The organism is Cyclobacterium sp. 10D3-21, from assembly GCF_055809755.1.
This window is the reverse complement of record NZ_CM147924.1, coordinates 6,496,371-6,611,713: the sequence shown is the minus strand read 5'-3', so window position 1 is coordinate 6,611,713 and position 115,343 is coordinate 6,496,371. Positions and strand designations below refer to the sequence as shown.

The following is a 115,343-nucleotide window of genomic DNA, read 5'->3' as shown; positions in this document are numbered from 1 at the left end:
GGTGATTTCCTTACTAATCAAACCTTCCATTTGATTGATTTCACCAAATACTCTGATCAAATTCACAAGGAGTAATGCTAGCCATGAGAGGACGGCTAGCATAACATAAATTTTGCCTCGTTGTATTTGTGGAAACTTCACCATAGAAAATCTTACAATAATAAAAATAGAATACCAGAAACCATCGGTAACCGTAAAAAACTATGAGCGATTACTCTAAATTATTTAGCACTGGATTTGGAATTGTTCGGACACAAACTCGAAATAGTCTTGAGAGTTCATCAAGACCTGGGAGTTATTTTTACCCAATATATGCAATGGTTTTGTTATTTCGTACTATTAGCCCTTTAAAAACCACCCACCGGGGCCCCATGTCCAGATGCAAAATACACAGCTCTTCTTTATAACTGTGCTCTTACAGACAATCGAGAATGCCAATTCGGAATATATGTGAAAAAAAATCCGGCTCGATTAGTCTAAATAACTACCCGGCCGGATTTCTTGTAAAATAGGTTTATAAAAGGGTGCAACCCTTTTTGACTTCCTTTAAGCCGTTCTTTTTGCTAAAGACTCTTTTAGTTTTTTAGCTACAATTTTGTCCTGGCCCTTTTCAAGCATAAATACGGTCAAACGTAAACTTTTTGGTTCTTCCCAGTCGATGGTTTCTATGGATGGATTACCTTCTCTAAGATCTCCTCCAACATCTTTGGCAGAGAATCCATGCTGACTTCCTTCCCAACTGATTTTAAGAGAAGGGTTGTGATTGGCGACTTCTGGTATTACCACCTCGGTAGTAATTCCCGGGATGTCTGCAATAGCATCATCGATCAGTGCCACTCTGTCTTCCCAGGTTTGCCATATCTTATCGTGGTCCCTGTTGATAAAGGTTTCTAAAGCCATGTACATGCCTAGAATTTCTTCTTTATTTACTTTCTGTCCACGACCTATATTGCCACCTCTTGGGGGCGCACTTAGCCTGGCAGCTTCTATTAAATGTTTTTTCCCCATCAAGATACCAGCACTTTGTGGACCAGCCATGGCTTTGCCACCAGATATCGCTACAAGGTCAAAACCCATGTCATTGAATCTCCATAAGTTTTCTACAGGAGGAACGTCAGCGGCAATATCGTTCATGGTAGGAATACCATGTTTTTTGGCGATAGCTACCCATTCCTCATGTTTGATTTGACCTACTGGAGCTTCCCGATTTAAAAACCACATCATGGCAGTTTTTTCGCTGATAGCAGCCTCTAGTTCCTGCTTTGTTTCAATCATTATCAATTTAACGCCCGTATTGGTAAGGGCATGATGGTATCCGTTTGCATGACTTTTCTGGAGAATTACTTCCGTTTTCATACCTGTGCCTTCCAAAAAGGGCAATTGGGCGGCTTTTTTGGAATCTTTTCCTGTAAGTACTCCAGCCATTCCTAAGACCAATGCAGACCAGCAACCAGCCGTAACCATTGCTCCTTCTGCATGGCAAAGGCCAGCAATTTTTTCGCCTACTCTGTCCTGAACATCGTTAAGCATTACATATTTTTTGGAGGCCAAATTAATGGTTTCCATTACCTCAGGTGGCATTAAAGAGGCAGTCATGGAAGTGTAATTTCCAGCGGCATTGATAAATGTCCTTAAACCCAACTCCTTTATTAAATCCCTTTTTGCTACAGCAGCGGTAGTTGATGGTAAAGTATCTGCCAACAAGGTGCTACTACCTGCCAATCCGCCCAGAATGGGAAGAGATGCCAAGCGCTTAATTAATTTCCTTCTAGATATCATGATATTGTTAGTGTGATTATAGGCCTATAATTTAATAATTATCAATGGGCTTTTTAAATTTAGCTTTAAAAATATATTAATTTTGAAAGTAATAGGTAATTTGGTGGGTTTAGCGGTAATGCCATTGGATTGATTTATTATCCTTTACGAGTGAATCTTAGAAAAAATGTTAAAAAAGAAACAACCTGCAATTACAAGTGAAATTAAGCTGTTGGCAAAAGTCGTATGGGATTATCATAAAGTAAATCATGCCTTAGAAAAGGCAGATGCCATATTGGTACTTGGTAGCCATGACACCAGGGTGGCTGAAAGAGGGGCCAATCTCTGGCTGGATGGCATGGCAGAATATTTGATTCTTTCTGGAGGACTAGGGAATTTTACGCTTGGCCTTTGGGAGGAGCCTGAAGCAGACAAATTTGCAAAAATTGCCATGGAAATGGGTGTTCCTGAAAGTGCTATTATCGTTGAAAATCAGTCAACAAACACTGGGGAAAACATTCAGTTTACACAAAACATTTTAAAAGAGAGAAATCTCGATTTCCAAAGGTTCATTATTGTTCAAAAGCCTTATATGGAAAGACGCTCTTATGCCACATTTAAGCAAAATTGGCCAGAGAAAATGGTGTGGGTGACCAGCCCGGAAATTCCAATTGATAGCTATCCCAATGAGGAGATTTCTATGGCCATAGTTATTCAATCCATGGTGGGAGATTTGCAACGAATAAAGGAATATCCGAAACTAGGTTTTCAAATCGAGCAAGAAATTCCTCAGCAGGTATGGCAAGCTTTTGAACAATTGGTGATTTTGGGATTTGACCAGCACCTTATCAAATAATGGTGTTTCTATGCTTTAATTATTTATCCAAGGCTTCTTTATAAGTCTCCAATGCCCTTTCACGAGCTTTTTTATGCTCAATTATTGGCTCTGGGTAGTCTGCAGTACCGTATTCAGGAATCCATTTTTGGATGTATTTTTTTTCTTTATCAAACTTGGTCATTTGAGATTCTGGGTTGAATATTCGAAAATAGGGCTGTGCGTCCGTACCAGTGCCGGCGGCCCATTGCCATCCCCCATTATTGGATGACAATTCAAAATCGAGCAATTTTTCTGCAAAATAGGCCTCCCCCCAGCGCCAGTCAATCAGCAGGTGCTTGGTTAGAAAGCTTGCGGTGATCATCCTTACCCTGTTGTGCATGTAGCCAGTGCTATTAAGCTCTCTCATGCCTGCGTCTACCATTGGGTACCCGGTTTTCCCCTTGCACCACTTGTCAAATGCAGCTTCATCATTCTTCCACAATATCCGGTCGTATTTTTCCTTAAAGGAAGTATCAATAACTGTAGGCTTATGATAAAGAATCATCATATAAAACTCCCGCCAAATTAATTCATTGAGATAAGTCCCATTTAGTTCGGTGGCTTCCTGTACAAGCCGACGAATGCTAAGGGTTCCAAAACGCAAGTGAATACCCAAACGGCTTGTCCCTGCTTTAGCGGGGAAGTTTCGGGTTTTGTCATAATTCTGAATTAGTTTTTCATCTATTTCCAAAGGCGGGATTTTAATTGGACTTTCTTCAAATCCAATTGCTTTAAGTGAAGGCAGAGGCAGTGGTTCAGTTTCGTAAAATAACTTTTTGCTTCCATCTAATTTGACTAGCTCTAAGGTAAGTCCCTTTAGTTTTTGCAACCAGATTTTGCTGTAAGGGGTAAATACTTTATAAAAGCTGCCTTCATTATTGGTGATTTCATCCTTTTCAAAAATCACCTGGTCTTTAAAATCATAAAAAGGAATGTCATTGTCTGCCAGGAATTTTTCTACCTTTTCATCCCTTTGTCTTGCGTAGGGCTCATAATCACGGTTGGTGTATACATTTTGGATATTGAATTCTTTTTTCAAATCACGAAAGATAGATAGCGGTTTCCCTTTCCTAACCAGAATGGAACTATCATAATCCTTTAATTCTTCATGTAGTTTATTGATTTGTTGGTGGATAAATTGAACCCTGGCATCTTTTTTATTTTCCAGTTTATCAAGAATGTCGGTATCAAAAATAAAAAGTGGCAGAACGTTTTTCTCATTTTCGTAGGCCATAAACAAGCCTATATTGTCTGAAAGCCGTAGGTCTCTTCTAAACCAAAATATCGTTACTTTATCCATACTACAATAATCACAAAAGAGGTATATTGTTTAGAGTGCTTAAGGATTTTCCTTGTCGATGATGTTAATTATGGATGGGGTTTCTACAGGATCGGGTTTGAACAGTTCGGGAGCTACCTCATCCAGATTGATATTGAAATCACCTCTCAGGTAATCATCAGAATCATTTATGTACAGTGGTTTATTTCGCTTAAAGTTTTGAAATAGCTCTTTAAGAGAGCTGAAAAGTAGGTTTTGGGAAATGGATACGCCATAGGTATTGGGAGCGCGGTTATTTATGGTTAATGCCGTTAAGGTGTTGAAGTTGTTTCGATTGTAAACCCTTACACGGTATTGGCCGTTCTCAGTCAAAAGATACTCGGCCTGCCAATCTCCGGCAATGGTATTCAGGTCAGCATTGCCCTGCAGATCTGTAAACCCGCCATCTCTGGTCACGCGTAATCTACCATCAAAGAAGGTATAAGCCACTCTTATTTGAAAGGTCTCCAGCGCTGATTCATCCAGTCCTACCAGATCAAAATCTATTTCCAGGTTCTCATCCACTTGAGCGACCAGGTTATTGAGTTGAGAAGAGATCAATTGGCTGAGGTTAGAGAAACCGATTCCGGTACTGTTAAACTGACCTTCTGGAGAAAACCTTCGAAGCATTATCAGGGAGAAAACCTGGCGATTTTTTTCTTGTTCATCGTTTGCGATTCTATTTTTGAAAGCAGATATAGTGGTTTGCAACTCGCTATCCTCAGGGAATTCCGAAAAGTCAAAATCAAAGGAAATGTCAGGAGACAATAATTCCCCATCAAGGTCCATGATCACCTTCACTGGAAATCGCCTTTTAATCTGGCTGGTTTCAAGGGTGCTGGTACTCGCATTTGTTTGGAGGGAAGTAAGGGATACATTTTCCTGATAAATGGCAGAAATATCCATCACCCCTTGATAGGGATCTCCATACCAATTGATAATCCCTCCTGGTTCAATTACAAACTTCTTGTTGATAACATTGTATAAGGAAAAATTATAGAGGGCATCTACTATTTCATAGTTGCCTGTCATAGTGAAATTACCCTGAGTGTCAATATTCATATTGAAAACACCTTTTCCATGACCCTGAATATTCTCTCCTGTTTTGGGATCAATTTGGATTTCGAGATAAGCATCCGGTGTAATGTCAAGATTCAGGTTCATCCGGAGATTATTGATTGTCAGCTTGTCGATGGTTTCTTCAAATTCAAGTATTTGTGTGGTATCCCTCAGGTTGATAATATTAATAAAATCTTCTTGTGCCTGGCCATTGGTCTCACCTATGGGGATGAATACTTTTGTATTGGGTTGAGAGGTAGCATTTGCAGTTAGGTCCAGGTTATTGGCTGCTCCGAAAACACTGATGTCTCCGGTTGCATAAGCTGTCCCAAAGAAAAGGTCATTGTCAGCCGCACTGGTATTCATCACCTGAAAATTGTTTATCTCAGCAGTAAGGTCTAAAATGAAATTATCGAAATTGTCATGGGTGATTCCTCCTCTTAATCCCGCTATATTGTTGTTGACATCCCTTAATTCCAAACCCCTAAAACTAATATCATTTGGTTCGAAAATAATATTGCCGTCTACCATATAGGTCGTATTGAGGTAATTGAACCTAAAAGTGGCACCATCCAACTTGCCTAAGCCCTCTACGATAGGATGGGTAATGGTTCCACCTACCTTTAAATCCCCATTGAGCCTTCCATCTATATTCGTTAAATAATCTGCAATAAATGGCTCAATAATAGAAAGGCGAGCATCAGAGAAGCGAGCGTTTAATGCCATTTCTCGTTCGGCATTGCCCAAATCGCCTGAAAGATCAATTACTTTGGCACCATCCCGAATGTTTTGAATGGATAGATTGACTGCGTCATCAGAATAATAGGCATTGGCTTCAATTTCTCCAACCAGAAACTTGTTGATATAGATGTCTCTAATGGATATAGCGCCTTTCATGCCTTTTTTATTCCATCCCTCTTTTAGGTGTATAAGCCCGTTGGCTATGCCTTCATATTCCTTGAGGCCAAAGGAGTTTAGAAAATCCAGGTTCAGTTCATTGATGTTGATTTCCATTCTATCTTCTGGATTATGGTTGATCTTACCATCAGCAGCGATGAACTCATTGTCATGATATATTTTTAATTTTTCAAAATTTGTTTCATCTGCTTTGATGCTAATACTGTTGCCTTCTTCGAACTTCCAATAATCATCCAGTAGTTTGATTTCTGACGGAGAGAATTTTATCAGGGTATTGTCGGGGGATAAATTGATCTCTGCCCCAATGTCAAAATGGCTTTCTGTAAGCAACTGATCCAAATAGAAAGAAATGTCCAATTTGGATTGGTTCCATATGGTTTCGACGGATAAATTATGAAAATTAAACCCCGAATTGAGCTGAATCTCTTTTGACAATACATAAAAAGAGGCGAGTACCTCATTGCTGTCTTTGTATTTGGCAGTATTCAAGTCAATATTATTGTCGATAAAATAATTATTGCCGTAGTATATGGTGTCAATTCCGCTGTAAAAGTTGAATACCGTATTTTGCTCCGTCTGATAAAATGCGCCTTCCACCTGCGTATTGTTTGAAATAAACAGCATAGGATCGATCAGGTTTAATATTGGGTTAGCATCCCTAAGATCAACGGTTATGTCAATTTGGTAGGGGTTGATGGGAGAGGTTTTAGTTACTTTCGGTCCAGAGTAATTATTCGTTAGAATGGCATAATAATTTTTCCATAATTGCTTCAGGTCATCTCCCAATTGTTGCACTTTAAAATTTCCACTTATGCCCGCCACGAGGAGGTCAGAATTAAGAGAGATTACCCGGGAATTGTCAGTAAAAAGAGATTGAAAGAGGAAATAATCCAGAAAAAGATCACGACCGTCATAACTGACCAACACGTCTCTAAATCTGGCGACACCTTCAATGTCATCCAGGGTAACTCCCTTTGTATCCAATTCGAAATTACCGCTGAGGAAAATGGCCTTGTTGGAGAGATTTATTTCATTCAAAAATGCGGTATCCAGGTCTAAAACCAGATTTGCAGAATCCTTATTGTTTCGTAAATCCAGCATGCCATCTACATCCATTACCAGGTTTGGGTCTTTGACAGTCATTTTCCCCTCAAACAAGTCCTTGGCAAAAGTGGCGTTGGTTTGAATGTTCTTAAAGTCATAATGATTGATGCCTAATTTGCTGAAATTGGCATCCAATTCAATAATTGCGGACGAAACACTAAAGCCAGATCCCTTAATCTGTCCTTTGAAACTTGTTTTTTGAAAACTTTCCCGGTCCTCCATCAATACACCCAAGTCCAAATTCGACACTTCTAACTGCCCTTTATAGGTTGGGTTACCATCTTGTTTTAAATAGTTGAGTGTTCCATTAAGCCTTCCTATTGCTGTTCGGAAGTTACCTTTGGCAGTAAAATCAGTAAGTTGTCCTACGAAGTCAGAATTAAAGCGAATGATGCCAAATTTGTTGAGCTCTTTCCTAGCCTGAGGTGTGACATACCTATAGAGGTCGTCAGGGCTCATCGTGGAATTGATCAATGAAAGTTCAAAATAAGTTTCTGAAACTTTTGGCAATCCCTCAATATTGAATTTCCCAAACAAAGCACTTTTATCACCAAACCTTAAGAGAAGCTCATCGGAATAAATGGAATCAACTCGGCCGTTGACCTGCCCACTTAGGTATAGTCTGTCATCTATGGCTGGGATGTTGTCAGAAAAGTACCCCAAATCTCTGATGTCCAGGACTGCCTCATCCAATTGTGCCAATAAATCGACCTTTCGATTGAAATCCCGTAAATCTGTGGGGGAATTATACCTGAATTGGAGGTAGTTTTTTATTTCTGTCTGGTTGGATTTTAAATAGAGGTCTTTGAATTCCATGCCAGTGCTGGAATAGGTAAAGTTGGTCTGCAATTGTTGGAAAACCATGCCAGAATTGGCCTCAACCCCTTTCATGTGTTTTAGGTCAAAGGCTACCGTGTCTCTTCTGACATAGAAATCCGTAGCACTTGCCACCAAATCTCTAAATTGAAGATTGCTGTAATCAAATTTAATATCGAAAGGTGGTAGGGTATAATCCACTATGTCCAGAGAGGTTTTTATCAAAGAGATATTACCAATTGTAAAAGTGGATGACTTTAGACTATTTTTTTCTTTCTTTGGAAGAAAAATTTCCCGAACCCGAGAAAGAAATACAGAAATATTTAATCCTTCCCCATCAGGATGGGTTAGTATCCTTACATTCCCATTGTTGAGGTTGATTTCATCAAAACCTGGCTGCTCATTGTCCATTAGTCCCTTAATGGAGAAGTCGATATAAACCTCGTCGAGATCCATCATCAAACTGTCCTGCAAATCCCTAATTGTAACCTCCTGCAAACTGATGGCATCCCACCACCTGATATTGACGCGGCCTATTTCTGTTTTGTACCCAGTTTCTTTGCTAATATGATTGGTAAAGAAACCGGCCAGGTAGGTTTGTAATACAGGGATCTGTAACAATAAGGTAATTGTAACCAAGAAAATGAGCAGATAGCTCATGATCCTAAACGTCCTTCTAAGGGCGTTCAGCAAAATTTCCTTAACTTTCGATTTATTTTCCAACAGGCACGAAATGAGTTGTAATATATTAGCAATAGAATCCTCTTGTGATGAAACGTCAGCATCAGTGATTTCTGATGGCAAAATACTTAATAATATTGTCGCCACGCAATCTGTTCATGAGAAATATGGTGGGGTAGTTCCAGAATTGGCTTCTAGAGCACATCAGCAACACCTTATTCCAGTTGTGGCAGAAGCCTTAAAATCTTCAGGAATCAATAAAAATGAATTGAGTGCTGTAGCTTTTACCCGTGGACCAGGATTAATGGGTGCACTTTTGGTAGGGGTCTCATTTGCCAAGTCATTTGCTTATGCACTTGATAAACCTATCATTGAGGTGAATCACATGGAAGCGCATGTCTTGGCACATTTTATCGATTCTCCTCAACCTACTTTTCCTTTTATTTGCCTTACCGTAAGCGGGGGACATACCCAACTCGTGTTGGTCAACAATCCATTGGAAATGGAAGTTTTAGGGGAAACCGAGGATGATGCCGTAGGCGAAGCATTCGATAAAATCGCAAAAATCATTGGTTTGCCGTACCCCGGTGGTCCCCATTTGGACAAGCTGGCAGCAAAAGGGAATCCACTTGCCTTCCCTTTTCCACTATCGGATATGAAAAGGCTATCTTTTTCCTTTAGTGGCATAAAAACTGCAGTACTTTATTTCTTGAGAGACAACATAAAAAAAGACCCTGATTTTATTGCGAATAATTTGGAGGACATTTGCGCCTCAGTGCAGCATACGCTTATTAAGATGTTGATGCAAAAGCTGGTAAAAGCCACTAAAGAAAGGGGCATTAAAGAAGTGGCCATTGCTGGAGGGGTATCCGCTAATTCAGGACTCCGGCAAACCATTTTAGAGGAAGCAAAAAAATACCAGTGGAATGTTTATCTTCCCAAACTGGAATACTGTACAGACAATGCGGCAATGGTGGCAATGGCAGCGCATTTTAAATATCAAGCCGGAATGTTTACAGATTTAAACGTCAGTCCATTGGCAAAATTGAAAATTGGAAATCATGGCTAAAAAGAATAAATTCGAGAAAATAATTAATATCAAAAACAAAAAGGCAGGTTTTGAATTTGAGTTTATTGATAAATATAAAGCTGGGCTGGTACTAAAAGGGACAGAAATTAAATCGATAAGGGAGGGTAAGGTTTCTCTTACCGAAGCATTTTGCTATTTTCGTAACAATGAACTTTTCATTAAGCAAATGCATATTGCTCCTTATACCTTGGCGGCTCATTTCAATCATGATCCGGTTAGAGAACGCAAATTGTTGTTGCAGAAAAAAGAATTAAAAAAGCTGGAAAATAAATTTGCAGAAAAGGGACTTACGATTGTTCCTATAAGGGTTTTTATCAATGACAATGGATTGGCTAAAATAGAAGTCGCCTTAGGAAAAGGTAAAAAGGTGCATGATAAACGACATTCACTAAAAGACAAAGATGCAAAAAGAGATCTCCAAAGAATGGAATTCTAATGCTGGGTGCGGTATCTGCAGGTTGTCGCTCCTCAGTGTTTTTAGGGAGCCTGTACTCGGCTCTGGGTTAAGTACCCAATTGCTTTTTGGTGAGTTGTACAATATCGTGCTCATTGGTTCAGATGACCAATGGTTGAAAATAGAAGGAGTAGAGTCGACTGGTTCCGGTTGGATCATGGCTTCTCAACACCATCCGCTCTCAAAGGATGAATTTGATTTTTTTGTGCAGTCCCCTCGACAAATTGTTTCCGAGGGAATTGGCGAAATTCGTTTAAAAGACAATACATTACTTTTACTTCCCGGTAGTCAAATCCATGCTGGACAAAATGAAATATTTGAGTGGGAAGAATCTATAAAATTTAACGGAATAAGTCATCCATTCGAAAAAAAGGCCTCTAGAGCAGAAATCATAGCTACTGCATTGACTTTCTTGAATGCACCATTTCTTCCTGGGGGAAGGAGCCTTTTTGGTCTGAATGCATCTTCCTGGCTAAATCTTATTTTTAAAATTAGTGGAGTGGTCCTGCCCAATGAGCTTTCTTCTTTCAAAAAAATTGGTAAGGATTGTAAGTTGTCAGAGATTCAATATGGAGACATTATAGTATTCGGCGCTAATCAAGGTATACCTTTTCAAGCTGGCTTATATATAGGTGAATGCGAAATTCTATGGGTAAGAGAAAAAGTAAAGACCGGAGCGTTTGATCCAGAAAAATGGGACAGGAATACCGAGCTTTACCAAACCATTCAATTGATGCATGTAAAAAACCTTGTGGATTGATGAAGGAATATTTGGAAAAAAAAGTACTTGTCCTCAACCTGGATCATTCACCCATAGGGGTAGTCAATGTTTATAAAGCATTTGTTCTGACTTATTTGGACAAAGCGACAGCCTTGGTTCAATATGATAACCTTCAAATAAGGACTGTTGATAGGGTATATGATTACCCTGCAGTTATTCGCCTCGATGATTATAAGAACATTCCGCATAAAGGGGTCTTGTTGAACAGAAATAATCTTTTTAAGCGGGACAATAATACCTGCCAGTACTGTGGATCGACTAAAGACCTGACTTTAGATCATGTAATTCCAAAATCCAAGGGTGGGAAAACTTCATGGAACAACCTGATTACTGCTTGTCATCGGTGCAATACGATTAAAGGGAATAAAACACCAGAAGAGGCAGGTATGAGCTTAAGGATCTTTCCTTTCAAACCTAATTTATCCTATTTTCTTGCAGATTATGCTGAGTTACATGCTGAAGAATGGATTCCCTTCCTTGCTATTAAGCAGGTATGATCGAAAGTGTCCAAATAGATTAAAGATCTTGATCTTTTGTTGACTTACAGTTTCTAATCCTAAATTAATTCGTAAATTTGCAATCCATTCGAGTGAATGGGCCTTTTCACAAGAGGATATCATTTATAAAAACCTCAGCCAGACGATCCTAAGGCTGTTGAAAATCAGGGTTATCTATTTATTATGTCAAATCAAGAAGATTTTAATTGGGAAAAATTTGAGACCAAGGGTTTCGGAGAAGGATACACCAAAGCTGAGAGAGCTGAGATGGAGAACCTTTACGACAATACCCTTACTGAGATTACAGAGAAAGAAGTTATCACAGGTACTGTTGTAGGTATCAATGATAAGGACGTAATCATAAACATTGGTTTTAAATCAGACGGACTTGTTCCACTGAATGAATTCCGTGATATAGAGGATTTGAAAATCGGTGATGAAGTAGAATTATTCATCGAAGAGCAGGAGAATTCATTGGGACAGTTGGTACTATCCCGTAAGAAAGCCAAGATGGTTAAAGCTTGGCAAACCATTGAAGAAGCATTGGAGCAAGACAATGTGATCGAAGGTTTAGTTAAGAGAAGAACCAAAGGTGGATTGATCGTTGATATTTACGGTGTAGAAGCTTTCTTACCTGGATCTCAAATCGATGTAAAACCTATCAGAGATTTTGATATCTATGTAGGTAAAAAGATGGAAGTGAAAGTGGTTAAAATTAACCATGCCAATGATAACGTAGTTGTTTCACACAAAGTCTTGATCGAGAAAGACCTTGAGAAACAAAAAGCTGAAATCCTTAACAACCTTGAAAAAGGTCAAGTACTGGAAGGAATAATCAAAAACATGACCAACTTCGGTGTATTCATCGATTTGGGTGGTGTAGATGGTTTACTTCACATTACAGACATTTCTTGGGGTCGTATCAATCATCCAGAAGAAGTACTTAACCTTGACGACAAAGTTCAGATAGTAGTACTTGATTTTGATGATGATAAGAAAAGAATTTCTTTGGGTATGAAGCAATTGACTGCTCATCCTTGGGATTCTTTATCAGCTACTTTGGAAGTTGGATCAAAAGTTACAGGTAAAATTGTAAACGTAGCTGACTACGGTGCATTCCTTGAATTAGCACCAGGTGTAGAAGGTTTGATTCACGTTTCTGAAATGTCATGGTCACAGCACTTAAGAAATCCAGCTGACTTTGTAAAAGTTAGTGATGAGATCGAAGCTGTAATCCTTACACTTGACAAAGACGAGCGCAAGATGTCTCTTGGTATCAAGCAACTTACTGAAGATCCTTGGACTAAGGCTGAAATGTCTACCAAATATGCTATCGGTACCAAACATAAGGGTATTGTTAGAAACCTTACTAACTTCGGTCTATTCTTAGAGCTTGAAGAAGGTATTGATGGTTTGGTTCACGTATCTGATTTGTCTTGGACTAAAAAGATCAAACATCCTTCAGAATTTGTGAAGGTTAGTGATGAGCTTGATGTTATCGTATTGGAATTGGATCTTGATAGCAGAAGATTGGCACTTGGACACAAACAATTGGAAGAAAATCCTTGGGATACTTTCGAAAATGTGTTCCCAATCGGATCTAAGCACAAATGTGCTATCATCTCTAAAAACGATAAAGGAGCTGTCCTTGAATTGCCTTACGGTCTTGAAGGATTCGCAACTACCAAAAATCTTGAGAAAGAGGACGGAAGTCAAGCAGAAGCAGGTGAAAGCCTTGATTTCACTGTGATTGAATTCTCTAAAGATGACAAGCGTATTGTACTTTCTCATACGGCTACTTTCAAAGAAGAAGCAATGCCTAAGCCAGGTGCTGCTAAGAAAGCAAGTCCTAAGAAGAAAGCTGCAACTAGCACTGATAGTGGAGCTGGAGCTGAAAAATCTACACTAGGAGATTTGGATGCACTGTCTGCATTGAAAGAAAAGATGGATCAGGGTAAAAAATAATTCACCCTTATTTATATAGTATTGAAAACACTAACTTTATCTAAGGTTAGTGTTTTTTTTGTGCCTTATGGATAGGTTTTTAGGTATCCAAATTGATATTGACAAGCCCTCCGTAAAAAAAATGACTATTTCCGGTTATAAGCAGAGTCATAGAAGTTGATAAGTAATGTTGTGTGGTGAATCCAGGGCAGCAATTTGTCAACCTTGCTTCTAAAGTTGGGCAAAATTACCTCTATAATTTTAGTGTTTTTTTATTTCTCTAATTCTTTGGATTCAGGCAACCATCATCTTTTTTTCTAGCTGCTTTATGTTTTTTGAAGTAAGGAATTGGAAGGATTTCTAGTGGCGTCAGCGCATTATAGATTGTTTATAGTCGCTTTTGGGATTAGGTTTTTCGGTCAATTGGCCTTCTCTATTGTTGTTTCCCTTCTTTAAACCAGGTGGATGGAGGACTGATTTTATTAGGTTTCCCTGCAACAAACTTCCTACTTATAGCTTTTTATGAATTTATCAGGGCCTGTTCCTATATAAGCTATTGTTGACAGTGTGTTTTAGATATGTAAAATAATTTTTAAATAAACATCAAAAATATTTGTTAGACTAATCTAACTTATTAATTTTGTGAGTATATAAAATTGAATAATATGAATCTAATAAAATATACCACATTTCTGTTTTCACTGATAGGTATGCTCACTTATCTTCAGGCGGAGGCACAGCAGAAAGGGGTTATAACCGGAAAAGTTGTGGATGAAAGCGGTGCTCCATTGGAATTTGCCAATGTGGGAATCCGTAAAATTTCTTTGGGTGGTATTACAGATGAAAATGGTTCTTTCCTTATTCAAAATGTTCCATTAGGCACACATTTACTTACAGCTTCCTTGATTGGTTTTGAACCGCAGCAAACCAAGGTTGAGATCATGGGGAATAAATTGTCACCAACTTTTAATTTTATTTTAAGTGAATCTACTGCTTCCCTTGGAGAAGTAGTAGTATCAGGTACAATGAAGGAGGTATCAAAATTGGATAGCCCGGTACCTGTAGAAGTGTACACAGCAAATTTCTTTAGGGCAAATCCTACCCCCTCTATTTTCGAATCCCTTCAGAATGTAAATGGCGTACGTCCGCAAATAAATTGTAACGTTTGCAATACGGGAGACATTCATATTAATGGTCTTGAGGGTCCATATACCATGGTTTTGATCGATGGAATGCCTATTGTGAGTGGTTTGTCTTCCGTATATGGTTTGACTGGAATTCCTCAGGCACTTATTGAAAGGATTGAGATTGTTAAAGGTCCGGCTTCTACTTTGTATGGTTCCGAGGCAGTCGGTGGGCTTATCAATATAATTACCAAAAAGCCTTCTTCTGCCCCCTTGGTGTCTGCCGATGTGTTCAGTACCGACTGGGGCGATGTCAATACTGATTTGGGACTGCGGTATAACCTGACGGAAAACACCCAAGGCCTTTTGGGGATAAATTATTTTAACTATCAAAACCCATTGGATAAGAACGGGGATGGCTTTACTGATGTGACACTTCAAAATAGGATATCTATTTTCAACAAATTGAATTTTAATAGAAAATCTGGAAAAAACTTCTCAATAGCAGGGCGTTATGTCTATGAAGACAGATGGGGTGGCGAGATGGACTGGACTTCTGAGTACCGGGGTGGGGATGAAATTTATGCCGAAAGCATTTATACCAACCGCTGGGAAATGTTTGGTGTATATCAATTGCCTGTAGATGAGCGAATCAATTTCCAGTTTAGTACCAATGGGCATAACCAAAATTCCGTCTATGGGGATTCACCATTTATTGCGGATCAATACATTGGTTTTGGTCAGTTGACTTGGAACAAACCCTTGGAACATCATGATTTATTGTTTGGGATGGCATATCGGTACACTTTTTATGATGACAATACGCCAGCCACAACTGCAGCAAATAGCTTGAACGAACCGTCAGTCACTCATCTTCCAGGCGCATTTCTGCAGGATGAAATTACTTTAAATGATACCCATAAGTTATTATTAGGTATGCGGTATGATTATAATAGTTTACATGGGGGTATCGTTTCCCCAAGAATAAATTATAAGTGGACTTCTGATAACAAGAACAATGTAGTTCGTATGAGTGTTGGAAATGGTTACCGGGTAGCCAATGTCTTCACTGAGGACCATGCAGCCCTAACGGGGGCTAGAGAAGTAGTGTTTGAGGGGGAACTTGATCCAGAAACTTCGTGGAATGCCAACTTAAATGTGGTTAAGAAAATTTACACCGCCAGTCAGGTATTCATAAGCCTGGATGGATCTGCCTTTTATACTTATTTTAACAATGCCATTTTACCTGATTACGAAACTGATCCTAATAAAATAATTTATGGAAATCTGGATGGGTATGCGGTATCAAAGGGGGCCTCACTAAATGTAGAAATGTCCTGGTTAAATGGCTTTAATATTATTGCTGGTGGTACCCTAATGGACGTATCAGTAACCGAAAATAACGAGACCTACAGGCAGTTACTTACTGAGCGATTTAGTGGAGTATGGAGTATCGGTTATACCATTCCCTCGTTAGAATTGACAGTAGATTATACTGGAAACCTTTATGGACCTATGCGATTGCCTTTATTGGGTGAACTTGACGATCGGGCTGAATATTCTCCTTGGTACAGCTTACAGAATTTACAACTTAGCAAACGTTTAACTTCAAAATGGGAAGTGTACGGTGGAGTAAAGAATATTTTGAACTTCACGCCGGCAGCCAATAGTATTGCCAGAGCTTTTGACCCTTTTGATAGGAATGTTGTTTTTGTAGGGGATGGGCAGGTAGTTCCGACACCTGAGAATCCTACAGCACTTACATTTGATCCATCTTATGTGTATGCACCAAATCAAGGAAGAAGAGCCTTTTTAGGAGTTAGGTTTACGATTGATTGATGAAGTGGATAATAATCATATGGGCCGTTCTATTGATGGCATCTTGTGCTGAGATTTCCCATGGCCAAACTTTGCCATGGACTTCAATAGAACATCTTGGGGATAGCTTAAGGGCTAAGCCCAAGCCATTAATGGTTTTTATCCACACGGATTGGTGTAAATACTGTAAGATGCAAGAAAACATAACCTTTAAAGAGCAGGAGGTTATTGATTTACTTACAGAAAAATTCTACTCCCTTAAAATTGATGCTGAAGACGAAAGAACACTGACTTTTATGGGGCGGGACTATGAATCCGGTTCCGCAGGGGATTTTCATTCTTTGGCCGGGATGCTGGGGAAGGAACATGGGAAGCTGCTGTTGCCTACTACGGTGTTTTATTTTCCAGTTACTCAAACCTTCAATAGATTTCAGGGATTGCAGCGTACAGAGGATTTGATATCATTTATCCAAGAATTGGAAAAAGGTCTACCTTGATATAAATGGGTGAAAATTAATAAATTGAGGCGTATTTTAATGTGGGAAATCCGCTAAAATAGCTTGCAAGCTAAAGAATAAATCCTGCTCTAAAGTCCTCAATCTATTTCTAAGTAAAGTCCTTTAGATTTAATGGATAAAACCCCTGAAAACCTTAGGGTTGCCTGCAATTTTTTGTAGTATGTTTGGTGGAATGTGTGATTTTTTATTGGCCACCATTGTGATGCCTGAGTTATTTTTACCATCATTAACAGTATTGCCTTTTTAGAGGATAGTAAAAGCGATTTTATATTAAATCAGTTTGAATTTAACCTGAATTATGCAATTGCAATCAGAAAAATCTGCAAAGACCTTCTTTAGGAAACGATTTCATCCAATAATAGGTATTCTATAACCTAATTTAGGTTGTATCGTGGTGTGGCCCATTTTCTCTAGAATAAGAGCATAAAAAAAGGCATCCTTGAACAGGATGCCTATTGAGGTCGAGAGCGGATTCGAACCGCTGTACAAGGTTTTGCAGACCTCTGCCTAGCCACTCGGCCACTCGACCTTTTCAATTACCGAAGCGCAAATCTAGGCATTTATAGTTGGCTTTTCAAACGTTACCGGTAAAAAATATCAGGAGTTTTATGCCAAATGCTCAGGTAAAATTCCCTTTGAAACGAAATGTTAATAGTTGTGGACGAGATTATTTTTTAAATTAATAAAAAATGAACTTATTTATAACTGTTCTAAATTAAATATTACTTCATAGATGCCTATTTAAACCACTGTAAAACAAGTATTTAAATCCTATATTTAGTTTTTGATCTCCAAAATTGTTCTAGGTCTTTCAAGTTTGAAAAATAGAAGTTGGGTGGTACATTTGTGGGGAATTTGTATTGCACTGAGAAAATCTGAAAAAAGTACACATAACTATGTCGATCAAACGCTCATTATTAGGGGTTTCAATTCGCGTATGCCATCTGATGGTCTTGATATTCCTATTTTCAGGGATTCAGGCATATGCGGTGGACCCTGAAATTCCGGATAGCGAAGAAGCTATATCCGCGGGTCAGTCCATTTTTAATGCCAACTGTAAAACCTGCCATAGACTGGATCAGAAATTGATCGGTCCTGCTCTTAGGGGAGTTACTGATAGGAGGGAGTTGGACTGGGTAAAACAATTTATTACCAACTCACAGGTATTGGTTCAAGGGGGAGATGCAACTGCGGTAGCTCTTTTTAAAGAATTCAATAACACGGCCATGCCGTCTCATGATTTTTTGAGTGATGCTGACCTAACGAATTTACTTTCCTACATTGAGTTCGGTGACAAAGCCGATCCAGCTGCGGCGGCCACTGCTACTGAAGGTGGTACTGCTACGGGATCGGGTGGAGGAATTCCTAACGAATACCTTACCATAATTCTGGTAGTTCTTGTAATCGTACTTGTTCTTGTTTTGGTTGTATTGGGACTTATTGTTTCAGTATTGACAAAATACATGAACAAAAATGAGAATTTGGATGAGGATGATAAGGAATTTATCAACCAAAAAACAGATTATAAGGGTATTTTCAAAAGTGATGGTATGATCATCATTGTCACTACCATAGTGCTTGCATTTGTGGTGAAGACAGCCATCAATGGTTTATACACAGTAGGTGTCCAACAAGGATATGCGCCAAGCCAGCCAATTGCCTATTCCCATGAATTACATGCTGGACAGTATGAAATTCCTTGTCAATACTGTCATACAGGAGTTGAAATCGGAAAGTCTGCAAATATTCCTTCCGCAAACATCTGTATGAACTGTCACATGCACATTCAAAATGTCGGTGGCAAAGAAGGCGTTTCTCCTGAGATAGCGAAAATATACGATGCAGTAGATAACAATCAACCTATAGAATGGGTAAGGGTGCATAACCTTCCTGATTTGGCTTATTTTAATCATTCTCAGCACGTTGTTGTAGGTGGCATTGAATGCCAAACATGTCATGGACCTGTAGAAGAAATGGAAGTTGTTTCTCAATACAGTGCATTGACCATGGGTTGGTGTATAGATTGTCACAGAAATACTGATGTCTCCACACAGGGCAATGAGTATTACGACAAACTTGTGCAATTGCATTCTGAATCCTCCAACGATGCTTTGAAAGTCAAAGACATTGGAGGTCTGGAATGTGCTAAGTGTCACTATTAAATCTTTACGAACATTCTTTTCTTTAATATAAAATGAAAGAAAATAAAAAGACATATTGGAAAGGGTTAGAGCAGCTGACAAACGATCCCGAGTTTGTTAAAAATGCTGATCAGGAATTTCCTGGCTTTACCTCAAAAAGTAATCAAAAGGAAGATGGAAGTTCCACTAGAAGGGACTTTCTAAAAATGATGGGTTTCAGTGTGGCTGCGGCCTCACTGGCAGCTTGTGAGGCTCCGGTTAGGAAAGCCATTCCTTATGTTAACAAACCTGTTGATATCAATCCTTCTATTCCCAATTATTACGCATCTACCTTTTCAAAAGGTGGAGACTATGCTTCTATTGTGGTTAAAACCAGAGAAGGTAGGCCGATAAAGATTGATGGGAATAAATTGTCACCGATTACTAAAGGCGGTACAAATGCTATCGTTGAAGGATCCGTATTGTCACTTTATGATGATGCAAGATTAAAAGGTCCTCAAATCGGTGGTAATTCGGTTGAATGGGCAGCACTAGATGGAGAACTTCCTGCAAAGCTTAAAAGCGCTGGAGCAATTAAAATAATCAGTAACACTATATTATCTCCTGGTACCAACAGGGCGATAAGAGCATTTGCTGATCAAATGGGTAATGTAGAACTCATTACTTATGATCCTATTTCCAACTATGGTATCACCAAAGCGAGTGAAACCTATTATGGAAGCAGTATACTTCCTTCTTATCATTTCGATGAGGCTAAAATAATTGTCAGCTTTGGAGCTGATTTTTTAGGTTCATGGATTTCTCCGATTGAATTCGCGAGACAATATGCTCAAGGAAGAAAGATTTCTAAGGAAAATCGCAATATGTCAAGGCATTTCCAGTTTGAGTCCACGCTATCACTTACTGGATCAAATGCCGACTATCGTACACCAATCACTGCATCCCAAAGTGGTCTTGCGGTATTGTCTCTGTACAATCTAATAGCAAAAAAAGCTGGAGCAAGCACTGCCTCAGGTGCTAATTTAGAAATAAATCATTTAGCAAAAGCTGCCAACGAACTGTGGGCCAATAAAGGCAAGTCTCTTGTAGTATCTGGATCAAATGATCCAAATGTTCAAGTGATTATCCACGCAATCAATGAGCTTTTAGGAAACAATGGAAGTACAGTAGACTTTCAAACGCCAGTATATTTCCGTAAAGGAGATGACAACAGGATGAAGCAATTCGTAACCGAATTGAATGCTGGAAAAGTTGGTGCTGTAATTTTTTACAATTGCAACCCTGTTTATGACTTCGGTGGAGGGCAAGAAATTGCTGCTGCTATAAGTAAAGCTAAGGTCTCTGTTTCCACTTCTGAAGTGAAAGATGAGACTGCTTCACTGGTACAATACCTTGCGCCTGATCATCACTTCCTTGAATCCTGGAATGATTTTAATCCTAGAAAAGGAGTTTACAGTTTGGCTCAGCCAGTAATCTCTCCATTGTTTAATACCCGTCAGGCAACTGAAAGCTTTTTAAAGTGGGCAGGAAACAATACCTCTTATTATGATTTTCTTCGCGAAGACTGGGAAGCTACTTTTACTTTCCAAGGATTAGAAGGTGATTTTCAATCTTTCTGGGATAAATGTCTTCATGATGGGGTCTATGAAATGGCCAATACTTCAGAAGACAGTGAAACCAATGCCCCTCTTTCAGTAACTGGGGATATAAATGCTTCTGCTTCAGCAATAGGTAAATCCTATCAGGCTCAGGGTTCAGGTGCTGAACTTATTATCTACACCAAAGTAGGTATAGGCTCTGGTGCATTTGCAAATAACCCCTGGCTACAGGAAATGCCAGATCCAATTTCAAAAGCTACCTGGGACAATTACCTTACGGTATCTCAAAAGTGGGCCAATGCAAATGAGCTGAAAATGTTTGAAGGAGGAACCAAATTGGCAAATGTTTCTGTCAATGGTCAAACTTTTACTTTGCCAGTTTTGGTTCAGCCAGGACAAGCAGACGGTACATTTGGTCTTGCTTTGGGTTATGGAAGAACAGCAGCTGGTAGGGTCGCTAATGGTGTAGGTTTTAATGCCTATGCTTTAATGAATGCCAATAAAGGATTTGTTGATTACGATATTACAGAAGGTGTAAGTATTAGCCTAACGGATGAATCTTACAAAATAGCGCAAACACAAACGCACCAGACCTACATGGGAAGGAATTTTGTTGTTCAGGAAGCTACTTTAGGTGAATACCAAGAGGATGCTAGTGCTGGTAGGTATCATCCTGAGATTTATAAAGACGGTGAATTCGTTAAGCCAAGTAAAATCTCACTTTGGTCAGGCCACAAATACAGCCAACATCATTGGGGATTGGCAATAGACATGAACTCCTGTATAGGATGTTCTGCTTGTACTGTTGCTTGTCAGGTAGAGAATAACGTAGCCGTTGTAGGTAAGCAGGAAGTTCTCAATAGGAGAGAAATGGCCTGGATAAGAATAGACAGGTACTACAGTTCTCCTGTAGAAGCTTCTAGTACTTCTGAACTTGAGGAAGCAGCGGACAATCCTGAGGTTGTTTTTCAACCAATGATGTGTCAGCATTGTAACAATGCACCTTGCGAAACGGTGTGTCCTGTAGTGGCAACCACGCATAGTTCTGAAGGACTCAATCAAATGACTTATAACCGTTGTATTGGTACTAGATATTGTGCCAACAACTGTCCTTATAAGGTAAGAAGATTTAACTGGTTTAAATACCACGACAATAAAGATTTCGCAGGAGTAAATACCGCTCAAAACGATGATTTGGGTAAAATGGTACTTAATCCTGATGTGACAGTAAGAGCTAGGGGTGTAATGGAAAAATGCTCCATGTGTGTTCAACGTATTCAGGCTGGGAAACTGACCGCGAAACGTGAAAACAGGAAGGTGAAGGATGGTGATATAAATGTTGCTTGTGCAGTATCTTGTCCTACTGAAGCGCTTGTTTTTGGTGACATGAATGATGCTCAATCCAAAGTGTCACAAATGTTGAAAATCGAAGAAAACAATACAGACGCTATTAAGGAGGTAAATGAAGAAAGGGCCTACCACGTGTTAGAGGAGATCAATGTCAGCCCTAATGTTTGGTATTTTACCAAAATCAGAAATAAGGACAAAAACGAAGCTTAAAAAATAAAATAATAAGATATGCAGGTTACTTCACCCGTACGCGATCCGCTTATTACCGGCGGTAAGACTTACAAGGACGTCACCAATGATATTGCCAGGCATGTAGAAGGTAAGCCAACGAAAAGTTGGCTGATTGGATTGGCAGTTTCTTTGACTGTTCTTTTAATAGGCAGCTTGGCTCTGGTTGCTACCCTTTGGGAAGGAATAGGAATGTGGGGACTTAATAAAACTGTAGGCTGGGCCTGGGACATTACCAACTTTGTATGGTGGGTAGGTATAGGTCACGCTGGTACCCTTATTTCAGCAGTATTGTTGCTCTTTAGACAAAAGTGGAGAACATCCATTAATAGAGCAGCAGAAGCCATGACGATCTTTGCTGTAATTTGTGCGGCAATCTTTCCGTTGTTCCATATGGGAAGGCCATGGATAGGAGCCATTTGGGCGCTTCCATTGCCTAACACTTATGGTTCATTGTGGGTGAACTTTAATTCTCCCCTACTATGGGATGTATTCGCCATTTCTACTTACTTCTCCGTATCGCTTGTCTTTTGGTATATTGGGTTGATTCCTGATTTTGCTACCATTAGAGATAGAGCTACAGGGTTAAGAAATACCATATATGGTGCCTTGAGTTTCGGATGGGATGGTGGTGCAAAAACCTGGATGAGGTATGAAAGTGTTTCGCTTATCCTTGCAGGGCTTGCAACTCCTCTGGTACTTTCCGTACACACGATTGTATCCTTTGACTTTGCTACTTCCGTAATACCAGGATGGCACACTACTATATTTCCTCCTTATTTTGTGGCAGGAGCCATTTTTTCAGGATTTGCCATGGTGCTGTCCTTGATGATCGTCACCAGAAAGGTATTTAAGTTGGAAGACTATATCACGATGGGCCATATTGAATTGATGAATATTGTAATCATCATTACTGGTTCTATAGTAGGTATTGCCTATATCACGGAGTTCTTTATCGCGTGGTATTCGGGTGTAGAAGCTGAACAATATGCATTTATAAACAGGATGTTTGGTCCTTACTGGTGGGCTTACTGGTCTATGATGACCTGTAATGTGGTTTCCCCGCAATTGTTCTGGTTCAAAAAAATCAGAACGTCTATTGTGGCTACTTTTATTCTATCCATAGTGGTGAATATTGGGATGTGGTTTGAGAGGTTTGTGATTATTGTTACCTCTTTGCACAGAGATTATCTTCCTTCTTCATGGGTAATGTTTTATCCTACCATTACAGATGTTGGAATATACCTATTCACTTTCGGATTTTTCTTTACCTGTTTCTTGTTGTTTGCCAAATTCTTCCCAGTTATCAACATGGCAGAGATCAAATCAGTATTAAAATCTTCATCTGAAAAAATAATTAAATAATCATGGAAAGAGATAAGAACTTTATCCTGGGGATCTTTGATGATGAGGACATTCTTAAGAATGCTGTCAGAGAGATTAGAGCTGCAGGAATTAAAATACATGAGGTGTTTTCCCCATATCCAGTTCACGGATTGGAAGATGAATTGGGATACAAAAAAAGCCGATTGCCAATAGCAGCATTTCTTTTTGGAATGCTTGGAACTACCTTGGCATTGACCATGCAGTTTTATATGATGAAATTTGATTGGCCAATGATTATTGGTGGTAAAGACCACGCTGCTTTTCCTGATTTCATTCCGGTAACTTTTGAATTGACAGTTTTGATAGCAGCTTTTGGAATGGTGGGCGTTTTTATGATCAGTAGTAACCTTAAGCCATGGGGACAGCCTAGGATTTTTGATCTCAGAAGTACAGATGACAAGCACGTTATGGCCATTGATATCGCCAATAATGCCGCTGTAGATTTGGAAATAATTAAAGGTGCTCTGAAAAATTCAGGGGCAACGGAGGTGAACAGTAAAAGTTTTGATTAAGTAATCTGTAGCAAATGAAAATTATATCATCAATATATTCAATAGCTGTAATCGGGGTATCACTAGGGCTTGCTTCATGCAGCGCTGAGGGTGATTATCCAGGTACGGAATATGCTCCTCAGATGTATCATTCAGTTCCTTATGAAGGCTTAAGCCAGATCACGAACGAAGAAGAAGGGCAATGGTTATCCACTCGAGAGGATGGAAAAGGTGAGTTCTTTAACAGCAATACAAATAACCCGAATAGAATGAATATGCGGGAGCCTGTAGCCAACACTGTTCCAAGAAACAAAGAAGGCATTTTGCCTTATAGGTTAAAAGTAGCTGACCTGGAAGGAGCCAATTCTATTCAAAATCCAATCCCTCTTACCGATGAAGTATTGGCTGATGGGAAAAGGTTGTTTGTCCAATATTGTTCTCCATGCCATGGAACTGGCGGAGAAGGTGACGGAAAAGCGGGAATGGTAATAGGTGGTGTTGCAAATCTAAAAGGTGGTGCTTATCTAAATTTATCTGAAGGCCATATTTTCCATGTGATTACTCATGGTAAAGGTAGAATGCGCTCCCACGGTTCGCAGATTACTGCTGACAGAAGGTGGGAAATTGTACACTATGTTAAACAAGAAATTCAGAAGCAATAATGGCACAGGCAAGCAACTACAATTTGGATCAAAAATTTGATTTTACCGCTTCGGTAAAGAAAGTGATTTTCATACTTGGTGGTATCGGTGCGCTTTTATTGGTATTCGGTATTATAATGGCGGCTACTGGTGGACATGGACACGGAGAAGAAGGTGGACATGCTTTTCATTGGACGCAAAGGTTATATGCTAACCTTTGGATTAATAATGTGTATTTCACAGGAATTGCCATTATAGGGGTATTCTTCTTTGCTATTCAATATGCTGCTCAGGCAGGTTGGTCTACGGCCTTACTTAGGATTATGTTGTCCTTTGGCTATTGGCTGCCAATTGCTGCAGTTTTAATGCTGGTTACATTCTTTATAGCCAACCATGACCTGTTTCATTGGACACATAGTTATGTTTTTGACAAGGCAGGTGATCATTACGACAAAATCATTGATGGAAAAGGAAGTTTCTTTTATTGGCCAATGGCAAAAGGTACCTTCCCGATATTTTTTATCGTTCGTATGGTGTTGTTTTTTGGCTTTTGGGTTTTCTTTTTCAATAAACTTAGAACGCTTTCTAACGAAGAGGACATTCATGGAGGCACATCATATTGGTACACCATTAGAAAATGGTCTGCAATATTTTTAATCTTCTTTGCCGTTTCTTCCTCTATTAGTGCTTGGGACTGGGTAATGTCTATTGATACACACTGGTTTTCAACATTGTTTGGTTGGTATGTATTTGCCTCTTGGTTTGTGGCAGGTTTGTCTGCCATTACATTAGTAACCATTTTCCTAAAAGAAAGGGGATATTTAGAAATGGTCAATCAAAACCATATCCATGATCTTGGAAAGTTTGTTTTTGCTTTTTCTATTTTCTGGACTTACATATGGTTCTCTCAGTTTTTGCTGATCTATTATGCCAATATACCTGAAGAGTCTGTCTATTTTATAGAAAGACTTTCGAGTGATGTGTATGGATCTTACATATTTATAAATCTTATATTAAACTTTGCCTTACCATTTTTGGTTCTAATGACAAGGGATGCTAAAAGGCATAATATTTTCCTGAAGGTTGTGTGTACCTTCATTATCCTTGGACACTGGGTAGACTTCTTCTTGATGGTTCAGCCAGGTACTCTAGGACATAATGGTGGCGTAGGTTTGATGGAAATTGGAATGTTGTTGGTTTATGCGTCAGCTTTTGCTTTTGTAGCATTGTCTAACCTTGCCAAACATAATCTTATTCCGAAGAACCATCCGATGTTAGAGGAAAGTTATCATCATCACATTTAATTTAATTCCGAAACAGTTATAATTATGTACGGATTTCTTATTTCAATAGGTGTAGTACTCCTGATCATGGTGATCTGGATGGTATACAGAATTCAAACCCTGATTTCGGTCGCTAAAGGGTCTGATAAAAAAATTGCTACTACCAGTAATAAAGTAAACGCCATTTTGTTCATGGTTTTCCTTATCGGAATTGGTGGCTGGATGGTTTGGTATTCGATTAAAGAATTTGACAACTACCAGTTGCCTATAGGTTCAGAACATGGTGTTGTTACAGATAGGTTGTTTTGGATAACAATGGCTGTAACTGGTTTTATCTTTATTCTTACTCATATCTTATTGTTCTGGTTTAGTTACCACTATAGATACGATGAAAAGCGAAGAGCAGCATTTTACCCCGACAACAATAAGTTGGAGATTCTTTGGACGCTTGTACCTGCTGTAGTGTTAACCATTTTGGTTATATCTGGATGGAAAGCCTGGTCTGATATCACTAGCCCAGCGCCTGACAATGCGCATGTAGTGGAGATTATGGGATACCAATTTGCCTGGGACGTTCGTTATCCAGGAGCTGATCAACAAATGGGAAGCTATGATTATCGGCTTACTTCAGCTACCAATTCCAGAGGTATAGACTTTACCGACAAAAATTCTTTCGATGATTTTCCTTCGCAAAACATTGTAATCCCTAAAGGAGAACCCGTATTGTTCAATATAAGGGCAAGAGATGTATTGCATTCAGTTTTTGCACCACATATGCGATTGAAAATGGATGCTGTACCTGGTATGCCTACTAGATTCTGGTTTGTCCCTAACAAAACCACCGAAGAAATGAGGGCAGAGTTGGGTGATGAAACGTTCGAATATGAATTGGCTTGTGCTGAAATATGTGGCAATGGTCATTTCACAATGAGAAAAGTGATCAGGGTTGTTGAACCTGAGGAATATAGAAAGTGGTTTGCTGAACAAACTCCTTTTATTAAGAGTAATCCTGATCTTGTAGCTGACCTTCCTGTAGAACTAAAGGAACTGGCTGAGATTTATATTAATGAAGAATAAATTAGCGAATAAATTATAAATACCATGGCAGTAGCAAACGTTTCAGCTCATGATGCAGCATCTACACATGATGATCATGACCATGAGCACCACGATAACTTCATAACGAAGTATATATTTTCCACTGACCATAAGATGATTGCGAAGCAATATCTTGTGTCTGGTATATTCTGGGCATTTATCGGTGGTTTTCTTTCTGTATTATTTAGGTTACAGTTAGGTTTTCCTGATATGGACCTGTCTTTCCTTAGACCTATATTGGGTGGATGGATTGATGCTACCGGAAAATTAGATCCTACCTTTTATCTGGCTTTGGTCACAATGCATGGAACCATAATGGTGTTCTTTGTATTGACAGCAGGTCTTAGTGGTACTTTCTCCAACTTTCTAATTCCTTTGCAAATTGGAGCCCGAGACATGGCTTCAGGATTTATGAACATGCTGTCCTACTGGTTTTTCTTTCTTTCCGGTGTAATAATGTTCATTTCCTTATTTCTTGAAAAAGGACCTGCAGGGGGTGGCTGGGTAGTTTATCCGCCATTGTCAGCCCTTGAGCAAGCGATTCCTGGATCAGGTATGGGAATGACCCTATGGTTAGTTGCTATGGTTTTCTTTATTGCTTCCTCATTGATGGGGGGTATAAACTATATCACTACCGTAATCAACCTTCGAACAAAAGGGATGTCTTTTTCCAGGTTGCCACTGACTATCTGGGCTTTCTTCCTTACGGCAGTTATTGGATTACTTTCTTTCCCTGTATTGTTTTCTGCGGCCTTATTGTTAGTCTTTGACAGAAGTTTTGGGACTAGTTTCTACCTTGCTGATATCTATATTGGTGGTGAAGCCTTGCCGAATACAGGAGGTAGTGCTGTATTGTACCAGCATTTGTTCTGGTTCCTGGGGCACCCTGAAGTATACATTGTGCTATTGCCTGCTTTAGGGATTACTTCTGAAGTCATTGCGACGAATTCAAGGAAACCTATTTTTGGCTACAAAGCCATGATCATATCTATGTTAGGTATTACCATCTTGTCTTTTGTGGTATGGGCGCATCACATGTTTGTGTCAGGTTTGAATCCATTCCTGGGCTCAATATTCATGTTCCTTACTTTGATTATCGCCGTTCCATCTGCTGTAAAAGTGTTTAACTACTTAACCACTTTGTGGAGAGGTAACTTGAGATTTACGCCTGCCATGCTATTTTCCATTGGTCTGGTTTCTTTCTTTATATCAGGAGGTTTAACAGGTATATTCCTTGGTAATTCCGCTATTGATATTCAATTACACGATACTTATTTTGTAGTGGCTCATTTTCACTTAGTGATGGGTGCCGCTTCATTCTTCGGGATGTTGGCAGGAGTGTATCATTGGTTTCCAAAAATGTTCGGCAGAATGCTGGATGAAAAATTGGGATACGTCCATTTCTGGCTCACATTTGTTGGGGTATATCTAGTATTCTTCCCCATGCACTATATTGGGATTGCAGGATTCCCAAGAAGGTATTACAGCTGGACCAGCTTTTCCTTTGCAGACATGTATACTGATTTGAATATGTTTGTATCTGTGGCAGCAATAATTACTTTCTTTGCGCAGTTCATCTTCGTATTTAACTTCTTCTATAGCATGTATAAGGGTAGAAAAGCCAGTGCTAATCCATGGCATTCAAATACCCTAGAGTGGACTACACCGATAATTCCTGGGCATGGTAACTGGGTGGGAGAAATTCCTTCAGTTTACAGATGGCCTTATGATTATAGTAAACCTGGATCAAAAGAAGATTTTATTCCTCAAACTGTTCCACTTTCTGCTACTCCTGAATCTAATCTTCCTCATGAGGCAAAACTTGTCCAATTGGAAAAAGAAATAATGGCTGAAGAAGGAGAGGTATTTGTAGCTAATGAATCAAAAGAATCTTAATAATATTAACAGCTTCCGTAGTGTTTGTTTCATCACTACGGTGGCTGTTTTCCTACTTATTTTGATTGGGGGTGTAGTTAGAAGTACGGGCGCTGGTATGGGTTGTCCTGACTGGCCAAAATGCTTTGGTAGTTGGGTTCCTCCGACATCAGAAGATCAACTTCCAACAAACTATCCTGAGATATATGTTACCAAAAGAGTTGAAAAAAATGAGCGTTTCGCTTCTCTTTTAACCACTCTTGGATTTGACCATTTGGCTGAGGAAATAAGGAACGATGAAAGTATTCTTGTTCAAGAACCTTTCAATGCTACTAAAACCTGGATTGAGTATTTAAATAGACTTGCAGGGGCTATTATTGGATTGCTTATAATATTGACGTTGATTTATTCCTTTAAGTTGAAGTCTGTTGATCCAAAAATAATGTGGCTTTCATTCCTTTCATTGATTCTAGTGTTGTTTCAAGGCTGGTTGGGCTCAATAGTAGTTTCTACTAACCTTCTTCAATGGATGATAAGTGTCCATATGATTGTAGCTCTTTTTATGGTTTGCCTTCTTCTGTACATTTATCATTTGTCAGGTAGATATGCCAGCAAAATAGAACGATCGGATTTGCCAATTGAAATTTCTACCAAGTATCGTTGGATTCTTGGTTTGGGTATATTGTTAATGGTTATACAAATAATCCTTGGTACCCAGGTAAGGGAACAGATTGATATTATAGCTGGTAATTCGGCTTATTTGAATAGGTCATCATGGATAGGGGAATTAGGACTGACTTATTATGTTCATAGGACCTATTCATTGGTTATTTTAGGCTTGCATTTATTTATTGGTTATAAGTTATTCCCTTACAGGGATCAAAATAAGAAAATGACCAACCATTATGTATTGCTGATGTCATTGTTTGTGGCGGTTATTCTTTCCGGTGCAATTATGGCTTATTTTGGAATACCCGCATTCATACAACCTTTGCACTTATTCTTGGGTTCGTTGATTATTGGGTTTCAATATTTTATTTGGCTTGAATTAGGGCAAAGCGAAAAAGCCCCTATAAATATTGCTTTATCATGAGTACTCTAGGTTTATCAGAAAAATTATTGTGGGAAAGTGTTACCGTGAGGTTTAAAGCCTATTTGGAGTTAATTAAATTCAGATTGTCTGCCTTGGTTACCTTCTCGGCTGTCTTTGGTTTCATTTTGGGACACCATGGTCAGACTTTCTCTTGGAGTGGTTTTATTGGATTTGTTATAGGTGGTTTCCTAATTAGTGGAGCATCTGGAGCAGCCAACGAAATAAAAGAGAGAGATTTTGATAAGTTAATGACAAGGACTAAAACACGTCCTCTTCCAATGGACGTTATATCCGTAAGAGAGGCTTATTGGTTCGCTGTTATTACTGCTGTTTTGGGCATTTTTCTCCTGGCTTATTTCACTAATATGTTAACCACTGGTTTAGGTATCCTAAGTATGGTGTTGTATGTATTTGTGTACACACCACTTAAAAGGGTAGGACCAATAGCTGTACTGGTTGGAGCCATCCCCGGAGCAATGCCTCCTTTGTTGGGTTGGACAGCTGTAACAGGAAGTATTTCCTATGAAGCCTTGATTATTTTTGGGATTCAATTCATCTGGCAATTTCCCCATTTTTGGGCAATAGCCTGGGTAAGTGATGAAGATTATAAAAAGGCAGGTTTTAAATTGCTTCCTTCTGGAGGTCAAAAAGACCTTAACACCGCAATTCAGATAATGATTTATACTTTATTTTTGCTGCCTCTTGGACTTCTGCCTACCTATTTCGGGCTGACAGGTATAAACTCCGGAATTGTGGCTACCATTTGTGGCGTATTGTTTTTGGCACAGACCTTTTCTTTAATGAAAGATTGTTCAAGGAAATCTGCCCTGAAAATCATGTTTGGTTCATTTCTGTACCTTCCTATCACACAAATTGCCTACTTATTAGATAAAGTGTAACATGGAAGAAAATTTAACATTTATCGAAGGGGCAGAACAGCCGCTAGCCATGCATCCAAAGAAATTTGCTCTTTGGTTGTTTATTGTAAGTGTGGTGATGGTTTTTGCTGGGATGACAAGTGCTTACATCGTAAGACAAGGCGAAGGCAATTGGCTTGAATTTGACCTTCCCAATGTCTTTTGGTATACTTCAGGTATAATCATTTTATCAAGCCTGAGCTTACAATGGGCCTATTCGGCTGCTAAAAAGGATAATTTTAATAATATTAAAATAGGTCTGCTTATTACCGTTATTTTAGGAATCGCATTTCTGGTTGGACAATGGTTCAGTTGGGAAGCCCTTGTGGCAGAAGATGTGTATTTTGTGGGGAATCCATCCGGTTCTTTCATGTATGTTTTTACGGGCTTACATGCAATACATCTTATTAGTGGTGTGATATTTCTAATAATTGTATTAATTTCGGCTTTAAGGAATAAAATTCACTCCCAAAAATTAGCACAACTTGAAATGTGTGTGACCTATTGGCATTTTTTGGGAGGTCTATGGCTTTACCTGTTTATGTTTTTGCTTCTAAATCATTAAAATATAAGTTAATTTACTAATTATGTCTTCGACTGCTATTGAAATTCAATCAAAAAGAGGCGTTTGGGGTGGAGGTAACGAACCACTAAAAGCGAGCTATGGTAAGCTCATGATGTGGTTTTTTCTCCTCTCAGATATTTTTACCTTTACAGCCTTCCTTATTACTTATGGTGCCATTCGGGTGAGTTATCCTGCTTACGCTGGAGAAGTTGCTGATTTCGTGAGTTCGAATGAACATTGGCCCATTCCGGAAATGATATTTGATGCTGTACCTTTTGTTCATGGTGGGCATTTCCCACTTGTCTTTGTTGGGTTGATGACTTTTATCTTGATTATGAGTTCCGTGACAATGGTTCTTGCAGTTGAGGCTGGACATCGAAATGACAAAAATGATGTGGTTAAATGGATGCTTTGGACACTTCTAGGAGGGATGACCTTCCTTGGTTGTCAAGCCTGGGAATGGACCCACTTTATTCACGGTACAGACGAAGGAGTTATTATGACTTATGTCAACTCATTCAATAATGTAGTGACGGAAACTGTCTACGGCGCCAATTTGATTGTCAATGAATATGGCCCTGCACCTTTTGCGCAATTGTTTTTCTTTATTACTGGTTTCCATGGTTTTCATGTTACCATAGGTGTTTTCTTGCTGTTTTTAGCTTTTTATCAAGCGGCTGTTGGTGTATACGAAAACCGAGGTCATTACGAAATGGTGGAGAAAATAGGCTTGTACTGGCACTTTGTAGATTTAGTATGGGTATTTGTATTTACCTTTTTCTATTTGATCTAAAAATATAAACTTATATTATAATGGAACACGTTAATAAAAATGGGATGGAAGTAATTCCAAGAGATCCTGCCAAAATTAAAAAAATCTGGCTTACTGCCTTGATTTTGTTAGTAATTACTTCCGTGGAATTTGTATTGGCATTTACCATGGAGCGAGGTTTGTTATTGTACTTCATCTTCATCGTTCTGACGATTGTTAAAGCGAAGTATATCATGTTGGAGTTTATGCACTTGGGTGAAGAAGTTAAACCTTTGTTTTATGCGATTATCGTCCCCCTTATTTTCTTGGTTTGGCTGATTATAGCCTTGATGAAAGAAGGAGTAGAGATTTTTGGTGTGCGATGGTAATACCATTTGAGAAATATTAAAAATTGAATGGTTGAAGGGGAATCTTCAACCATTTTTTTTGTTGTAGTACTGTATGAAAATGTTGCGAGTTATTCAGGTGCTGGTGTTGATCTGTGTATTGATGATACCGGTTTTAATAATCCTATTTTTAAGGGGGTTCTCTACCAATCAATATGATATTCCAATCTTATATCAAAATGGTGTTGATGATCCCTTTGGCCAATGTGATTTTAAGGATAGCACCCAACATTACATCCCCGATTTCACTTTTACCGATCAATTGGGAAGAAGTGCAGGCAAGAAGGAAATGATAGGGAAGATCACTATTGTAGATTTTTTCTTTACCAGTTGTCCTAGTATCTGTCCTGTTATGTCAACTGAAATGGAAAGAGTTCAGGACGTATTCCGAAATGAAGACAAAGTACAGATATACTCAATTAGCATTGACCCTGAATACGATAGCAAGGAAGTTTTATTAGACTATGCCAATGAACATTCAGCAAGAAAAGACAAATGGTTTTTTCTAAATGGGCCAATGGAAGAAACCTATGATTTGGCAAGGTGTGGGTTTATCCTTCCTACTATAAGTGGTGGAGCTGTACCTGAAGATTTTGTGCATAGCGATAAATTTGTCCTCGTAGATGGACTTGGACGGATTAGAGGTTACTACAGTGGAACCAAAAGGGAAGGGGTGGATCAATTGATTTTAGAAACAAAAATACTGCTTCATGGAAAAGAATAGTTTAAATAAGAAAAGTAACGAAAAAGCTATTTATAAATGGATAACGGTTATTTCAATATTGGTACCGGTAGCTGTTGCTGTACTTTTATTTATGCCTTCAAAGGTTAATATTGAAAAAGAATGGGTTTATTTTTTACCGCATTTGAATGCAGTAATAAATTCATTTGCATCCCTAATGCTTCTTTTAGGTCTTTTTTTTATAAAAAATGGCAAAATTGGATGGCATAAAATGTCCATGTCCGTTGCTTTTGGGCTAGGGGCAATATTCCTTATTAGCTATATTATTTATCATTCTACAGCCGAAAGCACTTCTTTTGGTGGTGAAGGTTGGATAAGATGGGTCTATTATTCCCTTCTTATAACGCATATAATTTTGGCCGCTGTGGCTTTGTTTCCTATTCTGCTTGCTTATTATTATGGAATGACCGGAAAGTATGAGAAGCATCGTTCAGTAGTCCGATACGCCTTTCCAATATGGCTATATGTTACTGTATCAGGGGTAATTGTGTATTTGATGATAAGTCCGTATTACACGCATTAGGGAGCATATGTCCTAAAATTTGTCTATATTTAAACAAAGGTTGAACCAAACCGTTTACATTTAAAATGAAAAAATCTTTCAAATTTCTTTTGGGTGTTTTCCTTATGTTAGGGTTTTCTGTACAAACTACTTTGGCGCAATGTGCCATGTGTAGGGCGACGATTGAAAACAATGTCAGTAATGGGGATACTACGGTAGGGGCCACATTAAACCTCGGAATTCTTTATCTTTTTGTTGCTCCCTATGTATTGTTAAGCGTTTTAGGCTATGTATGGTATAAAAACGCCAAAAGAAAAAAAAGACTTTCATTGTAGCCATTTCTTTTAAATCGTTCACTTGTTTTTGAGAATTGCCATGCTAAACCTATTCAATTTTTGCAAAGCCATTTTTTGAAATTATCTTATACTTGTGTTATGCAATAAGATTTTAGAAAACCTGTTACTGTTCTTTATTTAGAGGGATTATAACAATTAATGGTTGGTCTACAGCATAAAATGGCTATAACTTTCAAAGTGCTACTATTCACGCAAGATCAATTGCAATGTTAAGAAGAAGAAGGCTACTACTGGTTTTGTCCATTATTCTCTTGGGAATAGTACTGTCCGTGAATTTTTTCATGGAAGGAAAACATCAAGCTGATTATGGCCAATATAAAGTACGTCTTGAAAAGCGTTTGGCAGCAGTGATCCAAGGCTTTGATGAGGACTATGATGAAATTTTGGGTAGCCTCCAAAATGACAAATTGGTTACTTTCAAAAGCCTTAATATTGACCACCAATTTCACTTTTATTTGTTCTCTCAGGAAGGTGAGTTGACGTATTGGTCAAACATAGACATGGTGCCTGAATTCAATAACTTTTCTACCTCAAAAAAGTACCAACTCCTCGATAATAGTAGAGGGATTTATTTTACTAAACTTAGGAAACTTACCCGCAACAATAAAAATTATTGGGTGTTGCAAGTCCAGCCTTTATTTGATAAGGTGGAGATAGACAATGAATACCTTGAAAGTGGATTCAATCCAGAAATTTTTGGCAACGATAGGTTTTTGTTGTCAGATAGGCCAAAAGAGAACTACCAAAAATTGTATTTTGATGGGGAATACCTTTTTTCAGTGTTCTTCAGAGTCGGCTATGATGCTCCCGGGAAGTCGATTAATCACACCTTGTTAATATTTTTCTTTTCATTACTAAGCCTTGTGTTGCTTATTGGTGGTGGTTTTGTGTATACTTTATGGTCAAAAGGACAAAAAGTTCTGGCAACCATTTATACCTTTCTTATTCTTTTTTGCGTGAGGGTCATTATGTTAGCGTTTCGTTTTCCCAATGATTTTTTTCATACTGGAATCTTTGACTCAAGTCTTTATGCCTCCTCCCGGCTAAATCCTAGTTTAGGGGACCTACTATTGAATGTGATTTGCTATTTGGTTGTATTGATCATGGTTATTGCGATTTTAAGTAGAAGGCGGGTAGCTATTTCTTTCATTAATTTCAGAAAAAAATATCCTTACTGGCTAAATCTTACCGGAGCCTATACTTTGTCCACAATCTTAATGTTTCTGGTTTTTTACCTGTATTTGAATATTGTTGAAAATGCGCAATGGAATTTAAATATAGGGGCCATTCCTAGTTTTGACTATCTGAAAATTGTAAGCCTGTTTGTTGTTTTTTTAGGGGGAGCAGCCTACTTACTTTTTACTATTATTGGGTTAAATATGGTACTATTTAGGAGCACCAAAAATCAAACTTACCCTTTAAAGGTTTTGTTAATTTTCGTATTGCCGTTTTTAGTTTTTCTACTCTTTTACAACTTTGTTTTATTCATAGCTTTCATCGCGCATATCATTCTCCTGGTGGCCATAATAAGCTTTAAGCTTTATGAAAGCTTGTTTAGGCTTGATTTCAATACCTTTCTTATGTTTTTCTTTGCCTGTCTAATAGGGGCTGTGATTACTGGTGCTGCCGCTTATCAGGACCTTAGATATGATGAAGTTAGGTCAAAAGTAAAGTTTGCCAATAATGTCATGCTTGATAGGGATGTGATGGGGGAATTTTTACTTGAGGACATCTTGACAAGAATTGGAGACGATGCCTTCATAAAAAGTAGACTGTCCGATCGATTGCTTTCCAAAGATCCTATTGAAAGAAAAATAAAGAAAATTTACCTGGCAGGTTATTTTGACCAGTACCGGCAAGAAGTAAGTGTCTTTGGTCAGTTAGGGCAGCCCGTTTTGGAACAGGGTAATACTGTTGAACTTGCTGAATATAAAAAGCGGTACATGAACAGTGATTATGCTACTCAAGTGCACAATCTTTATTTTATCAAATCCACTGAGACCAATACGGGAAATAGGTTTGTCGCTTTTATTAAAATCCAGCGGGACAGTGATTTTCTGGGCACAATAGTCATAGAGCTTAACCAGCAAAGAATTGAGTCAGGAAAGGCTTTTCCAAAATTGCTTATGGACAATAAATACGTGTCCAACTATATAGAACGTGACTTTGATTTTGCCATTTTTGAAGAAAATGTGTTGAGCTATAGCTCAGGTATCTTTAGCTACCAAGGAGTAGACATGGAAGAGACGCTAGAACATGAAGAGATCTACACCACCGGTGTTTTGTTCAATGGATACCATCACTTGGCAGTGAAGTACAATGATAAGGTGATTGTTGTTTCTTCCCAGCAATATCCCAACAATTACATTTTAGCAGATATAGCTTTTCTTTTTGTGGCTTACCTGATTTTCACCCTTCTATCCGTATGCGTATTCCTTTTGTTGATTGGTATTAACCAGCTAAGATTCAATTATGCTACCAAATTACAATTGTACCTGAATTTTGCTTTTTTCTTCCCGATGTTGGTCATTAGCGTAATTGCATTGGGATTTTTGAGCCATTCCTATACTGAAGATTTGCATCGTCAGTATTTTCAAAAAGCAGGGATAATAAGAGATAATTTGGGACGTGACCTTGGGGGGGAGCAATTCAATACTTTGAACAGGGATGACATTAATAGTGAACTTTACGCACTGGCAAGTGCTACAGATGCAGACATTAACCTCTATCTTCCTGATGGGATCCTTATGGCTACCAATCAACCCACCATATTTGACAAGAAAATTTTAACGCATTATTTGCACCCCAAAGCTTATGCTGCAATTATTGAATCATTGGAGAACCGATTGCTGCAAACCGAGCAAGTGGGTGGACTGCAGTACAAAACGGTTTATTTGGCACTTAAGAACGGAGAAAACCAAAGACTTCAAGCCATTATAGCGATTCCTTTCTTTGAATCTGAGGAGGAATTGAACCTGATGATCACGGAGGTATTCAGCAATATTCTGATCATTTTCGTGATCATTTTCCTACTGTTTTTAATTATTTCCTATTTCGTATCTAAAAACCTTACCCATCCTTTTAAGCTTCTGACTCAAAAACTTAAGGATACTGATCTGGAAAACAATGAATACATGGTGTGGCCGGCAAAGGATGAAATAGGCTTGTTGGTCAATGAGTACAACAACATGCTATATAAGCTGGAATCTAGTAAGAAGGTCTTGGCCTCAAATGAAAAAGAATCTGCATGGAGAGAAATGGCCAAACAGGTGGCGCATGAAATAAAAAATCCTTTAACGCCAATGAAGCTTACCCTTCAGCACTTATTGCGACTGCAGGCAGCAAACAAACTTGACAATGGTCAGGCATTGGTAAACCCAATTAATTCAATTATTCATCAGGTAGATACATTAAGTGATATAGCCAGTTCTTTTTCTACATTCGCTAAAATGCCTCTTCCTAAAAACCAGGAACTAGAATTAAGAAATGTGGTGTTTGAAACCATATCCATATATTATAACAGGGAAGATGCCGAAATCGAGTTGGAAGACCTTACCAATGAAGGCACGTCGACTAAAATAATGGGAGACCCAAAATTGTACAGTAGGGTAATATCCAATCTCGTTATCAATGGAATACAAGCTGCTGTAGAAGGCAATAAATCCAAGATCCTTGTTCAGTTGGTATTTGAAGGAGAGGCGCATATAAAATTGGTCATCAGGGACAATGGTAAAGGGATTTCTGAAGATTTAAAAGACAAGGTTTTCATGCCGAATTTTAGCACCAAAACGGATGGGTCAGGGTTAGGTTTGGCCATTGCCAAAAGAGGTGTTGAAACTGCTGGGGGTAAGATATGGTTTGAGACCTCCCCTGGCTCAGGTACGACCTTTTTCCTGCTATTTCCTCTAATCCCATGATTCCCTGATTAATTGATAGGAATTGTTTACTTTAGCTCCTTGTAAGAGATTGAGATATGCAGTTGGTGAAGTATTTTTTTGCTTTTTCATCAGTGCTTTTAGCATTGACCAATCCCACGATGGCACAGGAGCAAAAGTGTCTATGGAGAGCTGTCAGTACGGAAAAAGCCATTTATTTTTTGGATTCAATGTCATTGTTGGAATCAAGTATTCAGGTACAAGATGCCCTTGGAAATAAATTCTCCTATGAATATGACATTAGCACAGGTGGACTAACGATACTTGATGAGGAGAACAGTCCCCAGGATTCCCTTTTGATTTGCTTTCGAACCTTGCCTTTTTCTTTGAGTCATGTATTCCAAAACAGAACACTTAAAGAAGATTATGATTCTATGGCCTTTTTCAAAGACAGTCCTCCAGAAAAAAAGGCCATTTATGATTTTAGAGAAGAAGTGTTTACTTCCAGTAAACTCAATCAATCAGGAAACCTGACCAGGGGAATATCGTTTGGAAATACCCAAAATGTTTTTGTAAACTCGGCTCTTAACCTACAGATGGAAGGGGAATTGACAGAAAACCTTAACATTAGAGCAAGTATCACTGACCAGAATGTGCCCTTCCAGCCAGAGGGGAATACGCAGCAAGTTCAGGATTTTGACAATATATTAATTGAGCTATACAATGATAAAATTAATTTGGCAGGTGGGGATGTCGTGCTTCAGCAGCGTAAATCTGAATTTTTAAGGTACTATAAAAATGTGCAGGGGCTTCAATTTACTTCAGACTATGCAATCAATGAAAAATGGGAAGCCTCAACCAGAGTAGGTGCAGCCATCGCCAAAGGTAAGTTTGCCTCTATGAATTTAGAGGTAAATGAGGGTGTTTTGGGGCCTTATCGAATAAGAGGGCCAGGAAATGAACGATTTGTAATCGTTTTGGCCAATTCAGAAAAAGTTTTTCTGGATGGCAAACAATTAAAGCGAGGCTTTAACAATGATTACACCATAGATTATAACCAGGGGGAGATCACTTTTACCCCTACAGTGTTGATCACCCAGTATTCCAGGGTGAGGGTGGATTTTGAATATGCAGAACGAAATTTCTCCAGATCTATAGTCACCGCCAATCATATTCAAAAAAGCAAAAATGTCACCTTCTACCTTAATTATTACAGGGAGAAAGACGACCGGAACCGTCCTTTATTTACTGAGCTTAGTGATGGAGATAAAACCCTTCTCAGCAGTGTGGGAGATGATATTTTTTCAGCAGCCATTCCTAGAATAGACAGTATAGCCTATGATTCAAATAGGATATTGTATAGGAAGGTCACTGAATTCACGGAAAATGGAGAAACCCAAACCTACTATGAATACAGTACGGATCCCTCAGTGGCTTATTATGCAATTAGTTTTACAGAAACTACCCAGGGTTTGGGCAATTATAAAAGAAAACAACAGTTGGCAAATGGGGTGGTTTATGAATATACACCTCCCCTAAATGGAGTCGCGCAGGGGAATTACACGATAAGGTCACCACTGCCTTCCCCCAACAAAAAACAGATGATTACTACTGGAACAGAAATCAGATTGGGGAAGTATGAAACCACCTTCGCTGAACTGGCTATTTCGGATCAGGACCAAAATCTATTTTCAGACTTAGACGATGCCGATAACAAGGGTTTCGCATTTAAGGCTGGCTTAAGGTCGGAAGGAAGAACTTTTAAAAAATTTAAAGATTACCTCTTTAATGGACAAACGACCGTTGAATACAATGCTGCAAGTTTCTCTTTTGTGGACCGCTTAAGGTTTGTGGAATTTGACAGAGACTGGGGCTTGACTGACAGAAAGGAGGAAGACAAGGCAGCTGAAAAATTGTATAATATTAACCTTGAATTGGTGAAAGACAATGAGAATCAGCTTTCTTATAACCTGGACCTGAGAAATAGGACAGGCGTGCTGTCTGGAATTCAACAAAGAATAAAATTAAACCAGAAACTTTGGGATAGGCTTTTGCTCACCAATGATTTTTTCCAGCTAAACAGTGAAGTGTTGCCCTTACAATCACATTGGCTGAGATACCAAGGGGAGATCAAATACCCAACAGCAGTGGTAGTGCCTGGATATAGGTTTACGGTGGATAAAAACAAGGTTGTTGACCCTCAGAGTAATCAGGTAGTCTCGACAGCGATGAATTTCGAAGAGCATCAATTCTCATTAACTACCAATGATACTTTAAAGTATTCATTTTTTGCGACCGTCAGTTTGCGAGAGGACAAAGCAGTACTAGACGACCAACTGAAACCAGACACCAAAGCTTTTATGAACACTTATGGAGTCAAAGGAACTTTTGGTGCACATACTTTAAATGGTTCGTTCACTTACAGAAAGCTTACATTTTTGAGCAAAGACCTTCCGGAAGAGACAACTGTCATGGGGAAATTGGACTATCGGAGTGCTCTATTTGAGAACAATTTAACCAATGAATTTACCTATGCGTTGGGGAATGGGAGAGAACTAAGAAGAGAATTCGTCTTTTTACCTGTTCCAACTGGTGAAGGAACCCATACCTGGAGAGATGACAATGAAGATGGCATACAACAATTGAATGAATTTTACCTGGCGATAAACCCAGAAGAGAAGAATTTCATAAAAGTATTTGTTCCAACGGACGAGTACCTTCAGGCTTACACTACCCTGTTTAATTATCGCCTAAGTGCAAAGTTCCCTTCCAAATGGAAAACTACTACAGGCCTGAAAAAGTTGTTGGTAAGATTTTCTAACAACACGAACTTAAATGTAGAAAAGAAAATTACCTCCCGTGATTTCTTGCAACGGATAAGTCCCTTTCAGGCAGGTATACCAGATACCTCCTTGCTTTCTTTGCGGCAGTCATTCCGTTCTTCTTTCTTTTTTAATAGGGCCTCACCTAAGTTCGGCATGGATTTGTCTTTTTTTAATAGCCATCAAAAGCAATTGCTAACAGGAGGTTTTGAGGAGTTGTCTCAGGACGATTGGCGGTACAATGCCCGTTACAATATTGAGACCAAATGGAATTTGCTGTTCTATGCAAATAGGGGCAAAAGAAAAGCCTCATCAGACTTCTTGGACAACAGGAATTTTAATATTGAACAGTATACATTGGGACCGGAAATAAGTCTTCAGCCTAGCCCCGTATTCAGAACGATCCTTCAATACAGGTTGACAAAAAAAGAAAATTTGACCAATATTGAAATTGATGAGAAGGCCCAGTTACACGAAGGTGCAATAAGTTTTAGGTTAGCAAAAGCCATAAAAACGACGGTGAATGCCCAGGTGAAGTATACTTTTATAGATTACAATGGAACAGTGAATTCACCCACCGGATATGAGATGCTTCAGGCCCTAACTCCCGGAAACAATACCAGCTGGAGCTTGAGTTGGTTGCAAAAAATAGGAGAAGGATTACAGTTAAACCTGGTTTATGAGGGTAGAAACTCAGAAGGTCTGGACCAATTGGTCCATACTGGACGTATGCAGGTTTCAGCCCTGTTTTGATTAGGCATAGCCATTGAAAAATTGTAGATTTGTAACAGTTATTTTTGTTGTTGTACTAATTATTAAAGCACAAACTAATGTCGAAAAGTATTTTGGTTACCGGAGGTACTAAGGGTATTGGTAAAGCCATTATTCTTGAATTTGCCGCCAAAGGTTTTGATATATTTACCTGTAGCAGGAATCAAGGAGAGTTAGAGGCGTTGAAAAATGAGATAGAGAAGAAATTCTCTGCGGTAAAAGTATACATCAAGAAAGCAGATTTATCTATAAAGGAAGAGACAAAATCTTTTGCATCTTTTGTAAAAAAAATTGCTGTGCCTGATGTTTTAGTAAATAATACTGGTATTTTTATTCCAGGCAGTCTGCATTCAGAGTTAGAAGAGAATTTTGAAAAAACCATGCATACAAATCTTTTCAGTGCTTATTATTTGACAAAAGCCTTTACTGAGGATTTCATGAATAGAAAAAACGGACATATTTTTACTATTGGAAGTATAGCAGGGCTTACTGCGTATGCCAATGGTGGAAGTTACGCTGTCTCAAAATGGGCCATGCTGGGTTTCACCAAATGTCTTAGACAAGAGATGATACCCCATGGGGTGAAGGTGACGTCTGTGTTGCCTGGTGCTACCTATACGGCGAGCTGGGAGGGTATTGATTTACCGGAGAATAGGTTCATTGATGTCGCAGATGTGGCGGCATCTGTTTGGTCTGCTTATAACCTTTCACCTCGTTCTGTTGTTGAAGAGATAGTAATCCGACCTCAATTAGGTGATATATAATTATGGAATTGAAAACAGTCACAGAGAATCAGCAGTACTGCAATAGTCTTACGAATTACTCCAGAAGGAAAACTATACCTGTAAGGATTGGAGACTTAATTATTGGTGGCGACAACCCAATTGTCGTTCAATCCATGACTACCGTGGATACCATGGACACCCTGGGTTCTATAGAACAATGCATTCGTATGATTGATAGCGGATGTGAATTGGTGAGGATTACAGCCCCCAGTATCAAAGAAGCAGAAAATCTAAGACACATTAAGGAAGGGCTGAAAATGCGGGGATACACTACTCCGTTGGTAGCCGACATTCATTTTACTCCTAATGCAGCTGAAGTGGCTGCTAAAATTGTAGAAAAAGTCCGGGTAAATCCGGGGAATTATGCTGATAAAAAGAAATTTGAAGTTTTAGAATATACAGACTCATCCTATCAGGCTGAACTAGAAAGAATTAGAGAACGTTTTCTTCCTCTGGTAAACATCTGTAAAGCACATGGAACAGCCATGAGGATTGGAACCAACCATGGTTCATTGTCTGACAGGATTATGAGTAGGTACGGTGATACTCCCTTGGGAATGGTCGAATCCGCACTAGAGTTTTTGAGGATTTGTGAAGACGAAAACTACCATGATATTGTGATTTCTATGAAATCATCCAATACTCAGGTAATGGTCCAGGCCTATCGACTTTTGGTAAATAAACTAGAAGAGGGAGGTTTTAAACCTTATCCCCTCCATTTGGGAGTGACAGAGGCAGGGGATGGTGAGGACGGAAGGGTCAAGTCTGCTGTTGGAATTGGTGCTTTACTGGAAGATGGTCTGGGAGATACTGTTAGAGTTTCTCTTACAGAGGATCCTGAGTTTGAATCTCCTGTGGTAAAAACACTTATCAACAGGTACGCAACAAGGCCTTTAGAATCCGGTATTAAGCCCATCATTAATTACCCAATTGATCCCTTCGGTTACAATAAAAGGGTAGCGGTGGAAGTAGCAAACTTTGGAGGAAGCAATGTGCCTAGGGTCATTACAGATGTGTCCACCATTGATCTTTCTCAACCAAAAGACCTGAAATGTACCGGACATTTTTACCTTCCTGAATTGGACAAGTGGAAAATGAATGACCAGGGATGTGATTATGTATACTCGGGAAGTAATCCTGTTCCATTTATGCTTCCAAATGGTCTAAAGGAAATTTTAACCTATGAAACCTGGGACCAACAAGAAGACAAAAAAAACAAGCTTCCGGCTTTAAGTTTGGCACATTTGAGAAAAAATGTGCCCTTACATGAGGAACTGAATTTTATACTTGTTTCATCAGAGACCATAGCCGAGACAATTCCTTATTTGAACAATGAACTACCGATGGTCATTCTTTTGTTTTCAAATAGTGGACATCAAATGCAAGCAATAAGAAGGGCTATAGTTGCACTTATCGATGCAAAAATCAATTTGCCTGTAGTTCCTAAGGTAAGTTATAAGGATGGAGATGCTGAAAAAACAATGTTGTTCTCAGGTACTGATGTAGGAGGTTTGTTGATTGATGGCCTCGGTGATGGTATTCTTATAGGATTAGATCAACTTAAACTAGGAGATAAGGAATCAATGTTGGAGCAGGTTAAATTGCATAATTCTGTAAGCTTTGGTGTGCTACAAGCAGCAAGGACCAGGATGTCAAAAACCGAATACATTTCTTGCCCCTCTTGTGGTAGAACGCTGTTTGACCTTCAGGAAACTACTGCCTTAATTAGGAAAAGAACAGATCATCTGAAAGGAGTGAAAATAGGAATTATGGGCTGTATAGTAAATGGTCCAGGTGAAATGGCAGATGCAGATTATGGGTATGTAGGATCAGGAAAAGGAAAAATCACCCTTTACAAAGGAAAAGAAGTGATGAAAAGAGCTGTTCCTTCAGAAAATGCTGTTGACGAACTAATAGACATTATCAAAGAAGATGGACAGTGGATCGAACAAGAATCCGCAGAGCATTAAAAGTCTCATCAAGAAAACCTGAATTAAATTAATATGGCTAGTAAATTAAAAGAGTTTTTTCAATTGGGAGAAGTTGGGGAATACTTCATAAGGGTATTTAAAAAACCTGACCCTAATCAAAAAACCAATTTTAATCTTAGGATGATGCATGGCATCAATAAGATCTCGATATTGGTTTTCCTTGCCGCCTTGATCTATTGGATCATCAAAAGGTTGGCCTAATGAATATTGAAACTTTTAGGGAGTATTGTTTGGACAAGCCAGGAGTAACCGAGGATACTCCATTTGGCCCCGATACACTTTGCTTTAGAGTAGGAAACAAACTTTTCGCTTTATTGGATATTGACAATTTTGAAAGTGTCAATTTGAAGTGTGACCCTGAAAGAGCTGTTTTATTAAGAGAAAGACATGATGGCATCAAACCAGGCTATCATATGAATAAAAAACACTGGAACACCGTTTCGTGTAATGGAAGCATAAGGCCCGATCTTCTTTTGGAACTGGTAGACCATTCCTATGCTTTGGTTTTTTCAAGCCTTCCTAAAATATTGAAAGAAGAAATCAACGGATGAGTTACCTTAAAATTGAAGGGTTAACCAAAACTTATAATGGTGAACTGAAAGCCCTTGACGCACTGACGCTGAATATTTCTAAAGGTGAACGCTGGTCTATCATAGGTGCCAGTGGAAGTGGTAAAAGCACTTTATTAAAACTTATCGCTGGCATGGAAGTTCAGGATGAAGGTGTCGTCTATTTAGAAGGAGAGAAAATCCTTAACCCAGAGCAAAAGCTGGTAGCAGGCTATGATGAACTTCAGCTTGTGAAACAGGACAATGGATTGTTTCCACTGTCTACTGTAGCTGAAAATATCAGCAGGCCCTTGCTTCAATATGACAAGAACTATGCCGCTGAGAGGCTTGAAACCTTATTGTGGGTATTTGGTTTGGAGGAAAAAAGAGACAATTTTCCTCGGCAGTTATCAGGCGGTCAGCAGCAAAAAGTAGCCATCGCAAGGGCGCTCAGCCTTGAGCCGGAGGTTTTACTTTTAGACGAGCCTTTTAGCTCTTTGGATAGTTTGCAAAAAAGAGGTCTTCTGGATGAATTGAACCTCATTTTTAAATCTTTGGAGATTACGGTGATCATGGTTACCCATGACATACAAGATGCACTTTTGCTTACTGAAAATATTTGTGTGCTTTCTGATGGAAAGCTATTGCGTCAGGGAAAGGTAAAGGACATCTACAATAATCCTGAAACTGCTTATGTAGCAGGATTTTTTGGGCCCCTTAATAGTGTACCAGGGAAAGCTAACCAGTACTTACGGCCTTCATCCATAGAAAATTCAACAGAAAAAGGGAAATTAAAAGGAAAGGTTTTGTTGAAACGGTATTTCCCTGACTATGATCTGCTTACAGTAAAAGTTCCTGGCAAGTCCCTTCCCTGGCAAATTACCCGGACCCAAAGAGATATCTCCGAAGGAGATACCATTTATATGAGTTGGGAAGAGGATAAAATTTTGATCCTAAAAGACATCTAACGTTGTAAAGATTAAGTTACTTTGAAACCTTCTTCTTTTTCTTGTTCAGTAGCTTCTCTTATAGCAAATACCTCACCATCAAAATGTAGGTTCATGCCCGTAAGGGGGTGGTTGAAATCCAATAGCACTTCCTCTCCAAGATCCTTTACCACTTTTGCTTGCATTGGATAGCCATCCTCATCGATCAATGGAAGGAAATTCCCTTCTTGAAGCATCCCTTCCTCAAAACCTTGTTCCTTGTTAAACTGTGCCTTTGGAACAGATACGATGAGATCATCGTCCGGCTTGCCATAGGCCTCTTCTACGGTTAGTGTAAAATTAAAATTATCACCTTTCACTTTATTTTCTAGTTTTTCTTCAAAAGTTTTAGGCAGTCCACTATCACCATATAGGAAATAGAAAGGGTCATCTTGGTCTCTGACTTCAACACTAAAAGGCAATGAGTCGGCCTCTTCATTGGTAACCTTTAATTCGTAGGTCAACCCTACAATGGCATTTTCTTCGATTTTCATACTTTTCATTTAAGCGTACAAAGTTAATCTTTATTGATTGGAATTAAAAAATATCCAGCCACCACCCTGATAGTACAGGGAAGTTAATTCAAATGTTTTGCTTACTTTGAGATTCAAATCTGCTTTTTACGATGTAATGTCCTAAAAAGCAGTGTAGTTCTAGAGAATTAAGGGCTTGGTGCTATTTTAAAGCGCCGCAATATTGAGACGAAAATAGCCATGCTTTTTTGTATTTTTAGTAATCAAATCACTAAAAATAAAATACATTGCCTGATAGTTGAAATAAATATTTTATAAAAAATCACCCATGATCTCCGTAGCATTTACAATGAAATTATTGCCTGGGAATGAAGAAGTGTACGAAAAAAGGCATACCGAAATCTGGCCAGAACTGGCTGAATTACTAAAAAAAGCAGGGGTTAAAGAATACCATATTTTTCTGGATAGGTCAAGTGGAGTACTTTTCGCTTTTCAAAACCTCGAAGAATCCAACCAAACCAAAGGACTTGCCGAACTTTCGATCATGAAAAAATGGTGGGCCCATATGGAAGATATAATGGAAACAAATCCGGATCAATCTCCAAAGGTTACTCGTCTGGAGAAGGTTTTTAGTTTATAAAATCCGCCTTAAAAAAACAGTATGAAGCTAGTCGGGAATGGAAGAATCTTAAGCAGCCTATTGGTACCCATGGCATTTTTGCTATTGGCTATTCTGGCTGGCTGCAATAATAAATCCTCAGCAGATATCAAGCAGAAAATTGGCCAATGGCCAGAGCCAACTTCTGAATCCAAACCCTGGGCAAGATGGTGGTGGATGGGAAGTGCTGTTGATAAAGGAAACCTTAGCTATTTAATGCATGAATACAATGCCGCTGGAATCGGTGGACTGGAAATAGCACCTATTTATGGGGCAAAAGGGTTTGAAAATACCTTTTTGGATTACCTTTCTCCACAATGGATTTCTATGCTTCAACACAGTGTAAGCATTGCGGATAGTTTAGACATGCAAATAGATTTGACGCAAGGTACAGGCTGGCCTTTTGGAGGGGAAATGGTCACTCCTGAGATGGCAGCAAAAAAAATGAGCCTACAGCATTATCGTTATTCCCAGGAAAAAGGACTTGACCGCCCTATAGTGATTGAAGAGAAGAATGCCTCAGGGAAAGCCCATTACCTACATACATTAATGGCCTATCAGGACGATAAACAACCTCAAAATCTTACGGATATGGTAGATAATGAGGGTGGCTTGAGTTGGGTTGGTGAAGGGGATTGGGAGTTAATTGCTGTTTTCGAAATACAAACTGGACAAAAAGTAAAAAGAGCGGCACCCGGTGGACAAGGCTTTACCCTGGATCACTTTTCAGAAATGGCGGTTAAACAATATCTCGACCATTTTGATAGTGCTTTTAAAGATGATTTCCCTGGGATCAGGGCGTTTTATAACGATAGCTTTGAAGTGTATGGCGCCGATTTTACAGGAGATTTTTTTAATTATTTTCAATCCAAAAGAGGTTATGATATTAGGAATCATCTGGATCAACTTACCGCTGAAAATACAAGTGAAGAGGGACGCCGATTGAAATCTGATTACAGAGAGACCATAAGCGACATGCTGCTTGAAAATTTTACTCAACAATGGTCTGTATGGGCAGAAGGACATCAAAAACGCACTAAGAATCAGGCGCATGGTTCTCCTGGCAACCTATTGGATCTTTATGCTGAAGTAACTATACCTGAAGGGGAAACTTTTGGCTCTAGTTACTTCCCTATTCCGGGAATCCGCAGGGATAGTTCTGATATACGAAATGTAGATCCTGACCCGATCATGCTTAAATTCGCTTCTTCGGCAGCACATTTGACAGGAAAAAAACTGGTTTCTACAAAGACTTTCACTTGGCTAGGCGAGCATTTTAAATCCTCTTTTTCACAAGCCAAACCTGAGTTAGAGCAAGCCTTTCTTGCAGGGATTAACCACATGTTTTATCATGGGATTACTTACTCCCCGCAGGAGGTAGATTTTCCTGGATGGCTATTTTATGCCTCCCTCAATTTAAATACGCACAATAGCTTATGGCCTCATCTTAAAGGATTCAACGGTTACGTTCAAAGGGTACAGTCTATATTGCAATCAGGAATGCCAGACAATGAGCTGCTGGTATATTGGCCAGTCTATGATGTGTGGGCCGATCCCGAAGGTTTAGGGAAGACCCTTACCGTACATGGAATTGATGAATGGCTACAGCCAACTCCTTTTTACAAGGCTTCAAAAACGCTAATGGAGCTAGGCTATGGTGTGGATTTTGTCTCTGATGCCTTGTTGAATACTTTGCAGGTAAACGAACATACACTTACTGGAGCAGACGGTAAATTCAGATCTGCCGCCATAATAATTCCCAAGACAGAGTATATGCCTGTGGCCACCCTTAAGCAATTGATAGCATTAGCTAAGGATGGCGCTCAGGTTGTTTTTCAGGATAAACCTGCCGATGTGCCTGGATTTAATGACTATGAAGGCAGGAAGGTTACTTTGGATAGTTTGTGGCAGAGTTTACAATTAAAACCAAACGCTCAAGGAAGCGGTGCTGATATTGGGAAAGGAAGAATATTGCTGTCCAATGAATTGCCATTGGCCTTAGGGGCTTTAGGAGTAGAAAGGGAGAAATTAACTGATTTGGGATTAAAGTTTATCAGAAGAAGGGTGGACGAGGAGAAGTATTACTACCTGGTCAATCATACAGCTAAGAAAATTAGTGAAATGGTTTCTTTCGAAACAGTAGGTAAAGCCGCAGTATTGATGGACCCTGAGCAAGGAACCATTGGCCTGGCAAAAGCAAACCCTAATTCGGGGAGTACAGATGTAGCCATTACGCTATTACCGGGACAATCAGTCATTGTCCATATTTTAAATGATTTGCCCAACGGTTTAAAACCCTGGAAGTATGAAATACCAGATCCCAAGATTATTGACGTAAACAGCACTTGGGAATTAACCTTTACAAAAGGAGGACCAGCACTTCCTCCAGCTCAAGTATTGGAAAACCTATTGCCTTGGACTTCCCTGAAAGGAGAAGACGTTGAAGATTTCTCTGGACAAGCCATGTATGAAAGTTCATTTGAACTCGATAGTTTTAATGAAAAGGCGAAGTATGTATTGAATCTTGGTAAGGTGCTGGAAAGTGCCAGAGTATGGATAAATGACAAGGAGGTAGGTTATGCTTTTAGTATTCCCTTCCGATTGGATATAAGTGATTTTGTGAAAAAAGGCGAGAATTCCATAAGGGTGGAAGTGGCAAATCTTATGGCCAATCGTATCAGGTACATGGATAAAAATGAAATCCTATGGAGAAATTATCATGAAATCAATTTTGTAAATATTGATTATAAGCCCTTTGACGCGTCAAATTGGGAAGTTATGCCCTCTGGTTTAAAAGGGCCAGTCAAAATTGAAATACATGATTAATAGCATGTTTTAATTAAATTATTACCTGAAAATGAGAGTATTTAACTTTATTTATTAAATTTATTGACCACCTCCTTTGCGGATTTTTAAGAAAAGCCAAAATAACCTGACCCATGATTGAAGTGAAGCCTCTGATTCGTCTGGATGAAAATTCCAGGATTCCTAAATACCAGCAAATAGTAAATTCTATCATTGAAGATATCGAAAGTAGCTCTCTTTTGGTAGGTGATAAAATACCCTCAATAAATGAAATTAGCGAAGAACACTATTTGTCAAGAGATACTGTAGAGAAAGCCTATAACCAATTGAAGGCCAAAAAAATTATTCTCTCTGTAAAAGGAAAAGGATATTATGTAGCCAAAAACATTTCGACATCAAAGGTGCGGGTGCTGTATCTTCTGAACAAGCTGAGCAACTATAAGCTAAAAACCTACAATTCTTTTATAGATAGTATGGGCACTGATGCCCATGTAGATCTTAATATTTACCATTGCGATCCAAAATTGCTTAAGAACATTCTCACCGAGAATGTAGGCGCATACGACTACTATGTCCTGATGCCGCATTTTAAAGATGACAATAACGGTCATTACAATTTCGATGCGGAAGTAATGGATTGTGTGAAAGAAATACCCTCTGATAAATTAATAATAATGGACAATCAGATCCCGGAATTAGGGGAAAGGGTAGCTTCAATTTATCAAGACTTTAAAAATGACATTTATAACGCATTGATTGAGGGTATCTTTCAGCTTCAGCAATACGATAAGTTAATGCTCGTTTATCCTACCGATATCCTGTATCCCTATCCAAAAGAAATTTTGAGAGGTTTTGAGCAATTCTGCAATGATTTTGATTTTGATCATGAAATTTTGGACAAAGTTTATCCTGAAATGGAGTTACGTCCTAAGGATGCATTTATCGTGATTGAAGAAAATGACTTGGTTAATTTGGTGAAACAGGTTAGGGAACAGCATTTCGAACCTGGGAAGGAGATTGGAATTATATCCTACAATGACACCCCTTTAAAAGAACTTTTGGGCATTACTGTAATCTCTACTGACTTCGAATTAATGGGAGAAACAGCAGCCTATATGATCAAAAAGAACAAAAAAGAGTCGGTTAAAAATATTTTCAAATTCATCAATAGGGGATCCATTTAATGAGTTTTAATGGACACTGATTGTGAAATCCTAATTCCTTCCGAATCCTTTATACCTCAATATAAACTATCATCTAGTATTATTTCAACCTCAGAGAACTGAAATTCAGGGGTGGTTATTTTGATTACTTATTTCTATGGAAAAAAGCAAAAGTTTGGTAGACCGTCTCAATGCGGTCAATGAATATGAACAACAACCCATACCCAATAACAAACTGAAAGGTTGGGCAAGTTTTTTAGGAACCTACGCCGGTGAACATACTGCAGGTACTGAATTTGTAATAGGGCCATTGTTTGTTGCACATGGAGCCAGCGCAATTGATTTAGTTACCGGACTATTGATAGGTAATATTTTGGCAGTATTGAGTTGGGCTTTTCTGACGGCAAAAATCGCTGTCAAAACAAGAGTGACCCTTTATTATTTATTGGAAAAAATTGCTGGTAAAAATTTTACTCTGATTTATAACCTCGTTAATGCAGGTCTGTTTTGTTTCCTTGCAGGTTCAATGATCGCTGTAGCGGCTACTGCCGTAGGAATACCGTTTGATATGGCCATGCCACAGTTGACAGATGTTTACCCCAATAGTATGGGCTGGGTGATAACAGTCTTTGCGGTAGGAGCCATTACCACATTGATCGCCATGCTTGGGTTTGATCAGGTTTCCAAGTTTGCTATGGTAGCTTCTCCCTGGATGATCATGATATTTATAGCTGCCGCATTGGCCGTCCTTCCAAGATTGGGAGTCACAGAAGTCGGATCGTTTTGGTCAGTCGCGGAAAGTACTATCTGGACAGGAGTTCCTTTGGATGGGCAGAGTAAATTTGGTTTTTGGCACATTATGTTCTTTGCATGGTTTTGTAATATGGCCATGCATATAGGAATGGCTGATTTGTCTTTGTTGAGGTATGCCAAAAGGTGGGAGCAAGGGTTCTCGTCCGCAACAGGTGTGTTTTTGGGACATTTTATTGCCTGGATTGCCTCTGGTATTTTGTATTCCTTATTTCTAATAGAGTCCAAAGGAAGTCTCACTTTTGCTCCGGGGCCAATTGCCTATAGTGCGGTAGGTGCTGCAGGGGCAATCTGTGTGGTGATCGCTGGCTGGACCACCGCCAATCCAACACTATATAGAGCAGGACTAGCGATACAATCGATCAATCCGAAATGGAAAACATGGAAAGTAACCCTCTTTGTAGGTTTGTTCACTACAATTGCGGCTTGTTTTCCAGCTTTGGTCATGCGTTTACTGGAGTTTGTAGCCTTGTATGGTTTGATTTTAATGCCTGTTGGAGCGGTGATTTTTATTGATGTTTACTTGCTGGATAAGTTAGGCCTTAAATCCAATTATGCCGAAGTAAAAGGCATTCAGCTAAATTGGGCCGTAGCCATTACTTGGGTAATTACCTTGAGTTTGTGTGTGTTAATTAACAAACTTTTTGGCGTTGAAATCTTCTTCCTTGGGCTTCCAGGCTGGTTTATAGCTGTTGTAGTATATGTTTTGGCAAGTAAATTGATTCAAAAGAAATGAAACTATTATTGAAAATTATATCATTTATAGGCCTGGGTTTATGTATTGTACCGGCCATTTTAGTGTTTGGTGAACATATGGAGGCATCTACCTGTAAACAACTAATGTTTCTAGGTACAATTTTGTGGTTTGCCGCAGCCCCTTCCTGGATGATAAAAAAAGAAGCAGCATCAGAAGATTAAAAAATTATCCTTGGTAATTTTTTAATCAAAATATTGCATTGGGTAAAATGAGTTTCTGTAAAATTTGGTGGTGTTAATTTTGTTTTTTGCAAAATTAAAGTTTTGTTTTTGGGAAGTATTAATTAAATTAGTTATTATTTTAATTTTATTTAATAACTACTTTTCCAATGAAATTTAGGGACCTACGCATTTGGATATTCATTTTCGGTATCATGCTGTTAATAGGTGCCTATCTGTACCAACATTCAAAAACCAACCAAAGTCAGCTTGAATCGCAGGGTATCAAAGCAATATTCCTTGCCAAGCATAATTTTCTGGATTCCTTTTATAATTATCATGTCCAACTGGAGGGTTATTTTAAGAGGAATTTCTATACCTGGGGCATGGAAGAGGGGAAAGAGGCTGCTTCCCGAATGGTTGGGATGATTGATACACATCCCAAATTTGGCATAGAAAAAATTCAAAATTTTAAGGATGACCTTAAACCGGAGCCACAAATGTTTGCTGATGATGGTATTTCACTTATACAAAGGGATACCTCTTACCTGATCTATGTCAAAGGTTTCCGGTTTTTCCTAAATGATAAAACAAAAAATGGGGAACTACCTGAATTAAACTATGACTCGCTAAGGATAAAAATCAATAATAAGCTAGGCAATTCACTTACACAAGATACGCTGTCCGGAAGAGCATTTGAAATAGACCATTCAGTTTCGGTAAACGATTTAATGGTAGGGAATGTCCAAAGTTTGTTTTTTGACAGGCTTTTTATTTTGGACCAAACAGGGACTGCAATATACCCAAGAGACCTGGCAGGATTACCCGTTGTAAATGTGGATTCTTTAAGCCATGAACAGTCTGTAGGTGAGCGGGAGTTAGATTTACTGGTGTCAGGTAAAGAATACAAAGGTTTTCTCTCCCCGGCAGTGATTGGAAATCAAGTTTTTTATTTACTTGGGGCAAAGGATAAGTCGGGGTTTGAAAGTGTGGCACTAAAAATAAATTTCAAAGTCCTGAGTGCTTTTCTAACGCTTTTGATCTTGATTTTTGTCTCCATTCCAATCATCAGTATCTTTAATCTAGGGGACGGAGATGTTTTGACCAAAAAAAGAGTGATGGGTCTGGGCTTATCATTGATCCTGGTGATGGTGATTTTAGGTTTCTTTTTCTTTTCCTTGTTTCAGAACTACGATAATGAGCACACTTCTGAAAACAACCTCCAAAATGTAAAATATGCTTTCAATTCAGAAATTCAACAATTAATAGAAGGGCTAGAAATTTTTAAGGATGAAATTGAAACCGGGCAGATCCATACCAATCAACCAGAGGATGCACACCATGAAGAGCAAGATGTCAATGAATTTTTAGAGTTTGATTTAGAGGGGAACATCCTTAAAATGTTGATCCCGCAAATGTCTTCTTTCGAAGGCCCTATTGATTTTGGTAATTTCCCCTTTGTTTCCATCGCAAATAGAGACTATGTTAAAGAACTCCGAAATTTAGAACCAGAGCAGGGCTATTTTATTAGTGCACATTCCTCTAAGTCGACAGGAGAACTAGAAGGGGTGATTAGTAAAAAGATTGGTGAACAAGGCTATGCCCTGACTTTTCATCTGGATTCGCTGGTGCCTAAAATTAGCAGGCACCATAGGTTTTTTATATTTAAACCGGATGGCAAGGTTTTATTGATAAGTGAAAAGGTGAATATTCCCATTGATAATCTCAATCAGGGGATAGGAGAGGAAAAATGGCAAGAAATCCGAACCTTAGTTGCCAATAATAAAAATGCGGGTGATGAAAAGATTTGGAAAACACCCATTTATGTCAATGGGCATGAGTACCAGGCATTGTTAAGCCCTATCTCTTCTGCCTCATTTGTTTCGGGAAATTGGGTGCTATACCTGGAAGATACGAATCTGCAACATGCTTTGCATTCCCTGGCTTCCCTCGAAGGGATAGCTGTTTTTGGCCCCTATCTATTGATTTTGGCCTTATTGGGACTATTGACCTTGGTGACCCGTAAATCAAGTATTTACCTTGCCTTTGAAGATTTTTCATTTGCATGGTATAGCCCCTCTCCAAGAAAGAGGCTTAGGTTTCTATGGCTCAATAGTATTCTTTTGCTAGATATAATACTCTTCCTTGTCATCTATCTTTTCTTACCATTAAGTATATTTAAAATATTCCTTTGGTCCTCACTTTTTGCCATTCAGTCGGGAACATGTAATTTCCTTCTTCTCGCTACCATAGGGAAAGATGGCGCCAAGAAAAACATTAATGCATTTTTAATAATGGTAATCCTATTATGGGCCTTTATGGCGGTTTTATTGGGATACCTCTCTTTCTTAAGCCATAGTGGATCAATTTATTTTATATTCACGCTTGTCTTTTTATTGGTGATGGCAGGCATGCAGGTTTTGTGTTTTTACCTCTACCAGACACAAAAATTCCCAACCATTCGCTTCAGTCAGTGGAACAAAACCAGGGTGCTTTTTAAAATGCATCGAAGATTTACTGATTTTTGGACAAGATTAACAGGTTCTGCAGTAGATAAGCGCGTTTTCGCCATTAACCTTCTTTTATGGTTGGTGATTGTTGGATTTTTGCCAGGTTATTTTATTCACCGCCAAATATTTAACCAGGAGAAAATTATATGGGAATATGTAAGTAAAGGCGAAATTGGGTCAGAAGTGCAAGATGTTTCTTTACCAGAGAGCTACGTAAGTTTAATAAAAGCCCATGAAGAATTCAGAAGAAATAATTTCGGGAGATTTTCCAATCAGGATGATGAACTGATCACCAATTTTATAGCAGCTCCTCAGCAGGCGTTAATTGAAGCCTTTAACACCACCCCGAGTATAACCTTCGGGAAACTCAGTCAAGGTATTGGGCTTTGGGAAACGATTCGATCAAATATATTTTTTTTATTGATTTTGCTGGTGGTACTCATTTGGTTGTTTAAAATGATTATGGTTTTGGGTAATAAAATTTACCTTATTGATTATCATTTCACAAATGCTTTTGATCTTTTGCCTAAGGATGCGGAAAAACAAAAAAACAGCTTTATTATAGGTGTAGATGCTTCCAAGTCCAAAGAGTGGATATTAAAACAGTTTGGATGGAAATCCAAGGAAATACTGATGGTAAGACTATTCGATGGGAAGGAATTGGAAATGCCGGAAGTGATGCCAGCGCACAAGGGAGTGATCCTGGAAAACTTTCACTGCCTTGGAGATGTGGAGATGCTTTTGAATACCATGTTGGCTTTTCAAAAAAAATATTGTGAGGGTAAATTAAGATTATTTGTTACCTCTGGAAGGCCACTTCAGGAAATTTTACCTGGTAATATCCCCAAGCAATCGCGGTTGTTGATTACAGAAATTTTTTCAGAATACCTTTTTCAATATGTACCAATAGATTTTGAAAATAAAAAAATTACGCTTCCTTATTTAGGTGATGGCTTAAAATTCTTAGATGAAAAAGCCAAAATAAATTTTGATTTAAGAATGAGGAGTCAACTGTTTAATGATGAAAAAACAAATGGATTAGCAAGAGAAATTGAATATGGCCCCAATGCCAATGCCATCGCATCTCTTATAACAGAAGAGATCTCAAGGGATAAACTGGACATGCCCTTGTCCCAGGAGAGATATGAAAAATGCGTATTGTCTATCCAACGCTACAATAAAGCTTACTATATGAACATCTGGGCAGAGTTAAGCCTGAAGGAAAAGAAAATGGTTTATAACTATGCCAAAGAAGGGTTTATTAACTTTTTCAATAAAGAAACAATGACGGCCTTAATCCAAAAAGGATTGGTAAAGATGAGCCCTGGAATGGACAGTTTGGTTTTGTTTTCTGATAGCTTCAGGAATTTTGTTTGCGTTTTTATAAGTGATGAAGAAGTAGCCCGATTCAAGCAAGATGAAAGTAAATCTGGAAATGCGAGAATGATTCAAGCAGCAGTATTTAGTTTTGTTTTGATATGCATTGCATTGATAAGTTTTTATGACCCCAATATTCTAAATGAAACATCGGCCTATATAACAGGTTTCCTGGGTGTTTCAGGGACTATTTATAGCATTTTGGCAAAAGGGTTTGGAAAAAACACGCCAACTGAAAATCAGTAAATTTCAATTTCAGTAATTTTGGTACTTTAATTGTTACATTCTGAGAAATCGCATAATATTGCAATAGAGTGTTTGGTGCTTTTTTTAACAAAAGGTATATTCTTCTGTCTTCTGTTTTTTATGGTGCTATTTATTATAAAAAAGTACAAAAATATTGCGAATTCTGGACCGATTCTATACATTTGAGAAGGAAGTTATTAATCATTGACTGCAAAATCTACAATATGGGATAAAACTCTACGTTATTTAAATATCTGTTTTATGAGTATAAGGGTAGGACCTAAAGACAGTGAATTAATTTCACAATATAGGAATGGTAGTGAGATAGCCTTTGAAAGGTTGGTTGATAAATACAAGACCAAAGTCTATACTACAATTTTGATGATAGTAAAAGAGCAAGGTGTAGCTGAGGATCTGTTACAAGACGTATTTGTAAAAGTCGTCCAAACACTCAACTCTGATCGCTATAATGAAGAAGGTAAATTCCAGCCATGGTTAATGCGGATAGCGCACAATTTAGCTATTGATCATTTTAGAAAAATGAAACGCTATCCTATGGTGGTGATGGAAGATGGGTCAAATGTTTTTAATACCCTACATTTTGCCGAACAGAATGTAGAGGATATGAAGGTAAAGGAGGAGACGTATGCCTTGGTCAGGCAGTTGATTGAGGAATTGCCGGAGAGCCAGAAACAAGTATTGATCATGAGGCATTATATGGATTTAAGCTTCCAGGAAATTGCAGAACAGACTGGAGTTAGCATAAATACAGCCTTGGGAAGAATGCGATATGCCCTTATCAATTTACGAAAGAAACTCAAACAAATAAATATTGCCTATGACCAAATCTTTTACGACAAATGACCTGATAAGGTATATTTATCAGGAAATGGAGGAAGAGGAGAATGATCAATTGGTGCAACTCTTGCAAGATGACCAAAAGCTAATGCAGGAATACATCGATTTGCTTAGCACAATTGAAAAATTGGACATTGTCCTGATCGAACCTTCCGATAGCATTATTAACGCCATTAAGAAAAAGGCACGGTCCAAAGGACTGGAAAAAGTATAACACCAACAACAGTATTTTCCTGTCGTTTCACCAGAACGACAGGATTTTTTTTTTACTATAATCCTGTTCCATCCGGATAGGTATATTGTATCAAATTTAGTATTGTCAATACTAAAAAAAATAAAGACCTTAGCAAGTGAATAAGAAGCGGTGCTATTTTCAGTCATAAATGATCAATATCGATTGGTCCTGAAGTGTTCCGTGATTAATTATGATCGTCTTCGAATTATTCAGATTCAGAAGGTGATAGATTTTCTAATGCATGTTTCGGGTTCATTTAATTTATAAACAGATCAATTCAAAGGTCTGAAATTCACCCTTCCTTTTTAGAAACGGATTCCCGATTAGGCAATTTGGGTATTAAAGCAAATAACTGTCATGTTAAAAAAAGAACGTTATAAGGCATTTGTTGAATATTTTTCAGAAAACATGCCTGTGGCTGAAACTGAATTAAAGTTTGAATCCACTTTTCAATTGTTGGTGGCGGTTGTATTAAGTGCTCAATGCACTGATAAACGGATAAACCTGGTAACTCCAGCACTTTTTAGAGATTTTCCCGGTCCTGAGTATTTAGCAGCAAGTGATTTTGATCAATTATACCCCTATATTAAAACGGTTTCTTATCCGAATAACAAAACCAAACACCTTTTGGGTTTGGGTAAAATGCTAGTAGATGATTTTAACGGTGAAGTCCCAAGCACAGTCGATGAGCTTATTAAACTTCCTGGAGTAGGAAGAAAAACCGCCAATGTCATAACAAGTGTAGTTTGGAATCAACCAAATATGGCCGTAGACACCCATGTGTTTAGGGTTTCAAAGAGGCTTGGTCTAGTTGCCCAAAAAGCCAAAACTCCTTTGGAAGTTGAAAAAGATCTGATTCGTCATCTACCCAAAGAGGTAATTCATAAAGCGCATCACTGGTTAATTTTACATGGCAGGTATGTGTGTCTGGCCCGAAAACCTAAATGCAATGAATGTGGTATTAAAAATATTTGCCGGTATTATGAAAAAAACCGAGTCCAAATAGAATTTGAGCAGGTGTCCAATAAAAAACTGCCTACCAAATAATGTGTGGGGTACATTTATTGGTGGACACATCTGCTACAGATGAGGTTGCTATCACCAATATGGTCGAAAGTTGTACGCATCGGGGGCCTGATCACAGCGAAATTATCAAAATCACCAACGGGATATTTCTTGCATCCAATCGCTTAAAAATCATGGATTCAAGGGATGCGGCCAATTTGCCCATTACCAATAAGGATAAAAGTGCTTTTTTGTCATGGAATGGCTTTCTTTACAATTTTCAAGAGTTGAAAAATCAACTCCTCAGCGAGGGAGTGATTTTTAAAACACATTCTGATGGAGAAGTTTTGTTTCAATGGTTGCTCCATAAAGGAAAAGCAGGCATCCACCAACTTGAGGGAATGTTTGCTTTCGTCTTTGTCGACCTCAAAAAAAATGAGATTCTGTTGGTAAGGGATCCCGTGGGGATGAAGTCCCTGTATTATTACCATCATAATAATAAGTTAATTTGTTCTTCTGAAGCACTTTGTCTTATCCGTTCCGGTAAGATTGAAGCAAACCTTGATTCCGATCAGGTGCTGCCTTATTGGTATCTGAGAACTGCCATGCCTTCGGCTTCATTTTTTAAGCGTGTCAAAGAATTATTGCCTGGACAAATAGCAGTATTTGGACTAGATGGGAATAAAAAAGAGGTGTCAAAAATCTCCATAAATGTACCCAATGGCCCAAAAAAACAAGCGCCAAATCAAACAATCTTTAAACAATGCCTGACGGAAGCAGTTTTGAAACATTTTACTGCGGAAGTGCCTTTGGGAATGGTGCTAAGTGGAGGTGCCGATAGTTCGCTTTTGTATCATATTTGGTACAAAGAAACGGGGATTCCATTGCCAACCTATACCATTGGTTTTGAATCGCCTTATCGGAGCACAAACAGTGATGCTGACTTTGCTGCCAGCTTGGCCCGGAAATGTGGTGGAGGTAATCAGGAAATTAAAATAGGACCTGAGATTTTTTTGCAAACATGGGAAGAATACATTTCTCAACTGGATCAGCCTGTAGGAGACAGTGCGAGTTATTTGACATGGCTAATTGCCAGGGAAGCCAAGAAGAGTGTGAAAGTACTGGTTAGTGGCGTCGGTGCAGATGAGTTGTTTGGCGGATACAATAGGCATGTCGCTTTTAAAACGTACCTTAAAAGGCCACATTTATGGCGTGGTATGTCCCAATTCATGCAAAATGCTCCTTTTTTAAGTAGGAGTCAGAAGAAGTTTTTGAAGGGTGTTCATGAGAATCCTGGTCGTACTTTTATTAATTTCGCGGCGCTTACTCCTGTTCCTGATAAACTGGGGAGGGTTTTGGAAGACCTTTATCCTAAGTTAGGCGGTGACTTTAAAAAGGCATTGGCCTATGATCAAGAGATGTATCTGGTACATGATTTGTTGAAAATTCATGACAATGCATGCATGGCTCATGGGATTGAAGGACGTGCGCCATTTCTAGATTGGCCATTGATAACTTTGAGCAAGGAAATGAGCAATGAATTGTCAATTAATACCACACCTAAATCCTGGATAAAAGAAATTTTGATAGCCGAGGGACTTGGGAACATTGCTAAAAGGGAAAAATCCGGTTTTGGGCTACCTATAAGGGAATGGTTTCTCCATCATTCTGGTTTTAGAAGTAAATTGAGTTCAGCGATTATTAATTTTGGAAACAAGTATGGGGACTTGGTTTCCAAAGAATGGCAACCACTATTAAAATATCCTGAAAACCATATTCAAACCCATTATTTGCTTTTATTTAATGTGTTTCTACTTTCAGAGTGGATCAATAAAAATATCCAATGAGAATAATTTATATCCATCAATATTACCTTAGACCAGACCAAGGGGGAGCAGTGAGATCCTATCATCTCTCTCAAGGTCTAGCGAAGGAGGGGGTTACGGTGGAGCTAATTACTGCTCACAATGAAAAAGCTTACAAACTATGTGAAGATGGGGGAGTGAAAGTGCATTACCTTCCGGTACCCTATCGGACTGAATTCTCTTCATGGGAAAGACTGCTGGCATTTTACCGCTTTTATAAACAAGCCCAGAGATTAATAGCAACATTGCAGTCTCCTGATTTATTTTACATTTCTTCTACTCCGCTCACTACTGGATGGATTGGTATTTGGGCGAAAAAAACTTTGGGTATACCCTTCGTTTTTGAAGTTAGGGATCTGTGGCCTGAAGCCCCTATTCAAGTTTTGAAAATCAGAAATCCGATTGTCAAAAAGCTACTTTACCGAATGGAGTCTAAAATTTACCAAGAGGCTGATAAAATTGTGTCACTTTCTCCGGGAATTCAAAACTATATTAATACCCGTTTCTCTAAAAAGAGGGTAGAATTAATCCCTAATTTTTCCGACAATATCTTCTTTAAGCCAAAAGTTAAAACACTTGAAAACCGAAATTTCACCGAGGAGCCACTTACGCTTTTATATTCTGGGGCTATTGGAGAAGTCAATGGGCTTGATCAGTTCTTGGAATTGGCTTATGAAGCCAAGAAATTAGGTAAAAACTGGCGTTTTGAATTGATGGGTAAAGGAAATGCACTTAAAAGATTGAGGGATAAAGCCTACCAAACGGAGTTATCCAATGTATATTTTATTCCCTTCGGCACCAAAACTGCCGTCAAAAAGCAATTGGAAAATGCTGACCTGGCGTATATTTCTTTTCTTCCTTTAAAAGCACTAGAAAGCAGCAGCCCTAATAAATTTTTTGATGCTTTGGCAATGGGCTTGCCAGTCATTGTAAACTTTAAAGGTTGGATCTATGAACTTATTTTAAAAGAAAGAATAGGCTTTATTCACGATAATACGGATGTAAAATTATTGATACAGGAGCTGGAAAAATTAGAGAAAAAGCCCCTTCTTCTTTATCAAATGGGACAAAAATCACGGGAAATCGCAGAAAATAATTTTGATATAACCGATGCACAACAAAAGTTGCTTGCCTTATTGGTTTTGGAACATGAGCCTTTAAATTCAGCCTTACCTAAATAATGCGAAAAAACCATTGATTTAATTTATAGTCTCCTGGGCTTATACCCTGAATTTTTAAAAATTAATCTCGCATCATCTTGCTTCATCACCTCTGTAAGGCTTAAGTCATTATTGTTCTGGTAATCATCCACGATATTCCAGCCTAACCATCTTCCAATTCTTCCCGGTGCATCAGGACTGATAACATCCGTAAATGGTGCTTCCCCGGTATATTTTCTAATTTCAAATGGATTGGTTTCAAACAGCAATTCATTTTCAATAAAATGACCCCAAATCATTTCTTCATTGGCATAGCTGCCAAGGATTTCTTCTGTTTCGTACCCAATAATGAATTCATCTGGGGTGCAGGGCAGAATCGTTTTAGTGAAATAATAGGATTTCCCATAATAGATCATTTCAGCGAGTAGGCTACGGTCAGTAAGTTTCGTTTCATTAAACTGAGAAGAGATGGCTGTAACCACTGTTGGGACAAGATGATCTTCGTTGTACCTTTTTAGTATATAATTCGGCAAGTCAACTGGCTGGAATTTATGATCATTTGGTAGAAAATAGTCCAACCCTATCACTATTACATCCTCGCTGACGATAAGGTCGCTCCCAAAGCCGCTAACAAAAGTATAAACAGCTGGAATCTTATAATTGGGGTAATGGAATTTTATCCCTGCAAAAGCATTTTCCAAGTCATTTTTGATATCACTAATGTCTGCATAATAAGCTTTTACTTCCTGATACAACTCAACCATTCCACTGTCCTGGTGAATTAAAAGTAGTTCCTCCGCCAGTTGATCCTGGTTCTCCAAACCCATGTTGGAAAACATTGCTGTTGCGAATTCTGGATAGGATTCCAGGTTCGATATCATTTTTTCTTTGGTAAGATTTCCGAAATATAAATCCTCCATTCTAAGGATGTCTATGGAGACAATATTTTCCTTGTAACCCGATGGGATCTCACAATCCTCATTGGAATGGTTACATCCAAATTGGAGGGTGATGAGTAATAGAACGGTCATTAAAAATTTGAATCGTTTCATGCATGTAAAGTTAGGCAATAGCGCTTAATTTGTTCAACAATTGAGAGACATCATTGATGAAGGTGAAAATTTTGGTTGGTAAATGAGGGGTAACAAAATGTTTTAGTTCTGATGCTACAATAGACGAGGTAAATTGAAATAGGATTTAATTTTCATTCACGTCAACCTCATTTTTTTGAGAAACCGGTGACAAATTAGAGCGCAAACCTATGTTTTTTAAAATAGGACAGCTAAGTAAAGGACTTCGAATGGCTGTTGGTTTAAGTGCGGGATGGACGATAATTTGACAGTTTTTGCTGCTACAGATGCAGCTTTCCTTCAATTGAATGATTTAAAAATTTAAGTGGCAAATCTAAATACAGATTTGTTGAATGTTCACGCTACAAACGGTGTCATTCATGTGATTGACAAGTGATGTTGCCATAATTTTTAATAAAAGGATATTTGTAAAAGCATGGGTCAATTGGTCCATGCTTTTTTTACGGTTAAGTGTTGCTCTTAATAAATTTCGGAGCGTTTATTAACTGAATATCAATTTGATGTATAATATTATTTCATTTAAACTATTCACCTAGTATTGATCAAGTAAACCTGAAGTAAGCCAGGACTTTCCGATAGGGTTTATCGACTCTTTTCAATTAGTTATAGCTTTATAAAGTTATTGCCATTACCGATGTCCAGTTGTAACGGGCTTATTTCTAAACCTACCGGCAAACCTTAAACAGTTCAATGATTGTTTGTTGAGAAAAAAATAATTTCAAGGGTCAATTTCGCAGCCTTGACAAAGAATTAAATTGTATTTATTATTTTGCCTTTAATAGGCAAACGTTGTCCCTTAAAGAAAGGATTAATTATCTTTACAGTTGCTTTATGGTTAGAATTATGAATAACCTAATTATTCATGTCAGGTAAAGGTGTGAGTAATGTGGCGAAGCTGTATGGCTATCAACAAAAAATTAGATATGATTTCTCCAAGACCTGAGAACCGTTGTAGGTTCCAATATTTGATGTTTTTTCTTATGGTCATGTTGTCTTTTAATGCATTTCCTCAATCGTTAGAAGACATTTCCTCAATAAATGTTGATGATTTAAGTGATCAACAACTGCAGCAATTGGTTGAAAGAGCTACTCAAGCGGGCCTTTCAGAAGCTGAATTGTTGCAGATGGCTCAATTAAGAGGGGTGCCTAGTTCAGAAATTGAAAAGCTAAAGGATAGATTGAGTGGGATGGTGATAATGGATAGTTATGGTGCTGGAAATGCATCAAAGACTAATTCCAGAAGCCCAAGAAGGCAATTAGGATTCAATGAAATTACCCAGGGGATAATTCCTCCTCAGGTAGATTTGGATAATATGTCCACGGATAAACTGCCCTATTATGGAATGGATCTTTTTTACAATAAGACGAGAAGACTGACCTTTGAGCCAAACTTAAATCTTGCTACACCGAGAAACTACATTTTAGGACCTGGTGACGAAGTAAACATTGATATTTATGGACAATCGGAAACCTATTACCAAACGTCCGTTACCCCTGAAGGCCAAATTGTATTGGAAAATATAGGGCCTATAAGTGTTTCTGGGTTTTCGCTCGACGAAGCCACGAAGGTGATTAGAAATAGATTATCAGCATTCTACACAGGTTTAAAAGGCAGTAATCCCAATACCTTTTTACAGGTTAATCTTGGCAATGTCAGGACCATAAAAGTCAATTTGGTGGGAGAAGTCAGGTTACCGGGGACTTTTACGCTGAGTGCTTTTAGCAATGTTTTCAATGCCTTGTATGCTGCAGGAGGCCCAAATGTCAATGGGAGTATGCGGAATGTAAAGTTGATCCGAAATCAAAAAGCAATTGCTGAAATCGATCTTTATGACTTTTTAATTTATGGTGATCCGGGTGTAAATGTGACCTTGCAGGACCAGGATATCATTTTAGTGCCACCTTATTTAGCTAGAGTGAGTATGGAAGGAGCGGTAAAGCGCCCCAAGATATTTGAAGTAAAGGACAATGAGACTTTTGCTGATGTACTTAAATTTGCTGGAGGATTTACCGACAAGGCTTTTCAGGAAAAAGTTGGTGTTACAAGAATGACCGCTAAAGAAAAAGCTGTTTCGGATGTTTACCATGATCAGTTTTCAATGTTTCTGGTAAAAGGTGGAGATCATTATAAAGTGGGAGAAATTTTGGATAGGTATACCAACAGGGTACAAGTGAAGGGTGCTGTTTATAGGCCTGGAAATTATGCTTTTGAGCAAGGGCTGACCCTCACCAAGCTTATTGAAAAGTCTGAAGGTCTGAGAGGGGAAGCATTTTCAAAAAGAGTAACTATTTTAAGGACCAAGGAAGACCTGAGTACTCGTATGATACAGGTAGATCTTGGGGAAATAATGAAAGGAAATTCTGCTGACATTCCTATTATTAGGGAGGATGTGATCCATGTCCCTTCAATTTATGAAATTAAGGAAGAAACGTATGTGAAGGTTAGTGGGGAAGTATTGGTGCCTGGTACTTATGCATACGCCGAAGACATGACTCCGGAAGACCTTATACTTATGGCTGGAGGGCTTAAAGAATCTGCATCGAAAGGGGACATTGAAATCGCCAGAAGAGCAACTGATCAGGGTGGCAGGGAGTACGCAGAGATAATCCCCGTTGAGATGGGGGAAGACCTTGGGCTTTCTGATAATCCTCAGGCACTACTTCCATTCGATCATTTGACGGTAAGAAGGAAGACAAATTTCAGCTTTGAAAGAATGGTGAAAATTGATGGGCAGGTCCAGGCCCCTGGGAATTTTGCCATTAGGCAAGCGGAAGAGCGGATTTCTAGTTTGATTTTACGCTCGGGCGGGCTTACTGATTTTGCCTACCCAAAAGGTGCAACATTGATAAGGAGAACCGAGTTTTTCAAAAATCAATCGGAGAAGGTTAGAAGTAATAACAACTTACTTAATCTTCTGGAAAGGTTAAATAGAGACAATATGGAACCTACTGAATCTCAAAAACAAATGATTGATCGAATAAATCAATACCTTTTTGGAAGGAATGATTCTGTAGAAGTTGAGCTAGACCAAGCTGTAATAGAGGCCAGAGAGAGGCTTTTAAATGACATTTCTGCTTCCAGGGACGGGATTAATCCGATTCAATTAAGGGAAACTGAAGCAGTAGCCATTGACCTTGAAGCCATAATGAAAAACCCAGGCTCTAAATACGATTTGATTTTAGAGGAAGGTGATATATTAAGCGTTCCTAGAGAGTTACAAACGGTGAGGTTGAGAGGAGATGTCATCTATCCAACCACCATCAGGCATGAAGAATTTAGGGGATTGAATTATTACATCAATAGGGCAGGGGGCTTTAATGTAAGGGCAAAAAGAAAAAGTACTTATGTAGTATATGCCAATGGTGAAGTAGCAAGAACCAAGAATTATATTTTCTTTAATGCCTACCCAAAGGTTGAACCTGGATCTGAAATTATTGTTCCTACCAAAGGTCCACGGATACCAATTAGACCTGGTGATTTTGTAGGAATTACTACTGGTCTGGCTACTTTGGCTTTGGTTATTACTCAGATTTGGAATTAATTATGGAGGAAAACCGACACATATTGGATGATAAAATCACTTTCAAAGAGCTGGTTCTTCGCTTACAAAGCTGGTTCAATATTTACAAGAAAAGGTGGAAAACATTACTGGTCTTTGTGGTAGTAGGGGCCATTTTAGGGGGGCTTGTCTCTCTGCTTAAAAAGCCTGTTTATCATGCTGACACAACCTTTGTACTGGAACAATCTGATATGGGGGGAATGGGGAATATTTCAGGATTAGCCTCTATGCTTGGGATTAATCTAGGTGCGATGGGGGGAGAAAGTGGACTGTTTAAAGGAGACAATATTATGGAGCTCTATAAATCAGAATCCATGTTATCCAAGACCTTGTTAAGACCTTTTGATTCTGTGTCTAATGAAAGTACTGGTGAATTGCTGATTGAGCGGTACATTTCCTTTAACAAACTTGATAAGAAATGGGAAGATGAGGTTGATTTCAGTGCACTTGATTTTTCGTTGCCTCGTTCCCGCTTCACTATTCAGCAGGACAGTGTATTGAAAGAAGTCGTGGAGGTGATAAAAGATCGAAACTTATCAGTTGACAAGCCAGATCGAAAACTCAATATAATCAAAGTGACGGTAGCCAGTAAAGACCAGGCATTTTCAAAAAGCTTCAATGAAAATCTGGTAGCAACTGTCAATGAATTTTACCTTAAAGCAAAGACAAAGAAAACAACGGAAAATGTCCGTGTATTACAACATCAGTCGGATAGTGTAAGAAAAGTTTTAGACACCAAAATTAAAGCTTTGGCAATTTTTCAGGACAAGGTTCCCAATCCAAACCCATTGCTTAAAGAAGGGATGGTAGCTTCTAAAAGCATTCAGGTTGATATTCAAGCCTCAGCTGCTGTGTATGAAGAAATTGTAAAAAATTTAGAGATCTCTAAAATTAACAATAGAAATAATACTCCTTTGATCCAGATTATTGATCAGCCTCGATATCCACTTGAGAGAGTTGAAATAAAATTAAAAACGGGAATCGTCTTGGGGGTGTTTGTATTCTTTTTGATGGGTTTTGTTTGGATATATTTAAACACATTATATGTGACACATCTCAAACCATGAGTCCTACCTATAATTATGTCGGATAAACCCTCTCAAGTGCCTTATATTCATTTATTTAGGCACAAATCTTTTTTGAATTTAGTGTTTTTATTTTTAATCCAATCCTCAAACATCTTAGTTTCAATTGTGGCCATGCCGGTATTGATTCGGGTAGTGGGGGTGGAGGAATTTGGAAGGATCAATCTTGCTTTCTCTGTTGTTCTCCTGTTTAATGTTCTTGTAGGTTTTGGGTACAACCTTAGCGCACCTAAAAGTATAGCGTTAAATCAGGGAAACATTCAAGCCTTAAGTGAGAAGGTATCGGAAATACTATGGAGCAAACTATTTCTCGCATTCACCTCTCTAATTGTTATTGGAATCCTAGGTTTTGTCTTTGGGTTTTTTGAGGATTTTCTATTGGTGCTTTGGTGGTCCACGGTATTGTTGTTTAGCGAAGCCACCACCAGCGTTTGGTTTTTTCAAGGAAAAGAACGAATGCAATGGGTTTCAGTAGTCAATGTCATAACCAAATTGGCTTATTTGTTATTATTGGTTTGGTGTATAAAGAATGCAGGCGATAGTTATTTATCCAACTTTTTTCTTGGCTTTACAGCACTGTTAGGAAATGTAGTTTTACTATTCTTTGTGCACTTCAGAATGAATATCAGACTGATGTGGCCAAAGTTCTCGAGGATATTCCTATCCCTAAAAGAGAATGTTTTGTTGTTTCTTTCAAGCCTTGCCTCCCACATCGCCATTAATGGAGGGCTGATCATTTTGAGTTTTTTTGCCTCTGCTGCCGTTTTGGGGCCATACAGTATAGCTGAGCGAATAGCTATGGTTTTAAGAATGGTTCCGGTTTTAATTAGTCAAGCAGTTTTTCCCAGGGCGAGCATACTTTATTTTGAAGAAAAAAGTAAATTTTTCTCTTTTCTTGCCAAGGTAGAATTGGCTACGTTTGCAATCGGGGTATTAATTATTGTATTTATTCAAATTTCCGCACCTTATATCATAGTACTAATTGCAGGGGAAAACTTAGAGAATGCAGTGCTTTTTCTAAAAATACTATCTTTTATCCCCTTGGTTTCAGGACTTAATTTGGGGAATATGTTGATAATTTTAGTGACTGACCAAAAGAAAGTTCTTTTTAACTCGACATGGGTTTTTTCAGTTTACATGTTGACAGCCTCACTTGTCCTTACCCAGAATTATGGTGGGGTAGGGCTTGCAATAGCTTTAATTTCCACAGAAATTATAATATTTATTGTTACCACAATTCTTCTAAATAGAAAAAAACCATCCACTGTATCTCAATTTTATCGTGCATTATTCAGTAGCCATAGTTATTCTTAATTGGAATGGTTGGGCTTATACCCAGGCATGTATTGAATCGCTCCTTGCAGCGGGGATCTCAGAAAGTGACATTGTCCTCGTGGACAATGGATCCACTGACGGCTCCCTTATTAATGTCCGGAAACGCTTTAACGCTGTCCATATTATTCAAAATAAGGTCAACGAGGGCTTTACCGTTGGAAATAATATAGGAATGCAATATGCCTTGAATAGAGGGTATGAATACATCATGTTGCTCAACAATGACACAAAAGTTTCCCCAGGATTTCTGGAATTATTGATGACAGAAATGATTACATCAGACAAATTGGCGGCCATACAGCCTTTGATTTATTATATGGAGCCAAAAACTAAAATATGGAATGCAGGAGGAAAGTACCACGGTTGGCTGGGATTTTCGCAAACAAATTATACGGTCCAAAGCGAAAAACCTTACTTGACGGAATGGATTAGTGGTTGTGCAATCTTGGTTAGGTCAGCTGTATTGGAGAAGGTAGGCTTATTGGATAACGAGTATTTTGCCTATTTTGAAGATGTGGATTGGTCCCTAAGAATGAGGAATCGTGGATTTGAATTAAAAGTACATCCTCAGTCAATTATTTTCCATGAAGCAGGGGCTTCTTCGAAAAGCGAAATTAAAGGAAAAGAGGGGTTTTTGGATCCTAAAGTCCATTTCTTAAATGTTAAGAATCAGATTTTTCAACTTCGAAAATACTGTGTTAGTCCACAATACTGGTTGGCATGGCCTTTCCATTTTGCTAAATTTGGCTTTTTTATTTTTTATTTCCTGGTGAAAGGCCGAAGAAGCAAATGTATGGCAGTGATAAATGGAATTAAGGAAGGATTGAAAACGCCACTGAAACTTAGTAAATGATAGCGCTACTATTGTTCGTAATTGTAGTGGTATATGTTTTACTGCTGTTGTTCATCACTGTTGAAAAGATTGTTTTCAAAGGGGACTGGGATTTTATTCTGTTCTTTATGGCACTTTACCTGCCGTTTTATACCTCTATTTTAAGTATAGTTTATCAAGCTACTGGGTCAGAATTAGCAGTGGCATTTTTCCAATACATTAAAGAGCTTTTACTGTTCTTAGCCCTGCTTGGATTTGTCTTCTACAATAGAAATATTTGGAATTATCCAATAAAGCTCAATTTAGTTGACAAACTATTCCTTTCCTTTACAGCATTAGCTACCTTATACGTGTTTCTTCCGCTTGGTGAAGCAAGCTTACTCAGTAAGATGTTATACCTGAAAGGCACTTTGTTAATTCCTTTGTTTTATTTTTTAGGAAGAAATACAAAGATGAATCAAAAATCAATAACCAGACTTTTCAACATAATAATGTTGGTGGCTATTGCTGCTTTTTGCCTGAATGTTGTTGAGAAGGTGATCGGAGTTCATTTCCAGCAATTTTCTGGCTATGCTTTTTTTAATTTTGCCGTAAATGGAATAGACCCAACAGGGAATTATGGGCTGTCCTGGACCTTTGAAACCCAAACATCAGGGATGCGATTGGCATCTTTTTTTTCAGACCCTTTGGAGCTTGCTAGTTCTTGTCTTTTGGCATTTTCTACTGGCCTTATTTGGTATTTGAGTAAAGAAAGAGAACATAGCTGGATGTACCTGATCGTAATGGTAGCTGCCTTTGGTAGTTTGATGATGACAGCTTCCAGGGCAGCTTTCGGAGCATTCTTTATAATGCTGTTGTTCATTGCTGTGGTATTCAGGCTTTATAAATTACTTGGGCTGGGGGTTTTAATTTTCATTAGTTTTGGCGCTTATGTGATCTTTTTTGCCTCAGAAGAATTTTATTATTTTATCTATGATACCATTACTTTTCAAAATGCTTCTAGCGTTGGACATTTGGTGGAATGGTTTCTTGCCTTAGATTCCATCATTGCCAATCCTGAAGGAATAGGGCTTGCGATGAGTGGAAACACTGGCAGTGTCGATGATGAATTACGGGTTGGGGGGGAAAACCAGTTTTTGATTTACGGTGTCCAGCTTGGGGTGCTAGGCATGATGTTGTACATCGCCATTTTGGGTTTTGGTATTTACAAAAGTCTTATGGTTTTTAGAAAAACCGGGGACAGCAACACGGCTCGTATTGCTTTCGTAACAGCGGCAACTAAATTTGGTCTTCTTCTTCCGCTTTTTACAGCCAATGCCGAATTATATACTTACGTTTCCCTCATTACCTGGTGGATGATGGGCTATACTTTAACTGCTTATAATCAGCTTTATTCCTCCTTAGATATTACTACTAGTAAACTTTCCCAGCCTACGGTATGAAAAAGAAAGGCACGAAGGTCATTCTTGTGGATATTTTTTTTCAATACCTGGCGCAAACGGGTATTAAAACCTATACGGATAGCCTTCTCAGTCAAATAGATGCTTACGATGAGGAAACGTATACCTTCATCATTTATCCCGCAAGAGAAAAAATGGTGAAAAGTAAGTTTTTTAGAGGTAAAACTGCTCGCTGGAAAAACTGGTGGTTTCAGGTCCGGTATTTTTCACACAAACTCCTTGTCTTGCCATTCCTTTCCTTTTGGTACAAAGCTGATCTGGTTTTTTCGCCTGACATTCTTTCGCCCATTTGGTCCAGGGGAAAAAGAGTTTCCGTGATTCACGACGCATTTTTCTGGGAAACGCCTGAACATTACAATGCCCTTTGGAGAAAAATTTACTTGTTCTTTTTACAGAAAAGTGTAGCCTCGGGCACTCATGTTTTGACTGTCAGTCATTATGCCAAATCTAAAATAGCAAAGTATTTAACATCGCGTAGTCCTATCAAGGCCATTCCAACTGGGCTGGATCTCAAGGTGAAGACAAAAAATGCAAAAGAGCACTCACCTCACGCAAACCCTTATTTTATTCATGTTGGAGTAATGGAAAAGAGGAAAAACCTTACCACACTTATTGAAGCATTTTCTATCTTTTCGGAAAGGAGTGATACAAACTATTCCCTGGTATTGGTAGGACAGAGAGGTCCTAGAGAAGCTTTGGATGACTATCCAGCAATTTTAGATCTGGTGAAAAAGCATCAGTTGGAGGACAAGGTGATTTTTACCGATTACCTGGATGCTGACAAACTTTCCACCTTTTACCAATTTGCAGAGGCCTATGTATTTCCCTCTACCAATGAAGGTTTTGGCTTGCCTGTGTTGGAAGCATTTTCCTACGGATTACCGGTAATAGTTGGTCCTCAGGGTGCTTTGCAGGAAGTAGGGGGTGAAGCAGTATTGGTGAGTAGTTCCTTTTCTGCATCGGATTTTGCAGAAGCTATGTTTCAGCTTTCAAAAGATGAAGCACTTCGTCATGAATTAACCAAATCTGGCTTTATGCGCCTTTCGGTGTTTACTGGGGAGAAGTTTTTCCTATCTTTGCTGGGTTATTTTAAAACGGTGATTGATGAGTAGTTTTCCGGGAAAGTTTATTTCAGGAGTTTCAGGATTGGATTTTACAGATCGATTTGGACAGGGTTGGGATCGACAATCTACGCTGTCTGTATTGATGCGTATGGGAATATGGTGGTTGCGGGGATTGTTTCTAAGACTACGATTAAAATCCTCCCGAGGAATGCTGTTGTTAGGGAAAGGAGTAACCATCCGACAGGCAGGCTACTTTGAAGTTGGGAGTAATTTTGTTGCTCAGGATCATTGTGAGATAAATTGTCTTTCACAAAAAGGCATTGTTTTCGGTGATAAAGTCACCGTTGGTAGCTATGCTATTATTCGGCCGACAAACTTATATGGAGGAGAGCTAGGGGTAGGATTAAAAGTTGGGAACAATTCCAGCATAGGACCCTACGCTTACATCGGTTGCTCAGGCTATATAGAGATAGGTGACAATGTAATGATGTCACCCAGAGTAAGTATTTATGCTGAAAACCATGTTTTTGATGATAGTGGTCGGCCTATGATCGAGCAAGGGGTTAAACGCTCTTTTGTTAAAATTGAGGATGATTGCTGGATCGCTTCCAATGCTGTGATTTTAGCTGGCGTTACTATAGGTAAAGGGTCGGTGGTTGCAGCTGGAAGTATTGTCACGAAAGATGTGCTTCCATACAGTATCGTTGGAGGAAATCCTGCCAAGCTGATTAAATCAAGACAATGATATAATCAGCTTGGCAATCATGTGCCTGTTTTAAAACGGGAAGTTTGATGGTATCATGTGGAAAAAAACAAATCCGATTTCGAGTTTTACCAAAAAGAATCAGAAGGACGTAAATGAAGAGTAAAAAAGAGGAAAAGCGTGTTATGATGCTGCATGGATCATCTGATCTCTATGGGGCGAGTAAAATATTTTTAATAACAGCTGAGATTCTGAATAATAATGGCATATCAGTTCTAGTGATTTTATCGGAGGATGGCCCTCTTGCAGATGAATTGAAAAAGTCAGGTATTAGGGTAGAACTTGTTCGTTTGGGAATTATTAGGCGCAAGTATTTTAATATCAGTGGGTTATTTAATAGATTAAAGGTTACTTTTGAGGCGTATAAGACGCTTGGAGCACTTGCCGAAGAAGAAAAGATAACTCATGTTTACTCCAATACTGCAGCAGTTTGGGTAGGTGCTTTGCTTTCCAGAATGAAAGGATACATCCATATTTGGCACCTGCATGAAATTATAGTGAAACCAAAGTACTTTGCAGTATGGATGGGGAAATTGGTTGAATATAATTCTCACAAGGTAATTGTCGTTTCTGAAGCAGTTAGAAATCATTGGCAAAAACACGTAAGTGCAAATAAACTGCATTTGGTTTATAATGGGATAGATTATAATCCTTACCTTTGCAAATCTGTTGATTTGCGCAAGGAGTTAAATATTCCTAAAGAGGCAATGATAATAGGGATGATAGGGAGGGTTAACAGTTGGAAAGGCCAAGAATACTTTTTGGAAATTTCGGAAGAATTAAATAAAAAGTTTTTAAATTTATATTTTCTTTTAGTAGGAGATGCCTTTCCTGGGGATGAACACTTGTTTGAAGGGTTAGAACAAAAGATTTTGGAGAATAAATTTAAGGATAGAATATTTAATTTAGGTTTTAGAAAAGATATATCCCATGTTTTAGCTACCATGGATATTTTTATTCTTCCATCCATATTACCCGATCCGTTCCCAACAGTAATATTAGAAGCCATGGCGGCGAAAAAGCCTGTGGTAGCTACAGCCCAAGGTGGGGCTTTGGAAATGATTGATCATGGCGAAACGGGATATCATATTCCCTTGAATGAAGCTCCTGAAGCAGCTTTCATTATTGGTGAATTAATAAATAATAAAGGCCGAATCAACACAGTTGGTGAAGAGGCTAGAAAAAGCGTTATAGAAAATTTTTCTTTGCCTAAATATGGGCAGAAAATTTTGAATATTTTTTCTTGAGTAGTAAATAGATACAGTATGTCAAAAAACAACAAGCCGTTGCATGTTGCCATAGTAGGTACAAGAGGGTATCCTTATGTTTACGGAGGTTACGAAACTTTTGTAAAAGAAATGGGCGAACGGTTGGCGCAAAGAGGAATAGAGGTTACCGTTTATTGTCACGCGCCATTGTTTGAACAAAAACCCAAAATAGTTAATGGCATTAACCTGGTATATATTCCCTGTGTTGAAACCAAGTCATTAAGCCAATTGACCAATTCTTTACTTTCAATGATCCATGTCTGTTTTTCAAAGGTAGATGTGGTATTTGTTGTAAATAGTGCCAATGGGCCTTTTGGAATACTCACGAAAGCATTCGGTAAACCATCTACCATAAATGTGGATGGGTTAGAGTGGTTGAGACCTAAGTGGAAAGGATTGGGAGCCAGATACTATTTGTTTGCTTCCAGACTAGCTACAAAGCTATATGATCAATTGATCACAGATTCAGATGAAATGGAAAAAATTTATCTGGAGAAATTTAATGCGCCTTCGAAGATGATAGCCTACGGGGCCAATCCCAAATTAGCTTCTGACAGCACCTTGATTGAAGAATGGGATCTCCAAAAACAATCTTATTATTTAATAGTAGGAAGGCTAATTCCTGACAATAATGCAGATTTGATCGTTGAAGGTTTTGTGAAATCAAAATCCAAGAGAAAATTGGTGATTGTCGGTGATGTACCTTACCACGATAAGTTTGCCCAAAGAATGAAACAGGTTGAGGATAAAAGGCTGATTTTTACAGGGTATGTAAGAGACCAAGAGCAATTGGCTGCATTGTACCACAATTGCTATGCTTATTTTCATGGTCATGAATACGGTGGTACAAACCCAGCAATGTTGAAAGCTTTGGGATTTGGTTGTGCCATTCTTGCCCTAAACACCAGGTTTAATCAGGAAATGCTCCAAAAAGGTAAATTTGGATGGTATTTTGAAAAAAATGCAGCATCTGTTGTTTCTATAACGGAAATGGCAGAGGATTCGCCCGAAAAAGTTGAAAACTTAAGGGTGCACTCAAGGGAAGGATTGACAGATAAATACAACTGGGATGTTGTGACCGACGAATATGAAAAGCTATTTAAGGCTCTGTGTAAGCGGAAAATTGAAGAAAATTTAGCAGAAATTAATTACTGAATAAAAGAATTGGTTTGATCTATAATCCTGGTTATTATAAAAACTGGGATTATTGATGTCTTACTGCTGGTTAAATGAATTGGTAAAAAAGAAAATCTACATTTTAGTTAAAAATATTACCGGATTTTATCCGGTTTTTTTTGTCTATTCATTGATTACCTTAAAGCTTTATTAAGCAATAGTTTTCATAGTGACTGATTTTGAAGTGATTTAATGACGTAATGGGTTTTCTATTGCCTAATTGGGTTATGCTCCGCAGCTGGTCTTCTATTAATTTTAGGTTTTTGAACGCAAAATATACCGAGATCTTAAACCTAATTTCGATAAAAACAGAAAATCGAAAAAAGTGACAAGTTTTCCAGTACTTTTGTACCAGACTTACTACTTTTGGCTATTAGAGGGTTAGAACTTGTGAAAAAGAATCAGATGGTTTGGGTTTAGTCTAATAATTTTTAATTCAAATACCTGCATGGCAAAACGTTTTTATAAATATTTCCCTTGGCTGTTTATTTCAGTTGAGCTCTTGGTGATGTTTATGGCACTTGGACTGTTAACTTTTTTAAGTGCCGAAAGTGCTTTTAATTCTACCAGCTACTTTTTGGATGTAGCATTGTTTGGTTTAGTTTGGCTGATTATAGTTTTGGTTAGAAAAGATTATAAACTATCCAGAACCTCGGTGTATTGGGATACACTCATGCAATTTCTCGTCTCATTTGTTTGGGCAATTTTGACATTTTTCATTCTAAGGGAGCATTTGTCCTCATCCAGCTCATTTAAATTAGATTTTTATTTGTTCCCAATTGGGCTCTTTATGCTGGTTTTCTTTAGAATTGGCGTCCATATGGCCTTGCGAAGGTATAGGATGAGTGGAAGAAATTATCGCAAAGCAATAATATTGGGCAAAGATGAATGGAGCAATCAATTGGCCCGTACTCTAGAGAAAAACAAAGCTTTTGGGATCAAATTATTAGGGTTTTTTGATGATGATGTACGTGGGGATGATGTATTGGGGAAATTTGATCACTTTTTTGATTCATTTGGGATAGGTTCTCTGGATTTGGTTTATCTCAGTCAGGGTATGCCTGGCCATCTGGTGAATAAAATAGTAGATTTTGCAGATGAAAACCATTTTAAAGTTAAGATTATTCCTGGTCCTGCATTACAATGGAACAAAAAAATGAGTTTTAGTAATTATGGCTCTTTCGTAGTTGTTAATTTGAATGAAATTCCTTTAGACAGGTTGGGTAATCAATTTTTCAAACGTTTTTTTGATGTCCTGTTTTCTGTGTTTGTGATCTTATTTATTTTTAGTTGGTTGATGCCAATTATTGCGTTATTAATTAAGCTGGAGTCTAAAGGTCCTGTTTTTTTCTTTCAAAAAAGGACTGGTGTCAATAACAAAGTTTTTACTTGTATTAAATTCAGAACGATGCAGGAAAATCCTTGGTCAGATACCTTGCAAGCCTCGAAAAATGATCCTAGAGTAACTAAAATAGGTGGGATTTTGAGACGGTTTTCTTTGGATGAGCTGCCACAGTTTATAAATGTACTTAAAAATGAAATGTCTGTAGTTGGGCCAAGGCCACATACTGTCCCCATGAATGAGGTTTTTAAGCAACGATTGGAAAAATACAACAACAGGCATTGCATTAAGCCAGGGATAACTGGTCTTGCTCAGGTGTTGGGATATCGTGGGGAGATTTCTACGCACTGGCAAATAAGATCCAGGGTGAAACTGGATTATTTTTATGTCCGTAAATGGTCTTTTTTCCTGGATATTAAGATAGTTTTAAAAACGATGAATCAAATGTTAAATTCAAGTGAAGGTGTTTATTGAGATATCTCACCCAACCCATTTTGCCGATGAGCTTTTTTTAGGGGTTGATGTCATTTCACAAACCCATTAAATGCTATAAATTGCTTTTTTATAGTCTGAAAAGAGCCTGAAGAAAGCTCATGTTTTCCCCTTTTTCCTTCATTACTAGCATGGGGATATCAAGGTTGTTATTTACTAGTTTTTCAGCTACACTTCCCAATAAAACTGCCGCTGATCTTGACCTTCCTCTACTCCCTACGATCAATAAGTCAGCTTCAATAGAATGGGCAAATTCCATTATATTTTCTGCTTCATCCTTTTTGTCATGAAGGATGAATGTGCACAAAATGTCGGGTAATTCATTTTCAGCCAGAAAATTTTTAAAGTCCTTTTTAGCATTTTTCAGCATTATTGCGGCAAACTCTTCAAAGGATTTACCTGTTTTACTATAACCACTAGGTACATTATACATGTGGCAGCACTGTATCGTTGCATTGGTTTTTTCACAGATTTCCAAAGCGATTAATATACTCACCGTCGAATGTTTCGAAAAATCAATTGGGAGTAAAATGATATTAATTTTGCCACTTGGAGGCGCGTCTGGTAATAAAAGTACTGGTCTTGGGTATTTTTGAGACAAATTTTTGACCAGAGAGTCAGAGGTTGTTTTGCCTTTTTTTCTACCAAGTATTAAAAGATCAGTTTCTTTGATATTACACCAGCGAAGCATGCTGTCCTGGGCATTTCCTTCCTTTACAATGATTTCGTAGTTGAAATCCAGTGCTGGTTTGGTTTTTTCAATTTCATATTTAATTTGACTTTCAATGGTTTCGTCCATAGGCGCCAATAAATCAGGATAGGCAGACGTAACCTCCTCGGGAAGAATTAGACTTTTAGAAAAATGAATAAAATATACTTTTTCTATATCCAAAATAGGAACAAGTATTTTGATGTTGGATATCAATACTTCATCTAAAAGGGTTAAGTCCAACCCTACCATGACTTTTTTGAATTGCTTCATTGACCTTACCTTTAAATCAGTTTTGCGTTTGAATTGTGAATATGGTAAAATTTTATGAATTTAACTTTTTGATGGCTTCTTTGAAAGAAGTTTTCTTCAAATTATAAAAAAATACACAATTGACAAGTTAGTTTAACCTGGATTATACAATTGGATTATAAAGTCTGTCCCGAATCAATAAGGAAGAGGTTTAATTACGTAATAAAGGGCTATTGCATAATTCGAGTATAAAGTCAAATCACATAAATAAGATGTAGTCATGCCTAAAATAATGGGAAAATATTTTTTAGCAATTGTACCCGATGAGCCGATTAGGGGAAGGATTATTGGATTGAAGGAGCAATTGCATGATTCCTTTGGGATTAAGTATGCGCTTAAATCGCCTCCGCATATAACCCTGAAAATGCCATTTGTCCACAATGAAAACAAAGAAGAGGATTTGGTGAAATCATTGCGTGGATTTTTTAAGCAAGAGAAAAGCTTCTCGTTGTCTCTTGGTGGAGTAGGGTCTTTTGGGAATAGGGTAGCCTTTATGAAAGTAAAGTATCCGCCTGAACTTAAGTTGTGTCAGCAGCGGCTTATAGCGTTCAGTAAAACAGTTTTGAAAAAGAATATTGAGTTAAGTGATACCAATTATCATCCCCATCTGACCTTGGCTTATAGGGATGTGAAAAAGGATCAGTTTGGGCTTGTAATGGATTACCTTAAACCAAATACAATAAGAGATTCATTTAGCGTTGATAAAGTTTCTTTGCTAAAAAAAGTAAATGGTATGTGGGTAATAGTACATGAGATTAATTTGTCAGATTGTTAATGGTGGGGCTTATAGGTCTTGTTTCATTATTTTAAACCGAATGGATATATCTGGCCTGTGTCAACAATATCAGTCTAGTTTAAGCGTGCCGCTAATTTTATCTTTCCTTGTAATTAGGCTCTTTGGTTTGCGGTTTTTGTAAAAATTGATAATATTTTGCTGGGTGGGGAAGTCTTCTATAAGAATGGAATTGTGAATTTTGACCTGAACAGGTTCAGGAATCTTTTCCGATTCCATATAAAACCAAGCAGCATCCTCCTCAATTTCATGGCCCAGGTAAGTTAGTTTTACTGGCTTTCCATTTACTTCTATCTTATTATTCTTCAGGAGGTATTCCTTTATAAGGCTTTCCAGTTTTTCAGGATCATTTGGTTTAAGAAAGTTCACTTGTTCGTCAGAAGAAATTGTTAGTGACGCTTCCATGTCATTCCAGAAAATCTTTTGAGCGATTTCAATTCGCTGTCTGTCCTCCTTGTACACCATGTCTGTCAGGCTGATAAAAAAAGGATGTGTGACCAATACACTAGAAAATAGAACTAAGAAAAGTTTAATGGCAAGCATTTAAAGGGGTAGTTTTTGTAATATTTGCGAATTATGCGTTAATATTACAACAAAATTTTAAAACCTAAAGTAAATTAATCACCTAATTCTATGAACCAATTTCAGTTGTATTTTAATCTTGGTATCCAGCATATTTTGGATCTTAAAGGTTTTGATCATATTCTTTTTGTTTTGGCCTTGGCAGTGGTGTACATGATTAAAGATTGGGGTAAGATCCTGGTTTTGGTTACTGCATTTACCATAGGTCACTCATTGACATTGGCATTGGCTACATTGAAGGTGATACAAGTCAACACAGATTTGGTGGAGTTTTTGATCCCTGTGACAATCGCCATTACTGCTTTAGCCAATATAATCAAGCCTAAAAGCTCCTCTGGGAGAGGCGTTCAAATCAATTATTTATTTGCGCTTTGTTTTGGTTTGATTCATGGGCTTGGATTTTCTAACTACTTGAGGGCCCTTTTGGGTCAAGAACAATCGATTTTCACTCCCCTTCTTGCTTTTAATGTAGGGCTTGAAGTTGGGCAAGTAGTGATTGTTGTATTGTTTTTGCTTGCTTCAACCTTAATAACCGGAATATTTAGAATCAATAGAAAAGAATGGGTTTTGGTTATTTCATCCATTATACTCGGTATGTCCACAATGATATTACTGGACAGTGTTTATTGGTAGTATTGCACATTTAAAAGTAACTGTATTGAGCAATTTTATTGTATTTTCTTTATATTCATCCTTCCCTAGTTAGGTTTATTGTCTATTTTATTTGCCAAATTTTATACATCATGAAGCATTCTATCTTTTTATTCCTGCTTTTTTCAATCATTGCATTTGGGTCTGAAGCTCAGGTTGATACCCAAAGGCATGGCAATAGGTTTGAGCAATTGGGTACCACACTACGCTCACCAAATGTTTACCGTACAGCTTCAGGTGCACCAGGGCATGAATATTGGCAGCAGAGAGCTGATTATGAAATTGAAGTTGAATTGAACGACGACAATCAGTCTATCAGTGGGAAAGAAACAGTGACCTATTACAATGAATCTCCAGATCCTTTGGACTACTTATGGTTGCAATTGGATCAAAATCAACGGGACAAGGATTCTGAAACCCCTAAAATTTCCAGTAGCAAAATTCAGCCGAAAATGAATCTTGGTGAACTTGAAGACATTATTTGGCATGACATGGACCTTGGATTAAAGATTTATTCCGTAACAGATGCGAATGGAGTAGCCATACCCGCTACAGTGAACTTGACCATGATGAGGTTAGATCTTGATCAGCCATTAATGCCCGGAGAAAAGTTTGAATTTAATATATCATGGAGCTTCAATAGCCATGATAGGACAAGTTTTCTTGCTACCAGGCCTGGATATGAATATTTTGAAGGGGATGGGAATTACGTTTATACCGTATCCGAATGGTTTCCAAGGATGGCTGTCTATTCGGATTTTGAAGGCTGGCAGAACAAACAATTTGTGGGTAGAGGAGAATTTGCCTTGGTGTTCGGAGATTATAAAGTTGCCATTACCGTTCCTTCAGATCATATGGTAGGAGCTACTGGAGTATTACAGAACCCAGAAGATGTCCTCAATCAGAAAGAAATGGATCGCTGGGATCAAGCCAAAACTTCCTTTGATACACCGGTGGTAATTCGCAATCAGTCCGAAGCAGAAAAACTGGAGAAAAACAAATCAACTAAAAAGAATACCTGGGTATTTCATGCGGAGAATGTAAGGGATTTTGCATGGACTTCTTCTAGAAAATTTATCTGGGATGCCATGGCCGTACGTTTGGAAGATGGTAAAGAAGTAATGGCCATGTCTTATTATGCCAAGGAGGCCAATCCGCTCTGGGGGCAATACTCTACCAAGGTAGTGGCGCATACTTTAAAGTCGTACTCTTCGAGAACTTTTGATTATCCATACCCTATAGCGATTTCAGTAGAAGCCTCCAATGGCATGGAATATCCTATGATATGCTTTAATTATGGAAGGCCGGATAAGGATGGGACTTATACCGAGGCAATTAAATACGGTATGATTTCCGTGATTATTCATGAAGTGGGACACAATTTTTTCCCAATGATCGTCAACTCTGATGAAAGACAATGGACTTGGATGGATGAAGGACTCAATACCTTCTTGCAATTTTTGGCCGAGCAGGAATGGCAGAGGGATTACCCTTCCCGAAGAGGGCCTGCACATAAGATCGCTCCCTACATGAAAGGAGATAAAAGTCAGTTGGAACCTATAATGACCAACTCTGAAAACATTATCCAATTTGGGCCGAATGCTTATGCAAAACCAGCCACTGCGCTTAATATTTTAAGGGAAACAGTGATGGGTAGAGAACTTTTCGATTTTGCATTTAAAAAATATGCTGAAAGGTGGATGTTCAAGCATCCAACGCCGGATGACTTTTTTAGGACCATGGAAGATGCATCTGCAGTAGATCTGGATTGGTTTTGGCGGGGATGGTTTTTTGGTACCGAGCCTGTAGACATCTCGATTAGCGATGTTCAATGGTATAAAATTGATAGCAAGAAACCCAATGAGGTTAAGGCTGATGAGAAAAAAGCTTATGATCATGAAGAAACCTATGTATCGAGGACCAGAAATAAAGAAGACATTGCGCAAACTGTATTAGAGGGGGATCCTGATGTAGGTGATTTTTATACAAGTTTTGACCGTTTTAAGGTTTGGCCAGAAGAGGAAAAGGAATACAAGGCTTATATTAGTCAATTGAGGAAAGAGGAAAGAGAGATGCTGGAAAGCGGACTTAATTTTTATGAGATTTCATTTGAAAATTTAGGAGGTTTGGTCATGCCAATTATTCTTGAATTCCATTACACTGATGGTACAAGCGAGGTGGAAACAATTCCTGCTCAAATATGGAGAATGGATGAGTATGAAGTCAGTAAGGTCTTTGCCAAACAAAAAGAAGTGGTGCAAATAATAGTGGATCCCTACCGTGAAACTGCAGACATTGATGAATCCAATAATTATTGGCCAAGACGCTTTATGCCCTCAAAATTTGAGTTGTTTAAGCAGAAAGCAGCAGGAAGAGGGACTTCATCAGGTCCTAACCCAATGAAAAGAAAAGGAAATTAAAGTTTTAATACTTTCTTTACCAATAAAAAGGGCGACAATGGTCGCCCTTTTTATTGGTAAAGAATACCAGTACTTTAAACCCTAAATATGCCAAAGTGCTTCCATTACCTGATGGAGTCTCCCCACAGCCTGATTTTTTTGACCGAAAGACATTTCGGTTATTTTTATTTAAGCACGATTGACAGTGGAGATAAACGTACCCTTTGGTGTTTGATGTTCAATTTTCCTTTGGCTTAACCTCGAGCTTTCCCTAAATTCTTTTGCATAATCCCTGCTGACTCTTTAAAGGTTTAGATTTCTTTCTATGAAAATCTTGCTAGAGATTTTCAATACTGCCTGACAGGTCTGGGATGGTGGAATCAGTGCAGACACGGGTATTAGTTCGGGGGATATATAAATACAAAATCTCGAATCAAATTACCGTACTAATGTTATTAAAATTGACTTCGAGTCCGGATTGAAGGCATTTGAAAAATGGGCACAAAAAAAACAGGCAGATAGAACCTGCCTGTTTTTTGCACTTTATATAGCTGTAGTCTGTAATATTATTCTTTTGTTTCAAAGTCAGGATAAGCCTGCATTCCATGCTCGTTGATGTCAAGACCTTCAACTTCTTCTTGCTCATCCACCCTTATTCCAACAGTTTTCTTCAATGTGTAGAAAATCAGGAAGCTAAAAGTAACGCAAAATGCTCCGATAGATACAATTCCGATTACTTGTGAAATTATTTGAGATGTGCCAGCAAGGTCGCCAAAGATCCCTACCGCTAGTGTTCCCCAAATTCCACAAACCAAGTGTACGGCAATGGCTCCAACAGGATCATCAATTTTAATTTTGTCAAATAAAACCACTCCGAATACTACTAGGATACCCCCTATAAAACCGATTATTACCGCTTCAGTAGGAGACATCAAGTCAGCTCCAGCTGTGATACTAACAAGTCCTGCCAATACCCCATTCAGTACCATTGTAATGTCATAGGCTTTAAATTTAAGGTAGGAAGCAAGTAATGCTCCGAATGCACCAGCAGCACCTGCAAGCGCAGTTGTTACAAATACAAGGGATACTGTTCCAGGGTCTGCGGATAATACTGATCCACCATTGAAACCAAACCATCCAAACCATAATAAGAATACACCAAAGACAGCCAGAGGTATATTATGACCTGGTATCGCATTAGTTTTCCCATCTTTATATTTCCCAATTCTTGAGCCGAGTAAGTAAGCGCCTATTACAGCACCCCATCCTCCAACTGAATGGACAATAGTGGAACCGGCAAAATCATAAAAAGGAACAGACATGGAGTCTAAGAAACCTCCGCCCCATTTCCACATCCCAACGATAGGATAGCAAACGCCAACATATAGTATAGAGAAGAAAATAAATGGGCCAAGCTTGATTCTTTCGGCTACTGCTCCTGATACAATTGTAGCAGCGGTGGCAGCAAACATGGCTTGAAAAATGAAATCCGTATAAAAAGTATAACCCTCGCTGTAAGCAAAAGTATTCCAGCCTTCAGGTAGACTTAGTCCAAAGCCACCAAAACCAAAAATTCCTCCCGCAAATACTTCGCCTGGGTACATTAGATTAAAACCGACGAAAGCATAAGTCAGCAAGCCGATAGCTGGGATGATAGTATTTTTAAAAAGTATATTAATGGTATTTTTGGCTCTGGTAAGCCCAGCTTCCAGTGCTGCAAAACCTAGGTGCATGATGAAAACCAAAATGGTTGCCACCATTATCCAAAGGTTGTTTATGGTAAATAATTCCTGAGTCATTTAATTTGTGTTTTTAATAAGTTGTATTAGTATTGTTCGTGATCTTGGCTGAACAAAGATTACAATGCGTTTTCACCAGCGTCATCATTTCTAATTCGGAAGGCTTTCTCTACATCGTAGACAAATATTTTTCCATCACCTACTTCACCTGTTCTTCCCTCGTTGAGGATACAAGCAATTACTTTGTCTTCTAAATCGTTTTGAACGACTATTTCCAGTTTTGTTCTGGGTATAAAAGTTGGCTCATAGGCTACGCCACGATAGTGTTGCATTTTCGCATGCTGTAGACCCATTCCCTTCACTTCATAAAAGGTTAGGAATTTAACCCCTAATCCAGAAAGGCATTTGTGAATTTCGTCAAATTTCGAAGTTCTAATTAATGCTTCAATTTTTTTCATTTTTATAATAGAATTAATATTCCCTTAATATTTTTAGAATTAAAAAATAATCTGTTGCAAAAATAATAATCAGGAAGTTATATAGCAACTAATATTTGAAAAAAAATGATTAAAATTAGAAAAATGGGGGTGAATTGATCTAATAAACCGCTTTTTTCCGACAAAAATGAGCAAATTGGATATTGTAATACCTAAAAAGTTGATTTTTTACATAAAAAAAATATTTCAATGTTTAAAAATCAACTTATGTATTAGGGTAGGAAAGTCTTGGTGAAATCAAATTAATGGAGGAATTTCTCTGATGAGATTCCTAAAAAAATTAACTTTGTCTTAGTGTTTATATTTTAGCAGCGTACTGCCAATAACTATTTTAAAGACAATGAACAAACCAACACTTTTAATTTTGGCTGCAGGAATGGGCAGCAGGTATGGTGGAGACAAGCAAATTGACGGATTTGGACCAAATGCTGAGACAATTTTAGAGTATTCCATTTATGATGCCATTCGATCTGGATTTGGCAAAGTGGTTTTTATTGTAAGGCAAGAAATACTTGAGGAAAGTAAAGAGATTTTTGTACCAAAATTTGGAGACCTCATTCAACTTGAATTTGTTGTTCAGACTTTAACGAATCGTGTACCGGAAGCTTTTCAAGATCCAGATAGAAAAAAACCATATGGCACTGCCCATGCTTTACTTTGTGCAAAGGATGTGATCAACGAGCCTTTTGCAGTCATTAATGCGGATGATTTTTATGGGGAAGAAGCTTTTCAAGAATTAGGGAGCTTTTTAACCCACGACGTTAAGCCTGACCTTCATTGTATGGTAGGGTATGCTGTAAAAAACGTTTTGTCTGACTACGGGACAGTAAGTAGAGGAGTTTGTGATGCTTCACCTGAGGGGTTTCTCACCGGTATGATTGAGAGAACCGCCATTTCGAAAAAAGAAGATGGCATCTTCCATGAGGCCGATGGTGAGAAATTAGAAATTTCCCCAGACAATCCTGTTTCTATGAATTGCTGGGGATTTCATCAATCGATCTTCGAAGAGACAGAGCGACTTTGGCTTACCTTTCTGGAGGAAAATAAGGAAAACCTAAAATCTGAATTTTACATTCCCAAAGTAGCCAATTCAATTATTCAGGAGGGAAAAGGGAAAGTGCAAATACTTAAAGGTGGTAAAATTTGGTTTGGAGTTACTTATCCTCAAGACAAAGAGCATGTAATGAATGAGCTGAAAAAATTACACTCAGAGGGGAAATATCCAGCCAAACTTTGGTAATTAAACTATAAGCCTGGGATAAAATAGGAACGCAATGTTTCTATTATAATGGTAAAAAAGCTTTATTGATAATAGCTGAGAAGCATAAAAGTGCTTGTCAGCTATTTTTGCTTTTATTTTTTATTTAACTTGAGAATCCTAGTTTTTATAGAACCCAAAAGTTGATCACTATCCTATGAAAAAGATTGTCTTTTCACACGCGCCATTTTCTTTGGATTTTGGCCTGCTCCTATTAAGGGTGGGTACTTCCCTCATGTTAGTGTCGCACGGATGGTCGAAAGTAACCCATTTCAGTGAAAGGCTAAATAGTTTTGCTGACCCAATAGGTCTAGGTCCAGCAGTGTCCTTACAACTTGTTATATTTGCAGAGTTTTTTTGTGCGATCTTCCTAATCCTAGGATTTATGAGCAGAATCATTCTCATTCCTATGATTATAAACATGGCTGTAATTACTTTTATTGTTGAGTCTGGGGCTGGGTTTGACAAACAAGAACTTCCAATGATTTACCTTCTTGTATTTATCGTGCTGTTACTTCTAGGACCGGGAAAAATTTCTTTGGATGGGAAAATATTAAAGAGAAGAAGCCGCTATTAGCTTTTTTCTATTTCAAAAATAGTATCGTTTGAAATGGTGAAGGAGCGGTAATCTGAGGTGATTTGGCTAAGAATTTCTCTAGATCTTTCGGGCCTGGCATCCGAAATGAATAGCTGGCCAAATTCTTTATTGGCAACAGCAGTCATTAAATGGTGGATCCGATGATCATCTAGTTTGTCAAAAATATCATCCAGCAAAAGCAGGGGCTTGGTGCCTTTTATTTCTTTGAAAATATAAAATTGGGCCAGTTTTAGGCTGATTAAAAAGGATTTCTTTTGACCCTGAGAGCCAAACTTTTTTATCTCTTGACCATCAAATGTAAAAATAAAGTCGTCTTTATGGATACCGAAGCCAGTTCTTTTAAGTAGCAAATCCCTTTTTACATTGTTAGCAAAGTCCAAATTGAAATTCTCATTGTCTACCTGGCTTTTGTAATGGATGTCTACTTTTTCTTTGGCACCAGATATTGCTGCATAGTGGGTTTTAAAATAAGTTAAAAAATCCTTTAAAAATTGGTGTCGGATTTGGTTTATTTCTCTGGACAGTTGAATTAATTGTTCGTCATATGGTGCCAATTGTAACTTGTCCAACCTTTTTTCTTCAGCAAATCTTTTTAGTAAAGCATTCCTCTGTTTTAAATACTTTTGGTATCGAATAAGCCTTTGTAAGTAATTTTGATCAGCCTGGCAGATCATACTGTCAAAAAACTTTCGTCTTTCTTCACTGCCACCATTGATAATTTCAGTATCATCCGGAGCAATGATCACCAAAGGAAGAAGCCCGATGTGCTCGCTGAGTTTGGCGTAGGACTTTCCGTTGACTTCGATGCGTTTCTTTTTACCACTCTCAAAGAAACAATTGATACCCAATTCTTTCCCTAGTAAATCAAACTCTCCTTTTATTGTGAAAAAATCTTTTTCATGCATTATATGGTTGCTGTCTCCAGGAATAAATGCACTTTTGGTCAAGCATAAATAATGAATTGCATCCAGAAGATTGGTTTTTCCAGCACCATTTTCACCAAAAAAACAATTAACCCCGCGATCAAAAACCAAATCCAAATTATGGAAGTTTTTAAATTGAATTAATTTTAAGTTTTTTAAGTACATGGCTTAATCGCAGGATGTTTTTTACTATTTTCGTAAAAGGTCACAAAATTGCTTTGATTTCATTATATTTGAGGCCAAAGTTAGCATATTTTATAGAATACGGTATGGCAAAGAAGAGTTCTAGTACAAGTAAATCTAAAGTAAAATATTCCAAAGAAACCTATCAAAATTGGTTCGAGGGCATGTTGCTTATGAGGCGTTTTGAAGAAAAAGCAGGACAGCTTTATGGACAACAAAAGATAAGGGGCTTCTGTCACCTTTATATTGGTCAGGAAGCATGCGCAGCTGGAGCCATCTCCGCTCTTGAAAAAGAGGATAAATGGATAACAGCTTATAGATGTCACGCCCAACCATTAGGTTTGGGAACTGACCCTGGAGCCATTATGGCTGAACTTTATGGTAAAGCTACAGGCACCACCAAAGGTAAAGGTGGATCAATGCACATTTTCGATAAATCAAAAAACTTTGCCGGAGGCCACGCAATTGTAGGGGCTCAAATTCCAATGGGCTTGGGTCTTGGTTTTGCAGAAAAATACAAGGGTACAAAAAATCTATCCATTTGTTTTATGGGTGATGGTGCGGTAAGACAAGGGGCTTTTCATGAATCCCTTAACCTGGCCATGCTTTATAAAACGCCTGTGATTTTTGTAATTGAAAACAATGGTTATGCCATGGGTACCTCTGTAAAGCGTTCTTCTAATGTGGATGAACTGTACAAATTAGGTGAATCCTATGACATTCCTTCCTTCCCTGTGGACGCCATGAATGTGGAAGAAGTACATGAGGCAGTGAAAGAAGCAGCCGAAAGGGCAAGAAAAGGAGATGGACCTACCTTATTGGAGTTCAGAACTTACAGGTACAAAGGACATTCAATGTCTGATCCTCAAAAATACAGAACCAAGGAAGAGGTGGAGGAATACAAACAAAGGGACCCTATCGAGCAGGTTAGGGCTACCATTGTAGACAATCAAATCCTTACGGAGGATGAAATAAAAGAAATTGAAGCCACTGTGAAACAGAAAGTAGCAGATGCGGTTAAATTTGCTGAAGAATCCCCTTGGCCTGAAGGAGAAGATGCCTTCAAAGATGTATACATGGAAGATGATTATCCTTTTGTTAGAGAATAAAAAAGTCTTAAATTATAATGATTGAAAAAGCCATTCTGGATTTGTCCGGAATGGCTTTTTTTGACCTAATCGAATTAACTACTTAAACGTGATGCCTCAGAAATTGTCTTGTATAGTAGGTCAAATCTAAATTTCTTCGATTGTTTTTTTTAGGTTTCCCATTGTCGTCCATAGGTTTTTTCTGATTATTGGATCTACTATCCATCTAGGCAAGCCTTTTTCTGGAACAGATATTATATGGTAATATAAGAGGGTATGCCCATTTTTCTCTTTGATGACCCACCTGCCTTTCAATCCTGTCATTTGAACAATGTCTTCATCGTGGGAAAAGATTGTGGTTTCTTCTGACCTGAAAAATATGGTAGTGCTATTATTGCTTTCCACGAGCTGATTGTGTAGGTAACATTCCCTGTCTGATAAGGGGAATGGGAAGCTGTATTTAATATAGCTGATCCAAGACTTATTTCCAGTAGCTTTGATTTTGTAATCCAAAGTGTTTTCATTCCATTTTTTCCCAAATCTCTCATTTGTTAATACCTCTAAAACATTTTTAGAAGGTGCCTGGATTTCAATTGAAAATTTCACCTCCCTACTTTTGGTGCCATCCTCCATATTGATCCATCGTTCATAGAAATGTATACCATTTCCTTTTTTTATCAATTGGAATTCAGGAGAGTGTGGAAGTGGTGGGACGGCTGTAAAGGTTGCCAAAATATATATGGGGATGCTAAATAGGATAGGTTTCATGATTGCGTTCGTTTTATTATTGGCAAATAGTGCCTATAGTAATTAAGACAACTGGAAAGAGATTTACCCTCTGTGAGGAAAAAACTAATAATAAAATAGGGGTAAAACAGCGTAGGGTTGTCCTAACTATGAATCGAAAAAAAATAAGAAATCATGAATACTAACAACACTAAATTTAAAACAGCTGCCCTTTTTTTATTTCTACTTTGGGGTTCCTTCTCTAAGGGCTTTGGGCAAAATGAGCGACCTGCTCATTTGGGATTTATTTATCCTATTAGTACAAATGGGATTGATGCTGCAAAATTCTCCAATAACTTAAGCATCCATGCGCTGGCTGGTCTTTCTGCCGAAGAAAATGGATTAGGGATTTATGGCCTTGCGGGGATGGTTCAGGGGGATGCTACTGGTTTGCAAGTTGCAGGCTTGTATTCCAAACTGAGAGGAGAATTGAACGGGGTTCAGATAGCAGGACTTTTGAATCAGGCTCAGGATGCAAAGAAAGGCGTTCAGATTGCCGGTATTGCTAATTTTTTAGAAAAAGACAGCCCTGTTCAGATTGCCGGTATTTTAAATAAGGCAAGAAATGTAGAAGGATTCCAAAATGCCGGAATAGTAAATATTTCAGCCTCCAATAAGGGCGCTCAGGTGGCAGGAATAGCCAACCTTACCAAGGAAATAGAAGGTGCTCAAATCGCTGGTATACTAAATGAGGCAGAAAATGTTAAAGGTATCCAAATCGCTGGGATTGTTAACAAAGCGAAAAAAGTGGATGGGGTGCAGATTTCTGGACTCATTAATATTGCTGAAACCAGTGACTATCCAATAGGAATTATTAATCTGATAGAAGATGGTGAGATTAGGATTGGACTGTCCTCTGATGAAATTCTTACAACTATGTTGACCTTTAAATCTGGCGGGAGAAAGTTGTATGGTATTGTAGGTATTGGGTCCAATCTACAACACAGTAATCTTCCTTATGCCTTAGAGGCAGGTTTAGGCTTTAAGGTTTTAGAGGGCAATAGTTTTCGTCTGGATCTAGAAGGCACGAACATGTTTGCCACCAATTTTAAAAAAGGTGGGGAATATTCCAGATCAGGAATCAGGGTTTTACCAGTTTTATTACTGTCTCAGAACTTACAAATCTTTGCTGGCCCCAGCTTAAATTACACAAATACCAAATATCCAAATGGAGATGATTTGTCTGGATTGCAGTTATGGAACCGTGAAAGAAGAGGTGTCTATAAATCCATTTATTTGGGAGCTACTGCAGGAATAAATATTAGAATCAATTAAACTGGGAACAATATTGAAGCAGTTGTTTTTTTTTGGATTGGACTACTTCCTTTCATGAAAGATCAAAACGAGCAGAGAAAAGTCAGCAAATCCTATTGCCAAATTCGGGTTTAAGGATTAAATTACCTTGAATCTGGCCTAATATTCCTAAAGTTTGTACCTATAGAAATCAAGTTTTTACAATTATTTTGACCAAGGGCCAAGGGTATAGTTAGGGGTAGGTGTCTTATTATTAGATGAAGGTAAACTTAATGATCAGGATTGGTGACAGAAATTACTAATGTAAATAAGGACTTACCACTGATAGTGGATGAGCGGGTGTTTGAGGAGGTATTTAAAAGCCACTTTAAATCTCTTTATGGTTATTCGCGTGTATTGGTTAAGGATGAAGTTGTGGCCGAAGAGGTGGTGCAGACCGTTTTTCTTAAACTTTGGGAAAGGAGAGAGGCAGTTGATATCACTACTTCTATAAAATCCTATCTCTACAAGGCCGTGTATTACGATTCACTAAACTATCTCAAGCATGAAAAAGTAAAGATGAAACACAGGGAAAGGAAACAACATGAATTTGAAGGGGATAGGTCTATAGGAACCGTGGTCGACAATCCTGGAGAGGAGAAGGAAATTCAAAACAAATTGAACCAGGCATTACAGGTATTGCCTGAAAAATGTAGAAAAGTGTTTCAGCTTAGTAGATTTGAGGAACTTAAGTACCATGAAATTGCAGACAGATTGGGTATTTCTATAAAAACTGTGGAAGGCCACATGGGCAAAGCCCTAAAAACGTTAAGAGTGGAATTGGCGGAATTTCTGCCAATTGTTTTATTTCTATTGGCAGATAAATTTTAAGTGATGGAAGATAGCTTACTTATAAAATACCTGCTTGAGGAAACCAATCCAGATGAGGTTAAAGTAGTGGAAACCTGGATTGAAGCAGATCCTAAACATAAGAAACATTTTCAAGAGTTTAGGTGGGTTTGGATAAAGTCAAAAGATTTGGTTAAGACGGATAATATGGATGAAGATGCTGCTTGGGAGCGCTTCCAAATGCTTCGTGAAGCAAATCAAAAAAAGGTACAGCCAAAGGCCCAGCAAAGATTTTTGACTTCTGGATGGGCAAAGGTTGCGGCAGCTTTTGTGCTTATGGGTGCAATCACGGCAATAGTCATGTCCTTTTTACCGCATTCTGGGAAAGCACTTTATTCCAATGTCGCTTTAATGGCTGACCAGGAAGCGATAGAAGAAGTGCTATTGGATGGCACTTTACTAACACTTAATAAAAACGCTAAATTAACTTATAGCCAGAAATGGTTGGGGAATAATCGCCTTGTTAAGCTGGAGCGGGGTGAAGCTTATTTTGAAGTGGAAAAGAATCCCAAAAAGCCATTTGTAATCGCCATAGACGAATTGGAAGTTAGGGTTTTGGGCACTTCTTTTAATATTAAAAAAACCAAAGAAAAAACAATTGTGATTGTGGATGAAGGTGTCGTACAGGTGAAGACAGGTGCGGATGAATTATTGCTGCAAAAAGATGAAAAGGCTATCATTAATAATGATAACGGAGCCATTGAAAAGAGCGTATCCACCGATCAACTGTTCAAATATTATGTAAGTAAGGAGTTTGTGGCTAAAAATTTAAAACTTACAACGCTTGTGGAGGCCTTAAATACCGCTTATAATAGTGATGTTGAGGTTTTGTCAGCGCGGGCAAAGGAGATGTCTATTACTACTACCCTCCCATATGGTTCATTGAATGACAACCTTGAAATCATCAGCCAAACACTTGAGTTAACTGTTTCTCAACAGGGCGACAATATAATTATAGAATAATTCTTTACCTTCGAAGGGTCTGTTGCTTAAAGTTATGATTTTTAAATTTCGTGGTTTTATTCTGTTAATTATCATTTGCCTGACTTCTCCTAAAATCGTTAGTGCACAGGATTTTCTTTTAAATGAAATGAATTATGTGGCTTCCAATCAAATCGCTTTAGGCGATATTATGGACGAGCTATCAAAAGAACAGGGTTTTTATTTTTCCTATCAGAGTAGCCTGATCAATCTGGATGAACCAGTTTCGGTTCCCTCCTATGAAGGGCAGGTAGCAGGTTTTCTACGGGTCTTATTAGGGGAGGACTACGAGTTCAAGGAGCATGATAAATATGTAATCATTAAATATGCGCCAGGGAAACTGGACATTGATTTTGATAAAAGGAATAGGTCCTCAATTCTTAGAGGGAAGATTAGAGATTATCACAATGGAGAGCCAGTTCCTTTTGCCAGTATTTACGAAAAAAACACTTTGGTTTCTTCTTTGTCGGATGAAAACGGAGATTTTGAATTGAAATTCAAAAAACAACCAAATGACCTCATTTGGCTGGCAATAAGTAAGGAAGCTTATCGGGACACCTCCTTTATTATCCTGCCAACAGTGGATGTAGGGCTGAGGGAAAAACCGAAAAAAATACGATTTTATCCTGAGAATGGGGTAGCTGAAGCAATGGAAAACAGTGCTTTGGGACGCCTTTTGATTGGATTTAGGCAACGTGTACAACGAATTAATTTGGGAGGGTTTTTCGTGGAGAGTCCTATGCAGGTATCCCTTACTCCAGGATTGAGTTCTCAGGGGATCTTTAACAGTCAAATGATAAATAATTTCTCTTTGAATATTCTAGGAGGCTATACTGCGGGGGTAGAGGGATTGGAAGTTGCTGGTATTTTTAATATTAATCAGAAGGATGTTAAGGCTTTTCAAGTAGCCGGAATTTTTAATATGACAGGTGGTGATGTGGGTGGTTTTCAAGCTTCAGGAATCCATAATTTTGTGTATGGTAATGTGAATGGTTTTCAGGTCGGCGGTATTTACAATCATGTAAGGGGTGATGTATGTGGTGCACAAGTTGCAGGTATCTATAATTACACAGCAGGCTCATCGGACATTCAAATAGGAGGTTTGCTAAATAAATCAGCGCAGGCTAACGTTTTGCAAATAGCAGGTTTGGCTAACCATGCAAATACCAGTACTGGTGCATTTCAAATAGCAGGATTAAATAATTATTCTCAAGGAGAAGTAAGTTTTCAAATAGCAGGTCTGGTAAACAAAGCCGAAAATGTTACGGGTGCTCAATTTTCGGGATTAATCAATATTGCCAAATCTAGTGATTACCCCATAGGGCTGATTAATATCATAGAAGATGGGCAAAAAAGTTTGGCTTTGGGTAGCGATGAAACTGAATTTAGGCAAATCACTTTTCGATCTGGAGGAAGAAAGCTATTTGGCTTAATAGGAACTGGCATAATGGAGCAGTCTGGAAAAATGATGTACGGATTCGATCTTGGGCTTGGTTTGCATGTTGTTAATAAAGGTAAAGTATCAATGGATTTTGAATTTGTAAACCGGCAGGCAACAGACTTTACCGGTTTGACTAACAACACAAGTTTTATTAGATTAATCCCTGGGTATAGGTTAGGAAATCATTTTAAACTTGTTGTAGGCCCTTCTATTGGATTTACTGCCTTTGATAAAAACTGGACTTACCCCAGTCCTGGATATGTTATCGCCAGTAGTACTACAAGCAATGGTAGGTATACCTTGCATGCAGGGTTTTACGCTGGTGTACAGTACGTATTTTAATTCGGATAAAGCAAAAGGGCTCGCAGTAATCTTGTCTTAGTAGAGAAGTGGTATAATTACCTATTAACAGGCCTATTTTGATATTCCAGGAATGATGAACTGGATTTTGGAACTTTTTCTATTACTTTTGAGGGTTAAAATCCTTTTATTACAAAGGATTCTATTGATTTTAGTGCCTTATTAAACGGTCGAAACAAAAATCGACTGGTATTTTATTCTTTTATGAAAAATCCGAACCAGAGCAAGACCCCTAAATTTATTGCCATAAGTGAGCAAATCATTGGTAAGATAAACTCTGGAGAGTTGCTTCCTGGGGAAAAGGTGCCCTCTGAAAATGAATTGATTCATTCCTTTGGGGTAAGCAATACCACTGCCAGAAAGAGCCTTCAGGAAATTGAGTCGCGTGGCTATGCCCAACGAATAAAAGGCAAAGGTACCTTTGTGCTCAATAAAACAGAAGACCATCACCTAGTTAGAACTTTAGGCTCAATCGATGCCACCAGGAGGGGTTTTGATGAAGGTTTGAAGGTAGAAGGTTTTAAACCCAAAACCATTGTACTGGAAAAAATAGTGCTTGAGCATGGTGTGTCTGCAGAAATTAGTGGGAAAAATTACATTATAGAAGGCCCCGTATTAAAAGTGCATCAGCTTAGGTATGCAAACGATATGTTGTTAAAAGATGAGACCAAATACATCTCTTTAAAGCTTTGCCCCAAGATCAATATGCTTTCCACAGACCTGTCCTATTTCAAGGTATATGAAGATAAATACCAGCTGAAAATTTCGGACATCAAGCAGAATCTAAGCGCAATCATTCTTCCACCGGATGACCCAACAAATAATTTTGAATTTGAAAGTGCTTTACCTGTATTTGTGCTGGACAGTGTGGTGCTAAGCAGCAAAGACGCTGTGCTTGAATTAGAGAAATCTCTCTATAGAGGGGATAAATATAAATTTGCTATCATCGCCCATCCTGAGTACAATGGGAATTAAGTCCAATACGGGCCCTTGCCAAAGTTGATCTTTTTTTTTATCCTTTGGTATTTATTTTTCCTGAAAAACACTTTATGCTCCTATTATCATCTAAAAGACTTGTCTTAGAGCGTTAAGAAAAATTCTGGTGTTTCGTTTAAATTTACTTTTATGTTCCGTAAAGGTTGATTATAGCTTGGTTATTTCGTAAAAAATTTACAATAACTTGCATTTTAATTTTTAAGGTTATATCATTGTTTAATTAACTTAGAGCGTTAAGTACAATGAACCCAAAAATCAAATGGTATATTCTAGCAATGGTATTCATTGCTACAGGCCTAAATTTTTTAGACAGGCAGGTCTTATCCATGACCATAATAAAAATTCAAGAAGAACTTTCGATTTCCGATGTACAGTATGGCTGGGTGAATACCGGTTTTCTGGTTAGCTATGCCCTGATGTTCACCATAGGAGGTCGCTTAATTGATAAATTCGGAGGGAAAAAGGGGCTTGGCTTTTCAGTGGGAATTTGGTCTTTGGCCAGTGTTCTACATGGGGTCATGAATAGTTTTTCCCAATTGCTGGGATTTCGTTTTTTACTTGGCGTGGGTGAGGGAGCATGTTTTCCCGGAGCAGCAAAGACTGTTTATGAATGGTTTGGAGAAAAAGAGAGAGCACTTGCCAATGGCATAGCTATAGGAGGCGCTGCAATTGGGGCTGTAGCGGCACCACCTTTGACCATTTTGATTGCTGGGGAATATGGTTGGCGCTGGAGTTTTGTCATTCCGGGAGTAATAGGTATCGTATGGGTTGTTCTTTGGTTTAGCCAATCCTGGAAAAATAGTTTACAGGCCAGAGAGGCGAAAGCGGTGACTGTTTCTGCTGAGCCTGTCGTGCAGATTTCTATAAAAAAGCTCCTAAAAAATAAAACTGTTCAGGTATTTATTTTAATCAGGTTTCTTTTGGACCCGGTATTTTACTTTTTGATGTTTTGGGTGCCCAAATACCTTAATCAGGAGCGAGATTTATCTTTCGAACGTATAGGGGAATTGTTTTGGATACCTTTCCTGGCATTGGGCCTTTCCAATATTTTAGGGGGTTGGTGTTCAGATAAACTGGTAGCGAGGAATTTCAGTATCAACGCTGCTAGGAAGTGGGTGATGGGTTTTGCTGCGGCACTAACCCTTGTGGCACCGTTTATTTCTACAGTTTCTACTATTGAAGTGGCCATACTATTGATGTCCTTGATGATGCTTGCACATGGTTTTTGGATCACAAATTACATTACAGCTATAGCCGATGTGTTTGGTAAATATGCTACCTCCTCTGTCGTGGGATTATCCGGGACAGCAGGGGCCATTTCTGGAATGATCATCAATCCATTTATCGGATGGATTGCCCAAAACTATTCCTATGGTCCGCTTTGGTTGGTCTCAGGCATTATGTATCCTTTGGCATTTGTCATTTTGATGGTATTTATACCAAAAATTAAAACAATCGAATTCAGTAAATAAAACACACATAGCAATAGAAATGGAATCATTTTGTCAAAATTAACATAGTGCGTTAAGAGAAATAATAAATATTAAACTTAATAAAATGAAGGAAAATAATGGAAGTGAAAATCCTGTGAAAGGTAAATATAAAATTGAAAGAAGGGAATCCTCTTTGCCTAGAATAGGTGTTTTTGGTGTAGGCTATTTCAAATACTGGGCACAATTTGAGGGGCTTTTGGATGATTTATTAGCGAAGCAAAAAGTGCTGATAGATAAAATTGAGAAAAATAGGGCTGAGGTCATTGATTTTGGCTTAGTGGATGATGCCCAGTCTGCCTATGACTTGGTGCCTAGGCTACAAGCAGAGAATCTTGACTTGATATTTTGCGACATGCTTACTTATGCTACGTCAAGCACTTTTGGGACCATTATTAAAAACATAAATGTACCAATAGTGCTGGTTGCCTTGCAACCGGACAAGGCCATGGATTATAGTAAAGCTTCTACTTACATGCAGCTTTACAATGATGATGTATGTTCTTTGCCTGAATTTGCCGGTGTGGCTGTAAGAATGGGTAAAAAAGTACCAGAAGTGATCATTGGTACTTTGCACGATGATCCCGAGTCAGAGCGAATGATCAATGAATATTGTAAAATAGCAAATGTATTACATGGGCTGAAAACAGCCAGGATTGGCCATATAGGTCATCCTATAGAAGCAATGCTCGATATGCATACTGATTCCACCATGCTTACTGCCCATTTTGGTGTACATATCGTCCAATGTGAAGCCAATGAAATTGTTGGCAATTATGCAGAGAAAGTTTCTGAAGAGGAGGTCGCCGAGGAAGAGAACCGTATTTTATCTTTCTTCGACACGCCGGACCCCGTTTCTGATCCCATCTCTGAGAAGTTAAAAAAGGAAGACTTAAAAGTTGCCGCCGGTGTCTCGGTGGCTTTAAAGAAATTTGTAAAAGATAGGAATCTTGATGGACTGGCCTATTATTACAATGGGGAAGACCAAAGTGAAACCCAATTGGTGATGTCCAATCTTATTGTTGGGAATTCGCTATTAACAAGTTCTGGATTTCCCATGTGTGGAGAATCCGATTTGAAATGCTGTATGGCCATGTTTATCATGGACCGATTCGATATAGGTGGGAGCTTTGCTGAATTTCACCCAATAGATTTCAAGGAAAACTTTGTTTTGGTGGGGCATGATGGTCCCCATAATCTCTCTATCGCTCAGGGAAAACCGGTGCTAAGAAGTTTAAAAAAGTACCATGGAAAACCAGGGTTTGGAGCTGGCGTAGAATTCAAAATTAAAGAAGGACCGATTACCATGCTGAGCATCAGCTCCAATTATGAAGGCAAATTCAAATTTGTTATCGCTGAAGGAGAATCAGTAGAAGGGCCCATACCGCCTACAGGAAATACAAATACAAGAGGTTTTTTCAAACCCGATGTACGCACCTTCTTGACCAATTGGATCAAAGAAGGACCTACCCATCATTTTGCTTTGGGCATAGGGCACCATGCCCAAAGCATACAGAAAATTGCCAATTATTTAAATATAGAATCGGTAATAGTAGTCTGAATTAATGATTAACCCAAAATAACTGACCATGAAAACAATTATCAAAAGTTTTGTTTTCGTGATGGTACTCTGCTTTAGCATGGGCCATTACGAGCTATTGGCACAAGCAGGCAATCGCCTGCTGGTAAAAGGAACGGTGACGTCTGCAGAAGATGGAGCCACAATTCCGGGCGTTACGGTCCTTGAAAAAGGCACATCAAACGGGACGGTTACAGATATTGACGGAGGCTATGAAATTACATTAGGCAATGGAAATGCTGTTCTTGTTTTTTCATATGTAGGCTTTGCCAAGACGGAGATTCAAGTAGGCAACCGAAGCGCATTAGACATCGAACTCCAAATGGATATGGAACAACTGAATGAAGTTGTTGTCGTGGGGTATGGTACTCAGAAAAGGAAAGACCTTAGTGGTTCCATTTCTAGGATCACAAGTGAGGAATTTTTGCAACCTTCTACTGGGAGTTTTGATCAGATGCTACAAGGTAAGGTGGCTGGGGTTCAGATCAACCAGACCACAGGTGCACCAGGAGGGAATGTGAACATTCTTGTCAGAGGGGTGAGTTCTATTTCTGGAGGCAATCAACCCTTGTATGTGATTGATGGTTTTCCGGTAGATGGAGGATCTAATTCAAATATGCGGGGTTATGGTGGAGACTCTTTTTCCTCTGCAGACATGGCTTCCAATACTGCGAACCGAATCAACCCATTAAGTGCTATTAACCCTTCAGATATTGCCTCCATAGAGATTCTAAAAGATGCCTCTGCAACGGCCATTTACGGTTCAAGAGGATCAAATGGTGTTGTGATCATAACCACCAAAAGGGGGAATTATGAAAAGGCACAGATTAGCCTTGACATGTCCTATGGTTATCAGGAAGTGGCCAATAAACTGGACTTGATGAATGCCAGTCAATATGCTGATTTTGTAGCCGATGGAAGAGACAATGCCTGGATTTTCCGTGGAGGATCCATAGATGATCCAAACGAAGTAAGGAATGCTGCAAGTAGGGTAAGGCCGGAATTTAGAAATCCTTCGTCCCTGACTACAGATACAGATTGGCAGGATGTAATTTTTAGAACTGCCCCAGTAAGAAATGTTCAGTTATCTTCCAGAGGTGGAACAGATAAAACAAGTTTTTTCATCTCCGGAGGGTATTTTTCTCAGGAAGGTGTGGTTATCAACTCTGATTATAACAGGTTTAATTTAAGAGTGAATGTGGATGCTCAGATTACCGACAAGGTAAGGATCGGTACTTCCACTTATGGTTCTTATGGGTATGGCAGGTTTGCCAACACAGAATCACATTATGGACAGGGCGGATTGCTTTCCAATGTGTTAGCTGCTTCCCCAACAATTCCAGTTTATGACAATGAGGGCAACTATTATTTCAACCAGGCAGATGTTACAGATGGACTGGGATTTTTAGCCAATGTCCTGGCAGTAAGTGAAGGTTCTGTGGACAAGAGAAATGTGATGAATGTTTACACCAATAACTATATAGAGGTAGACATAAGCGAAAACCTGATGTTCAGATCATCTGCAGGGATCAATTATTCCTCAAGTAATATCCGACTTTGGAGATCCAATGCTGTTCCTCAATATACCTCATTGAACTACCCAGCAACAGCAGGAGCCACAAAAATGGACAACCTCAATTGGCTGAATGAAAACACACTGACATTTAACAAGTCCTTTGACAACAAGCATTTTCTAAATGCTGTCGCAGGGTTTACCGCTCAGAAAAACAGTGGGGATCGTTTATCCGCAGGAGCCTCTGACTTCCCGACAAATTATGTGACCTACCTTTCTGGAGGAATAGTCAATGCAGGAACGCAAACACTTAGTGAGTGGTCGTTATTGTCAGTGATGGCTCGGGTAAATTATTCCTATGACAGCAAGTACCTTTTCACTGCTACCCTTAGGAGAGATGGAAGTTCCAGATTTGGAAGCAACTTCAAGTGGGGATCTTTTCCTTCGTTCTCCCTGGGATACAATATTTCAGAGGAAGAGTTTTTAAGCAATGCTGATTTTCTGAGTAACCTTAAAATCAGGGCCAGTTACGGGATTTCCGGAAACAATCAAATTGGAAATTATACCCATATCGGATTATTGTCTGCCAGAAGGTATATCAATGAGAGTGGCTTGATACCAGGTTTGGTGCCAAGTAGTCTTGCGAATGACGATTTGACCTGGGAAATTTCAAAACAAACCAATTTTGGGATAGACATGAGCCTATTTAAGGACAGGATTAATGTTACGGCAGATATTTACAGGGATCTGAAAACAGATTTGTTATTGGCTGTTCAGTTGCCTGCTGCCTCTGGTTTTTACAGTTCAGTTCAGAATATTGGAGATATAGAGAATAAGGGCTTTGAGTTAGGGTTGAATACGGTGAATATTCAAAAGACCAATTTCACTTGGAATAGCAACCTGACTTTTACGGCAAATAGAAACAAAGTGCTTAAACTGGCTACTGAAGGTGGAAGAATTTCAAATTCGCCTTTTCAAATTACAGAGGTGGGCCATCCTGTCTCCAGTTTTTATTTGATCAACAAACTGGGGATTTTTATGAATAGTGATGAGTTAGAAGGTGCTGCCTTGTTTCACCCAAGAACGGAAGCCGGAGACATAAAATTCGAGGATGTAAATGAAGACGGTGTAATCAATCAAAATGACCGAAAAATTGTAGGAAACCCCTGGCCAGATTTTGTTTGGGGTATCACCAATAATTTCCAATGGAAGAATTTTAATTTAAATATAGCGGTCGTTGGCTCCGAAGGTGCGCAAACCTACCTTGAATCAGGAGGCGCTTTGATGGGGTCAAATGGCGTTCAAAATGGGTTGGTCTTACAAGATAGAAGGTGGCGTTCTGAAGAAGACCCTGGAGATGGAATTATCCCAAGAGCGATCAGAAGTAACCATGCATTGGGTTTTGGTACTTCCTCACATTTTTTGTTTGATGCCTCTTTTATCCGTATCAGAAATGTGATGCTTGGGTACAATATGCCTGAAGAACTTGTTTCCAGGTTTAGGCTAACAGGCATGAATGTCTATGCCAGTGTTGCCAATGTTTACACTTTTACTGATTATCCCGGTTATGATCCAGAATCCAGTAGTACAGGTGACAATGTAGTCAATGCAGGTATTGATTATCTAAATTATCCACTACCAAGAACCTACACTTTGGGCCTAAAAATATCCTTATAACCTAAAATTATTGAGTCATGAAAAAATATATCATATATATCCTGACCGTATTGGCGGTGACCTCCTGCTCAGATTTTCTAGAATTGCAGCCTGAACATCAAATCAGCGATGGCTCCTTCTATAAAAATGCCAACGATTTTGAGACAGCACTTATAGGTAGTTATTCAAGTCTTCAGAACCTGTATGACGCCAATTTAGTGTATGTTGGAGAATTGACGACTGACAATGCAGAAATCCAGTGGACCACTCCCTCTATTTCTGAGGTGGAGTTGGACGAGGTCAATTTCACCTCTTCGAATAATTATTTGAATTCAATTTGGCAGATAAGTTTTAACCTTGTTTCCCAATCAAACAATATACTGTCTAGAATTGATGAAGTGGACATGGGCACTCAGATCAAAGACCAGATAAAAGGCGAGGCTTTATTTTTAAGGGCCTTTGGATACTTTAATCTTGTTAGAACATTTGGGCCTGTGCCTATTGTGGATGTGGCTTTCCGAAGCCCAGGTGAAATTGCGGCCTATGACATGACACGAAAACCTGAAGAAGCTGTTTATCAAATGATAGAAGCCGACTTAAATCAGGCCACAGCGCTACTCACAGGAGTGGAAGGCTTGGGTAAATCCAGGGCTTCAAGTGCAGCTGCAATGACCTTATTGGGAAAGGTTCACCTAACCAAAATGGACTATAGCAGTGCTGAAACGGCATTAAAAGCAGTTGTAGATAGTAATGATTTTTCGCTTGAATCGGATTATAAAAGCTTGTTTACAAATGGAAATGACGAATTGCCTGAATCTATTTTTGAAATCAAATACATGTCTGGTAACTTGGGTGTAGGGAATGGCTTTTCCAGCACATTTACCCCTGCGAGATTTGATATGGATATCTTCCCTAATCAAATGCAGGGCTCAGGAAGAATTTTACCTACTCCTGAAATGGCCGAAGCCTATGAAGATGGTGATCTTAGAAGACCAGCTTCCATTGGTGATTCTGTACGGGTAATCTCAGGCGGTTTTGAAAAAGAATTGTATGGGTTGAAATTTGTAGATTTCACTACAGGGGTGCAGGGAGATGGCGGAATCAACTTTACCGCCTTGAGGTATGCTGATGTACTATTGATGTATGCAGAAGCACTTAATCAAAACGGGAAGCAGGATGAAGCCATGCTTTACCTTAATATGGTTCGTGACCGAGCAGGTTTGAAAGACCTGAGTGGTTTGGATCAGGCAGCATTGACAGTTGCATTGGCACAAGAACGCAGGGTTGAGCTATTTATGGAAGGTCACCGCTGGTATGATTTGGTGAGAACAGGAAAGCTTTTAACTGAAATGAATGCATATTTTGAGCGGAACAATTTGAATTTTGAGGTTCAGGCTTATAAAACGATAATGCCTATCCCGCTTAGGGAGATTGATATTAATCCCAGCTTAGGACAAAACACTGGTTATTAATGAGGAAACGAAACATTACAATGCGCAATTTTTGGTTGGTTTTGTTGCTGGCCCTGGTCTGTGTACCGGGGCTGGCACAGGACAACCTAAAAGGTAAGAATTTCCAAAGTATTACTTTGGAATCTTCCCTTAAGCCTTTTAAGAAAAAGGACAAAGCTTATATAAGGGCAGTGGCTCATGAAATGTTTACGCAATGGCATTCCTTGTTGAGGCATGCGGATACTGTATCGATGATGCTTTGGACCAGTGATGGTTCTGAAATTCTAGATTACAAGGGTACCATGGACCAACCGCTGGAGTGGGCCAAATACATGGGGAACCCAAATACAGCGCATGAAGTGGGTTCAGGTCCAGAATCCCTTTCTTTGCATCAAAGGGCTTATGTCTATCGGGACGATGCGCCAGACTTTACCTATGGCGATCTTGCCTTTATTGTAAAAGTACTTAAAGAGGAAGGGCGAAAAGTAACAGGCAAGCCAATTAAGGTAGGGGCTACCTTTGATCCAGGCCCTGAATTTGCTAAATCTCCTTTCAAATATGAGAAACACCCTGAAATACTTGGTGGTAATGCCATGGGACACAAAACTTTTGTAAGTTCTTATTCTGTGTTGAATGGTGATAGTGAGTCCTATGCAGGTTTTCCTGATGGTATTCCTGACCAAACGCCATTTGGAACCTTCTTTGGTAGACAAAGTCAGCATTTTCTTGATGACTTGGGTTTTGACTATATCTGGCTAAGCAATGGGTTTGGTTTTGGGGCAGAAGGATGGGCAGCAACTGGAGCGATTTTTACCGGTGAAAATTTTGCTCAGGAAAAACTGGCTTCATCGGCTGATAAAGTGGTAGGATTTTGGAAGTTATTTAGGGAGGAATGTCCTGAATACCCTATACAAACCAGGGGCACCAACCTTTCTGTAGGAGCTGATCTGGCAAGAGATGCGGTAGATTTAAGAAACATATACAAAGGAGGGTTTAATATGTTGCCTCCACCCAATTCACCATGGGCAGCATTGGATGGAGATTTTGGTTTAGAATTGGCCGGTTATATGTCACGAATGGCCATGTTGCCGGACAATAGATTCCCATTCAGGTATTATACCCACGATCCCTGGTGGATCAATAGTCCTTGGCTGGACCGCTATGGAAGAGAACCGCATGATATTTATTTGCCCTTGGCAGTAGCAAGAATCGATGAAGAAGGAAAGATAGGAGTGCCCACGCATTTAAATTTCCTGACCATTGATGATACCTATGGCAACATGCCAACACAGGTGCCTGACGAGGTAATGCCTCATATCTTAAAAGCACGTTATGACATGCCCACAGCTCCAGGGCCATTGGTTTGGGTCTATCCGTTTGATGAGTACCACGATTGGGCAAGGGATTATACCGACAGATTGCCAGAGATTTATTATGGGGACTGGTTTATGAGACAGGCAATCAACAGTGGACTTCCTATGAACACGGTGATTTCAACTACTTCTCTACCAGGCGCCATTGCGAATAACCCAGGCCTTTTTAAGTCTTCGATACTTATGACAATTGCTCCGGAAAAGAATTCTAAGAATGAGAAAACACTCATGGATTTTGTGAAAAATGGAGGGCAACTTATTGTATTTGGACCTGTGGATCATTCAAGCAAGACCTTTATGGATTTTATCAACCTTTCCAATACCACGCCGCTATCAGGTGAGATGGAACTGCTTTCAGAGATCGGTATAGATATTATCAAGGGGGATGTTCCCCAAAAAATAAGACACCTTTCCTTATTTTCTGGTGGAGGTTTCCGTACGGTAATTCATAAGCCCAAAGATTCATTTACTCAAGCTTTGTCAAGTGTAGAACAAGGAGATGAAGTAAGGGACATGGCATGGCTTAGGCAAGATCCTGATTGGAATGGAGGGAAAGTTGTTTATTTAAGAGGTACCAATTCCAGTAGCTTTACTGGTGGAAGATTATTGACGCCTGACAATCCGGAAGAATTTCAGATCGTTCCAGCCATGCTTAGGAAACTGCTGGGTAACTTCGGGATGCATTTAAAAATAGAAAAGGAAAATGCGGGAATCAAAGACCCTGTACTTACGATCAATCGTTCTGACAATGCTTTCGTCTTTTCCGGTTACAATCCCAATTCTACCGTAAAGCAGTCCTTTAAATTTGAACAAGGAGCGCCATTGATATTGGGCTTAGAGACAATTCTTACAGATGGTTTTTCCAACTACACCATGCCGACATCCTGGCATAGAGAATGTCGTGTTTTTATTACCCAGAACTCAGGAATGGTATCGTTTAAAGAACTTCATTCCGGCCAAAAAGGGATAAGCAAGCGATATAGCGTCAGTGGATTACAAAACGGTTCACTTAGAATTTATCCATCCGATGGGGTGACGGCGGAAGAATTAAATGTATACTTAAATTCAAGGTATCCATGGAATACTGGTGAGATCCCTTTCACTGAGGTGAAAAATGGCAATGAACGCTATTTTGAAATCAAGGATGTCTCAGGAACAGTAGCATTTTCATGGTAATATAACTCGGGTAACTAGTTTAAGATGAGAAAGAAAATAAATATTTCCTGGAGACCGCTCCTTTTTATAAGCTTTAATATGATGGCCATAGCAGGTTGTCAAAGCGAAAAAAACCAGGAGAAGGAACCACAGCCAAATGTTTTGGTCATTCTGACAGATCAACACACCAATGATGCGTTGAGTTATTTGGGAAATCCTCATTTAAACACCCCAGCCATGGACCAGTTAGCAGCTGAAGGCACCTTTTTTAAAGCATCTTATTGTACCTCGCCAGTTTGCGGACCAGCAAGAAGTAGCTTGATCACAGGAAGGATGCCTCATGAAACAGGTGTGGTTTGGAATTCCACACATATCCGACCTGATGTACCCACCATAGGCCAGGTTTTTAAAGAATCAGGATACAATACAGCCTGGGCTGGAAAATGGCACCTGCCTGAATCATATCCAGCCAAAGGAGCTATGGATTCCGTAGCAGGTTTTGCTGTGGTTCCGTTTCAATCTTTGGATAAGGAATGGGATCTCGGAGAAGATACGGATGGTCCCATTGCAGACGCCACGGTGAATTATCTCAATAACTATAAGGAGGATCAACCCTTCTTATTGACAGTTTCCCTTCACAATCCCCATGACATTTGCCATGTCCCAAGAAGACCGGATGAATATGCCAAAGCCTATGAATTGGAAGGTTTACCTCCTTTGCCCAATAACTTTGAAATTGATCCTGACGAACCACAATTCCTTGCTGAAAAACGCTTGATGGACCATTATGGGGATGAGTTATTGAAGACAAAAGATTATACACCCGAAGACTGGCAGGCTTACTTGTACCATTATTATCGATTTACTGAAATGGTAGATGGGGAAATTGGAAAAATCCTGCAAGCATTGAAGAAAAATGGTTTTGATGAAAATACCATTGTAGTGCTTACCAGTGAACATGGTGACGGCGGTGCAGGGCACAAGTGGGCGGCTAAGTTAAGTTTGTATGATGAAGCTGCTACCGTCCCTTTTATCATCAGGTACAAGGGCCATGTGCCATCTGGGAACATTGATAGAAATCAATTGGTATCAGGGATTGATTTGGCCCCAACCATAATCGATTATGCAGGTATAACGACTTCTGCTAAATTTACTGGCAAAAGCCTCAAGCCCGTTTTGGAGCATCCTGGGGAGAAGTTGAGAGATTATTTGGTGGTGCAATTGGCAGACGACAAGTTGGATTCCAGCAGACAGGCCAGGTTGATCAGAAATGATCGGTACAAATACAATCTGTACAATCAGGGGGAGCGAAATGAGCAATTGTTTGACTTGTGGAAAGACCCGGGAGAGCAGCACAACCTTGCTTACGTTGATGCCTACCAATCCGTTAAAAAAGAAATGCATGTGGCGTTGGATGAATGGATAACAGCCACCGATGATGATTTTTATGAATGGAGTCCTTTGCCCAATAGTAAAGAAAAATAGTCATTTGTTCGAATTATGTGTTGGTATTCAATAAAGATAGAAATTTCATAGAAAACTGTAGAAGCCTGAAGGGCTTCACCAATAATAACCACGGGTGGAACCCGTGGTATCCAGATAGAAACGATACGGTTTTGGCGGTATTGTTGCCATTTTTCTGCAACAATGCTGACAAAATCCAGTTCTGAGGTAACTGTGAAATGTTACTTACCTACCTCACCGAATCAGGACAATTTTAATTTTAGACGATTATCATAAAGCCATAAACCATGAAGTTAAGTACTTATCTCTTTTGTTTTATTGCCAGTCTTTGTTGCATGCTCTCATTTGGCCTTCAGGCCCAGCAAAGTGCGGCGTACAATCAGATGCGACAAAATTTCCTTCAGCCACCAAGTACGGCCAAACCCACTGTTTACCATTGGTGGTTGGGAGGACATGTGGATACTTTAAGGCTAAAAGAGGAGATAAAATCCTTTGATGAGGCAGGTATAGCTGGTTTTACCATATTTGAAATAGGTTCGCGTGATACTGTTCAGGTAGGGGCTGGCCCTGAGTTTTTGGGTGATGAATCTTTGGCAACCATAAGCGTTGCCATAGATGAGGCTGGTAAATATGGAATGGAGGTAGGATTGAATACGGCAAGTAGCTGGAATGCTGGAGGCAATTGGCTTACCCCACAACATGCAGCAAAATCAATTTACCAACGCAAAGTGAATGTCACAGGTGGAGGGAAGAAAAAAATCAAATTGCCCTTCCCAGAAATCCCTGAGAAAGATCCCCGAGGCAGAAAACGCTTCATTTCTTATGGGAAAGATGGCAAGCCGGTATATTCCGAAGAAATAGCGGTTTTGGCCTTACCACTGGTAGCAGACAATGTGGTAATGGATACCAGTCGAATCAGGGATGTATCCATGTTTTTTGATTCGAAAAAAGAGGTTTTGAATTGGGATGTTCCGGATGGAGAATGGAAAATTGTACGTTATGTCAGTTCCAATTCCGGAGAGAATTTGGTGCTACCAAGTAAGTATTCAGCAGGGCCTATTGTAGATCATTTCGATGCAGAAGCCACGGCTTTTCACTTCAATTATATTATAGACCGATTGGAATCTGTGTTAGGGGATTTGCGTGAAACGGCCTTGAAAAATCTATATATGGCAAGTTATGAAGCCAGAGGCTTTAATTGGACACCTACTTTACCACAAGAATTCGAGGAATTAAATGGCTATGATATAAAGAAATTCTTACCCATTCTATTTGAAGAAGTGGTGCTTTCTACTGAAGCTACTTCTGCTTTCAGAGCAGGCTTTCAAAGGACATTGTCAGAATTGATGATCAAAAACTTCTACATGAAGTCCAAAGAAATCTGCAATGCCCATGGATTGAAAAACAACAGTGAAGCAGGAGGTCCAGGTTACCCGTTACATAATGTTCCTGTAGAACCCTTAAAAGCATTGGGTAAAGGCTTGGATATCCCTAGAGGAGAATTTTGGATCAATCACCATAACTTTAGCGATGAGGGTTTAGATGTGCTACGGGTAGTGAAGGAAGTCTCTTCTGCTTCCCATATTTATGGTTTAAGAATGGTGGAGATGGAAGCATTTACCACTTTTCAGCAATGGCAAGAAGGTCCTTTCGAAATGAAACCCATGGGAGACAGGGCTTTTGCTGAAGGCATGAACAGGGTAGTGGTACATGGATCTACTCATAATCCAGAAGGCACTGGGAATCCAGGTATTGTTTACCATGCAGGAACTCATTATAATGACAAAAGGGTCTGGTGGAAGAAAATACGACCATTTAATGAATACCTGGCAAGGGTTTCTTATGTCTTTCAGGAAGCCGATTTTAAAGCAGATGTCTTGTATTATTATGGTGACACCATCCCCAATTATGGAGGGCATAAGCGCAGTCGCTTTAATCCAGGAGAAGGGTATGATTTTGAGTTGGTCAATACTGAAATACTTCTTGGTCTGGAGGTGAGAAACGGGAAAATTATAAATCCTCGGAATAAGGCTGAATTTAGTGTCCTGGCCCTGACCAAAGAATATGAGATACACCCGGAGGTATTGGTGAAACTAGAGCAAATGGCAATAAATGGGGCTATAATTACTGGGCCTAAACCCAGTAGAATAGCTCCTGTAAAGAATGATAAGAATTTGCCCGATATGAAAGGTTGGCTGAATAACTTATGGAAACCTTATAGCAAGCAAAGCTTTAAACCAGGAAGTGGGACCATCTATTATGGCACTTCGGTATTTGAGATTCTTCAGGAATTGAAAATTAACCCTGACTTTGATTACAAAGACAAAGGGTTTTATGCTCTGGATTACACCCATTATCAGAAAGAGGGTGTTGACTTTTATTTTGTAGTCAATACTACAAACGAATGGTTGTCTAGAGACTTGAATTTCCGACAAGAGGGAAAGACACCAGAGTTATGGAATCCTGAGAATGGGAGTATAACGGCCATTCCTGTTTTTGAAAATACTTCGGATGGTATCCTACTTCCTTTGAGTCTTGCACCTCATGAAAGTACTTTTGTGGCATTTAAAAAAGGGAACAATCAAGCACATTATACAAAAATAAAAGCCAATGGTATTCATCCACCTATGCTACGTTATGGGGAGTATGGCGTTGAGTTATGGGAAGAAGGCGATTTTGATTTCGTGCAAAAAGATAAAAGCAGCCGCATGTCAAATCATGCCAATGTGAAAACTATAGCAGGTGCTTGGGAAGTTTATTTCCCTGAAGGATGGGGAGCACCGGAAAAAGCAATTTTCCCTGAATTAAAATCCTGGACCGAGTCTGAAATTGACGGTATCAAATATTTTTCAGGAACTGCCCGCTACGAAAAGAATTTTATCCATGAAATGTATGCTTCTGAATTTCCAGAAGCCAGGATTTACCTGGATTTAGGAGACCTTTCCCATGTCGCTGAAGTTTGGTTGAATGATAAGCCATTGGGCATAACCTGGTCCAAGCCTTACCGTTTTGATGTGACGGATGCTTTAAAACCGGGGATAAATACCCTAAAAATAGAAGTTGCCAATACATGGTCAAATAGACTTACGGGAGATGCGGTAACAGGTGCTGATTTCACCAAAACACATGTGAAAGCCACCGTCATAAAAGGTATTCCTAAGTTGAGGGTGCCCTGGAAAAATGCACCGTTGATACCTTCAGGGATTTTTGGCCCAGTTACTTTAACAACAGTTTTGCCAATTGCAATGCCCAAGTGATTTTGAGCAGCATTGTTGCTTTTTTCTGCAACAATGCCGCTCAAATTCTTGACTATATTTCTTAATTAGTCTGCTTGATAGACTGTAAATGATTTCAATTCCATTTTGCTTTTATCACCCTTTAAAGAAAGACGGAGTTTATCGGTTTTCACGGGATCAAAATAATGGATGCGCTTTCTGCCGATGGTAAGCCCTTCGGCCAAAGGATGCCAATTGGTGCCATCAAAGCTTTCAAGATTATACTGCTTGATGTGCTGCCCATTGGCAATGTTTTCTTCCAAAACCATTAAGTTGGTTGCCTGGTTTTTAGGAATTGTAAGCGTATAAATAGTATTGCCATTGTTTTCCGGCTGATCATAATTGGCCACAGGTTTCGAAAAAGTTTGTTCAATAGCTTCTCCAAATTCTTCCAGTCGCTTTACTTCAGCCGCTGGAATCAGGCCGCTAGTGTCTGGTGTCATGTTCACCAGCAAATTTGCTCCCCGACCTATGGATTCGGAATACACGTTCATCATAAAGGGGAGGTCACGTAAAGTTTTGTCTGAATCAGGCTTCCAAAACCAGGTTGACCTGGTGTGGAGGTTGGCTTCGGCAGGAATCCATCCCGCACTTTGAGGGCCTACCCACTTATCAAATCCTTCACCCGGCTGAACGATATTTGCCAAGGGATAAGCTGCCCATCCCTGCTCACTGCCTGACCAGCGAACATCCGGCTTTGTTCCTCCCATTACAATTGCCTTTGGTTGTAAAAGTCGCACCATATTGTGTATCGCATCCCCATAGGCCCTGCCCAATGGTTGCTTGGTTTCAGGATCCATGACATCCCATCCAAACGGATCATAAGCACCATCAAACCAAAGGTAGGAGATCTCCCCATAGTTGGTCAGCAACTCTCTGAGCTGCTCCAGAAAAACAGGGAAGTACTTGTGTATGTCTCCTACAATTTTGCGTTCCCCTTGTGGGTCGGGTGTGCTGGTACAGCCAAAATGCTTGTCTCCACCGGATACATAGAGGCCGATTTCCAGGTCATACTTTCTACAGGCATCTACAAACTCCCTGACAACATCTCCTTTACCGTTTTTCCATGAAGCATTCTTCACAGAATAATCGGTGGTTTCCGTTGGCCAGAGACAAAAGCCATTGTGATGTTTTGCCGTTAAAACGATGTGTTTGGCGCCAAAAGATTTGGCTGTTTTGGCCCATTGTTCCGCATCAAGTCTGCTGGGATTAAATATTTCTGCAGCGGGGACACTCATCATGTCGGAGCCTATATAAGTGGCAGGTCCAAAGTGAATAAAGGCTCCCAACTGTCTTTTCTGGTAAGCCAATTGGCTTTCGGTGGGGCGTGTCCGTAATGGCTCAGTAGAGAAAATGGCTGTTCCGTTACCTTCAGTGCCTGCTTCCAATACCGGTAACCAGTCTCCCTGGTGTTTTGGTGCTACATCCGATTGCCCTTCAGCTATGAAGAAATGCTCGAACAATTCTCTTGGCCTGCCATCGTAGGTTGCCCGCTGTAAATCTCCTGCGGTAGTTTGATCGCTTCCGGTGAAATAAAGGATGGTTTTGCCTTGAAAATAACAGAGTTCCACATCCGAAGCATTGTTCTCGGAGATGTCAGGATTGATTAAAGGTATGTTTTTATGTTCTGGATTAAAAGTGACAAAAGGCCTGTCTTCTGGTGCATCTTCCCAATTGAGAAGGTCTTTAGAACGGGTAATGCGTGTTTCATAGCCAGGTTTAAGTGATTCTAGATAAAGTGTATAGTACCAACCTCCTTCATAATAAAGGGCAGGTCCACCAACATATTTGTCCACTCCGTAAACCGCACCCGGAATTTCTTCCCAGTGCTCCAAATCTGAAGAGCTCATGTACCTAAAAGTAAAAGGTTTCCATTGCTTGTCACTGGTTTCATACAGCAGTATAAAGCCATCCTCTCCTCTGGTAACGGCAGTATTAAAAAAATACTCATTGTCATTTGCCCGAAGGACAGTCTTTGGCTTGCTCCAATTGACAAGGTCCTCAGAGCTTGTCATTGTTATTTCGGTCATCTTCCGCCAGGGTTTTCCTTCCCCATAGTCCCCCGCAAAAACATATACTCTGCCTTTCCATGTCAAAACTGTTCCAAAGCCATGGTTTTTCAGAGGCGTGGAAATTATCTGATTTGTTTGCAGGTCACGGATTCGTACTTCGTCCTCATGAAATTTATGCCCAGGTTTTGCTCCAGGAATATCCCAAAACCGCTGGTTATTTTCCAGCAGGTATAATTTTTCATCAAACACAAAGGGAGAGGTTTCCACTAAGGGTGACCCCAGTCGTTTTTCTTTTTGGATAGGATTTTCCCAACGCTCTTGCGCCAATAGGTTCTGGCATATAAAGATTAGGGCAATACAGGCAATGCTTTTAATACGATTCATGGTATAGGTTATACAGCTTAAGGTCAATTGAGACTATGAGGTAAATATATAAAAAGTGGATGATTTTTATTCTTTTGAGCGGATTTGAAAAATTGTTAACTTATAGCGTGAACTGCACGCAGCGCCGCAGAGTCGCAAAGAAATATTTTCTATTTCATATCGAGGATCAAGAATAAAAATAAGAAAATCTAATCAAAGGGGCATGAATTTAAAAAGAAGTATCCTAACAACCTTTGCGTCTTAGCGCCTTAGCGAGAAACAAAGACTAAAGTAAAACCTTTAAAAATTGCACGCAGAGCCGCGGAGTCGCAAAGAAATATTTTCTATTTCATATCGAGGATCAAGAATAAAAATAAGAAAATCTAATCAAAGGGGCATGAATTTAAAAAGAAGTATCCTAACAACCTTTGCGTCTTAGCGCCTTAGCGAGAAACAAAGACTAAAGTAAAACCTTTAAAAATTGCACGCAGAGCCGCGGAGTCGCAAAGAAATATTTTCTATTTCATATCGAGGATCAAGAATAAAAATAAGAAAATCTAATCAAAGGGGCATGAATTTAAAAAGAAGTATCCTCACAACCTTTGCGTCTTAGCGCCTTTGCGAGAAACAAAGACTAAAGTAAAACCTTTAAAAATTGCACGCAGCGCCGCGGAGTCGCAAAGAAATATTTTCTAAGTCCTTACGAGGGGCAAGAATATAAATAAGAAAAACTAATCAAAGGATCACCTTTTCAATAAGAGGCATCCCTATGCCCTTTGCGTCTTAGCGCCTTAGCGAGAAACAATAACTAAGTAGAACTTGAATAATTGCACGCAGAGCCGCAGAGTCGCAAAGAAATGATTTCTGCTTTGAAGTGACAAACAAGAATTTAAATAGAATTGCTCGCAAAGACGCCGAGACGCAAAGGAGTGGTTTTTTTCACCTTAATTAATGGAGAATTAAGATTACACCCCTAATCTTAAGGTCAGCTATTTAAAAGGAGCCAGCCCTATGCCCTTTGCGTCTTAGCGCCTTAGCGAGAAACAATAACTAAGTAGAACTTGAATAATTGCACGCAGAGCCGCAGAGTCGCAAAGAAATGATTTCTGCTTTGAAGTGACAAACAAGAATTTAAATAGAATTGCTCGCAAAGACGCCGAGACGCAAAGGAGTGGTTTTTTTCGCCTTACTTAATGGAGAATTAAGATTACACCCCTAATCTTAAGGTCAGCTATTTAAAAGGAGCCAGCCCTATGCCCTTTGCGTCTTAGCGAGAAACAATAACTAAGTAGAACTTGAATAATTTCACGCAGCGCCGCAGAGTCGCAAAGAAATATTTTCTATTTCATTTCGAGGATCAAGAATAAAAATAAGAAAATCTAATTAAAGGGGCATGAATTTAAAAAGACGTATCCTCACAACCTTTGCGTCTTAGCGCCTTTGCGAGAACTAAAAAACTAAATTAAAACCTTTAAAAATTGCACACAGAGCCGCAGAGTCGCAAAGATTTTTTTTTAATCCCTAACGAGGGTTAAGAATAAAAAAAAACTCATCAAAGGATCACCTTTTCAATAAGAGGCATCCCTATGCACTTAGCGTCTTAGCGCCTTTGCGAGAAACAATAACTAAGTAGAACTTACATAATTTCACGCAGAGCCGCAGAGTCGCAAAGAAATATTTCTTTTTTCTTAAAGAGGATCAATTTTCTGAAAAATAAGTTTAGAAAGCGATTAGAATGCTATAAAGTAAAAAGAAAGTTCCCTGGAGGATTTTTGCGACTTAGCGTCTTTGCGAGAAAAAGAATTTTAACAACTTCATGTATTAAAATAAAAAAAAACTTTACGCCTTAGCTTCTTTGCGAGATAAGAAATCTTAGACCTAATCGATAAATAAAAAAAATGCCTTAAAAAAAAGAAAACCCCAAATACGTGACGTATAAGGGGTTCTGTGTAGCGGGAACAGGACTCGAACCTGTGACCTTTGGGTTATGAGCCCAACGAGCTACCAACTGCTCCATCCCGCGATATATCTTTATTTTAAATAAAATCGCTTTTGAAAATGATAAGG

The 115,343-nt window shown here is 38.8% G+C and carries 83 protein-coding genes and 2 tRNA genes (1 of these 85 only partly in view); 70 read left to right on the top strand and 15 right to left on the bottom strand.

The features are described 5' to 3' along the window. Both AC0L7T_RS25780 and AC0L7T_RS25775 read right to left on the bottom strand, forming a co-directional pair. Positions 1-144, bottom strand: partial view of a GAF domain-containing SpoIIE family protein phosphatase gene (locus tag AC0L7T_RS25780; protein WP_473339482.1) — the beginning only. 1,926 nt of this gene lie to the left of the window's left edge; 144 of the gene's 2,070 nt are visible here — the first part of the coding sequence; its start codon is at positions 142-144; the stop codon falls past the left edge of the window. Between the two features lie 402 nt (positions 145-546). After that, entirely contained in the window at positions 547-1,779 is a 1,233-nt protein-coding gene (locus AC0L7T_RS25775; protein ID WP_473339481.1) for an aminotransferase class V-fold PLP-dependent enzyme, read from the bottom strand. A gap of 166 nt (positions 1,780-1,945) precedes the next feature. Between AC0L7T_RS25775 and AC0L7T_RS25770 the strand changes: the two genes are divergently transcribed. Continuing rightward, the gene (locus AC0L7T_RS25770) at positions 1,946-2,614 is read left to right on the top strand and encodes a YdcF family protein (protein WP_473339479.1); all 669 of its coding nucleotides are present in this window, start codon (positions 1,946-1,948) and stop codon (positions 2,612-2,614) included. 19 nt (positions 2,615-2,633) lie between these two features. On the opposite strand, the gene AC0L7T_RS25765 is transcribed toward AC0L7T_RS25770, so the two are convergent. Then, positions 2,634-3,935 carry a cryptochrome/photolyase family protein gene (locus AC0L7T_RS25765; RefSeq protein WP_473339477.1) on the bottom strand — a complete coding sequence of 434 codons (1,302 nt, stop codon included), beginning with the start codon at positions 3,933-3,935 and terminating at the stop codon, positions 2,634-2,636. Positions 3,936-3,974: 39 nt separating this feature from the next. Then, positions 3,975-8,510: a translocation/assembly module TamB domain-containing protein gene (locus tag AC0L7T_RS25760; protein WP_473339476.1), complete on the bottom strand. Its 4,536-nt coding sequence runs from the start codon at positions 8,508-8,510 to the stop codon at positions 3,975-3,977. A 73-nt stretch (positions 8,511-8,583) separates the two neighbouring features. On the opposite strand from AC0L7T_RS25760, the gene tsaD reads away from it, so the two are divergent. The 7 genes from tsaD (at position 8,584) to AC0L7T_RS25725 (ending at position 16,736) form a co-directional block, all read left to right on the top strand. Next, positions 8,584-9,600 (top strand): tRNA (adenosine(37)-N6)-threonylcarbamoyltransferase complex transferase subunit TsaD, encoded by a 1,017-nt coding sequence (gene tsaD / locus AC0L7T_RS25755; protein WP_473339475.1) that lies wholly within the window; start codon positions 8,584-8,586, stop codon positions 9,598-9,600. Continuing rightward, positions 9,593-10,057 (top strand): SsrA-binding protein SmpB, encoded by a 465-nt coding sequence (smpB, locus tag AC0L7T_RS25750; protein WP_473339473.1) that lies wholly within the window; start codon positions 9,593-9,595, stop codon positions 10,055-10,057. Before tsaD ends, smpB begins: the two co-directional genes overlap by 8 nt. Then, entirely contained in the window at positions 10,023-10,835 is an 813-nt protein-coding gene (locus tag AC0L7T_RS25745) for an NlpC/P60 family protein (RefSeq protein ID WP_473339471.1), read from the top strand. The genes smpB and AC0L7T_RS25745 overlap by 35 nt, the downstream gene beginning before the upstream one ends. Positions 10,836-10,846: 11 nt before the next feature. After that, on the top strand, positions 10,847-11,353 hold the full coding sequence (locus AC0L7T_RS25740; RefSeq protein WP_473343401.1) for an HNH endonuclease: 507 nt from the start codon (positions 10,847-10,849) through the stop codon (positions 11,351-11,353). A gap of 183 nt (positions 11,354-11,536) precedes the next feature. Next, entirely contained in the window at positions 11,537-13,318 is a 1,782-nt protein-coding gene (gene rpsA / locus AC0L7T_RS25735; RefSeq protein WP_473339470.1) for a 30S ribosomal protein S1, read from the top strand. Between the two features lie 644 nt (positions 13,319-13,962). Next, positions 13,963-16,260, top strand: a complete 2,298-nt coding sequence (locus AC0L7T_RS25730) for a TonB-dependent receptor (RefSeq protein WP_473339469.1) — start codon at positions 13,963-13,965, stop codon at positions 16,258-16,260. Further along, positions 16,260-16,736 carry a thioredoxin family protein gene (locus AC0L7T_RS25725; RefSeq protein WP_473339468.1) on the top strand — a complete coding sequence of 159 codons (477 nt, stop codon included), beginning with the start codon at positions 16,260-16,262 and terminating at the stop codon, positions 16,734-16,736. Before AC0L7T_RS25730 ends, AC0L7T_RS25725 begins: the two co-directional genes overlap by 1 nt. 479 nt (positions 16,737-17,215) lie before the next feature. Here AC0L7T_RS25725 and AC0L7T_RS25720 read toward each other — a convergent pair. Next, a tRNA-Cys gene (locus AC0L7T_RS25720) sits at positions 17,216-17,286 on the bottom strand. 367 nt (positions 17,287-17,653) lie between these two features. Here AC0L7T_RS25720 and AC0L7T_RS25715 point away from each other — a divergent pair. From AC0L7T_RS25715 to AC0L7T_RS25605, 23 genes are all read left to right on the top strand, one after another. Then, positions 17,654-18,919, top strand: coding sequence for a c-type cytochrome (locus AC0L7T_RS25715; protein ID WP_473339467.1), 1,266 nt, complete (start codon positions 17,654-17,656; stop codon positions 18,917-18,919). Positions 18,920-18,951: 32 nt separating this feature from the next. Next, positions 18,952-22,056: a TAT-variant-translocated molybdopterin oxidoreductase gene (locus tag AC0L7T_RS25710; RefSeq protein ID WP_473339466.1), complete on the top strand. Its 3,105-nt coding sequence runs from the start codon at positions 18,952-18,954 to the stop codon at positions 22,054-22,056. 18 nt (positions 22,057-22,074) lie between these two features. Further along, on the top strand, positions 22,075-23,439 hold the full coding sequence (gene nrfD, locus AC0L7T_RS25705; protein WP_473339465.1) for an NrfD/PsrC family molybdoenzyme membrane anchor subunit: 1,365 nt from the start codon (positions 22,075-22,077) through the stop codon (positions 23,437-23,439). A 2-nt stretch (positions 23,440-23,441) separates the two neighbouring features. Further along, the gene (locus AC0L7T_RS25700; RefSeq protein ID WP_473339463.1) at positions 23,442-23,972 is read left to right on the top strand and encodes a DUF3341 domain-containing protein; all 531 of its coding nucleotides are present in this window, start codon (positions 23,442-23,444) and stop codon (positions 23,970-23,972) included. A gap of 14 nt (positions 23,973-23,986) precedes the next feature. Further along, positions 23,987-24,613: a c-type cytochrome gene (locus AC0L7T_RS25695; RefSeq protein WP_473339461.1), complete on the top strand. Its 627-nt coding sequence runs from the start codon at positions 23,987-23,989 to the stop codon at positions 24,611-24,613. Continuing rightward, entirely contained in the window at positions 24,613-25,896 is a 1,284-nt protein-coding gene (locus AC0L7T_RS25690; protein WP_473339459.1) for a quinol:cytochrome C oxidoreductase, read from the top strand. Before AC0L7T_RS25695 ends, AC0L7T_RS25690 begins: the two co-directional genes overlap by 1 nt. A 24-nt stretch (positions 25,897-25,920) precedes the next feature. Beyond that, a complete protein-coding gene (locus AC0L7T_RS25685) occupies positions 25,921-26,952 on the top strand; it encodes a cytochrome c oxidase subunit II (protein ID WP_473339458.1) in 1,032 nt (343 codons plus the stop codon). Between the two features lie 24 nt (positions 26,953-26,976). Further along, positions 26,977-28,869, top strand: coding sequence for a cytochrome c oxidase subunit I (locus tag AC0L7T_RS25680; RefSeq protein ID WP_473339457.1), 1,893 nt, complete (start codon positions 26,977-26,979; stop codon positions 28,867-28,869). Continuing rightward, the gene (locus AC0L7T_RS25675; RefSeq protein WP_473339456.1) at positions 28,850-29,941 is read left to right on the top strand and encodes a COX15/CtaA family protein; all 1,092 of its coding nucleotides are present in this window, start codon (positions 28,850-28,852) and stop codon (positions 29,939-29,941) included. The genes AC0L7T_RS25680 and AC0L7T_RS25675 overlap by 20 nt, the downstream gene beginning before the upstream one ends. After that, positions 29,938-30,840 carry a heme o synthase gene (gene cyoE / locus AC0L7T_RS25670; protein WP_473339454.1) on the top strand — a complete coding sequence of 301 codons (903 nt, stop codon included), beginning with the start codon at positions 29,938-29,940 and terminating at the stop codon, positions 30,838-30,840. The genes AC0L7T_RS25675 and cyoE overlap by 4 nt, the downstream gene beginning before the upstream one ends. A 1-nt stretch (position 30,841) precedes the next feature. Next, positions 30,842-31,423: a cytochrome c oxidase subunit 3 gene (locus AC0L7T_RS25665; protein ID WP_473339453.1), complete on the top strand. Its 582-nt coding sequence runs from the start codon at positions 30,842-30,844 to the stop codon at positions 31,421-31,423. 22 nt (positions 31,424-31,445) lie between these two features. After that, complete coding sequence (locus AC0L7T_RS25660) at positions 31,446-32,216, top strand: cytochrome c oxidase subunit 3 (RefSeq protein ID WP_473339452.1); 771 nt, start codon at positions 31,446-31,448, stop codon at positions 32,214-32,216. Between the two features lie 20 nt (positions 32,217-32,236). Continuing rightward, entirely contained in the window at positions 32,237-32,563 is a 327-nt protein-coding gene (locus tag AC0L7T_RS25655) for a cytochrome C oxidase subunit IV family protein (RefSeq protein ID WP_473339449.1), read from the top strand. Between the two features lie 73 nt (positions 32,564-32,636). Further along, positions 32,637-33,305 carry an SCO family protein gene (locus AC0L7T_RS25650; RefSeq protein WP_473339448.1) on the top strand — a complete coding sequence of 223 codons (669 nt, stop codon included), beginning with the start codon at positions 32,637-32,639 and terminating at the stop codon, positions 33,303-33,305. Continuing rightward, positions 33,292-33,846, top strand: a complete 555-nt coding sequence (locus AC0L7T_RS25645; RefSeq protein WP_473339446.1) for a DUF420 domain-containing protein — start codon at positions 33,292-33,294, stop codon at positions 33,844-33,846. The genes AC0L7T_RS25650 and AC0L7T_RS25645 overlap by 14 nt, the downstream gene beginning before the upstream one ends. A 65-nt stretch (positions 33,847-33,911) precedes the next feature. Then, complete coding sequence (locus tag AC0L7T_RS25640) at positions 33,912-34,160, top strand: hypothetical protein (protein ID WP_473339445.1); 249 nt, start codon at positions 33,912-33,914, stop codon at positions 34,158-34,160. Positions 34,161-34,387: 227 nt separating this feature from the next. Next, on the top strand, positions 34,388-38,098 hold the full coding sequence (locus tag AC0L7T_RS25635) for an ATP-binding protein (protein WP_473339443.1): 3,711 nt from the start codon (positions 34,388-34,390) through the stop codon (positions 38,096-38,098). A gap of 56 nt (positions 38,099-38,154) precedes the next feature. Continuing rightward, entirely contained in the window at positions 38,155-41,631 is a 3,477-nt protein-coding gene (locus tag AC0L7T_RS25630) for a hypothetical protein (RefSeq protein WP_473339441.1), read from the top strand. A gap of 77 nt (positions 41,632-41,708) precedes the next feature. Continuing rightward, positions 41,709-42,413: an SDR family oxidoreductase gene (locus AC0L7T_RS25625; protein WP_473339439.1), complete on the top strand. Its 705-nt coding sequence runs from the start codon at positions 41,709-41,711 to the stop codon at positions 42,411-42,413. Between the two features lie 2 nt (positions 42,414-42,415). Then, positions 42,416-44,404: a (E)-4-hydroxy-3-methylbut-2-enyl-diphosphate synthase gene (ispG, locus tag AC0L7T_RS25620; RefSeq protein WP_473339437.1), complete on the top strand. Its 1,989-nt coding sequence runs from the start codon at positions 42,416-42,418 to the stop codon at positions 44,402-44,404. Between the two features lie 33 nt (positions 44,405-44,437). Further along, the gene (locus tag AC0L7T_RS25615; RefSeq protein WP_473339435.1) at positions 44,438-44,626 is read left to right on the top strand and encodes a DUF6728 family protein; all 189 of its coding nucleotides are present in this window, start codon (positions 44,438-44,440) and stop codon (positions 44,624-44,626) included. Further along, a complete protein-coding gene (locus tag AC0L7T_RS25610) occupies positions 44,626-44,976 on the top strand; it encodes an MmcQ/YjbR family DNA-binding protein (RefSeq protein ID WP_473339433.1) in 351 nt (116 codons plus the stop codon). The genes AC0L7T_RS25615 and AC0L7T_RS25610 overlap by 1 nt, the downstream gene beginning before the upstream one ends. Next, positions 44,973-45,941: an ABC transporter ATP-binding protein gene (locus AC0L7T_RS25605; protein ID WP_473339432.1), complete on the top strand. Its 969-nt coding sequence runs from the start codon at positions 44,973-44,975 to the stop codon at positions 45,939-45,941. Before AC0L7T_RS25610 ends, AC0L7T_RS25605 begins: the two co-directional genes overlap by 4 nt. Before the next feature lie 11 nt (positions 45,942-45,952). Here the strand turns inward: AC0L7T_RS25605 and AC0L7T_RS25600 are convergent, their stop codons facing one another. Further along, positions 45,953-46,453 carry an FKBP-type peptidyl-prolyl cis-trans isomerase gene (locus AC0L7T_RS25600; protein WP_473339431.1) on the bottom strand — a complete coding sequence of 167 codons (501 nt, stop codon included), beginning with the start codon at positions 46,451-46,453 and terminating at the stop codon, positions 45,953-45,955. Positions 46,454-46,760: 307 nt separating this feature from the next. Between AC0L7T_RS25600 and rhaM the strand changes: the two genes are divergently transcribed. The 11 genes from rhaM to AC0L7T_RS25545 all read left to right on the top strand — a co-directional run bounded on the left by rhaM (position 46,761) and on the right by AC0L7T_RS25545 (position 62,060). Further along, on the top strand, positions 46,761-47,072 hold the full coding sequence (gene rhaM / locus AC0L7T_RS25595) for an L-rhamnose mutarotase (protein ID WP_473339428.1): 312 nt from the start codon (positions 46,761-46,763) through the stop codon (positions 47,070-47,072). A gap of 21 nt (positions 47,073-47,093) precedes the next feature. Continuing rightward, positions 47,094-49,916, top strand: coding sequence for a glycosyl hydrolase (locus AC0L7T_RS25590; RefSeq protein WP_473339426.1), 2,823 nt, complete (start codon positions 47,094-47,096; stop codon positions 49,914-49,916). A gap of 113 nt (positions 49,917-50,029) precedes the next feature. After that, positions 50,030-51,079 (top strand): GntR family transcriptional regulator, encoded by a 1,050-nt coding sequence (locus tag AC0L7T_RS25585; RefSeq protein WP_473339424.1) that lies wholly within the window; start codon positions 50,030-50,032, stop codon positions 51,077-51,079. A 136-nt stretch (positions 51,080-51,215) separates the two neighbouring features. After that, positions 51,216-52,604 carry a purine-cytosine permease family protein gene (locus AC0L7T_RS25580; protein WP_473339422.1) on the top strand — a complete coding sequence of 463 codons (1,389 nt, stop codon included), beginning with the start codon at positions 51,216-51,218 and terminating at the stop codon, positions 52,602-52,604. After that, positions 52,601-52,786: a hypothetical protein gene (locus tag AC0L7T_RS25575; RefSeq protein WP_473339420.1), complete on the top strand. Its 186-nt coding sequence runs from the start codon at positions 52,601-52,603 to the stop codon at positions 52,784-52,786. Before AC0L7T_RS25580 ends, AC0L7T_RS25575 begins: the two co-directional genes overlap by 4 nt. 167 nt (positions 52,787-52,953) lie before the next feature. Beyond that, positions 52,954-56,916: a hypothetical protein gene (locus tag AC0L7T_RS25570; RefSeq protein ID WP_473339418.1), complete on the top strand. Its 3,963-nt coding sequence runs from the start codon at positions 52,954-52,956 to the stop codon at positions 56,914-56,916. A gap of 261 nt (positions 56,917-57,177) precedes the next feature. Next, positions 57,178-57,780, top strand: a complete 603-nt coding sequence (locus AC0L7T_RS25565; protein ID WP_473339416.1) for an RNA polymerase sigma factor — start codon at positions 57,178-57,180, stop codon at positions 57,778-57,780. Next, complete coding sequence (locus AC0L7T_RS25560) at positions 57,755-57,988, top strand: hypothetical protein (protein WP_473339414.1); 234 nt, start codon at positions 57,755-57,757, stop codon at positions 57,986-57,988. Before AC0L7T_RS25565 ends, AC0L7T_RS25560 begins: the two co-directional genes overlap by 26 nt. A gap of 378 nt (positions 57,989-58,366) precedes the next feature. After that, the gene (gene nth / locus AC0L7T_RS25555; protein ID WP_473339413.1) at positions 58,367-59,056 is read left to right on the top strand and encodes an endonuclease III; all 690 of its coding nucleotides are present in this window, start codon (positions 58,367-58,369) and stop codon (positions 59,054-59,056) included. Then, positions 59,056-60,861 (top strand): asparagine synthase (glutamine-hydrolyzing), encoded by a 1,806-nt coding sequence (asnB, locus tag AC0L7T_RS25550; RefSeq protein ID WP_473339412.1) that lies wholly within the window; start codon positions 59,056-59,058, stop codon positions 60,859-60,861. The genes nth and asnB overlap by 1 nt, the downstream gene beginning before the upstream one ends. Then, on the top strand, positions 60,858-62,060 hold the full coding sequence (locus AC0L7T_RS25545; protein WP_473339410.1) for a glycosyltransferase family 4 protein: 1,203 nt from the start codon (positions 60,858-60,860) through the stop codon (positions 62,058-62,060). Before asnB ends, AC0L7T_RS25545 begins: the two co-directional genes overlap by 4 nt. A gap of 23 nt (positions 62,061-62,083) precedes the next feature. On the opposite strand, the gene gldB is transcribed toward AC0L7T_RS25545, so the two are convergent. Beyond that, positions 62,084-63,091 carry a gliding motility lipoprotein GldB gene (gldB, locus tag AC0L7T_RS25540; protein ID WP_473339407.1) on the bottom strand — a complete coding sequence of 336 codons (1,008 nt, stop codon included), beginning with the start codon at positions 63,089-63,091 and terminating at the stop codon, positions 62,084-62,086. 962 nt (positions 63,092-64,053) lie between these two features. On the opposite strand from gldB, the gene AC0L7T_RS25535 reads away from it, so the two are divergent. From AC0L7T_RS25535 to AC0L7T_RS25490, 10 genes are all read left to right on the top strand, one after another. Next, a complete protein-coding gene (locus AC0L7T_RS25535) occupies positions 64,054-66,672 on the top strand; it encodes an SLBB domain-containing protein (protein WP_473339405.1) in 2,619 nt (872 codons plus the stop codon). 2 nt (positions 66,673-66,674) lie between these two features. After that, the gene (locus AC0L7T_RS25530) at positions 66,675-67,757 is read left to right on the top strand and encodes a Wzz/FepE/Etk N-terminal domain-containing protein (protein WP_473339403.1); all 1,083 of its coding nucleotides are present in this window, start codon (positions 66,675-66,677) and stop codon (positions 67,755-67,757) included. Positions 67,758-67,772: 15 nt separating this feature from the next. After that, positions 67,773-69,089, top strand: a complete 1,317-nt coding sequence (locus AC0L7T_RS25525) for an oligosaccharide flippase family protein (protein ID WP_473339402.1) — start codon at positions 67,773-67,775, stop codon at positions 69,087-69,089. Next, positions 69,058-69,963 carry a glycosyltransferase family 2 protein gene (locus AC0L7T_RS25520; protein ID WP_473339400.1) on the top strand — a complete coding sequence of 302 codons (906 nt, stop codon included), beginning with the start codon at positions 69,058-69,060 and terminating at the stop codon, positions 69,961-69,963. Before AC0L7T_RS25525 ends, AC0L7T_RS25520 begins: the two co-directional genes overlap by 32 nt. Continuing rightward, complete coding sequence (locus AC0L7T_RS25515; protein ID WP_473339397.1) at positions 69,960-71,384, top strand: O-antigen ligase family protein; 1,425 nt, start codon at positions 69,960-69,962, stop codon at positions 71,382-71,384. Before AC0L7T_RS25520 ends, AC0L7T_RS25515 begins: the two co-directional genes overlap by 4 nt. Continuing rightward, positions 71,381-72,514, top strand: coding sequence for a glycosyltransferase family 4 protein (locus AC0L7T_RS25510; RefSeq protein WP_473339395.1), 1,134 nt, complete (start codon positions 71,381-71,383; stop codon positions 72,512-72,514). The genes AC0L7T_RS25515 and AC0L7T_RS25510 overlap by 4 nt, the downstream gene beginning before the upstream one ends. Beyond that, the gene (locus tag AC0L7T_RS25505; RefSeq protein WP_473339392.1) at positions 72,507-73,211 is read left to right on the top strand and encodes an acyltransferase; all 705 of its coding nucleotides are present in this window, start codon (positions 72,507-72,509) and stop codon (positions 73,209-73,211) included. The genes AC0L7T_RS25510 and AC0L7T_RS25505 overlap by 8 nt, the downstream gene beginning before the upstream one ends. Before the next feature lie 113 nt (positions 73,212-73,324). Then, entirely contained in the window at positions 73,325-74,476 is a 1,152-nt protein-coding gene (locus AC0L7T_RS25500; protein ID WP_473339391.1) for a glycosyltransferase family 4 protein, read from the top strand. An 18-nt stretch (positions 74,477-74,494) separates the two neighbouring features. After that, on the top strand, positions 74,495-75,652 hold the full coding sequence (locus AC0L7T_RS25495; RefSeq protein ID WP_473339389.1) for a DUF1972 domain-containing protein: 1,158 nt from the start codon (positions 74,495-74,497) through the stop codon (positions 75,650-75,652). 469 nt (positions 75,653-76,121) lie between these two features. Then, entirely contained in the window at positions 76,122-77,489 is a 1,368-nt protein-coding gene (locus tag AC0L7T_RS25490) for an exopolysaccharide biosynthesis polyprenyl glycosylphosphotransferase (protein ID WP_473339387.1), read from the top strand. A gap of 88 nt (positions 77,490-77,577) precedes the next feature. On the opposite strand, the gene AC0L7T_RS25485 is transcribed toward AC0L7T_RS25490, so the two are convergent. Further along, positions 77,578-78,489, bottom strand: a complete 912-nt coding sequence (locus AC0L7T_RS25485) for a universal stress protein (RefSeq protein ID WP_473339385.1) — start codon at positions 78,487-78,489, stop codon at positions 77,578-77,580. A 271-nt stretch (positions 78,490-78,760) separates the two neighbouring features. Between AC0L7T_RS25485 and AC0L7T_RS25480 the strand changes: the two genes are divergently transcribed. Beyond that, on the top strand, positions 78,761-79,303 hold the full coding sequence (locus tag AC0L7T_RS25480; RefSeq protein ID WP_473339384.1) for a 2'-5' RNA ligase family protein: 543 nt from the start codon (positions 78,761-78,763) through the stop codon (positions 79,301-79,303). Between the two features lie 69 nt (positions 79,304-79,372). Here the strand turns inward: AC0L7T_RS25480 and AC0L7T_RS25475 are convergent, their stop codons facing one another. Further along, on the bottom strand, positions 79,373-79,864 hold the full coding sequence (locus AC0L7T_RS25475; RefSeq protein ID WP_473339382.1) for a DUF6702 family protein: 492 nt from the start codon (positions 79,862-79,864) through the stop codon (positions 79,373-79,375). A gap of 90 nt (positions 79,865-79,954) precedes the next feature. Between AC0L7T_RS25475 and AC0L7T_RS25470 the strand changes: the two genes are divergently transcribed. Continuing rightward, on the top strand, positions 79,955-80,536 hold the full coding sequence (locus AC0L7T_RS25470) for a HupE/UreJ family protein (RefSeq protein ID WP_473339380.1): 582 nt from the start codon (positions 79,955-79,957) through the stop codon (positions 80,534-80,536). A gap of 110 nt (positions 80,537-80,646) precedes the next feature. Continuing rightward, the gene (locus tag AC0L7T_RS25465) at positions 80,647-82,974 is read left to right on the top strand and encodes a M1 family metallopeptidase (RefSeq protein WP_473339379.1); all 2,328 of its coding nucleotides are present in this window, start codon (positions 80,647-80,649) and stop codon (positions 82,972-82,974) included. A 545-nt stretch (positions 82,975-83,519) separates the two neighbouring features. Here AC0L7T_RS25465 and AC0L7T_RS25460 read toward each other — a convergent pair. Both AC0L7T_RS25460 and AC0L7T_RS25455 read right to left on the bottom strand, forming a co-directional pair. Then, the gene (locus tag AC0L7T_RS25460) at positions 83,520-84,752 is read right to left on the bottom strand and encodes an ammonium transporter (RefSeq protein ID WP_473339377.1); all 1,233 of its coding nucleotides are present in this window, start codon (positions 84,750-84,752) and stop codon (positions 83,520-83,522) included. A 59-nt stretch (positions 84,753-84,811) separates the two neighbouring features. After that, positions 84,812-85,150, bottom strand: coding sequence for a P-II family nitrogen regulator (locus AC0L7T_RS25455; RefSeq protein WP_473339374.1), 339 nt, complete (start codon positions 85,148-85,150; stop codon positions 84,812-84,814). A gap of 379 nt (positions 85,151-85,529) precedes the next feature. Here AC0L7T_RS25455 and AC0L7T_RS25450 point away from each other — a divergent pair, with 379 nt between their 5' ends. Both AC0L7T_RS25450 and AC0L7T_RS25445 read left to right on the top strand, forming a co-directional pair. After that, positions 85,530-86,429 (top strand): nucleotidyltransferase family protein, encoded by a 900-nt coding sequence (locus AC0L7T_RS25450; RefSeq protein WP_473339372.1) that lies wholly within the window; start codon positions 85,530-85,532, stop codon positions 86,427-86,429. A 175-nt stretch (positions 86,430-86,604) separates the two neighbouring features. Beyond that, a complete protein-coding gene (locus tag AC0L7T_RS25445; RefSeq protein ID WP_473339371.1) occupies positions 86,605-87,024 on the top strand; it encodes a DoxX family protein in 420 nt (139 codons plus the stop codon). On the opposite strand, the gene recF is transcribed toward AC0L7T_RS25445, so the two are convergent. Further along, the gene (gene recF / locus AC0L7T_RS25440) at positions 87,021-88,085 is read right to left on the bottom strand and encodes a DNA replication/repair protein RecF (RefSeq protein ID WP_473339370.1); all 1,065 of its coding nucleotides are present in this window, start codon (positions 88,083-88,085) and stop codon (positions 87,021-87,023) included. The two genes, AC0L7T_RS25445 and recF, sit on opposite strands and share 4 nt — an antisense overlap. Positions 88,086-88,237: 152 nt before the next feature. Here recF and pdhA point away from each other — a divergent pair, with 152 nt between their 5' ends. Continuing rightward, positions 88,238-89,260 (top strand): pyruvate dehydrogenase (acetyl-transferring) E1 component subunit alpha, encoded by a 1,023-nt coding sequence (gene pdhA, locus AC0L7T_RS25435; protein WP_473339368.1) that lies wholly within the window; start codon positions 88,238-88,240, stop codon positions 89,258-89,260. Between the two features lie 126 nt (positions 89,261-89,386). Here pdhA and AC0L7T_RS25430 read toward each other — a convergent pair whose 3' ends face one another. Continuing rightward, positions 89,387-90,007 (bottom strand): SRPBCC family protein, encoded by a 621-nt coding sequence (locus AC0L7T_RS25430; protein WP_473339367.1) that lies wholly within the window; start codon positions 90,005-90,007, stop codon positions 89,387-89,389. Between the two features lie 153 nt (positions 90,008-90,160). On the opposite strand from AC0L7T_RS25430, the gene AC0L7T_RS25425 reads away from it, so the two are divergent. The 12 genes from AC0L7T_RS25425 to AC0L7T_RS25370 all read left to right on the top strand — a co-directional run bounded on the left by AC0L7T_RS25425 (position 90,161) and on the right by AC0L7T_RS25370 (position 110,883). Further along, complete coding sequence (locus tag AC0L7T_RS25425) at positions 90,161-91,300, top strand: hypothetical protein (RefSeq protein ID WP_473339365.1); 1,140 nt, start codon at positions 90,161-90,163, stop codon at positions 91,298-91,300. A 264-nt stretch (positions 91,301-91,564) separates the two neighbouring features. After that, on the top strand, positions 91,565-92,149 hold the full coding sequence (locus AC0L7T_RS25420) for an RNA polymerase sigma-70 factor (protein ID WP_473339364.1): 585 nt from the start codon (positions 91,565-91,567) through the stop codon (positions 92,147-92,149). A 3-nt stretch (positions 92,150-92,152) separates the two neighbouring features. Then, on the top strand, positions 92,153-93,130 hold the full coding sequence (locus tag AC0L7T_RS25415; protein WP_473339362.1) for a FecR domain-containing protein: 978 nt from the start codon (positions 92,153-92,155) through the stop codon (positions 93,128-93,130). 34 nt (positions 93,131-93,164) lie between these two features. Next, on the top strand, positions 93,165-94,931 hold the full coding sequence (locus tag AC0L7T_RS25410; RefSeq protein WP_473339361.1) for a peptidase associated/transthyretin-like domain-containing protein: 1,767 nt from the start codon (positions 93,165-93,167) through the stop codon (positions 94,929-94,931). Between the two features lie 222 nt (positions 94,932-95,153). Beyond that, positions 95,154-95,924: a GntR family transcriptional regulator gene (locus tag AC0L7T_RS25405; RefSeq protein WP_473339360.1), complete on the top strand. Its 771-nt coding sequence runs from the start codon at positions 95,154-95,156 to the stop codon at positions 95,922-95,924. 263 nt (positions 95,925-96,187) lie between these two features. Further along, the gene (locus tag AC0L7T_RS25400; RefSeq protein ID WP_473339359.1) at positions 96,188-97,417 is read left to right on the top strand and encodes an MFS transporter; all 1,230 of its coding nucleotides are present in this window, start codon (positions 96,188-96,190) and stop codon (positions 97,415-97,417) included. 85 nt (positions 97,418-97,502) lie between these two features. Beyond that, entirely contained in the window at positions 97,503-98,996 is a 1,494-nt protein-coding gene (locus AC0L7T_RS25395; RefSeq protein ID WP_473339358.1) for an L-fucose/L-arabinose isomerase family protein, read from the top strand. A 28-nt stretch (positions 98,997-99,024) separates the two neighbouring features. Then, positions 99,025-102,204, top strand: a complete 3,180-nt coding sequence (locus tag AC0L7T_RS25390) for a SusC/RagA family TonB-linked outer membrane protein (RefSeq protein ID WP_473339356.1) — start codon at positions 99,025-99,027, stop codon at positions 102,202-102,204. 17 nt (positions 102,205-102,221) lie between these two features. Then, positions 102,222-103,655: a RagB/SusD family nutrient uptake outer membrane protein gene (locus AC0L7T_RS25385; RefSeq protein ID WP_473339354.1), complete on the top strand. Its 1,434-nt coding sequence runs from the start codon at positions 102,222-102,224 to the stop codon at positions 103,653-103,655. Beyond that, complete coding sequence (locus tag AC0L7T_RS25380; RefSeq protein ID WP_473339352.1) at positions 103,655-106,183, top strand: hypothetical protein; 2,529 nt, start codon at positions 103,655-103,657, stop codon at positions 106,181-106,183. Before AC0L7T_RS25385 ends, AC0L7T_RS25380 begins: the two co-directional genes overlap by 1 nt. A 24-nt stretch (positions 106,184-106,207) precedes the next feature. Beyond that, on the top strand, positions 106,208-107,647 hold the full coding sequence (locus AC0L7T_RS25375; RefSeq protein WP_473339349.1) for a sulfatase family protein: 1,440 nt from the start codon (positions 106,208-106,210) through the stop codon (positions 107,645-107,647). A 266-nt stretch (positions 107,648-107,913) separates the two neighbouring features. Continuing rightward, positions 107,914-110,883 (top strand): glycosyl hydrolase, encoded by a 2,970-nt coding sequence (locus tag AC0L7T_RS25370; protein WP_473339347.1) that lies wholly within the window; start codon positions 107,914-107,916, stop codon positions 110,881-110,883. A gap of 65 nt (positions 110,884-110,948) precedes the next feature. Here AC0L7T_RS25370 and AC0L7T_RS25365 read toward each other — a convergent pair whose 3' ends face one another. Both AC0L7T_RS25365 and AC0L7T_RS25360 read right to left on the bottom strand, forming a co-directional pair. Continuing rightward, positions 110,949-113,297, bottom strand: coding sequence for an alpha-L-fucosidase (locus AC0L7T_RS25365; protein ID WP_473339345.1), 2,349 nt, complete (start codon positions 113,295-113,297; stop codon positions 110,949-110,951). A 1,929-nt stretch (positions 113,298-115,226) separates the two neighbouring features. Then, positions 115,227-115,299, bottom strand: a tRNA-Met gene (locus tag AC0L7T_RS25360). Positions 115,300-115,343 lie beyond the last annotated feature (44 nt).

Bases quoted from the DNA above. Each gene is read 5' to 3' on its own strand.
- AC0L7T_RS25715 (WP_473339467.1), top strand. From the start codon at position 17,654: ATGTCGATCAAACGCTCATTATTAGGGGTTTCAATTCGCGTATGCCAT.
- AC0L7T_RS25700 (WP_473339463.1), top strand. From the start codon at position 23,442: ATGGAAAGAGATAAGAACTTTATCCTGGGGATCTTTGATGATGAGGAC.
- AC0L7T_RS25410 (WP_473339361.1), top strand. From the start codon at position 93,165: ATGATTTTTAAATTTCGTGGTTTTATTCTGTTAATTATCATTTGCCTG.
- AC0L7T_RS25390 (WP_473339356.1), top strand. From the start codon at position 99,025: ATGAAAACAATTATCAAAAGTTTTGTTTTCGTGATGGTACTCTGCTTT.
- AC0L7T_RS25710 (WP_473339466.1), top strand. From the start codon at position 18,952: ATGAAAGAAAATAAAAAGACATATTGGAAAGGGTTAGAGCAGCTGACA.
- AC0L7T_RS25380 (WP_473339352.1), top strand. From the start codon at position 103,655: ATGAGGAAACGAAACATTACAATGCGCAATTTTTGGTTGGTTTTGTTG.
- AC0L7T_RS25450 (WP_473339372.1), top strand. From the start codon at position 85,530: ATGAACAAACCAACACTTTTAATTTTGGCTGCAGGAATGGGCAGCAGG.
- pdhA (WP_473339368.1), top strand. From the start codon at position 88,238: ATGGCAAAGAAGAGTTCTAGTACAAGTAAATCTAAAGTAAAATATTCC.
- AC0L7T_RS25455 (WP_473339374.1), bottom strand. From the start codon at position 85,150: ATGAAAAAAATTGAAGCATTAATTAGAACTTCGAAATTTGACGAAATT.
- AC0L7T_RS25760 (WP_473339476.1), bottom strand. From the start codon at position 8,510: ATGAGCTATCTGCTCATTTTCTTGGTTACAATTACCTTATTGTTACAG.
- AC0L7T_RS25615 (WP_473339435.1), top strand. From the start codon at position 44,438: ATGGCTAGTAAATTAAAAGAGTTTTTTCAATTGGGAGAAGTTGGGGAA.
- AC0L7T_RS25415 (WP_473339362.1), top strand. From the start codon at position 92,153: ATGGAAGATAGCTTACTTATAAAATACCTGCTTGAGGAAACCAATCCA.
- AC0L7T_RS25695 (WP_473339461.1), top strand. From the start codon at position 23,987: ATGAAAATTATATCATCAATATATTCAATAGCTGTAATCGGGGTATCA.
- AC0L7T_RS25730 (WP_473339469.1), top strand. From the start codon at position 13,963: ATGAATCTAATAAAATATACCACATTTCTGTTTTCACTGATAGGTATG.
- AC0L7T_RS25680 (WP_473339457.1), top strand. From the start codon at position 26,977: ATGGCAGTAGCAAACGTTTCAGCTCATGATGCAGCATCTACACATGAT.
- AC0L7T_RS25745 (WP_473339471.1), top strand. From the start codon at position 10,023: ATGCAAAAAGAGATCTCCAAAGAATGGAATTCTAATGCTGGGTGCGGT.
- AC0L7T_RS25600 (WP_473339431.1), bottom strand. From the start codon at position 46,453: ATGAAAATCGAAGAAAATGCCATTGTAGGGTTGACCTACGAATTAAAG.
- AC0L7T_RS25630 (WP_473339441.1), top strand. From the start codon at position 38,155: ATGCAGTTGGTGAAGTATTTTTTTGCTTTTTCATCAGTGCTTTTAGCA.
- AC0L7T_RS25495 (WP_473339389.1), top strand. From the start codon at position 74,495: ATGTCAAAAAACAACAAGCCGTTGCATGTTGCCATAGTAGGTACAAGA.
- AC0L7T_RS25725 (WP_473339468.1), top strand. From the start codon at position 16,260: ATGAAGTGGATAATAATCATATGGGCCGTTCTATTGATGGCATCTTGT.
- AC0L7T_RS25485 (WP_473339385.1), bottom strand. From the start codon at position 78,489: ATGAAGCAATTCAAAAAAGTCATGGTAGGGTTGGACTTAACCCTTTTA.
- AC0L7T_RS25675 (WP_473339456.1), top strand. From the start codon at position 28,850: ATGAATCAAAAGAATCTTAATAATATTAACAGCTTCCGTAGTGTTTGT.
- AC0L7T_RS25385 (WP_473339354.1), top strand. From the start codon at position 102,222: ATGAAAAAATATATCATATATATCCTGACCGTATTGGCGGTGACCTCC.
- AC0L7T_RS25775 (WP_473339481.1), bottom strand. From the start codon at position 1,779: ATGATATCTAGAAGGAAATTAATTAAGCGCTTGGCATCTCTTCCCATT.
- AC0L7T_RS25370 (WP_473339347.1), top strand. From the start codon at position 107,914: ATGAAGTTAAGTACTTATCTCTTTTGTTTTATTGCCAGTCTTTGTTGC.
- AC0L7T_RS25510 (WP_473339395.1), top strand. From the start codon at position 71,381: ATGAAAAAGAAAGGCACGAAGGTCATTCTTGTGGATATTTTTTTTCAA.
- AC0L7T_RS25365 (WP_473339345.1), bottom strand. From the start codon at position 113,297: ATGAATCGTATTAAAAGCATTGCCTGTATTGCCCTAATCTTTATATGC.
- tsaD (WP_473339475.1), top strand. From the start codon at position 8,584: ATGAGTTGTAATATATTAGCAATAGAATCCTCTTGTGATGAAACGTCA.
- AC0L7T_RS25475 (WP_473339382.1), bottom strand. From the start codon at position 79,864: ATGCTTGCCATTAAACTTTTCTTAGTTCTATTTTCTAGTGTATTGGTC.
- AC0L7T_RS25525 (WP_473339402.1), top strand. From the start codon at position 67,773: ATGTCGGATAAACCCTCTCAAGTGCCTTATATTCATTTATTTAGGCAC.
- AC0L7T_RS25560 (WP_473339414.1), top strand. From the start codon at position 57,755: ATGACCAAATCTTTTACGACAAATGACCTGATAAGGTATATTTATCAG.
- AC0L7T_RS25645 (WP_473339446.1), top strand. From the start codon at position 33,292: ATGGAAAAGAATAGTTTAAATAAGAAAAGTAACGAAAAAGCTATTTAT.
- AC0L7T_RS25465 (WP_473339379.1), top strand. From the start codon at position 80,647: ATGAAGCATTCTATCTTTTTATTCCTGCTTTTTTCAATCATTGCATTT.
- AC0L7T_RS25530 (WP_473339403.1), top strand. From the start codon at position 66,675: ATGGAGGAAAACCGACACATATTGGATGATAAAATCACTTTCAAAGAG.
- AC0L7T_RS25570 (WP_473339418.1), top strand. From the start codon at position 52,954: ATGAAATTTAGGGACCTACGCATTTGGATATTCATTTTCGGTATCATG.
- AC0L7T_RS25545 (WP_473339410.1), top strand. From the start codon at position 60,858: ATGAGAATAATTTATATCCATCAATATTACCTTAGACCAGACCAAGGG.
- AC0L7T_RS25460 (WP_473339377.1), bottom strand. From the start codon at position 84,752: ATGACTCAGGAATTATTTACCATAAACAACCTTTGGATAATGGTGGCA.
- AC0L7T_RS25575 (WP_473339420.1), top strand. From the start codon at position 52,601: ATGAAACTATTATTGAAAATTATATCATTTATAGGCCTGGGTTTATGT.
- nth (WP_473339413.1), top strand. From the start codon at position 58,367: ATGTTAAAAAAAGAACGTTATAAGGCATTTGTTGAATATTTTTCAGAA.
- AC0L7T_RS25625 (WP_473339439.1), top strand. From the start codon at position 41,709: ATGTCGAAAAGTATTTTGGTTACCGGAGGTACTAAGGGTATTGGTAAA.
- AC0L7T_RS25610 (WP_473339433.1), top strand. From the start codon at position 44,626: ATGAATATTGAAACTTTTAGGGAGTATTGTTTGGACAAGCCAGGAGTA.
- AC0L7T_RS25635 (WP_473339443.1), top strand. From the start codon at position 34,388: ATGTTAAGAAGAAGAAGGCTACTACTGGTTTTGTCCATTATTCTCTTG.
- AC0L7T_RS25770 (WP_473339479.1), top strand. From the start codon at position 1,946: ATGTTAAAAAAGAAACAACCTGCAATTACAAGTGAAATTAAGCTGTTG.
- rhaM (WP_473339428.1), top strand. From the start codon at position 46,761: ATGATCTCCGTAGCATTTACAATGAAATTATTGCCTGGGAATGAAGAA.
- rpsA (WP_473339470.1), top strand. From the start codon at position 11,537: ATGTCAAATCAAGAAGATTTTAATTGGGAAAAATTTGAGACCAAGGGT.
- cyoE (WP_473339454.1), top strand. From the start codon at position 29,938: ATGAGTACTCTAGGTTTATCAGAAAAATTATTGTGGGAAAGTGTTACC.
- AC0L7T_RS25500 (WP_473339391.1), top strand. From the start codon at position 73,325: ATGAAGAGTAAAAAAGAGGAAAAGCGTGTTATGATGCTGCATGGATCA.
- AC0L7T_RS25590 (WP_473339426.1), top strand. From the start codon at position 47,094: ATGAAGCTAGTCGGGAATGGAAGAATCTTAAGCAGCCTATTGGTACCC.
- AC0L7T_RS25375 (WP_473339349.1), top strand. From the start codon at position 106,208: ATGAGAAAGAAAATAAATATTTCCTGGAGACCGCTCCTTTTTATAAGC.
- AC0L7T_RS25765 (WP_473339477.1), bottom strand. From the start codon at position 3,935: ATGGATAAAGTAACGATATTTTGGTTTAGAAGAGACCTACGGCTTTCA.
- AC0L7T_RS25655 (WP_473339449.1), top strand. From the start codon at position 32,237: ATGGAACACGTTAATAAAAATGGGATGGAAGTAATTCCAAGAGATCCT.
- nrfD (WP_473339465.1), top strand. From the start codon at position 22,075: ATGCAGGTTACTTCACCCGTACGCGATCCGCTTATTACCGGCGGTAAG.
- AC0L7T_RS25640 (WP_473339445.1), top strand. From the start codon at position 33,912: ATGAAAAAATCTTTCAAATTTCTTTTGGGTGTTTTCCTTATGTTAGGG.
- AC0L7T_RS25400 (WP_473339359.1), top strand. From the start codon at position 96,188: ATGAACCCAAAAATCAAATGGTATATTCTAGCAATGGTATTCATTGCT.
- AC0L7T_RS25650 (WP_473339448.1), top strand. From the start codon at position 32,637: ATGAAAATGTTGCGAGTTATTCAGGTGCTGGTGTTGATCTGTGTATTG.
- AC0L7T_RS25580 (WP_473339422.1), top strand. From the start codon at position 51,216: ATGGAAAAAAGCAAAAGTTTGGTAGACCGTCTCAATGCGGTCAATGAA.
- AC0L7T_RS25430 (WP_473339367.1), bottom strand. From the start codon at position 90,007: ATGAAACCTATCCTATTTAGCATCCCCATATATATTTTGGCAACCTTT.
- AC0L7T_RS25490 (WP_473339387.1), top strand. From the start codon at position 76,122: ATGGCAAAACGTTTTTATAAATATTTCCCTTGGCTGTTTATTTCAGTT.
- AC0L7T_RS25605 (WP_473339432.1), top strand. From the start codon at position 44,973: ATGAGTTACCTTAAAATTGAAGGGTTAACCAAAACTTATAATGGTGAA.
- gldB (WP_473339407.1), bottom strand. From the start codon at position 63,091: ATGAAACGATTCAAATTTTTAATGACCGTTCTATTACTCATCACCCTC.
- AC0L7T_RS25660 (WP_473339452.1), top strand. From the start codon at position 31,446: ATGTCTTCGACTGCTATTGAAATTCAATCAAAAAGAGGCGTTTGGGGT.
- AC0L7T_RS25425 (WP_473339365.1), top strand. From the start codon at position 90,161: ATGAATACTAACAACACTAAATTTAAAACAGCTGCCCTTTTTTTATTT.
- AC0L7T_RS25515 (WP_473339397.1), top strand. From the start codon at position 69,960: ATGATAGCGCTACTATTGTTCGTAATTGTAGTGGTATATGTTTTACTG.
- AC0L7T_RS25445 (WP_473339371.1), top strand. From the start codon at position 86,605: ATGAAAAAGATTGTCTTTTCACACGCGCCATTTTCTTTGGATTTTGGC.
- AC0L7T_RS25565 (WP_473339416.1), top strand. From the start codon at position 57,178: ATGAGTATAAGGGTAGGACCTAAAGACAGTGAATTAATTTCACAATAT.
- AC0L7T_RS25505 (WP_473339392.1), top strand. From the start codon at position 72,507: ATGAGTAGTTTTCCGGGAAAGTTTATTTCAGGAGTTTCAGGATTGGAT.
- AC0L7T_RS25395 (WP_473339358.1), top strand. From the start codon at position 97,503: ATGAAGGAAAATAATGGAAGTGAAAATCCTGTGAAAGGTAAATATAAA.
- AC0L7T_RS25405 (WP_473339360.1), top strand. From the start codon at position 95,154: ATGAAAAATCCGAACCAGAGCAAGACCCCTAAATTTATTGCCATAAGT.
- ispG (WP_473339437.1), top strand. From the start codon at position 42,416: ATGGAATTGAAAACAGTCACAGAGAATCAGCAGTACTGCAATAGTCTT.
- AC0L7T_RS25470 (WP_473339380.1), top strand. From the start codon at position 79,955: ATGAACCAATTTCAGTTGTATTTTAATCTTGGTATCCAGCATATTTTG.
- asnB (WP_473339412.1), top strand. From the start codon at position 59,056: ATGTGTGGGGTACATTTATTGGTGGACACATCTGCTACAGATGAGGTT.
- smpB (WP_473339473.1), top strand. From the start codon at position 9,593: ATGGCTAAAAAGAATAAATTCGAGAAAATAATTAATATCAAAAACAAA.
- AC0L7T_RS25685 (WP_473339458.1), top strand. From the start codon at position 25,921: ATGTACGGATTTCTTATTTCAATAGGTGTAGTACTCCTGATCATGGTG.
- AC0L7T_RS25665 (WP_473339453.1), top strand. From the start codon at position 30,842: ATGGAAGAAAATTTAACATTTATCGAAGGGGCAGAACAGCCGCTAGCC.
- AC0L7T_RS25535 (WP_473339405.1), top strand. From the start codon at position 64,054: ATGATTTCTCCAAGACCTGAGAACCGTTGTAGGTTCCAATATTTGATG.
- AC0L7T_RS25585 (WP_473339424.1), top strand. From the start codon at position 50,030: ATGATTGAAGTGAAGCCTCTGATTCGTCTGGATGAAAATTCCAGGATT.
- AC0L7T_RS25480 (WP_473339384.1), top strand. From the start codon at position 78,761: ATGGGAAAATATTTTTTAGCAATTGTACCCGATGAGCCGATTAGGGGA.
- AC0L7T_RS25690 (WP_473339459.1), top strand. From the start codon at position 24,613: ATGGCACAGGCAAGCAACTACAATTTGGATCAAAAATTTGATTTTACC.